The 86,946-nt window shown below is 30.0% G+C and carries 83 protein-coding genes (1 of these 83 running past the window's edge); 55 read left to right on the forward strand and 28 right to left on the reverse strand.

The window, feature by feature from the left end:
• Both RSC72_RS00550 and RSC72_RS00555 read right to left on the reverse strand, forming a co-directional pair.
• Positions 1 to 229, reverse strand: the beginning of a protein-coding gene (locus tag RSC72_RS00550; RefSeq protein ID WP_332543233.1) for a DUF4270 family protein. It extends 1,394 nt beyond the left edge of the window; the window shows 229 of its 1,623 coding nt (coding positions 1-229); the start codon lies at positions 227 to 229; its stop codon lies off the left edge, out of view.
• Between the two features lie 15 nt (positions 230 to 244).
• Positions 245 to 1,057, reverse strand: coding sequence for a glycogen/starch synthase (locus RSC72_RS00555; protein WP_332543235.1), 813 nt, complete (start codon positions 1,055 to 1,057; stop codon positions 245 to 247).
• A 119-nt stretch (positions 1,058 to 1,176) separates the two neighbouring features.
• On the opposite strand from RSC72_RS00555, the gene panC reads away from it, so the two are divergent.
• From panC to RSC72_RS00570, 3 genes are all read left to right on the forward strand, one after another.
• A complete protein-coding gene (gene panC, locus RSC72_RS00560; protein ID WP_332543237.1) occupies positions 1,177 to 2,019 on the forward strand; it encodes a pantoate--beta-alanine ligase in 843 nt (280 codons plus the stop codon).
• A gap of 88 nt (positions 2,020 to 2,107) precedes the next feature.
• Positions 2,108 to 2,455, forward strand: a complete 348-nt coding sequence (panD, locus tag RSC72_RS00565; protein WP_332543239.1) for an aspartate 1-decarboxylase — start codon at positions 2,108 to 2,110, stop codon at positions 2,453 to 2,455.
• 23 nt (positions 2,456 to 2,478) lie between these two features.
• Complete coding sequence (locus tag RSC72_RS00570) at positions 2,479 to 3,498, forward strand: lysylphosphatidylglycerol synthase transmembrane domain-containing protein (protein ID WP_332543240.1); 1,020 nt, start codon at positions 2,479 to 2,481, stop codon at positions 3,496 to 3,498.
• A gap of 156 nt (positions 3,499 to 3,654) precedes the next feature.
• On the opposite strand, the gene RSC72_RS00575 is transcribed toward RSC72_RS00570, so the two are convergent.
• Genes RSC72_RS00575 through RSC72_RS00590 form a run of 4 tightly spaced genes read right to left on the reverse strand, consistent with a single transcriptional unit; the run spans position 3,655 to position 6,795 of the window.
• On the reverse strand, positions 3,655 to 4,434 hold the full coding sequence (locus RSC72_RS00575; protein ID WP_332543242.1) for a hypothetical protein: 780 nt from the start codon (positions 4,432 to 4,434) through the stop codon (positions 3,655 to 3,657).
• On the reverse strand, positions 4,427 to 5,209 hold the full coding sequence (locus RSC72_RS00580) for a hypothetical protein (protein WP_332543244.1): 783 nt from the start codon (positions 5,207 to 5,209) through the stop codon (positions 4,427 to 4,429). Before RSC72_RS00580 ends, RSC72_RS00575 begins: the two co-directional genes overlap by 8 nt.
• Positions 5,202 to 5,993, reverse strand: coding sequence for a hypothetical protein (locus RSC72_RS00585; RefSeq protein ID WP_332543245.1), 792 nt, complete (start codon positions 5,991 to 5,993; stop codon positions 5,202 to 5,204). Before RSC72_RS00585 ends, RSC72_RS00580 begins: the two co-directional genes overlap by 8 nt.
• On the reverse strand, positions 5,986 to 6,795 hold the full coding sequence (locus RSC72_RS00590; RefSeq protein ID WP_332543247.1) for a hypothetical protein: 810 nt from the start codon (positions 6,793 to 6,795) through the stop codon (positions 5,986 to 5,988). The genes RSC72_RS00585 and RSC72_RS00590 overlap by 8 nt, the downstream gene beginning before the upstream one ends.
• Before the next feature lie 200 nt (positions 6,796 to 6,995).
• Here RSC72_RS00590 and radA point away from each other — a divergent pair, with 200 nt between their 5' ends.
• Positions 6,996 to 8,360: a DNA repair protein RadA gene (gene radA / locus RSC72_RS00595; RefSeq protein WP_332543248.1), complete on the forward strand. Its 1,365-nt coding sequence runs from the start codon at positions 6,996 to 6,998 to the stop codon at positions 8,358 to 8,360.
• 24 nt (positions 8,361 to 8,384) lie between these two features.
• On the opposite strand, the gene RSC72_RS00600 is transcribed toward radA, so the two are convergent.
• Positions 8,385 to 10,145, reverse strand: coding sequence for an Ig-like domain-containing protein (locus tag RSC72_RS00600; RefSeq protein ID WP_332543250.1), 1,761 nt, complete (start codon positions 10,143 to 10,145; stop codon positions 8,385 to 8,387).
• Positions 10,146 to 10,172: 27 nt separating this feature from the next.
• A complete protein-coding gene (locus RSC72_RS00605; protein ID WP_332543252.1) occupies positions 10,173 to 10,838 on the reverse strand; it encodes a ComF family protein in 666 nt (221 codons plus the stop codon).
• Between the two features lie 40 nt (positions 10,839 to 10,878).
• Here RSC72_RS00605 and queD point away from each other — a divergent pair, with 40 nt between their 5' ends.
• Together queD and RSC72_RS00615 are read left to right on the forward strand one after the other, a co-directional pair.
• A complete protein-coding gene (gene queD, locus RSC72_RS00610) occupies positions 10,879 to 11,325 on the forward strand; it encodes a 6-carboxytetrahydropterin synthase QueD (RefSeq protein WP_332543355.1) in 447 nt (148 codons plus the stop codon).
• Entirely contained in the window at positions 11,301 to 12,128 is an 828-nt protein-coding gene (locus tag RSC72_RS00615; RefSeq protein WP_332543253.1) for a UDP-2,3-diacylglucosamine diphosphatase, read from the forward strand. Before queD ends, RSC72_RS00615 begins: the two co-directional genes overlap by 25 nt.
• On the opposite strand, the gene RSC72_RS00620 is transcribed toward RSC72_RS00615, so the two are convergent.
• Entirely contained in the window at positions 12,063 to 13,007 is a 945-nt protein-coding gene (locus RSC72_RS00620; protein WP_332543255.1) for a DUF6427 family protein, read from the reverse strand. The two genes, RSC72_RS00615 and RSC72_RS00620, sit on opposite strands and share 66 nt — an antisense overlap.
• A gap of 39 nt (positions 13,008 to 13,046) precedes the next feature.
• Here RSC72_RS00620 and RSC72_RS00625 point away from each other — a divergent pair, with 39 nt between their 5' ends.
• The 10 genes from RSC72_RS00625 to RSC72_RS00670 all read left to right on the forward strand — a co-directional run bounded on the left by RSC72_RS00625 (position 13,047) and on the right by RSC72_RS00670 (position 24,370).
• Positions 13,047 to 13,235, forward strand: coding sequence for a hypothetical protein (locus RSC72_RS00625; protein WP_332543256.1), 189 nt, complete (start codon positions 13,047 to 13,049; stop codon positions 13,233 to 13,235).
• 182 nt (positions 13,236 to 13,417) lie between these two features.
• Positions 13,418 to 14,353, forward strand: coding sequence for a hypothetical protein (locus RSC72_RS00630; RefSeq protein ID WP_332543257.1), 936 nt, complete (start codon positions 13,418 to 13,420; stop codon positions 14,351 to 14,353).
• A 10-nt stretch (positions 14,354 to 14,363) separates the two neighbouring features.
• A complete protein-coding gene (locus RSC72_RS00635; RefSeq protein ID WP_332543258.1) occupies positions 14,364 to 15,605 on the forward strand; it encodes a lipopolysaccharide biosynthesis protein in 1,242 nt (413 codons plus the stop codon).
• Positions 15,602 to 16,849, forward strand: coding sequence for a hypothetical protein (locus RSC72_RS00640; RefSeq protein WP_332543259.1), 1,248 nt, complete (start codon positions 15,602 to 15,604; stop codon positions 16,847 to 16,849). The genes RSC72_RS00635 and RSC72_RS00640 overlap by 4 nt, the downstream gene beginning before the upstream one ends.
• Complete coding sequence (locus RSC72_RS00645; protein ID WP_332543261.1) at positions 16,837 to 18,009, forward strand: glycosyltransferase family 4 protein; 1,173 nt, start codon at positions 16,837 to 16,839, stop codon at positions 18,007 to 18,009. The genes RSC72_RS00640 and RSC72_RS00645 overlap by 13 nt, the downstream gene beginning before the upstream one ends.
• The gene (locus RSC72_RS00650; RefSeq protein ID WP_332543262.1) at positions 18,006 to 19,094 is read left to right on the forward strand and encodes a DUF1972 domain-containing protein; all 1,089 of its coding nucleotides are present in this window, start codon (positions 18,006 to 18,008) and stop codon (positions 19,092 to 19,094) included. Before RSC72_RS00645 ends, RSC72_RS00650 begins: the two co-directional genes overlap by 4 nt.
• A gap of 50 nt (positions 19,095 to 19,144) precedes the next feature.
• Positions 19,145 to 19,903: a hypothetical protein gene (locus RSC72_RS00655; protein ID WP_332543264.1), complete on the forward strand. Its 759-nt coding sequence runs from the start codon at positions 19,145 to 19,147 to the stop codon at positions 19,901 to 19,903.
• Positions 19,891 to 20,610, forward strand: a complete 720-nt coding sequence (locus RSC72_RS00660; protein ID WP_332543266.1) for a glycosyltransferase — start codon at positions 19,891 to 19,893, stop codon at positions 20,608 to 20,610. The genes RSC72_RS00655 and RSC72_RS00660 overlap by 13 nt, the downstream gene beginning before the upstream one ends.
• Positions 20,610 to 23,090, forward strand: coding sequence for a DUF6311 domain-containing protein (locus tag RSC72_RS00665; protein ID WP_332543268.1), 2,481 nt, complete (start codon positions 20,610 to 20,612; stop codon positions 23,088 to 23,090). Before RSC72_RS00660 ends, RSC72_RS00665 begins: the two co-directional genes overlap by 1 nt.
• A gap of 14 nt (positions 23,091 to 23,104) precedes the next feature.
• Entirely contained in the window at positions 23,105 to 24,370 is a 1,266-nt protein-coding gene (locus RSC72_RS00670) for an O-antigen ligase family protein (protein ID WP_332543270.1), read from the forward strand.
• Positions 24,371 to 24,388: 18 nt separating this feature from the next.
• On the opposite strand, the gene RSC72_RS00675 is transcribed toward RSC72_RS00670, so the two are convergent.
• A complete protein-coding gene (locus RSC72_RS00675) occupies positions 24,389 to 25,816 on the reverse strand; it encodes an exopolysaccharide biosynthesis polyprenyl glycosylphosphotransferase (RefSeq protein WP_332543272.1) in 1,428 nt (475 codons plus the stop codon).
• A gap of 32 nt (positions 25,817 to 25,848) precedes the next feature.
• A complete protein-coding gene (locus RSC72_RS00680; protein WP_332543274.1) occupies positions 25,849 to 26,412 on the reverse strand; it encodes a hypothetical protein in 564 nt (187 codons plus the stop codon).
• Between the two features lie 147 nt (positions 26,413 to 26,559).
• Between RSC72_RS00680 and RSC72_RS00685 the strand changes: the two genes are divergently transcribed.
• From RSC72_RS00685 to RSC72_RS00720, 8 genes are all read left to right on the forward strand, one after another.
• Positions 26,560 to 27,156, forward strand: a complete 597-nt coding sequence (locus RSC72_RS00685; protein WP_332543276.1) for a thymidine kinase — start codon at positions 26,560 to 26,562, stop codon at positions 27,154 to 27,156.
• The gene (locus RSC72_RS00690; RefSeq protein WP_332543277.1) at positions 27,143 to 29,608 is read left to right on the forward strand and encodes a bifunctional UDP-N-acetylmuramoyl-tripeptide:D-alanyl-D-alanine ligase/alanine racemase; all 2,466 of its coding nucleotides are present in this window, start codon (positions 27,143 to 27,145) and stop codon (positions 29,606 to 29,608) included. Before RSC72_RS00685 ends, RSC72_RS00690 begins: the two co-directional genes overlap by 14 nt.
• A 287-nt stretch (positions 29,609 to 29,895) precedes the next feature.
• Positions 29,896 to 32,103, forward strand: coding sequence for a patatin-like phospholipase family protein (locus tag RSC72_RS00695; RefSeq protein ID WP_332543278.1), 2,208 nt, complete (start codon positions 29,896 to 29,898; stop codon positions 32,101 to 32,103).
• A gap of 4 nt (positions 32,104 to 32,107) precedes the next feature.
• Positions 32,108 to 32,530, forward strand: coding sequence for an rRNA maturation RNase YbeY (gene ybeY / locus RSC72_RS00700; protein ID WP_332543280.1), 423 nt, complete (start codon positions 32,108 to 32,110; stop codon positions 32,528 to 32,530).
• Positions 32,531 to 32,582: 52 nt separating this feature from the next.
• Entirely contained in the window at positions 32,583 to 34,454 is a 1,872-nt protein-coding gene (gene mnmG, locus RSC72_RS00705; RefSeq protein WP_332543282.1) for a tRNA uridine-5-carboxymethylaminomethyl(34) synthesis enzyme MnmG, read from the forward strand.
• 1 nt (position 34,455) lies between these two features.
• A complete protein-coding gene (locus tag RSC72_RS00710) occupies positions 34,456 to 35,349 on the forward strand; it encodes a class I SAM-dependent methyltransferase (RefSeq protein WP_332543283.1) in 894 nt (297 codons plus the stop codon).
• Positions 35,350 to 35,479: 130 nt separating this feature from the next.
• Entirely contained in the window at positions 35,480 to 35,995 is a 516-nt protein-coding gene (locus RSC72_RS00715) for a hypothetical protein (RefSeq protein ID WP_332543284.1), read from the forward strand.
• 27 nt (positions 35,996 to 36,022) lie between these two features.
• Positions 36,023 to 36,721 (forward strand): OmpA family protein, encoded by a 699-nt coding sequence (locus RSC72_RS00720; protein WP_332543286.1) that lies wholly within the window; start codon positions 36,023 to 36,025, stop codon positions 36,719 to 36,721.
• 75 nt (positions 36,722 to 36,796) lie between these two features.
• Here the strand turns inward: RSC72_RS00720 and RSC72_RS00725 are convergent, their stop codons facing one another.
• From RSC72_RS00725 to RSC72_RS00745, 5 genes are all read right to left on the reverse strand, one after another.
• Positions 36,797 to 37,891, reverse strand: a complete 1,095-nt coding sequence (locus RSC72_RS00725; RefSeq protein ID WP_332543287.1) for a hypothetical protein — start codon at positions 37,889 to 37,891, stop codon at positions 36,797 to 36,799.
• 59 nt (positions 37,892 to 37,950) lie between these two features.
• Entirely contained in the window at positions 37,951 to 39,318 is a 1,368-nt protein-coding gene (locus RSC72_RS00730; RefSeq protein WP_332543289.1) for a chloride channel protein, read from the reverse strand.
• A gap of 24 nt (positions 39,319 to 39,342) precedes the next feature.
• The gene (locus RSC72_RS00735; RefSeq protein ID WP_332543291.1) at positions 39,343 to 40,056 is read right to left on the reverse strand and encodes a pirin family protein; all 714 of its coding nucleotides are present in this window, start codon (positions 40,054 to 40,056) and stop codon (positions 39,343 to 39,345) included.
• 327 nt (positions 40,057 to 40,383) lie between these two features.
• Positions 40,384 to 41,337, reverse strand: coding sequence for a 2-hydroxyacid dehydrogenase (locus RSC72_RS00740; RefSeq protein ID WP_332543293.1), 954 nt, complete (start codon positions 41,335 to 41,337; stop codon positions 40,384 to 40,386).
• A gap of 140 nt (positions 41,338 to 41,477) precedes the next feature.
• The gene (locus RSC72_RS00745; protein WP_332543294.1) at positions 41,478 to 42,350 is read right to left on the reverse strand and encodes a diacylglycerol/lipid kinase family protein; all 873 of its coding nucleotides are present in this window, start codon (positions 42,348 to 42,350) and stop codon (positions 41,478 to 41,480) included.
• A 110-nt stretch (positions 42,351 to 42,460) separates the two neighbouring features.
• Here RSC72_RS00745 and RSC72_RS00750 point away from each other — a divergent pair, with 110 nt between their 5' ends.
• The 4 genes from RSC72_RS00750 (at position 42,461) to RSC72_RS00765 (ending at position 46,335) form a co-directional block, all read left to right on the forward strand.
• Positions 42,461 to 42,889: a SufE family protein gene (locus tag RSC72_RS00750; protein WP_332543295.1), complete on the forward strand. Its 429-nt coding sequence runs from the start codon at positions 42,461 to 42,463 to the stop codon at positions 42,887 to 42,889.
• Positions 42,890 to 42,926: 37 nt separating this feature from the next.
• Positions 42,927 to 44,774: a monovalent cation:proton antiporter-2 (CPA2) family protein gene (locus RSC72_RS00755; RefSeq protein ID WP_332543296.1), complete on the forward strand. Its 1,848-nt coding sequence runs from the start codon at positions 42,927 to 42,929 to the stop codon at positions 44,772 to 44,774.
• The gene (locus RSC72_RS00760) at positions 44,758 to 45,756 is read left to right on the forward strand and encodes a glycosyltransferase family 9 protein (protein WP_332543297.1); all 999 of its coding nucleotides are present in this window, start codon (positions 44,758 to 44,760) and stop codon (positions 45,754 to 45,756) included. Before RSC72_RS00755 ends, RSC72_RS00760 begins: the two co-directional genes overlap by 17 nt.
• Positions 45,757 to 46,062: 306 nt before the next feature.
• Positions 46,063 to 46,335 carry a hypothetical protein gene (locus RSC72_RS00765; RefSeq protein ID WP_332543299.1) on the forward strand — a complete coding sequence of 91 codons (273 nt, stop codon included), beginning with the start codon at positions 46,063 to 46,065 and terminating at the stop codon, positions 46,333 to 46,335.
• A 186-nt stretch (positions 46,336 to 46,521) separates the two neighbouring features.
• Here RSC72_RS00765 and RSC72_RS00770 read toward each other — a convergent pair whose 3' ends face one another.
• The 4 genes from RSC72_RS00770 to rpiB all read right to left on the reverse strand — a co-directional run bounded on the left by RSC72_RS00770 (position 46,522) and on the right by rpiB (position 51,514).
• Entirely contained in the window at positions 46,522 to 47,205 is a 684-nt protein-coding gene (locus RSC72_RS00770; RefSeq protein ID WP_332543301.1) for a LysE family translocator, read from the reverse strand.
• A gap of 42 nt (positions 47,206 to 47,247) precedes the next feature.
• Positions 47,248 to 49,407 carry a ribonuclease R gene (gene rnr / locus RSC72_RS00775; RefSeq protein ID WP_332543302.1) on the reverse strand — a complete coding sequence of 720 codons (2,160 nt, stop codon included), beginning with the start codon at positions 49,405 to 49,407 and terminating at the stop codon, positions 47,248 to 47,250.
• 428 nt (positions 49,408 to 49,835) lie between these two features.
• On the reverse strand, positions 49,836 to 50,840 hold the full coding sequence (gene asnA, locus RSC72_RS00780) for an aspartate--ammonia ligase (RefSeq protein WP_332543303.1): 1,005 nt from the start codon (positions 50,838 to 50,840) through the stop codon (positions 49,836 to 49,838).
• Positions 50,841 to 51,073: 233 nt separating this feature from the next.
• The gene (gene rpiB, locus RSC72_RS00785) at positions 51,074 to 51,514 is read right to left on the reverse strand and encodes a ribose 5-phosphate isomerase B (RefSeq protein ID WP_332543304.1); all 441 of its coding nucleotides are present in this window, start codon (positions 51,512 to 51,514) and stop codon (positions 51,074 to 51,076) included.
• A 549-nt stretch (positions 51,515 to 52,063) separates the two neighbouring features.
• On the opposite strand from rpiB, the gene RSC72_RS00790 reads away from it, so the two are divergent.
• The 3 genes from RSC72_RS00790 (at position 52,064) to RSC72_RS00800 (ending at position 56,652) form a co-directional block, all read left to right on the forward strand.
• Positions 52,064 to 53,254, forward strand: a complete 1,191-nt coding sequence (locus tag RSC72_RS00790; protein WP_332543305.1) for a phosphoglycerate kinase — start codon at positions 52,064 to 52,066, stop codon at positions 53,252 to 53,254.
• Positions 53,255 to 53,736: 482 nt separating this feature from the next.
• Positions 53,737 to 54,888 carry an ABC transporter ATP-binding protein gene (locus tag RSC72_RS00795; RefSeq protein WP_332543307.1) on the forward strand — a complete coding sequence of 384 codons (1,152 nt, stop codon included), beginning with the start codon at positions 53,737 to 53,739 and terminating at the stop codon, positions 54,886 to 54,888.
• A gap of 12 nt (positions 54,889 to 54,900) precedes the next feature.
• Positions 54,901 to 56,652, forward strand: a complete 1,752-nt coding sequence (locus RSC72_RS00800; protein WP_332543309.1) for a hypothetical protein — start codon at positions 54,901 to 54,903, stop codon at positions 56,650 to 56,652.
• A gap of 211 nt (positions 56,653 to 56,863) precedes the next feature.
• Here RSC72_RS00800 and RSC72_RS00805 read toward each other — a convergent pair whose 3' ends face one another.
• Complete coding sequence (locus RSC72_RS00805) at positions 56,864 to 57,271, reverse strand: hypothetical protein (protein WP_332543311.1); 408 nt, start codon at positions 57,269 to 57,271, stop codon at positions 56,864 to 56,866.
• Positions 57,272 to 57,449: 178 nt separating this feature from the next.
• Positions 57,450 to 58,040 carry a hypothetical protein gene (locus tag RSC72_RS00810; protein WP_332543313.1) on the reverse strand — a complete coding sequence of 197 codons (591 nt, stop codon included), beginning with the start codon at positions 58,038 to 58,040 and terminating at the stop codon, positions 57,450 to 57,452.
• A gap of 241 nt (positions 58,041 to 58,281) precedes the next feature.
• On the opposite strand from RSC72_RS00810, the gene RSC72_RS00815 reads away from it, so the two are divergent.
• The 7 genes from RSC72_RS00815 to RSC72_RS00845 are packed head-to-tail and all read left to right on the forward strand — an operon-like array spanning position 58,282 to position 65,840.
• Positions 58,282 to 59,265 (forward strand): AAA family ATPase, encoded by a 984-nt coding sequence (locus tag RSC72_RS00815; RefSeq protein ID WP_332543315.1) that lies wholly within the window; start codon positions 58,282 to 58,284, stop codon positions 59,263 to 59,265.
• A gap of 25 nt (positions 59,266 to 59,290) precedes the next feature.
• Positions 59,291 to 60,163: a DUF58 domain-containing protein gene (locus RSC72_RS00820; RefSeq protein ID WP_332543317.1), complete on the forward strand. Its 873-nt coding sequence runs from the start codon at positions 59,291 to 59,293 to the stop codon at positions 60,161 to 60,163.
• Complete coding sequence (locus RSC72_RS00825; protein ID WP_332543318.1) at positions 60,163 to 61,128, forward strand: BatD family protein; 966 nt, start codon at positions 60,163 to 60,165, stop codon at positions 61,126 to 61,128. Before RSC72_RS00820 ends, RSC72_RS00825 begins: the two co-directional genes overlap by 1 nt.
• Before the next feature lie 2 nt (positions 61,129 to 61,130).
• On the forward strand, positions 61,131 to 62,147 hold the full coding sequence (locus RSC72_RS00830; protein ID WP_332543319.1) for a vWA domain-containing protein: 1,017 nt from the start codon (positions 61,131 to 61,133) through the stop codon (positions 62,145 to 62,147).
• A complete protein-coding gene (locus tag RSC72_RS00835; protein ID WP_332543321.1) occupies positions 62,147 to 63,157 on the forward strand; it encodes a vWA domain-containing protein in 1,011 nt (336 codons plus the stop codon). The genes RSC72_RS00830 and RSC72_RS00835 overlap by 1 nt, the downstream gene beginning before the upstream one ends.
• Positions 63,158 to 63,174: 17 nt before the next feature.
• Positions 63,175 to 64,029: a tetratricopeptide repeat protein gene (locus RSC72_RS00840; RefSeq protein ID WP_332543322.1), complete on the forward strand. Its 855-nt coding sequence runs from the start codon at positions 63,175 to 63,177 to the stop codon at positions 64,027 to 64,029.
• A complete protein-coding gene (locus tag RSC72_RS00845; RefSeq protein WP_332543323.1) occupies positions 64,029 to 65,840 on the forward strand; it encodes a BatD family protein in 1,812 nt (603 codons plus the stop codon). The genes RSC72_RS00840 and RSC72_RS00845 overlap by 1 nt, the downstream gene beginning before the upstream one ends.
• Positions 65,841 to 65,896: 56 nt before the next feature.
• On the opposite strand, the gene RSC72_RS00850 is transcribed toward RSC72_RS00845, so the two are convergent.
• Positions 65,897 to 66,433 (reverse strand): hypothetical protein, encoded by a 537-nt coding sequence (locus RSC72_RS00850; protein WP_332543325.1) that lies wholly within the window; start codon positions 66,431 to 66,433, stop codon positions 65,897 to 65,899.
• A gap of 149 nt (positions 66,434 to 66,582) precedes the next feature.
• Between RSC72_RS00850 and RSC72_RS00855 the strand changes: the two genes are divergently transcribed.
• The 5 genes from RSC72_RS00855 (at position 66,583) to RSC72_RS00875 (ending at position 70,501) form a co-directional block, all read left to right on the forward strand.
• The gene (locus tag RSC72_RS00855) at positions 66,583 to 67,206 is read left to right on the forward strand and encodes a hypothetical protein (RefSeq protein WP_332543326.1); all 624 of its coding nucleotides are present in this window, start codon (positions 66,583 to 66,585) and stop codon (positions 67,204 to 67,206) included.
• Positions 67,207 to 67,272: 66 nt separating this feature from the next.
• Entirely contained in the window at positions 67,273 to 68,793 is a 1,521-nt protein-coding gene (locus RSC72_RS00860) for a 2TM domain-containing protein (RefSeq protein ID WP_332543328.1), read from the forward strand.
• Positions 68,794 to 68,804: 11 nt separating this feature from the next.
• Positions 68,805 to 69,557, forward strand: coding sequence for a LytR/AlgR family response regulator transcription factor (locus RSC72_RS00865; RefSeq protein WP_332543330.1), 753 nt, complete (start codon positions 68,805 to 68,807; stop codon positions 69,555 to 69,557).
• A gap of 105 nt (positions 69,558 to 69,662) precedes the next feature.
• The gene (locus RSC72_RS00870; RefSeq protein ID WP_332543332.1) at positions 69,663 to 70,277 is read left to right on the forward strand and encodes a MarC family protein; all 615 of its coding nucleotides are present in this window, start codon (positions 69,663 to 69,665) and stop codon (positions 70,275 to 70,277) included.
• 14 nt (positions 70,278 to 70,291) lie between these two features.
• A complete protein-coding gene (locus tag RSC72_RS00875) occupies positions 70,292 to 70,501 on the forward strand; it encodes a hypothetical protein (RefSeq protein ID WP_332543334.1) in 210 nt (69 codons plus the stop codon).
• A gap of 45 nt (positions 70,502 to 70,546) precedes the next feature.
• Here RSC72_RS00875 and rnpA read toward each other — a convergent pair whose 3' ends face one another.
• Positions 70,547 to 70,927, reverse strand: a complete 381-nt coding sequence (gene rnpA, locus RSC72_RS00880) for a ribonuclease P protein component (protein ID WP_332543335.1) — start codon at positions 70,925 to 70,927, stop codon at positions 70,547 to 70,549.
• Positions 70,928 to 71,037: 110 nt separating this feature from the next.
• On the opposite strand from rnpA, the gene RSC72_RS00885 reads away from it, so the two are divergent.
• From RSC72_RS00885 to RSC72_RS00920, 8 genes are all read left to right on the forward strand, one after another.
• A complete protein-coding gene (locus RSC72_RS00885; protein ID WP_332543336.1) occupies positions 71,038 to 71,448 on the forward strand; it encodes a BrxA/BrxB family bacilliredoxin in 411 nt (136 codons plus the stop codon).
• Positions 71,449 to 71,596: 148 nt separating this feature from the next.
• Positions 71,597 to 72,568 carry a T9SS type A sorting domain-containing protein gene (locus RSC72_RS00890; protein WP_332543337.1) on the forward strand — a complete coding sequence of 324 codons (972 nt, stop codon included), beginning with the start codon at positions 71,597 to 71,599 and terminating at the stop codon, positions 72,566 to 72,568.
• Positions 72,569 to 72,839: 271 nt separating this feature from the next.
• A complete protein-coding gene (locus tag RSC72_RS00895) occupies positions 72,840 to 73,835 on the forward strand; it encodes an aspartate-semialdehyde dehydrogenase (RefSeq protein ID WP_332543339.1) in 996 nt (331 codons plus the stop codon).
• A 152-nt stretch (positions 73,836 to 73,987) separates the two neighbouring features.
• Complete coding sequence (locus RSC72_RS00900; RefSeq protein ID WP_332543340.1) at positions 73,988 to 74,530, forward strand: RNA polymerase sigma factor; 543 nt, start codon at positions 73,988 to 73,990, stop codon at positions 74,528 to 74,530.
• Entirely contained in the window at positions 74,527 to 75,519 is a 993-nt protein-coding gene (locus tag RSC72_RS00905) for a hypothetical protein (protein WP_332543341.1), read from the forward strand. Before RSC72_RS00900 ends, RSC72_RS00905 begins: the two co-directional genes overlap by 4 nt.
• 41 nt (positions 75,520 to 75,560) lie before the next feature.
• The gene (locus RSC72_RS00910) at positions 75,561 to 76,256 is read left to right on the forward strand and encodes a hypothetical protein (RefSeq protein ID WP_332543342.1); all 696 of its coding nucleotides are present in this window, start codon (positions 75,561 to 75,563) and stop codon (positions 76,254 to 76,256) included.
• A complete protein-coding gene (locus RSC72_RS00915; protein ID WP_332543343.1) occupies positions 76,226 to 77,158 on the forward strand; it encodes a S8 family peptidase in 933 nt (310 codons plus the stop codon). The genes RSC72_RS00910 and RSC72_RS00915 overlap by 31 nt, the downstream gene beginning before the upstream one ends.
• A gap of 39 nt (positions 77,159 to 77,197) precedes the next feature.
• Positions 77,198 to 77,332 (forward strand): hypothetical protein, encoded by a 135-nt coding sequence (locus RSC72_RS00920; protein ID WP_332543344.1) that lies wholly within the window; start codon positions 77,198 to 77,200, stop codon positions 77,330 to 77,332.
• Between the two features lie 48 nt (positions 77,333 to 77,380).
• Here the strand turns inward: RSC72_RS00920 and RSC72_RS00925 are convergent, their stop codons facing one another.
• Positions 77,381 to 78,304 carry a bifunctional riboflavin kinase/FAD synthetase gene (locus RSC72_RS00925; protein WP_332543345.1) on the reverse strand — a complete coding sequence of 308 codons (924 nt, stop codon included), beginning with the start codon at positions 78,302 to 78,304 and terminating at the stop codon, positions 77,381 to 77,383.
• A gap of 188 nt (positions 78,305 to 78,492) precedes the next feature.
• Here RSC72_RS00925 and atpD point away from each other — a divergent pair, with 188 nt between their 5' ends.
• The 4 genes from atpD to RSC72_RS00945 all read left to right on the forward strand — a co-directional run bounded on the left by atpD (position 78,493) and on the right by RSC72_RS00945 (position 83,159).
• Complete coding sequence (atpD, locus tag RSC72_RS00930) at positions 78,493 to 80,001, forward strand: F0F1 ATP synthase subunit beta (protein ID WP_332543346.1); 1,509 nt, start codon at positions 78,493 to 78,495, stop codon at positions 79,999 to 80,001.
• Between the two features lie 89 nt (positions 80,002 to 80,090).
• A complete protein-coding gene (locus RSC72_RS00935) occupies positions 80,091 to 80,384 on the forward strand; it encodes a FoF1 ATP synthase subunit delta/epsilon (protein ID WP_332543347.1) in 294 nt (97 codons plus the stop codon).
• Between the two features lie 451 nt (positions 80,385 to 80,835).
• Positions 80,836 to 82,122: an O-acetylhomoserine aminocarboxypropyltransferase/cysteine synthase family protein gene (locus RSC72_RS00940; RefSeq protein WP_332543348.1), complete on the forward strand. Its 1,287-nt coding sequence runs from the start codon at positions 80,836 to 80,838 to the stop codon at positions 82,120 to 82,122.
• Between the two features lie 29 nt (positions 82,123 to 82,151).
• Entirely contained in the window at positions 82,152 to 83,159 is a 1,008-nt protein-coding gene (locus RSC72_RS00945; protein ID WP_332543349.1) for a homoserine O-acetyltransferase family protein, read from the forward strand.
• Positions 83,160 to 83,196: 37 nt separating this feature from the next.
• Here RSC72_RS00945 and RSC72_RS00950 read toward each other — a convergent pair whose 3' ends face one another.
• From RSC72_RS00950 to RSC72_RS00960, 3 genes are read right to left on the reverse strand one after another with little or no spacing between them, the layout of a single operon-like run.
• Positions 83,197 to 83,724, reverse strand: a complete 528-nt coding sequence (locus RSC72_RS00950; RefSeq protein ID WP_332543350.1) for a hypothetical protein — start codon at positions 83,722 to 83,724, stop codon at positions 83,197 to 83,199.
• Positions 83,725 to 83,730: 6 nt separating this feature from the next.
• The gene (locus RSC72_RS00955) at positions 83,731 to 84,756 is read right to left on the reverse strand and encodes a hypothetical protein (RefSeq protein WP_332543351.1); all 1,026 of its coding nucleotides are present in this window, start codon (positions 84,754 to 84,756) and stop codon (positions 83,731 to 83,733) included.
• Positions 84,746 to 86,272, reverse strand: coding sequence for a hypothetical protein (locus RSC72_RS00960; RefSeq protein WP_332543353.1), 1,527 nt, complete (start codon positions 86,270 to 86,272; stop codon positions 84,746 to 84,748). Before RSC72_RS00960 ends, RSC72_RS00955 begins: the two co-directional genes overlap by 11 nt.
• Positions 86,273 to 86,946 lie beyond the last annotated feature (674 nt).

The raw sequence follows: 86,946 nt of genomic DNA on the forward strand, positions 1-86,946 counted from the left end.
CTTCTTTGTAAACACCAAATGTAGCATTTTGTAAAACAAATCGATCAGATCTAATTGTATCAACAGTGTCATTATAGGCAATTACATCTAATGATCTTACATTACCATCAGCTTCACCACCAATTACATTATTACCTAATCCTAAAGCTTCATCTTCACACGAAACAACTGCTCCCATTGCTATTACCATAGCAATAGATACAGATAGAACATTCAAAAAATTTTTCATTAATCTAAACAGATTTTAATTAGAGTTCATTACTTCCTCTAGATAAAAGTTATTGTAAACTTCTTTTGCTTCTTCTTTAGAGCAATAATCTAATAAAGGAATATTTTGTTGGTTGATATAGTTTTTAACATCTTCAGGAATAATATCTTCACCCTTTGCTACTGCATCAGCATATTGCAAAGAAGATTGTATCATACCTAAATGTGTTGGGTTTTCTAAAAATTGTTTTACATCAGCTTCTATGTTATCAAAAGCTAATTTATTTACTAATTCTGTATCTAATTCTCCTTCAAAAGCGTTGTCAAATAAAGAAACTACAACTTTTGCATCTTGAAAGAATGGATCGTCAGAATAATATTTCTTTAGATACAAAGGAACTAAACTAGACATCCAGCCCATAACGTGAACTACATCTGGTTTCCAATTTAATTTTTTAACTGTTTCTAAAACTCCTTTCGCAAAAAAGATTGAACGTTCGTCGTTATCCGAGAATTGTTGATTATCTTCTCCGTAAACTTCTTTACGTTTAAAATATTCGTCGTTATCAATAAAATACACTTGTAATCTTTCCCCTGGAACAGACGCCACTTTAATGATTAATGGCTGATCCAAATCATTAATTATCATGTTCATACCTGAAAGTCTTATTACTTCATGTAATTGGTGTCTTCTTTCGTTGATTGCTCCAAAACGTGGCATAAAGATGCGAACATCCGCACCATTGCTCTGCATAAGTTTAGGCAAATCTAATGCTTGAGAAGACATCGGATTTTCAGGAAAGTAAGGTACCATTTCTGTTGTTACATACAATATGCGCTTTCCTTCCATAATTTTATACTCTATTTTCCTAAATAATAATAAGGCACAAAATTACAAAAAAATGTTGATATATTATTTGCTTATAGTAGCTTTGCAACTATATTAGTTTTTTTTTAACAATCAGCGTTATGGTTATATTTAACGAAAAGGAAAAATTAACTCCCGCAATCGTCGAGTTAAAGAACCAAAACAAAACCATTGGCTTTATCCCTACAATGGGCGCTTTACACGAAGGACACATGTCTTTGGTTAAAGCTTCTAAAGCTCAAAATGACTACACAATTGTAAGCATTTTTGTCAATCCGACACAATTTAACAACCCAGAAGATTTAGAAAAATATCCTCGTACAGAAGAAAAAGATATCGAATTGTTAACAAAAAATGGTTGCGATTTTATCTATTTACCTACTGTAAACGATCTTTATGCAACAGGAGAAGTTGCAAAAAAGTATGATTTTGGCACAATAGACAAGGTTATGGAGGGAGCTTCTCGCCCAGGTCACTTTGACGGCGTAGCGACAATTGTTTCTAAGTTATTTAGAGCAGCCAAGCCAACACGTGCATATTTTGGAGAAAAGGATTTTCAGCAAGTTCGTATCATACAAGAAATGGTAAAACAAGAAGATCTAAATGTAGAAATTGTTCCGATGCCAATTTACAGAGCAGATACAGGATTAGCATTCAGCTCAAGAAACGCGCGTTTATCTGAGCAAGAAACTAATGATGCTCCACAAATTTATTCAATTTTATCAAAAGCTGTAGCGCTTAAAAATGATGGAAAAGATGTTACTGAAGTCATAAAATTTGTCAAAGATGAATTTACACAATCTCCATTCAAGTTAGAGTATTTCGAAATAACAAATGAAAATACCTTAGAGACTATTCAACATTTTTCTGAAGCTAAGAACATTAGAGGTTTTGTAGTGGCTTATGCAGGCGATGTTCGATTAATTGATAATATAAAATTTTAAACATAAAACTTAACAAAATCTTGGAATCAATTAAAAATAATTGGAACAAGTTTTGAAATTATTAAGTTCAGCGTAACTTTACAAAATTATGATGATAGAAGTATTTCACTCTAAAATACATAGAGTAAAAGTAACAGACGCAAAATTAAACTATATTGGTAGTATTACTATTGATGAAGATTTGATAGATGCGGCAAATATGGTTGTTGGTCAAAAAGTACAGATCGTAGTTCAAGAAAATGGAGAACGTTTTGAAACATACATCATTAAAGGAAAACGTGGAAGTGGTGAAATTTGTCTGAATGGGCCTGCAGCACGTAGAGTACAAGTTGGTGATACAGTAATTATTATCACGTATGCAATGATGGATTTTGAAGAGGCAAAAACATACGAACCAACAATTGTTTTCCCTAATGACAACAATCGTTTAGATTAGATAATTAATTTTATAAAAAATTTATGAAGAGTAAGATAAAACAATCTCTCTTCTTAATCATTGCTTCATTGTTAGCACTATTTTTTGTTGTGATAACAGTGAAGCAAATTGATTTTGAACGAGTAGCAAACGTATTAACAGAAACCAATTATTTTTGGATTTTTGCTTCTATGGCAATCAGTATTTTAACCTACTGGATTCGTGCTTCTCGTTGGAATCTCCTACTACATCCAATGGGTTATAATACCAAAACTTCATCTGGTTTTTGGGCAATTTGTTTCGCTTATTTTATGAATCTTACCATTCCTAGAAGCGGTGAAGTGGCACGTGCAACAAGTTTGTATAAAATGGAAAAAGTACCATTCGAAAAATCATTTGGAACAGTTGTTTTAGAACGTGTAATTGATCTTTTATTTTTAGGATTGAGCTTTACTTTGACACTTATTTTTAATTATGAAACCTTGATGAAGTTCATCGAGTTAGGAAATAAAGAAAAAGCACATCAATCCAGTTCAGAACCATCTTTTTTGAAATATTATATTGCATTAGGAATACTATTTTTAGGACTTTTATTGCTTATAATTTTCTGGAAAAAAATAAGTCAAACCAAATTTTTCGAGAAAATAAAAACCTTTCTTCTTGGTCTTTGGGAAGGAATAAAATCTATCTCAAAATTACAAAAGCGTGGTTTATTTATCTTCTATTCTTTTGCACTTTGGTTTTGCTATTTTCTAATGACATACTTGGTTTTCTTTGCATTTCCTGACACACAAAATTTTGGTGTTGCAGAAGGTTTATTCCTTTTAATTGCAGGTTCTTTGGGTATGATTTTACCTGTTTCTGGCGGTTTAGCTTATCCGTATGTTATGTCTATCGCTTTTTCGGCAGTATATTTAGCAAAAGGTGGAAATCAAGACGAAGGTAGAGCAATTGGCGATTATTTTGGGTTAATACTTTATATAGCTCAGGTTATTTCTATGATAACTTTTGGATTAATAGCTATTTACAAAATTGCTAGAATTAGACGAGATTCTACGAAATAAAAAGAAACTTTATATCCCGAATTTTCTATTCCAAAGTTTAATCATTTTGTTTATTTCCCACGGATTTATTTTGTAAATAACTTTCATTATTACAAAAAATAAGATGTTAATTGAAATTAAAACGGCTACTTCTATCATAATTTCTAAATTTTAGATTTAACTTTTCTTATTTATCATTTCGAGATATTTAGGTGCATTATCTTCAAATATTTGGGTAATTTTATCGTAATTATTTTCTTTTACCAATTTCTCTAATTCAAAATTTGCGTAACAATAGGTTACAAAATCGCTGACTTTATTCTCTGGAATATTTAAACTTTCGATAAAATAATTAGCTGTAAAATAATTTTCTACGTCCTTTATTTTATTCACTTTTTTGAAATATTGATCTATTTTTTTATCTTTTTTTCTTTGTCCAGTTAGCATTGAAATCCATAAAGCTGGATCTCGACTAAATCCATTGTGATAAATAGTAGAAGTTGCATTTGGATTCACTTTATGATATTGCATATTAGGATCTAAACCCAAACTGTTATACATTTTTGTTTGACTTGTTTCCTCTATTTTTATATTCTGTTTCCAATTTTTATCTAATGTCAGAATATTTGCTTCAGCCAACTCAATCGTTTCAATATTAAGATGAACCGTTAACATTCCTTTTGTCAAAATATCTGCTGTAATTTTGATTGTTCGCTCTTTGTAAAAATCGTGAGTGAAAATTAATTCATCGCCAACAGAAGCTTTTATAGAGAACATTCCATTATCATTTGTAAATATTTTTGCATTTGTCATTTGGTTTTGCACCAAAATATTATCTATCGCATCTTGTCCAAAAACACCATCATCAACCACCACTTTTCCCGTGATTAAAGCAGTTTGAGCAAAGACTACAAAACTTATACAACTAAGCAATAATGTTAATAAAAATTTATTCATTCTCTTTTAATTTTGACAAATAAATCGGCGCTTGTTCTTCTAAAATTTGTGTTATTTTATCGTAATTATTTTCTTTTATCAATTTATCTAATTCAAAATCTGAATAACAATAAGTCACAAATTCATTTACTTTATTCTCTGGAATTTTTAAACTTTCGACAAAATAGTTTTTGGTAAAATAATTTTCTAAATCTTTTATTTTATCTACTTTTTCAAAATAATCAAACTGTTTTTTCTCCCTCTTTCTCTGTCCTGAAATAACCGAAATCCACGCTGCGGGATTTAAAATTCCTACATTTCCGATACTTGACGATGCATTGGGATTAATTTTCCTGAAACGTAAATTTGGATCAATTCCTAAATTCAAGTTTTTATAAAGCTCATCAATTTTATCATATTTGAACTTAATATTATTCTTCAAATTTTTATCTAACGTAATAATATTTGCCTCAGCCAACTCAATCGTTTCAATATTAAGATGAACCGTCAACATTCCTTTTGTCAAAATGTCTTGTATAATTCTAATAGAGCGTTCTTTGTAAAAATCATGTGTAAAAATTAATTCATCGCCAACAGAAACTTTTATAGAAAAAATTCCTTTTGGGCTCGTCAACGTTTCTGCATTTGTAGTTTGGTTTTGCACCAAAATATTATTTATCGCATCTTGTCCCGCAATACCGTCATCAACCACCACTTTTCCTGTGATTAAAACGTTTTGAGCAAAGACTACAAAACTTACACAACTAAGTAATAATGTTAATAAAAACTTATTCATTCTCTTTTATTTTTGACAAATAAATTGGTGCTTGTTCTTCAATTATAAATAGAATTTCGTCGTAATTATTCGCTTCTAACAATTGATAGAAATTAAAATTTGAATAACAATAATCCAAAAAATCAATGATTTTTCCTTGTGGAATTTTCAAGTCATTTACAAAGTAATTCACTGTATAAAATTTTTGTAAATCAAGCAAAACATCATGTTTGTTCTTTTCAATTTTATCTACTTTTTTTAATCTTTTTACTGGATTTTTGAAAATATTAAATAATCCCATCAAATTAACTCCACCAACTTGACTTATTGTTCTACGCACTTTTGCATCTTCATGATTAAGATTTAGCGAAGCTTTAAAATCAATTGAAGAAATATCCATTTTGTCATTTAACTTTTCTTGAAGCGATTTTTCTTTTCCAAGATTATTCAACATGTCTTTATTCAAATTAGCGATATTAGTTTCTGCTAATTCTATCACTTCAATATTTACATGAACTTCAATAAAACTTCTATTAATCATATTTTTAGAGATTTTTAACTGACGTTCTATAATTCCGATTTGTTTAAAAATTAATTCATCGCCTTCATTCACTTTTATAGAAAACAAACCATTTTCGTCGGCTTTTGTACGAGCATTTGTTGTGCTATTTTCAATCACAAAACCATTAAGATTGATGACTTCATCAGCATCGTCCACAATAATTTTTCCCGAAATTAAAGTTGATTGAGCGTGTATTGTTAGACTAAAAAGAAAAAATAAGCTAAAAAATAAAGGTTTAATCATTTAGTAAAGGTTTTAAGTTCATTTTGTTCAAATATATTGGCGCCTGCTCTTCTAAGATTAATGAAATCTGGTTAAATTGATTATTTTTCAATAAACTTCCAATTTTAAAATCTGTATAACAATAATCAAGAAATTGGAGAATATTTCCTTTCGGTATTTTTAAATCATTTGTAAAATAATAGTCTGTGAAATAATTATTTAATAATGAAATCTGATTGTATTTGTCTTTTTTAGTTGTTTTTAAAAAGTATTTATATCTTTGAATTTCTTTATCAGAAATCTGATCTAATAAAGCTATAACGTTTTCATAACGAACTGTCACGCCCAAACTCCGAAGATAGCCTGCTACAAAATATCCTTTTACCAAATCATTTTTAAACTCTTCATTAATTCCCAAACTTCTATTTATTTTTTGTGATTGAGTTTCTTCTTTACTTACGTTATCTTTCCAATATTTTTTGAGTGGTTTTATATTTGTTTCCGCCAATTCTATCACTTCAATATTTACATGAACATCAATAAAACCTTTGTTAATCATATTTTTAGTGATTTTTATTTGACGTTCTATAATTCCGATTTGTTTAAAAATTAATTCATCACCTTCGTTCACTTTTATAGAAAACAAACCATTTTCGTCGGCTTTTGTACGAGCATTTGTTGTCGTATTTTCAATCAAAAAGCCATCGAGATTGATAATTTCATCAGCATCATCCACAATAATTTTTCCCGAAATTAAAGTTGATTGAGCGTGTATTGTTATGCTAAAAAGAAAAAATAAATTGTAAAGTAAAGTTCTATTCATTTAGGTTAAATTATTTCATTAAAAATAATCGAGAAAACAATTGAAATTCAATATTTAACTCAACTTTATCTAAAGTTCAAAAAGTGTTAAAAAAGCGATTTATTGTTAACTATTTTTGATTGTTGTATTAAAATTTTTCACAAATTAAACACCATATCTTGTCGCTATAAAAGCTTATTTTTGTTAGATAATTTTAAACTATGGCTAAAACAAAAACTACTTTTTTCTGTCAAAACTGCGGTACACAGACCTCTCAATGGATGGGACAATGCAAAAGTTGTGGAGAATGGAACACCATTGTAGAAGAAATTGTAGACAAAGGCGAAGACAAAAAGACGTGGAAAGATAAATCGGAGAAAAAAGAGAAAACTTTTGCATTAAACATTAGGGAAATAAATCCGTTAGGTGAAATTCGTATTTCGACTAAAAACCAAGAATTAGACAGAGTTTTAGGTGGAGGAATTGTTCCTGGATCGGTAATTTTAGTTGGTGGAGAACCTGGTGTTGGTAAATCGACACTGATGTTACAAGTTGCCCTAAAATTAGATACGATTAAAATTTTGTATGTTTCTGGAGAAGAATCTGTTTCGCAAGTAAAACTTCGTGCAGAACGCATCGGAATTGAATCTGATCAATGTTTTATTTTACCTGAAACAAATACTCAAAAAATATTTACGCACGCAAAAGAAATTCATCCTCAACTGATTGTTGTAGATTCTGTGCAAACTTTACAGACGTCTTATGTAGAATCTTCTCCTGGAAGTATTTCGCAAATTAGAGAAACTACTTTTGAGCTAATTCAATATGCAAAAGAAACCAATACACCCATTATTTTAATTGGTCATATTACCAAAGAAGGTGTAATTGCTGGACCAAAAATTTTGGAACACATGGTAGATGTCGTACTACAATTTGAGGGCGATCGTAATCATATTTATCGAATTTTACGTGCCAATAAAAACCGTTTTGGTTCGACTGCCGAAATCGGAATTTATGAAATGCAAGGTGCGGGTTTACGAGAAGTTACGAATCCGTCCGAAGTCTTAATCACAAAGAAAGATGAATTACTAAGTGGAAATGCAATTGCAGCGACTTTAGAAGGTGTTCGTCCGATGTTAATTGAAATTCAGGCCTTAGTTTCAACTGCTGTTTATGGTACGCCACAACGTACTGCAACTGGTTTTGATGCAAAAAGATTAAACATGTTATTGGCTGTTTTAGAAAAACGTGCTGGTTTCCGATTGAATATGAAAGATGTTTTCCTTAACATAACAGGTGGTATTCGTGTTGATGATCCTGCAATAGATTTGGCTGTTATTGCTGCAATTTTATCGTCGAGTGAGGATTCTGCGGTTCCAGATAATTGTTGTTTTGCTGGCGAAGTTGGTTTGAGTGGAGAAATACGTGCTGTAAACCGTGTTGAACAACGAATTACCGAAGCCGAAAAATTAGGTTTTGATGCTATTTTTGTTTCAAAATATAACAAAATTAAAGACACCGATTTTGGAATTAAAATTGTTAGAATCTCTAAAGTTGAAGATATTTATCGCATGTTGTTTCAATAGATTAAACGTAAAAAAAGTAGAAGATTATTCTCCTACTTTTTTATTATTTCCTTTTCCAGAAGTCGTTCGCTCCTCGCCTTCTTTCAATTGTCCTTTTCGTATTCTATTTTTATCCGAATCTGGATTATCACTAGGTAAAGCAACAGGTTGATTGGCTTCTCCTAAAACCCATGTTTCGGCAGCATCCCACATTGCGCGTACTTTTATTGGCTCTGGATATAGATAAATTGGCTCTGGTTGCAGTCCCGTCAAGAAATCGCCCGTATCCCATTTTCCATTTGCATTTTCATCAACCAATAATCTAAAAAGATATTCACCTGGTTCAATAAAATTAAATTCAAAATAATTTTTCCCTGCTGGATTATAAATTTCATCAAGAATCGTAAAATCTTTATCTGCTTTCAAAAATTGTAAAATAAATGGTTTTGTCGGAGCATTCTGAACCGTTAATTTTAAATGTCCAAAATCACCTCGCGTTCCCGTTTTTATTGGATAAGCCAATGTATCATTTTTTTCACCTAAGACATCAGTCAAAGCTTTTGGATAGATATTCACTTCAAAATTTTGATCCAACGCTTTTTCAAAACTAAACAAGACATTTTGACGATTAATCGTATCAATAGATACTTTGAATGGAATGGCTATCGAATCTTTGAAAACATGAATTTTTGTATGATCTATGGCAACAATTGGTGCTGTTCCTTGTATTTTGAACGCTTTATTTGGTGCTAATTTTTTATCATTAAGAGGTTTAAATTCTAACTTATATTCCTCAGCCGACTTTGTATACAAGGCAGTTATTGTATCTTTTTTATCTTTATGTTGAACAAGAAAATTAAAACGTCCCGATTTTCCTACAATGGTATCAACCTTTGGATTAAACCAAAAATTAATAGAATCTTTCTTCGGAAATTTTTCAATAGTTGCTGTTTTAAATTCTTTAGAAAGAGATGTAATTGTTACATCATCTGTTGCACCAGTTGTTTTGAAAACAATCAATCCATTTCTTTTAAAACTTGCTTCGGGCTTGCGATATGCAGGTTTTTGATTAAATAGATTTAAGTTTTCTTGTTGATTTTCTTTTAACTCGATTGGATCATTTTTAAACGCAAAACGTTCTTTTCCAAAATCAAATTGTACATTTTCAACCTTATCCTCAAAGGCAATCAATTTGTATTTACCAGCTGCCAAATAATTTAATTGATATTCACCTTTTTCATTAACACGCGCAATGTAATAAGGTTTTTTTTGTAAAACGATACTGTCCTTATACTCCTCATTTACTTTATACAAACCAACTAAAACCTTTTCTGGTAGTTTAAAATCATAAGAAGAATTTACTCGTCCAGCTATTTTTAATGAATCAATAAAATCTCCTGTCGAAAAAACATACTGAAAGTTTGATAATTTATTATTTTCATTAAAATCCTGAACCGCATCACCAAAATTGAAACTATATGTTGTATTTGGTAATAATTCTTCTTGAAATTTTATCGAAATAAATTTCTTTGCCATAGCCTGAGGCGTTACAATTGGCGGTATTTGAAACGATGGCGATACAACAACATTTTTGCTATATTCTTTCAGTACCACATACTCATCAAAATTGATAATCGCTTCTTTTATATTAACATCAACATTGGTTGCCAATGTATCTGGATCTGCATTTATAAAAACCGGAGGCGTTTCATCTTTTGGTCCACCAGTTGGAGAACCTTGTCTAGCACAAGATAAAACCGTAATTAAGGTTATCATTAAAAGCGAAAAACGTGTCGTCTTATTCATGTGTGCAAGTTAATAAAAAGCTTGTTATTAAGCACAAGCAATGGTGATTACACTTATCTTAAAATTTGAATTTTTATTGAATAGATGAACAGCTGAAGCAATTGTAGCACCAGTTGTTACAACATCATCAATCAAAATATAGTGTCCTGCTTTGAGATTTGAATTGATTTCAAAAGTATCTTTTAAATTTTCTAATCGATGTGCTTTATCCTCATTAACTTGAGAAAAATGATATTTTACTCGAGTTAAACCATCTCCAAAATAATTAATTTGATTGATTTCTGCTAATCTACGTGCAAAATCTTCTACCTGATTATAACCTCTCTTTTTTAATCGTTTTGGATGAAGAGGAATAGGAATTATTCCGTCATATTTGCTCAAATCAAACTTTATTAATTGAGCTAAATCTAGACCAATTTCTGGACGATTTTTATATTTCATTTCATGTAAAACAGTTTGCGTAACATTATGATGTTTAAAATGTAATAATGAAAATGCTTTTTCTATCTCACATAAATTTCTTAATCGAGAGAAAGCAATATTGTTTTGATTAAATTCCCAATGTGTTAAAGGTAGCTGAGTAGAACATAAAACACAAAGATTTTGCGAAGGCTGTATAACCTCTTGACAGCCTATACAACGCATCGGGAAAAATAAATCAACCAAAGAATTTACGATTGTTTTGATTTCCATTACCTTTGCAAATTAAAGTTTATTTATAAATTTAATGAAAATCATACGACTTACAAAAGCTTTCACGTTCGAAACTGCACACGCATTGCATGGTTACGACGGAAAATGTAAAAATATACACGGACACTCTTACAAATTGTTTGTAACAGTAAAAGGAAAACCATCTGAAGATTTAGATGATGTAAAATTAGGAATGGTAATGGATTTTGGAGATTTAAAGAAAATCGTGAACAAAGAGGTTGTTAATCTTTTTGATCATGCTATTTTATTGAATCAAAATTCACCACATAAAAGTTTAGGCGAAAAATTATTAGCAGAAGGACACATGGTTGTTTTTACAGATTATCAGCCATCTGCAGAAAACATGATTTTGTGGATTGTTGATAAATTGAAGCCATTATTACCTGAAAACATTGATTTGGTAGCTCTAAAATTACACGAAACTGAAAATTCGTATGCAGAATGGTTAGCGGAGGACAACCAATAAAAATTCAGTTAGCTGAAGGAAAAAAAGCTTATTTTTCGTCGGATCATCATTTTGGTGCTCCGAACGAAAAAGATAGTCTTGTTCGCGAAAAATTATTTGTAAAATGGTTGGACGAAGTAAAAGAAGATTGTGGTGTTTTATTTCTAATTGGCGATTTATTTGATTTTTGGTTTGAATATAAACACGTTGTTCCCAAAGGTTTTGTACGTGTTTTAGGCAAATTAGCAGAAATTGCTGATCGTGGAATTCCTATTTATTTTTTTGTAGGTAATCATGATTTATGGATGAAAGATTATTTGGAAGAACAAATAAATGCAATTGTTTTTCGAGATAAGCAAGATTTTATCATCAATGGAAAAGAGTTTTTCATTGTTCACGGCGATGGAAAAGGACCTGGAGATAATGGCTATAAACGCATGAAAAAGGTATTTACAAACAAGTTTTGTCAATTCTTATTTTATATTCTTCATCCAGATTTTGCAATGTGGCTTGGAATTACAGCTTCTCGCAAAAATAAAATGATTTCTGGCGATGAAGACGTTCATTTTCTTGGTATAGAAAACGAATGGCTAATTGCATATAGTAAAAAACAATTGGTTCGTAAACAGTACGATTATTTGGTTTACGGACATCGTCATTTACCTATGGAAATTTCTATAGATAAGGCTCGCCATATTAATTTAGGTGATTGGATTAACTATTTTACCTATGGTATTTTTGATGGCGAAAATTTCGAATTAAAAACTTACCTCCGTAATCAAGGAGAAGAATCGAGGGATTCTATCATAAAAATTATAAAATAGTAAGCAAATCAAAAATATCCAAAGAATGGCTTCTTTTACCCATTCTATTTTTGGTTTGCTTTCGCTAATATATCTTGATAACATAATCATAATCGAAAAGCCTAAAAAGGCAAGATAAGTGTCGTTATTACCTCCAAACAAGATATACGTTACCACGATTGCATAAAACATGAAGTGCACCAAAAGAAATACTCTCTTTTTTTGCGCTGTAAGTTTATTTACATTTTTGACATGACTAATAATCGATAAGATCAAAATAACAATGATTGGAATTAAAAACAGTTGTTTTAACTCAAAATGTATCATTGTTAACATTAATTGTTCACGATAAAAATCTAAAAGAAAATGATAATCTAACAAGAAACTAATCTGAGCAACGATTAATATTGGTACTAAAAATCCTAAAAATCCTAAAATTGGAATTTTTGGCTCTACAGATCGTAATGTTAGAAAATAAAAAAATACAACTCCTGCCAAAATAATTAATGGAGGGCTTAATAATACAGCGAAACTTAAGAAAAGTCCTATGTCAAAAGCATTGTAAACATCGTTTTTCTCGGATTCGAAATACAAAAGTTGTGCTGTTATATAGGTAATTAGCAACAAACTTCCGGCAATACGATAATCTGATAGCCCCGCAACAAAAGGCATTATCCATAAAATATAGAAAAACGTTGGATACGACGTTGTACTTATCAAATCGTTTGTACGGTCGATATAGCCTACAAAACCTATTGTAAGCAGAATAAGAAATACGCCAATTTTTTCTAAATCGCTCAGATTTATACTATTAAAATTTGTAGCTCCAAGCACAAAAAATAGTACAATGATAAAAATCTGTATAAAAAAATTTCGTTTGTCAAGTAGATTAACCAACATTTTATTAACTTTGATGCAAATTAAGCAATAAAGTAGGATATGGGAATTATAACTGATTTATTTTTTGCAATTGGTGATATTTGTAAATGGACTTTTGAGCATTTATTATCTCCAGTTGGTGTTATCTTTGGATGGTTATTTACATTCATCGGATGCGCATTATTGGGATGGTGGTTAATGAAAATCGCTAGCTTTGGAACCGAAAATGAAAAGAAATACGAAAGATAATTTATCTTTATTTGTATAAATAATATATTTTCGAATTATTTTTCGAAAACCCTAAGCTAAATTGTTTGGGGTTTTTTTTTGTAATTCAATGATAGAATAAAATTAAAAAAATTACGTTAATTATCAAGATTCACTTTGTAGTAAACATATTATATTAGGATTCTGAACTAAACACTTAAAAAATGGATAATAACTCTACTCATTCAACGAGTAACAATGAAATTGATTTATTAAAAGTCTCAAATTCTTTAAAAAATGGTTTAATAAAATCATTAAGAATAATTCCTTTAACAATTGACTTTATAAAGAAGAATATTTTTATTATTGTAGGATTGTTAATTATTGGAGTTGTTGCTGGGTTTTATTATAACAAGAAAGAAAAGGCATATAATAGCAACATAATTGTTACGCCAAATTTTGAAACTGTTGATTATCTATATGAAAAAGTTGCGCTATTAAACTCTCATATTCAGCAGAATGATCAAGAATTTTTACAAGAGAATAAGATTGATCCATCTTATAAAATCTATAAAGTAGAGGTAAAACCTATATCTGATTTGTATAGATTTTTAAATCAAGGTGATAAATATTTTGAGATTTTTAATACTTTATCTGAGAATAATGATGCAAAAAAAGTTGCAGAAGATTTTTCAACAAGTAAAAACTTTCCAAAACACTTAATAACTGTTAGTGCTAAAGGTAAAATTGATCAAAAAGTATTAGATGCTATTATAAAATATATAAATACAAGTGATTATTATCAACCTGTTAGAGCTCAAGTTTTAGAAAACACAAAAGCTAAGGTTATTATTAACGACTCTATTATCAAACAAATTGATGGTATTTTAAACAATGCTGGTTCGGCAAAAAATAATACATCTGTCTACATTAACGAGCAATCACAATTAAATGATTTGATCAATCAAAAGAATAGACTTGTTGAGGATAATCATTATTTTAAAATAAGTATACCTAATCTAAAATACATTATTGCGCCATTAGATTTTTCAAAAAATATAGAAGATTATTCAGGATTTAAAGGCAAATATCATTTAATTTTTCCATTAATACTTATTGGTTTATTTATTGTAATTAGTTTGATAAGAAAGATTAAGTAATTTTTGGATCATGAGGATCTCTCCCAAAATAACCAATTTTTTTATATATGGTTTAGGACAATCAATCAATTTATTGAGTCCCTTAATTGTTATGCCTTTTTTGATTAGAGTTTGTAAGGAAGATGGTTTAGGAAAAATAGGAATTTCCTTCTCTATATGTCTTATTTTAAGTGGAATAATTGATTACAGTTCGTATTTAAATGGAACAAAGGATATTGTTATAAATAAAAAAGATGATTCTTTTTTGAGTAATAAAATAACGGATATTTATACATATAAATTTATAATATTTGTTATTTTAACTGTTTTATTTACACTAATTGTTTTATCAATACCAAGTGTACAAGAAAAAAAATTATTACTTCTAAGCTTGCCTATACTTTTATCACAATTATTAAATCCTAATTGGTTATTACAAGGTTTAGAGAATTTTAAGCTAATTGCTATTCTTAATATTCTTTCGAAAGCGATATATATTGCGATGATTTTTTTATTTATAAAAAATAGAGAAGATTATATTTGGGCAAATTTCTATTTAGGTTTTAGTGGTGTTTTAGTTTATTTCACTTCATTTCTTTATTTTATAAAAAAATACAAGCTAAGATGTACTAAACAAAATATAAAAAACGGGCTACATATTATGAAAACAGATTTTAATATATGTATTTCAGAATTTTGTTTATCTATCTACCAATATTTTCCAATCTTAATTATAGGTTATTTTGCTGGTAATGGAGCGGCAGGAATTTACCGTGTTATCGAACAAATTTTTAGTATTTTCAGGACATTTATATTTATGTTTTTTAATTTTAGTTATCCTACGGTATGCTTTGAGGTAGAAAAGAATCTAAAAAAGGGAATTAAAGTTTGGAAGTTATATCATTTGACAAATCTTGCAATTATCATTTCATTATGCATTTTTGTTTACATTTTCAGCGACTATATTTTATCCTATTTTCATGTTGCTACAAAAGATAAACAATCATTAATTGTATTACTTAGATTAGCCATTTTAGTTCCAATATTATTAGTTATTTCACAAGCACTAAGACAGCTAATGTTTGCACTTAACCTATCTTCTGTTTATACGAGAATAATTTATTTTTCTTGTATATTATCCATTGTACTTCTGAGTACATTCGTATATTTATTTGGATTAAAAGGATCTTTTATGGCAATGATTTTAGTAGAATTGATTGTAATTAGTTTATATAGTTTTGTTTTATCTAAAAAAAGACACTTGCCTACATGAAAATAAAATTATCTAACGAATGGCCTTATCAACTATTATTTTTAATAGCAGTTATCTTCTCGTATGTTAATTTTTACGAACTAAGTTTAGCTGTTTGGTTAATCATTTTATTTATTACAGTAAAAAGATATTATTCTAAAACAATCATTATTTTATGTGCATTTTATTTTGCACTTGTTGTATTTGGTATAACCAGAGCATTCTTTTATCAACACAATTTATATGATATAATACGCGATATTTCGTACTTTATAAAACCTATTGTCGGATTACTCATTGGTTATCAATGTTTCAGATCAAAAGACAATAATTTTTTCTTAACAACTATCTATGTAGCATTAGTCATATCAATTATTCATTTTGCTTTATTAGCAAATGCTTTTATGACATACAATATCAATTATGTACATCAAATAAGATATTACGGAGGATATTTTTCTGATTTCGAAACATATGCTGTTATCATATTAATATTTCATAAAAAATTTCAATTAAACCTTAGTACTCGAGAAAGAATCACTTTACTAACTATAATAGGAGTTTCATTGTGTTTATATTTAGCTAGAACAAACATGATTCAGTTTATCATTATATCATGTGGATTATTTGGTTTGTATCAACTTTCTAAGAAGAAAATTATTATTATCTCCGCTCTAATCCTATGCGGAATTTTCTCCTACAAAATAATTTACGATATGAATCCTTCGCGTACAGCAACAGGATTTGAGAACTTTTTATTTAAAATTAAAAATGCTCCTAAGGAAATTTATGATCCATATGTCGTTAACGACGATTCTCCTCGTTTCCATGATAATTTCCGCTCTTATGAAACAAAAATTACTATTCTACAAATTTTAAATAAAGAAGATGGTGGACTATGGTTTGGAAATGGTTTTGGAGCAATCGTAAATTATGGAACAACAATACATACAAACGATGCTACCCAAGTAAAATACTCACCTATTTTACATAATGGATATACAACTGTCTTTTTAAAAACAGGAATAATAGGTCTAATTATTTATCTTGCAAGTATGTTTTATCTCTCTTTTTTAGGTGAAAAAACAGATGATAAATATCTAAATAATGTAAAATTATTAATCAATAGTACAGGTATATTTTTATTTATCTCTACACTGATTTTTCTTGGATTTTATCTAAAATTAGACAATAAATCATTATTTGTTGGTGGATTACTAGCTTATTATGAAATTTTAAATAAAGAAAAAAAATGCATAAAATAATATTTATCAATCAATCCTCAGAGCTTTATGGTTCAGATAAAACACTATTGGATTTGGTTGTAGGTCTTAAAAATAATTATAACATAGAGCCTATTGTTATTGTACAAGAACGCGGTTTACTTACAGAGGAATTTGATAAAAATAATATTACCTATCACTTTTTACCTGTACTTAAATTACATAAAAAAATGTTCTCTTTTAACTACTTATTTCAATTAACTAAAGATTCATTTACAAGTGTTCGTCAATTAAGAAAAATAGCAAAAAAGGAAAATGTTCAAGTCATATATTCCAATACATTTACTGTAATGTTAGGTATTTTATATGCTTTATTTTACAAAACAAACCACATTTGGCACTGTCATGAGATTATGACTTCGCCTAAATTATTTGTAAAAATCTATCGTTTTTTATTAAACACTCCTTTAGTTGATAAAGTAATCTATAACTCTAAAACAACAATGGATGGTTGGGTTGATGGTTCTACAGCTATTCAAAAAAAATCAGAATTAGTTTACAACGGAATCGATTTAGATATTCTACCAACTTCTACAGAAGAAATTATAAAACTAAGAACGACTCTATTTCCTATGGTTGATAATGAAACCGTTATTTATGGAAACATTGGTCGTATTAGTGATCGTAAAGGAATAGAAATTTTGATAGATGCCTTTTATCAAGTACAACAAAACAATCCAAACTCAAGATTATTATTCGTTGGCTCTCCTACTCCTGGAAAAGAAGATTTTCTAGAAGAAATGGAAAATAAAATAACCAAATACAAAATAGAGGAAAAAGTAAAATTTGTCTCATTTGTAAAAAATGTATTTCCATACTGGGAAGCAATGGATATTGCTGTAATTCCATCAAAAGAACCAGAACCTTTTGGTTTAGTTGCAATAGAAGCTATGTTAGTTAAAAAGCCTGTAATTGCTGCCGATCATGGTGGTTTATCTGAAATTGTGATTGATCATGAAACAGGAATTAAATTTGAGCCTAATAATCTTGATAAATTAGCGGAAGCAATGACGTATTTAGGAAAAGATAAAATGCTTGTAAAAGAATACGGAAACAATGGAAACAAAAGAGTAAAAGATACTTTTAATGTAAAATGGTATGTAGAAAATATCGCTAAAATTTGTCAAAATTATCTAAAATGAGAATTGCAATATTAGGTACAAGAGGTATCCCAAATTACCATGGTGGATTTGAACAATTTGCAGAATTTTTCGCTGTATATCTAGCAGAAAAAGGAGAAGATGTATTTGTTTACAACTCTTCATTACATCCTTATCAGGAAAAAACATTTCAAGGTGTTAATATTATTTCTTGTAAAGATCCTGAAGATAAATTGGGAACGCCAGGACAATTTTTATACGATTTGAATTGTATTTTAGATGCTCGAAAAAGAAATTTTGATGTCATTCTACAACTAGGTTATACAAGTAGTACAATTTGGTGGTGGTTGATGCCTAAAAAAGCTAAGATTATAACCAATATGGATGGACTGGAATGGAAACGTTCTAAGTATTCTAAAAAGGTTCAGAATTTTCTTAAATATGCCGAAAAATTAGGTGCTGTACATTCAGATCACTTAATTGCAGATTCATTAGGAATTAAAACTTATCTGAGAGAAAAATACAATAAAGACGCAACTTACATCGCGTATGGTGCAAATGTTTTTGATAATCCTGATGATCGTATTTTAAAAAAATATCAGATCGAAAAAGAAAACTATTCGCTCTTGATTGCTCGTTTTGAACCAGAAAATAATCTGGAAATGATTTTAGATGGTGTTGTAAAATCAAATCGAAGCGAACCTTTTTTAGTCATAGGAAAACATGATACGGTTTATGGAGATTTTTTAAAAAATAAATACAAAGCTTATCCAAACATCAAATTTATAGGTGGTATTTATAATCTCGAAGAATTAAACAATATTCGTTATTATTCACGTTTATATTTTCACGGACATTCTGTTGGCGGTACAAATCCATCTTTATTAGAAGCGATGGCCTCTAACACGCTTATTTGTGCCAATAACAACGAGTTTAACAAAGGAGTTTTAAAAGAAAATGCGTTTTATTTTAAAAATGCAAAAGAAGTGGCAGAATTGTACACCGAGAAAGAAAAAAATAAACATCCAGATTTTATAAATAATAATATCATGGCTATTAAAAATGAATTTAGCTGGGAAATTATTAATCAAAAATATTATGAGTTACTCAAAGCATTCAAAATTTAAATTATTTTAGTAATCTTTTTTACTATTTTTAAAATTAACACACAAATAAAATGGACATATCAGAATTTAATCGGTTATCAGATCAAAAGAATTATCAAAGACATCCATGGGAAACGTCAAGAAAAAATGTCTTAAAATATTTCTTAAATCAAACAAATATTAAATTTCCTATAGATCGTATTGTAGATATAGGAAGTGGCGATGCATTTGTAATACATTCTTTATTAGAGAATAATTTTGCGACAGAATATTTTGCTATTGATACCGCTTATAATGAAGAAATCATTAATCAATTAAAAGCAAATAATAAAAATAGTCAAGTTCAATATCTTTCTAATTTAGGCGAATATTACGCAAATCATGATACCCAAAAAAATACATTATTTTTGTGTATGGATGTTTTGGAACATACTGAAGACGAAAAAATTATTTTAGATTTTCTTCAAAATGAAACGGGTAATTATTTCTTTTTTGCTGTTCCTGCTTTTCAAAAATTATTTTCAAATCATGACATTTTATTAGGACATTATCGCCGTTATTCTCTATCAGAGCTAGAAAATTTATTGAACAAGAATAACTTTAAAATATTAGATAAAGGGTATTATTTTTTCACATTATTGGCATTACGATGGTTAGAAAAATCTCGTAAAAAAGATCAAAAAGAGTCTATAGACAATTGGGAAGGTGGAAAATTTAAAACAGATTTAATCAATTTTGTTTTAAAAACAGATTTCAAAATCATTATGCTTCTCAAAAAGCTGAATATTCGAATTAATGGACTTTCTTGCTACTGCTTATGTACAAAATAGGTGTTATAATTCCATGTTATAACGAAGCGAAAAGACTCGATTTTTCGGAAGTTGAAAAGCTAATAATGTTACCAAATATCAAAATTTTTTTTGCGAATGATGGTAGCACAGATAATACATCAGAAATAATTAACCAATTTATAGTACAACATAATAAGGATAACCTTACAATGTTTGATTATAAAGAAAATACAGGAAAAGCAAACACCATTTACACAACTGTAAATATGCTTTTACAAGATGACTCTTTAGACTATATTGCTTATTTAGATGCTGATTTTGCTACAAATGCAGAGGAATTTATTCGGATGTTAACAGTTTTAAAAGCACAACCATTAGATTTTGTTATCGCTTCGCGAGTAAATCTTTTAAATTCTAATATTAAGCGAAAATATTATCGACATTTAATTGGACGAATAATCGTTACAATTATTAATTTTAAATACCATTTGGGTATTTATGATACGCAATGTGGTGCTAAAATATTTTCTAAAGAAATTTTAAAAACAGGATTCTCTAAGCCATTTAAAACATCTTGGCTCTTTGATATTGAATTGTTTATTCGACTAAAATCAAATAAATTTTTAATTTATGGAACCGAATTTCCTATAAAAAATTGGAGAGACGTTGAAGGTTCTAAATTAAAACCAAATCACGCAATCATAATTTTAAAAGAATTATTAAACCTTTATAGAACATATAAATAATGCTTACCAAATTAAAAAATAATATTGATATATTCTTATCCACAATATTTGCTATTTTACTTTACCATTTACATTATGGCATTGGAACAGCAATATTTACCAATATAAATTGGTTATTAAAAGCACGACACGATTGGGGTGCTCATTACTTAGGTTTTTCTTTTTATAGAATAAGCGACTGGAGTTTTCCTCTTGGAAATATCAACAAATGGTATTATCCTATCGGGACAAATGTTGGTCTTACGGATTCTATTCCTTTGTTCGCAATTCCTTTTAAGGTTTTATCTCCTATACTTCCTCAAGATTTCCAATATATTGGTTTATTTATTTTAGTAAGTTATATTCTAAATGGCTATTTTACAGTAAAATTTGCTCGTTTATTTACAACCAATAAACTATTAATACTATTTGCTACTTTATTTGTTTTAATTTCTCCTATCGTAATTTATAGAGCAATACACCCTTCATTGTGCGCTCATTGGTTAATCATCGGATCAATGTATCTTTATTTTAAACCTGTAAACAATGAAAAAGTAGCCTATAATACCTTAAAAAAACAACTTGTTTTATTATTATTGAGTGGATTAATTCATCCTTATATTACATTCATGATAATTGGTTTTACAGCTATTACTCCATTAAAATTATATTTATATGATAAACTAATAAGTATCAAAAAATCGATTATTTATATCATAATTAGCATGATTAGTTTGATTCTTATTTGGGCAATTATTGGTGTTATTTTTAATTCGACTATGAGTGTAAATACTGGATATGGATTATATAGTTGGAACTTTAATTCTTTTATTAATCCTGACGGTTTCTCTGCTTTTCTACCACAATTAGACAAATATTCTGATAGACAGTATGAAGGTTATTCATATTTAGGAGTTGGGATGATGAGCTTAATCTTAATTTCGACAATTATATTATTTACTAACTATAAATGGATTAAGAAATATAAAACCTTAATTCTCATTTTTTCAGTTTGGCTTATTCCTCTTACTTTATTCGGAATTACAAACGTAATAACATACAATAACAAACTTTTATACACAATTCCAATTCCAAAAATTATTGAAGAATTTGGTGGTATTTTCAGAGCTTCTTCACGATTTATCTGGTTATTGTACTATACTATTTTCTTGGGTGCACTATTTATTTTTATAAAAGCAAAAATAAATTCAACCATAAAAATTATTGTTTTGGGCTTAATTTTTAGCCTACAATTTTACGATATCAAATTTTTACAAACATACCGAAAACTAGAACTAGGTAAATATGACAACCCATTAAATGAAAAAACATGGAATTCTATTTTCTCTCAGTTTGATCATGTTTCATTCTACCCGCTATATACTTGGGATTTGGTTAATCATTATGACTATCAAGATTTTGGATATATTGCATATCAAAACAATACAACGTTCACAAGTGCATATGCTGCAAGAACTAATTTTGAAAAAGAGCAAGATGCTACAAAAAATCTACTCGCTAAAATAAATAATGATGAAATTGATGAAAATACTGTTTACATTACAAATAAAGAAAATCTATCTGCATTTTCTATTGTAATTCTTACAGGAAAAGCTAAAGCTTTGTATATCGATAAATACTACGTTGTCTATTCGTCTAAAAAGAATTTTCCTGTTGAATTGTCTACAGAAAATAAAGCAATGACTAATTTGATAACAACAACTTTAATCAAACCAAATACTTTTAAAAAGAGAAATATTTCATCCGTTAATACAAATCCTGATGCGATTAAATATAATATAGAGTTTTCTTTGGTTAATGATAAATACGCAATGTTTAAAGGATGGGCAAGTACAACAAATACGAATACAAATAAACAAGATTCTATTTTTATTGCCTACAACGATAATGGACAATATCATTTTGCTTCTACAGAAAAAATAGTAAGAGATGATATTGGTAATGTATTTAAAAATAAAGCTAAATCGTACGCAGGATTTACAACAACAATTATTGCCAACGAAAATATTTTTAAAGATTATCCTGTCGGAATTCTAATAAAAGATGAAAATTCTAATTATTACTTTCAAACAATTGATAAATCTATATTTAATTTAAATTATTCTAAAGTTAAAAAAATACAACTTCCTACAATTACAAATGAAGTATATGATTTAAATCTAGAAAAGATTAATAAACTTGAAGAAATTGTTGAGTTTTTTGGCTGGATCGGTTCAAGTAAAATTGATAATCAGAAAATAGAAAAATCAATAATCATTAGTAACAAAAAAGATAATTTTCTTGTTTATACAGAACAGGTTGAAAGACCTGATGTACAGAGTGCATATAAAAATTTCAAAAATGGAAAAAATACAGGTTTCATCGGAAAAGTTAATTTTAATGAAATTCCTAAAGGAGATTTTAAAATCTATATTCAATTGAAAAATTTAGACACAAAACAAGTATCATACATCGATACAGGAAAAACTTTTGCTAATTAGGAATAAGAATTAAGATGATCTCAACTTTTAAAAATATAACCTTTTCATACAATGATGAATCAAAAACTGATTTCTCATTAGCTTTATTATTAGCATCACTTCCGCTACCTTTTGCATTTATCAATATAACTTTTGGGCTTTTTGTTTTAAGTGTTATTCTTGATTATAAGAGATTAAAATTTCAATTTAATTCTAGTCTAATTTTACCCATATTATTTTATTTACTTTGTGCATTATCATTGTTATGGAGTATAAATCCACATGATACAAGTAAATATTTATCTAAAGGATTATTTTTTATAGCTCTTCCATTATTGTTCTTATTTATTCCTAAAATCACAAAAGAAAGAAGGACTAAAATATTTAATAATTATAGCTATTTAATGGTTATCGCAACTATTTTCTATCTATTTAGAGCTTTTTTTAGATATTTAAAAACAGGTGATACAGATTATTTTTTTTATCATTCTTTGGTAACTTTAGATGTAAATGCTATTTATGTTTCGCTATTTATAGCCTTTGCTTTTATTAATTTATTTGTCAAGAAAAGTAAAAATTGGATCGATTTTATATGTATTCCCTTGTTGTTTGGCTTTTTAGTTTTATTATCATCTAAAAACGTCATTATCATAACACTGTTAGGTGTTTTTATTAGCTTTATTTTTCAACGTGGACTATTTACGAAAAGAAATACTGTGATCGTATTAATTGGTTTTGGCTTGTTATTAATCCCTTTAAGTTCTAAAATAAAAGAACGTTTTGATCTCGAATTTCAAAATACAACCGAGAATGTTAAATTAGAAAATAATATCATCAATGTTTCTTTAAAAAACGCATGGGAACAAAAATCCTTTGGACATGAATATTATTTTAACGGAACAGCCTTTAGATTGTATCAAATACGCATTTTCAAAGAGTTTTTAGAAGAGGATCATATCTTTTTTACAGGATATGGAGCAAGTGCTGAACAGTCTAAAATAAAGGCAAAACAATTGCATTATGAGTTGTATGATTATTATGGAGACTTAAACTTCCACAATCAATATATTCAATCCTTTTCAGGTGTAGGAATATTTGGCTTTTTATTGACTGTTGCAATGGTTATCACTAATTGGATAAAAAGTATCAAAACTAAAGACTTTATTTTCTTTTTTTATACCCTTTTAACAACCTCAATTATGTTTACGGAATCTTTATTTCAACGACAAAGAGGAATTGTATTTTTTATTCTTTTGTACTGTATTTTTCATCATACATATACTAAAAAAGTCACTCCATAAAGAGTGACTTTTTCTATTTTATATTGCATTATCATCGCCCTTTAAGACTAACATTACAGTGAGATAAACAATTTGAATATCTAATAAATAGGACCAATTCCTAACATAATATACATCTGTTCGAATTCTTTTTTCCATATCTTCATCCGAATCAATAGCTCCTCTATATCCTTTTACTTGTGAAAGTCCTGTAATACCTGGTTTTACGTAATGCCTTAAATTATATCGATTAATTATATCTCTATAATGTTGATCCTGAGAAATCATATGCGGACGTGGTCCTACAATAGACATTTCTCCTTTTAAGACGTTTATAAATTGTGGTAGCTCATCAAAACTTGTTTTTCGTAAAAACTTACCAATTTTTGTTACCCGAGGATCATTACGCTCTGTTGCTTTGATAGAATTATATTTAGACTCCACCATTGTTCTAAACTTATAACAATCAAACTCTTCCCCATTCAATCCATTCCTTTTTTGAATAAATAAAATAGGTCCTTTTGAGTCTAAATAAATTAATAAAGCGATAATTGGGTAAAGCCAACTCAATAAAAATACACAAACCAAAGAAGAGAAAACTATATCAAATATATTTTTAATTAATTGATTAAATTTTAAATCTAATGGAAATCTTTTTACCTCAAGAATAGGTAATGTATCAATATAAACAACTTTTAGCTCTGTAATACCATTATAAATTGAATCTGGTATATAAGAAATGGTAATCATGTTAATCTCACATAAACTTTCTATTTTATTAATTAACATCTTATTCATTTCTCCTTTCTGAGAGATAAATACTTTTTTTATCTTATTATTCTGTATAAAATCTCTAAAATCAATACCATTAATTAATAAAATAGTGTCCGAAAAATGAATATTTTCATTTTCTATTTTCTCAAAAAAATTTATTCCTAAATCTCTTCTTTCTTTTAAAATATTAATAAATCTATTTGTATTATCATTTTTATCTACAACTAAAACATTTGATAGATTATAACCTTTCAGGTGCTGCTTTCTGTAATAAATAAAAATTAGTAGACGAGAAATTATCCCTATAACAAAAAGACTAAAAATATATGCAATTCCTAATTTTGGAGAAAATAAATCTGATGTTTTTAAACCTGAAATTGCAAAAACAATAATTGAAAAATATAAAATTTGATAAATCAATTTTTTCAAAATATCTACAAATTTTATTCGTCTTTGAACAACATATAAAGACACATTTTTTGCTATCAAAAACCAAATAATTAAAAACAACAAAAGTGCCTTATAATGTGATTTGAAAAGCTCAAAATAAGTCGGTATTCTTTCTAAAGGATAATCTTCTGTCCAAAAGTATTGGTATTGTAATTTTAAATAAATTAAAAATAATATAATCAAAAACAGTATGTCAATAAACTCTTGTAGGAAGTATAATTTTATCGGTTTTTTTTGTTGCATTTCATCAATTAAAAAAAAGAAAAAAAATGTAATTATTTTTCCTTCGTTTCACTATAAATTTTATTCAAACCTTTCTTTAATTCTGCTGTACTAATTGCAAAAGGATCATAAACACCATCTGAATTAATATTAAAATCAATTGTTAATTTAGTAACATTATATGTTGTCCCTTGCCCATTAACAAAAAATTTACCATAAAAATCTGTATTACTAGCAACTAACTTATTTTCTTTATATAAAAATTCAACATTTTTAATAGATATAAATTTCTGATCTGCATTTACTCCATAATCAAGTCTCAAATTTTGTGGTTTACTATCAGCAGGTAATTCAAAAACTACTTTCTGAATCACAGATTGTCCAAATACTGGAATTTTAATAGATTTTTCCTCTGCAAATTTATCATCATTACTATAAAAAAGTTGATATGTATCATTTGTAGGAAAAACTCCTTCTAAAGTTACAACCAATCCTTTTGAAATTGAATCCTCACTTGTAGAATTTTCTGTTTCACTACCTCTACCTTTTTTAGTGTTGCAAGAACCAATCATTGTAATTGTTCCCAATAAAAATGCTCCTAATAATAAATTTTTCATAATAAGCCTTAAAATTAATATCTTTAATCTCAATACAACGCTTTTTTTACAATTTTCTTATAAAAACTTCTTATAATATTTTTTACTTTTCTCAACTAATTTATTCCGTAAATTTGTTCACACATATTAAACTAAATTATTTGAATTATGTTCCTCGAAAATACCTTTAACTATCATCATAAAAGTGGATGGATCGAAGTCATCTGTGGCTCAATGTTTTCTGGTAAAACTGAAGAACTTATACGCCGCCTAAAACGTGCCGAATTTGCAAAGCAACGTGTAGAAATTTTCAAACCAACAGTAGACACACGTTATGCCGATCGTGAAGTCGTTTCGCACAACCAAAATTCTATCAACTCCACTCCAGTAGAGTATTCTTCTGCTATTTTATTATTGGCAGATGATTGCGATGTTGTCGGAATTGATGAAGCACAATTTTTTGACGAAGGAATTGTAGATGTTGTCAACGAATTAGCCAATCAAGGGAAACGAGTAATTGTTGCGGGCTTAGATATGGATTTTAAAGGTCGACCATTCGGACCAATGCCCAATCTTTTAGCAACCGCAGAATACATCACAAAAGTGCATGCAATTTGCGTGCGTACAGGAAATTTGGCAAACTATTCGCACAGAAAAATTGCCAGCGAACGCCTTGTAGAACTTGGTGAAGTTTTAGAATACGAACCATTAAGTCGTGCAGTATTCTGGGAAGAATTAAACAAACAAAAAGTTGAAAAGCTATAATCTTAATCAAATATCAAGTATCATTAATGGTACTTTGATAGGAAATAATCATGAAATTGTGAATCAAATTTTCTTTGATTCTCGAATGATTATTAATCCTATTCACGGAATTTTCTTTGCTTTTCATGGCAATCAAAAAGACGGGCATCTATATTTACAAGATGCTTATCAAAAAGGAATCAGGAATTTTGTTGTAGAAAAAAAAGTAGAAAATTTACCCGATGCCAATTTTATTGAAGTTCAAAATCCGTTGAATGCTTTACAAGTTTGGGCAAAATATCACCGCAAACAATTCTCTTTTCCCGTTATTGGAATTACAGGTTCTAACGGAAAAACAATTGTGAAAGAATGGTTGAACCAATTGTTATGGAAAAAATTTTCCATCGTTCGTAGTCCAAAAAGTTACAATTCGCAATTTGGTGCTGCTCTTTCGGTTTTGCAAATGGAGGAAAAAAATAATTTGGGAATTTTTGAAGCTGGAATTTCTATGCCAAAAGAAATGCAAAATCTCGAAAAAATTATTCAGCCAACAATTGGTGTGTTGACAAAAATTGGAGATGCGCATTTAGAAAATTTCGAAAATCAAGAAGAATTAATTTTAGAAAAATTGAAATTATTTTCTCATGTAGATAAATTAGTTTTCAATATCGAAAATGAAAAAGTTCTTCAAGCTATTCTTGAAAATGAACATTTGGCAAAAATTGATAAATATACTTATGGTTATTCTGATTTTGCAACTGTACAAATCAAGCAAATTCTAAGTAATCAGAACAATACACAAATTTCTATTTTACATAATCAAGAAGAATTCACTTATTCGATTCCTTTTATTGATGATGCTTCGATCAAAAATAGTTTAATTTGTTTAACAACTTTAATTAGTTTAAATATTGATTATAAGAAACTTAAAAATGAATTTAGCCAGCTTTTACCAATCGAAATGCGTTTGGAAATAAAAGAAGCTATTAACAATTCTATTTTAATTAATGATACCTTCAATTCTGACCTAAATTCCTTAAAAATTGGTCTTAATGTACTCAATCAACAACCACGCGATAAAAAATCGTTGGTTTTGACAGATATTTTACAAAGTAATCTTACAGATGAAGAATTGTATCAACAAACTTCGGATTTGGTAAATTCTTATCATTTTAATGAAATCGTTTTGATTGGAGAAAAAATTTCTCAGTTCAAACATCTTTTTCAATCGTATGTTCGTTCGTTCAATTCTACCGAAGAATTTTTACAACAGTTCAAACATCAAAATGTCGACCACGAAGCTATTTTATTAAAAGGTTCGCGTCCATTCAAATTAGAAAAAATCTCGAATGAATTAGAAACGCGTTCTAACGATTCTGTTCTCGAAATTAATTTGCAACATCTCATCGAAAATATAAATGTCTATCGTTCTTTGCTAAAACCTACCACAAAATTGATGTGTATGGTAAAGGCAAATAGCTATGGTACGGGAAGTGTGGAAGTGGCAAATACGTTGCAAAATAACGGTGTTGATTTTCTTGGTGTTGCTATTGCAGATGAAGGAAAAGAGTTGCGAGAAGCCGGAATTACAGTTCCTATTATTGTGATGAATCCGGAACAAAGTAGTTATTCTACTGTGATTGATTATCAATTAGATCCTGAGATTTATAGTTTGCGTGTCTTGAAACTATTTATTCAGAAATTACAAGAAAAGCAAATTTCTTCGCCTTATCCAATTCACCTAAAAATGGAATCGGGTATGAATCGTCTTGGTTTTCATGAAGATGATTTTGAAGAATTAATTTCTATTCTCAAAAATAATTCGCAAGTCTATGTTTGTTCTATTTTCACGCATTTGGCAACAGCAGATATGCCAGAAGAATTGGATTATGTCAATTATCAATTAAATCGTTTTGATAATAGTTATGATACAATTACAAAAGCATTAGATATAAAGCCTATAAAACATGCGTTAAATTCTCCTGGAATAGAAGCTTATGGCGAGCATCAGTATGACATGGTTCGGTTAGGGATTGGTATGTATGGCTATTCTGAACATACAGATTTTATGCAAAAATATTTGAAACCTGTTGTTCGATTCAAAACTGTAATTTCTCAAATTTCTGAATTAAAAAAAGGAGAAACTGTAAGTTATGGTCGTCGATTTACTGCCGAGCGTACAACAAAAATAGCGACTTTACCAGTGGGTTACGCAGACGGTATTCGCCGAACATTGGGCTACGGAAAAGGAAAAGTTGGTATCAACGGAAAATTAGCAACCATAACTGGAACTATTTGCATGGATATGATGATGGTAGATGTTACTGATATTTCGTGTAAAGAAGGCGATGAAGTAACAATTTTTGGTAATTCGCCAACATTGGTAGATGTTACCAAATGGTTAGAAACTATTCCTTATGAAGTGTTGACTTCCGTTTCGCAACGAATAAAACGTGTTTATTACAAAGAATAATATATGGAAAGAGTTACTGAAAAGTAGCTCTTTTTTTGTACCTTAATCTGATGAAATTTTTATTGTATTTGTTTCTAATCATCTCATTAGTTCCTGTTATATTTTTAGGAATCATTTATGCCTCTACATTTATTTCATCAATATTTGGAACAGAGCCTTTGGGAAGTTTTATTATTTTAATTTTAATAATTGTTCTTTTAGTACTTAATTATTCCATCAAAATTCAAAAATTTAAAAAAAACTAAGCCCTAAAATCTTTATCTTTATTCCACAATATAAACCTATTTATGCGCAGTCTTTTTGCTTTTATCGTTTTACTTTCAGCATTTTCATTTGCTCAACAAACCAAAAATGATTCTACACGTCTCAAAGTTGGTGTTGTTTTGAGTGGTGGTGGCGCAAAAGGCTATGCACATGTTGGTGCTTTGAAGAAGATTGAAGAAGCAGGAATCAAGATTGATTACATTGGCGGAACAAGTATGGGCGCTATAATTGGTGGTTTATATGCGGCTGGTTATACACCAGATGAGTTAGAGAAAATTATGCATCAATTGGATATTTCTTCTCTTATAACTCAGAATAAAGATCGTGCAGAAATTCCTTTTTTTGATAAATCGTACAAAGAAAAATACATCTTAGAATTGCCTTTTGATAACTTCAAATTAACCATTCCGAATGCAATTTCCAAAGGACAAGGACCATTAGATTTATTGACTTATTTATTTCGTCCGGTACATGATATTGATGATTTCAACAAACTTCCTACGCCTTTTGTTTGTATCGGAACGAATATTGAAACTGGAGAAGAAAAAGTTTTCCGATCAGGATTTTTACCTCGAGTTGTTTTGGCTTCGGGTGCTTATCCTACGATGTTAGATCCTGTAGAAATTGATGGAAAGTTATATGTAGATGGCGGTGTTGTAAATAATTTTCCCGTAAAAGAAGTCAAAGAAATGGGCGCTGATATTATAATTGGAGTCGAGTTGGGAGATGGTTTACAAAATAGAGATGAATTAAATTCTGCCATTGATATTCTAAGTCAAATTATGACAATGAGTATCGTGAAGAAGACGAATGAGCAGAAAAAAATGGTCGATTTGATGATTAAACCATCTCTAAAAGATTATTCTGTTACAAGTTTTGATGATGTAGATTCTATTTACCAAAAAGGTGTAGTTGCTGCAGATAAAGTTTTCGATCAATTAAAAGAAATTGCTAAAAAACAAAACGCCTTCAATAAATCACGAAACGAAATAAAATTAGATGACTATGTTTTGGTAAAAGATATAAAAGTGGAAGGATTAAAAAGTTTTAATGATAATTATATCGAAGGAAAATTAGGAATTAGAACGCCCGAATTGATAAAATACGATGATTTAAAAACAGGAATTAGTCGACTTTATGCTTCTGGAAACTTCAATAATATTACCTATAAAATTTCAGAATTAGACGAAAATGAAAACCTTTTGACCTTAAATGTAGAAGAAAATAAAACCAAACAATCCATTCGTTTTGGCTTGCATTATGATGATTTATTCAAAACAGGATTACTTTTGAACTTTACTTCAAAAAACTTATTTCTTAAAAACTCTATTCTTTCTGCCGATGTTGTCGTAGGAGATTATGCGCGATATAATGTCAATTTTTTCATCGATAACGGATATTTCCCAAGCATAGGTTTCAATTCATTTTCTCATTATTTTGACAAAGAAATCGATCTTCGAAATATCTATAATGAAGACATGATTTACAAAAAAGTGAACTTTAATTTTCGAGAATATATTAATCAAATCTATATACAATCTACGCTAAAAGAAAAATATGCAATTGGTATAGGTTTAGAACATCAATACATTAAAATATTTACAAATAATTTTATTGAAGACAATAACACAGGTTTCCCTTCTAAAACCGAAGGTTTTTATTGGAAAGGTTATGGATATATAAAAGCCGATAATCGTAACAATGCGAACTATGCGAGAAGTGGTTTAAAATTTGATGCTAGTTTTAAGTATCTTTTTGATTCAAATGTAGATGGATTTGAAAACAACTACTTATTAGAAGGAAGTTTAGAAGCAAATTTTCCGTTAAATAATTTCCTAAGTTACAGATTTACTGCTAACTTTGGAACCTTTTTTAACGATAACGTAACAATGCCTCAAAAGTTTTTCTTAGGAGGATATGTTGAACAAGATTTTCTCAATAATACAAAGTTCTATGGCTTGCCATTTGGTACAGCAATTGGCAATAATCAGTTGATTTTTGGGTCGTATTTACAAGCCAAAATACTGAAAAACCACTATGCAAGTTTATTTATGAATATTGCTAATTTAGAAAACAGATTTGAACAATTGAGTTTAACAGATTACAAATATCTCGGATATGGTATGACATACGGATATGATAGTCCCTTGGGACCAATAAATTTTATCTGGAGTTATTCACCTTACACAAAAAAAGGATTATTTAATTTAAGTTTAGGTTACTGGTTTTAGAACAATGATAGAATTATTTTACGAAACAGAATTTGAGATAAAAGATGCTCAAATTTGGATAGATTGGATCGTAGAAAGTATGAAGAATGAAGGAAAAACGATAGAAGAATTAAACTATATTTTCTGTGATGATGAATACTTACTTCAAATTAATCGTCAATATTTAGATCACGATTATTATACAGATGTTATCGGTTTTGATAATTCTGAAGACGATCAATTAATGGGCGATATTTTTATTAGTATCGAAAGAATTAAAGACAATTCAACTCAAAATAATGTTTCTTTTGAAAATGAATTAGCGCGTGTTATTATTCATGGAACATTACATTTCGCTGGTTATTTAGACAAAGAACCTGAAGAGAAAGAATTAATGACTTCGAAAGAAGATTACTATTTAGGAACATTTAGTTTACTAAATTCATAATGTTCCACGTGGAACATTTATTATTTTAAATCAAAAATAAGTTTAAAATCAAATGATATTTCAATCAGAATATGATGTAATTGTAGTTGGTGGTGGACACGCTGGCGCAGAAGCAACAGCCGCAGCAGCCAATTTAGGAGCAAAAACGCTTCTTGTTACGATGAACTTACAAATGATCGGACAAATGTCTTGTAATCCTGCTATGGGAGGAATTGCAAAAGGACAAATTGTTCGAGAAATTGATGCATTAGGTGGATACTCAGGTATCATCACAGATAAAACAATGATTCAATTCAAGATGTTGAATCAATCAAAAGGTCCTGCAATGTGGTCGCCTCGCGCACAATCAGACCGAATGCGTTTTGCAGAAGAATGGCGTTTATCGTTAGAAAGAACAGAAAATGTTGACTTCTTTCAAGACATGGTAAAAAGCTTAATCATCGAAAATGGAAAAGTTTGTGGAGTTGTTACAGCAATGGGAATGAGAATTCGTTCTAAATCTGTCGTGCTTACAAATGGTACTTTTCTAAATGGTTTAATCCACATCGGAGAAAAACAATTTGGTGGTGGACGTATGGGCGAATCTGCTGCTTACGGAATAACAGAACAGTTAGTAGAATTAGGTTTTGAAGCTGGACGAATGAAAACAGGAACTCCTCCACGTGTAGATGGTCGCTCTATTGATTATTCTAAAATGGTCGAACAACCAGGAGATGAAAATCCGTCAAAATTCTCTTATACAAATACACCAAAATTAACAAAACAACGCTCTTGTTGGATTACATATACCAACCAAGAAGTACACGATTTGTTACGAGAAGGTTTCGATCGTTCGCCAATGTTTAATGGAACAATTCAATCTACAGGACCAAGATATTGTCCTTCTATTGAAGATAAAATTAATCGTTTTGCAGACAAAGATCGTCATCAAATTTTTGCAGAACCAGAAGGTTGGAATACGATGGAATTCTATATTAATGGATTTTCAACATCATTACCAGACGATATTCAAGCAAGAGCTTTACGTACAGTTCCTGGTTTTGAACATGCAAAAATCTTACGTCCTGGTTATGCAATCGAATATGATTTCTTTCCGCCAACACAATTAAAACACACATTAGAAACCAAAATAATTGACAATTTATATTGCGCTGGACAAATTAACGGAACAACAGGATATGAAGAAGCGGCTTCTCAAGGATTAATGGCTGGTATTAATGCAGCATTAAAAATTCAAGAAAAAGAACCTTTAATCCTAAATCGTAACGAAGCATATATTGGTGTTTTGATAGATGATTTAATCACAAAAGGAACAGAAGAACCTTATCGTATGTTTACTTCTCGTGCAGAATATCGTATTCTATTAAGACAAGATAATGCTGACGAACGATTAACAAGAAAAGCTTTTGATATTGGTTTAGCATCGGAAGATCGTTTGAGAAGAATGGAAGAAAAATTTGACAAAGCAGAAAAATTAATCAACTATTTCGAAGAAAACTCTGTTCAACCAAAAGAGATAAATGAAGTTATTGAAGAGCGAGAAGGAACACCATTAAAACAACCAAATAAAATGATTGCGGTTATTTCTCGTCCTGAATTAAAATTAGCTGATTTCACAAAATTACCTCGTGTAAAAGAATTTGTTGAAGAAAATAAATATGATGTTGAAGAATTGGAACAAACCGAAATTCAAATCAAATACAAAGGCTACATCAAGAAAGAACAACAAAACGCAGATAAACTTCATCGATTAGAAAATTTAAAAATACCAACAAATATTGATTATAATTTGTTAGTTTCGATGTCGATAGAAGCGCGTCAAAAAATGACAAAATTACGACCTGCAACTGTAGCGCAAGCATCAAGAATAAGTGGTGTTTCGCCAGCAGATATTAGTGTATTATTAATTTACATGGGTAGATAAAATGGAAAATGTTCCACGTGAAACATATCAAGAAAATCCTTCAAAAGAAGGATTTTTTGGTAAGAAGAAATTAGATTTAAAAGATTATTTTTTGACAGGAGAAAACTTCGAATTATACGAAGATTCTAAAACGGGAGTTTTGTATACTCTCCCCCAGCCTATCGAAAATTTAGAAAAGTATTACGAAAGCGAAAATTATATTTCGCACACAGATGGTAAAAAATCTGTTTTCGAAAGATTTTATCAAATTGCAAAATCAATTAATCTAAATAATAAATTAGAGTTGATTAATAAAATAGCAAATGGTAAAAAGATTTTGGATTATGGTTGTGGCGTTGGCGACTACTTAGAATTTATGCAAAAAAATGGTTATGATGTTTTGGGAATGGAACCAAATGATTCTGCCAGAAAAATTGCTCAATCAAAAATAGGAAAAGACAAAGTTGTTTCTACAGAACTAGAACAGATAAATGAAAAATTTGATGTCATTACACTTTGGCATGTTTTAGAACATATTCCGAATCTGAATGAAATAATAGAACAGTTAAAAAATCATTTGACAGAAAATGGAACTTTAATAATTGCTGTTCCAAATCATCAGTCGTATGATGCAAAATATTATGGTGAAAAATGGGCGGCTTACGATGTTCCTCGTCATCTTTGGCATTTTACAGAAGATAGTATGCGCAGACTTTTTAACAACTTTGGTATGAAAATTGAATCTGTACATCCGATGAAATTAGATGCATTTTATGTGAGTCTACTTTCAGAAAAATACAAGGGTAATAAATTAGGTTTTTTAAATGCAATTCGAGTTGGAATACAATCTAACATGAAAGCAAAGAAAACAGGAGAATATTCTTCATTAATTTATACAATTAAGATTCAAAATTAATATAAAGCTATTTAAGCATAGATTTAGACTTAAAATAAGCTGTACTATTGTTTTTTTGAAATTATTGCTTAAAATTAATTTATGAAGCCCGATTTTTAAACTAAAAATGTAATAAATAAGATAGAAAGCTATGAAAAAAAGTATTTTATTATTTGGTATTTGCGCAACTGCTTTATTAAGTTCTTGTGCATCGACAACAGTTGCAAAACAAGAAATTAATACAGGAAAAGAAGTTCGTGGTGCATGGACTTTAACAAATGTAGATTATCAAGGTTTAGCAAATAATCAAGTTGAAGGAAATGTACGTGTAAACGAAAAAGTAGCACGTGTATTTGATATGGCTTCTCCGGAATGTTATGAAGGTTCTACATGGAATTTAGTTCAAAATAATAAAAAAGGAACTTATACTTTTAACAGTGCTGGAGCAGATTGTCCACAAGGAACTGCAAATATTATCTGGAACTTAACACAAGATGGTTCGGAAACATATTTTACATTTAAAGATGTTACAGGTATCAAAGCAAAACAAAATACAGCTGGATATAAGTTGAGAGTAGATCAAGTTGATACAAACTCTATGCGTTTAGTACAAGATGTAAATGCAAATGGTAAAATAGTACAAATTGTTTATTCTTTTCAACGTTAATCAAATCAAACTATAAACTCAGAAATTATGAAAAAAATAAATACTAAAGTTGCAGCGATTATCTTAGGAGGTTCATTTATTATGTCTTCTTGTACTGCAGTTCAAAACGCAAATAACACACAGAAAGGTGCTGGTATTGGTGCGGTTGCTGGTGGTGTTATTGGAGGTATCTTAGGTAACAATATCGGAAAAGGTGGTAATACTGCTTTAGGAGCTGTTATTGGTGCTGCTGTTGGTGGTGCTGCTGGTGGTGTTATTGGAAACAAAATGGATAAACAAGCGCAAAAAATTGAGCAAGTTTTACCAGGTGCAGAAGTTGTTCGTACAGAAGAAGGTATTAACTTAATTTTAGACGAAAACTCTCGCGTAACTTTCGAATACAACAAAGATGGTTTAACACCTACTGCAAAAGCTAATCTAGATAAATTGGTAGAAGTTTTTAAAGAATATCCAGATACTAATTTATTAATTGTTGGACACACAGACAACAAAGGATCACAGGCATACAACTTACCATTATCTCAAAAACGTGCATTATCTGTAAAAAACTATTTAGTTTCTAAAGGTATTTCTGCATCTCGTTTAACATCACAAGGTAAAGGTTTGGAAGAACCAATTGCTGACAATTCAACTGAAGCAGGACGCGCTCAAAACCGTCGTGTAGAAATTGCAATTACTGCAAACGAAAAAATGAAAGCAGACGCTGCTAAAGAAGCTGGTCAATAATCATTTTTTACTCGATAAATACTAAAAAAGCGTTCAGAATCTGAACGCTTTTTTTATGAAAACTAGTTTATGAAATTATTTAAAATTAACGACAAACCATTTATTATTAATCTTCTCTAAAGTTACTTGATAGGTTTTAGATGATTGATCTTTCAAGTTTACATTTACTTCAACTAAAGCAACTTTTTCATCTGCATCCAAAACTTTAGAATCTTTAATAGACGACTGCTCTAGAACTTTGATTGCATCATCTCCAGAAAATTTTTGATAGGTTGACCATTCTCCACTACGTGTTAAAGCAAAAGCACCCGAATAATTCTTCTTGGAAATATTTGTCATAAATCGATTCGACAAAGACTTTACCATTCCAGCTTCTTTACTTACAATAGCAGGCGAAGAAACAGTTGTAGAATCTGAAACTTCAGAAGCTCCACCAATCAATTCAACAGGAACTTTTATCGCTTTTCTATTAGTTAAATAACGTTCAGAATTAGGAATTCTAATCAAAACATCTAACCGATCATTCTTAATTTTAGATGCGTCTAAAGAAGAATATTTAAAACTGATTGCATTCTTACGATACAAGTCATCCATAGAATTAGGATCAATTGTAGATCGAAAACTATGTACAATATTACCCGAATTAAAAACTTCTATAGTTGCTGTAACTGGCTGTTCTAACTGAATTTCTTGACCTTCTGAATTATAAAAAAATGGAGAAATAGATACTCCCGTTTCGTCTTGTTTTATACTAAAATCAAATCGCTGTACATTAGTTGTTGGCTCTGATGGCGTTTCTTCAATCGGTGTAATAGATCCTGCTTTTGGAATTCCATTGGCTAAAGGAACTTGATTTCTGTTCCAAGTAAACTTATTTTCTAGTGCAACTTTTTCAGCTAAATCAAATATTTCTCCAACGTTTTTACCATCTAACATTGTACGAACAGCAGCCCAACGCGAATCATTATCGCTTGTTTGACTTGTTTTGTATTCGTAAATTATTTGCAATGCTTCTTTAAATTTATCTTGTTGCAAAACAGGTAACGCTTTCGAAATCTGATCTACAGTTTCGCTAAATGTTTGTGCAGAACTAGAATCTATTTCGATGTTATCATTTTTACAACTAAAAATCATAAAAGCTATTGAAGCAATGATTAATAAACGTTTCATATTCTTTTGATTAAGCAGTTTATGTTTGTGATTTTACAAGGAGTAAATATACTAAATACTTATATTGAATTGGAATTATTTTGAGGATTATTTGGATTTAATTCTTTGACAATCACTTCTGAAGTTTTCTCATAAAATGATTTTGAATCAATTAATGTCGCAATCAAATTAGAACCCCAAGCAGCAACTAATAAATAAAAAATAACAGAATGGCGATCTGTCATTTCTAAAACTAAAATAGCGCAGGTAAATGGTGATCGCGTAAAAGCTGTTAAAAAAGCAACCATACCAATCATTACCAACATATTGGTTTGTTTGGGCTGTAAGGTGAAAAATTCACCAAATAATGCCCCAATAGAACCTCCAAAACTTAGAGCTGGAGCAAAAATTCCACCTGCACCTCCGTTTGTAAATGAAATAATTCCGTTAAATAATCGTGCTGGAACGGTATACCATTCTACTGTTTTATCAGACTCAAATAATAATCTATCCAATAATAAATTACCTGCTCCTACACTATCTTTATTGGTATAAAAAACAATTGTTGCAAATAACATGACCAAAACAAAACCTAATGCAAATTGTTGCTTTGGTTTTAATTTCTTTTTAAAACGATTAACAGCAAAAGCAATTTTACCGAAATAAGCACCAAATATTCCACACAAAAATGTAACCAATAACAAAATCATAAAGAAATGAAAACCATCCGAATCTACTTGTGGAAAACCAAAAACCAAATAAGGTCCTAACAAAGATTGAGCAGTAAAACCAGCAATAATTACAGATGAAAAAACAGTTGTTCGAAGATATTTTAAATGATTTTTGGTTAATTCTTCTATTGCAAAAACAATTCCTCCAAGTGGTGTATTAAAAGCCGCTGCAAGACCTGCAGCTCCACCAGTAATTATCATTAATTTATCTGAAATTTTTGGCCAAGATTTTGGAAGAATCCGGTTCGTTACATGTAAAATAGATGCCGCAATTTGTATTGTTGGTCCTTCTCTACCAACAACTCCGCCTCCAAGCGACATAAAAAAACTACTAATAATTTTTACGATAATAATACGAATACTCAGTAACTCGTTTATAATTTTAGATTTCTTTTTTGGTAAAACCAGAGCTGCCATAACTTGCGGAATTCCACTTGCGTTAGAATATTTTGCAAAATAACGAACAGATATAAATGATAAAAAGAAAAAAACAGGTGCAAGAATAAAAACCCATGCCCTGTTATTTTTATAAAACAATAAAAAAACTTCTTCTCCAAAATGTAGAATCTGAGCATATAAAACTGCTATACATCCTACAATACAAGATGCAATCCACAGAGGAATGCTTTGTAGTAAAAATTTGCTTGCCTTAGGATTCCTTAAAAATTCTAAGCGAGAAAATAATAATTGTAAAAAGCTTTGTCCGAACTTTTTCATATTTAGGTTGATTGTTTCCCAAATTTAGAAATTCATTGGGACTTCAATCAACATTAAACGTGAATTTTTAGAAACTTTAAAAGAAAACTCATTTGCATTTGTAATTTCAATCACATCGCGACGATCTAATTTATTTCCTTCAAACTCAACTTCTCCTTCTACAACCATAAAGAAAACACCATTTCCTTCTTTTTGTACTTTATATGTTTCTAGTTTATCTTCTGAATAATTTCCTAAGAAAATCCAAGCATCTTGATAAACCCATACACCTTGATCATCAGGATTTGGCGAAAGAACTTGATACAATTCATTTTCTTTAGCTACTTCACGAACAGAAATTTGTTGATAACGAGGTTCTACATTTTGTTTATTTGGAATAATCCAAATCTGAAAAAAATGTCCTTCTTGATTTTCATAAGCATTCATCTCGCTATGAAAAACTCCCGTACCAGCACTCATCATTTGTACATCTCCAGACTCTATAATAGATCCGTTTCCCATAGAATCTTCATGAGAAATTCCTCCTTTTGTAGGAATTGTAATAATTTCCATATTATCGTGTGGATGTTTTCCAAAACCTACTCCTCCTGTAATAATATCATCATTAACAACACGTAAAGCTCCAAAATGAATACGATTTGCATCATAATAATTTGAAAAACTATATGAATGGCGTGTATTTAACCAACCATGATTAGCTCCACCTCTTGTATCTGATTTAAATATTTGATAATCCATTGTTTAATATTTTATTCAAAGATACTAAACACAATAAAAATTTCTATTGATTTGTGTTAAGTAATCACATTTGAAAAAACAATCAAAAAAAATATTAGCTTTATTAACGAAATGTTAAATTTATTTAATAATTTAGCATTACATTAACACATGAGTATATTATGCTATCAAATTCGGACGGTTCTACATCTAATTTAATTTTATGGATTATAGTTCAAATCGTATTGGTAACTATGATAGCAGTTATTTTGTATAAACTCTACAAAAAACTTACAAAATAAAAAAGGTTCCAATTTTATATTGGAACCTTTTACTTTTAGTCTATTTTTAATTTGCTTTTGACCAAGCAATTATTTTATCTCGGATAAATTCTGCAAGTTTTATTTTACTTTGATGTGTCCAACCTGCAATATGAGGCGCTAAAACAACATTTTCTGCTTGAATCAAATACTGAAATTCTTCTGGTAAATCTGATACAATTAATTTCTCAAAACTAGATTTTTCAAATTCTAAAACATCTAAAGCAGCTCCTAAAACTTTACCCGTTTTCATCGCATTTACCAAATCCTTTGTTACAACTGATTTTCCTCGAGCCGTATTTACAAAATAAAAAGAATGTTGAAAATTATGTATAAACTGAGCGTTTATCATTTTCGAAGTTTCTGGTGTTTGTGGCGTATGCAAACTTACAATTTCGGCACGCTGAAAAAACTCTTCTAACGAAACTTGCGTCGCATATTGGTTGCCTTTATTTGGTAAAATATCATAATAAATCACATCAACATCAAAACCTTGTAAGCGTTTTGCAAAAGCATTTCCCATATTTCCGTAACCTATAATCCCGACTGTTTTACCTTTTAATTCATCGCCACGATTTTCTTCGCGTTTCCAAATTCCATTACGAACTTCGTTGTCTGCTCTACGTAAATGATGCATCAACATCAACAACATTCCTATTGCGTGTTCACCAACAGAATCGCGATTACCTTCGGGAGAATTAAACAACGTAATATTTTGTTGCGCGGCAAAATCTTCGTCAATATTTTCTAAGCCCGCTCCTACTCTACCAATAAATTTCAGATTATTTGCCTTTGTTAAAAAAGCTTTATCAATCGGAAAACGACTTCTAACAATCATGCCATCATATTCTGCTATTTTTTCTTCGATGATTTCTTTTGACGAAGTATAATCCTCATCAACAATAAAACCAGCATCACGTAAACCTGTATTTAGACATTCGTGATTAGAATCTATTGCTAAGATTTTATAAGGCGTATTCATTGTTCTAAAATTTTAATCAAAGTTACAACGAAACACAAGTATATTATAGTAAAAACGAATAAAATAGCTAATTAACAAATAGTTTATAACATGGTTAATAACTACATAATTAATTGATATAAAGAAAAATATAGTGTTAATTAATAGATGATTTTTAATGCATTTGGAACAACTTCAACTTTTACTTTAAGTAAATTTGTCGTCTGAAATTCACCATCAAGTTGATACGATATTGGCTCGTTATCTAAACTTTCAATCGAAAATTTCTTAATTTTTCTATATCTCGCCTTTTCCATTATATCAATCTTTTTGGCTAAAACAAGTACAGAAAAATAAAACTGTTCAAAAACATCAAGATCTTCTATCATCAACAAATCCAATTCTCCATCAGCCAAATCAGCATTTGGCGTAAAAGAAATACCATAACCGGCTATATTGGAATTTGAACAAAATAAATAATAAAAATTTTTCTCGATTATAGCACCATCTATATAAAGTCGAAATAATTTTGATTTATAATTTAACAACGTTTTTACAGATGCATCCATGTAGCCCGTAAATGTACGTTTTTGCTTTTCCTCATAAGCTTGTATAACCGAAGCATCAATTCCAAAACCAAGATTGCTAAAAAAATAGTTTTCCTCTACTCTACCAGCGTCTATTGTTTGTATTTCTTTTGTTTGAATAATTTCTATTGCTTTGTTTATATCTTTTGGAATAGCAAGATTCGTCGCTAAACCATTTCCAGATCCAGCAGGAATAATACCTAATGGAATTTTGGTATTTACTAAAGCACTCGCAACTTCGTTTATTGTACCATCTCCACCACAAGCCACAACAACATCTGCATGTTCTAAAATCGCTTCTCTCACCAATTCTTTTGCATGAAATTGATACTTTGTTTCTTTCAAAACAATTTTATCTGTTGGTTGAAACTTCGATTGTAAAAAATCTAACGTAATCTCGTGTTTTGCGTTTCCAGAATTAGGATTAACAATGAAAATATATTTCATTTTAGTTGAATTGATTTTATGAATGAACAAAAATAAGAAATCTAAAAGTATTGAGCAGTTTAACGACTATTTTTAAGGTTTAACTTTCAAAATCTTTCTAACTTTGCTACATGACAATTAAAGAAATTCAAAACGAAATAGTAGACGAATTCTCATTTTTTGATGATTGGGAACAACGTTACGAATATTTAATAGAATTAGGTAAAAGTTTGGATAGTTTACCAGAAGAAGAAAAAACAGACGACAAAATTATAAAAGGTTGTCAATCTTCGGTTTGGTTAGATGCTGAATTAAATGATGGAGTAATAGAATTTAAAGCTGATTCTAACGCTATTTTACCTAAAGGTATTGCCGCATTATTGGTAAGAATGTATAATCATCAAACACCAAAAGATATTTTAGAGTCGGATACAAATTTTATCAACGAAATTGGTTTATCTGAATTTTTATCACCAACTCGTGCAAATGGATTATTAGCAATGGTAAAACAATTTAAATTTTATGCGATCGCTTTTCAATCAAAACAAAACAATTCATAAAGTGTTTAATTAACTTTATCAATCAACCTAAAACAAAATGAACGACTTTTTAGGACAAGCCTTTATCTTTTTATTTTCTGCCGTAATCTGCGTACCTATTTCTAAAAAATTAGGAATGGGTTCCGTCTTAGGTTACCTTATTGCTGGTGTTTTAATTGGTCCTTATGTACTAAAATTTGTAGGTAATGATGGAACAGATATTATGCACGCCACCGAATTTGGTGTTGTTATGATGCTTTTTCTAGTTGGTTTAGAGCTAGATCCGAAGGAATTCTGGAAGATGAAAAGTAAAATCATCAACCTTGGTGGAATGCAAGTTCTTGGGACAATTCTCATCGCAACTCTAATCGGCGTATTTGCTTTAGAAATGAATTTTCCTCGTGCTCTTTCTATTGCTTTTGCAATTACAATGTCTTCTACCGCAATTATTATGCAAACGTTAAACGAAAAAGGATTAACCAAAACTGGTATCGGAAAATCTACTTTCTCCGTTTTGCTTTTTCAAGACATAATGGTTATTCCAATTTTAGCAATTATTCCGTTATTGGTTGGAGATTCTTTAATTCAATCCATTGGCGATGACTCCAAAAGTCTTTTAGTTGGTGGACCTGCATTCATGAAAACCTTGGTAATTGTTGGAGCTATTACACTTATTTATTTTATAGCCCGATATATTATTACACCTTATTTTAAATACGTTGGACAATTACAAGTTCGAGAAATATTTACAGCATCTGCGCTACTTTTGGTAATTGGAGTTTCTATTTTAATGCAAAAAGTAGGAATATCGCCCGCTTTGGGAGCTTTTATCGCAGGAGTTGTCTTGGCAAATAACGAATATAAACATCAATTAGAAAGTGATATAGAGCCTTTTAAATCACTTTTATTAGGTATATTTTTTATTGCGGTAGGCTCTACCATTAATTTCAAATTAATTGGTGAAAAACCATTGATGATTCTTGGATTAACATTCGGAATCATGTTAATAAAATCATTGGTTTTATTATTAATCGGAATCAAACATAAATTCAATTTCGACCAAAAAATGCTCTTTATTCTCTTGTTATCGCAAGTTGGAGAGTTTGCATTTGTGATTCTATCTTTAACTAAAAATTTAGATATTTTAAATAAAGAATGGTATGATTTGATGCTGGCTACAACAGCAATTACAATGGTTATTACTCCTTTACTTTTGGTATTGAATGAGAAATTAATTTTAAAACATTTTGGTGTAAAAAGAAAGGTAGAACAGATTGTCGAAAATGATAAAATCAATCCAAATTCTGCTGATGGACAAATAATAATTGCAGGTTTTGGAGATTTTGGAAACACAATAAGCCGTGTTCTGAAAAGTTCTGGAATCAAGTCAATTGTTTTAGATAATGATAGCGAACGCGTAGAAAAAATGCGTAAACAAGGTTTTAATGTTTTTTATGGTGATGCGACCAATATAAACTTACTAAAATCGGCTGGTGTAGAGAATGCAAAATATTTTGTTGCAGCTTTAGATCCACCCGAAATTAACCAAAAATTGGTTACTATTCTTCGTAAAAACTTTCCTCATTTAGAAATATTTGTACGAGCAAAAAATAGAAGTTATGCTTATAATTATTTAAAAGATGGTTTGAATGAAGTTTACCGCGAAAACTTCTTCTCGTCTGTTTATGTTGGACGTCAAATTTTACTGAAATATGGATTTTCCTATGAAGATGCATCAAAAATAGGTGAAATTTTTATCAAAAGTGATCGAAAATCATTGCGAAAAATTGCTAAACTCGCCGAAAATTCTGATCAATATTTTGAAGCTTCAAAACAAGAGTTTGAGAAACAAATGAAAATGGTTGCAAAAGAAATAAATAATCAACACAATGCCGACACCGAATAAAAAAAGACTTTTAATTTTACGTTTCTCAGCATTGGGTGATGTTACAATGATAGCTCCTGTTTTACAAGAATTTATCGAACAAAATCCTGATGTGGATGTATATGTTGCTTCGCGTCCATTTATGGAAACTATTTTTCGCCAATTTCCACAAATTAACTTTATTCCGATTGATTTAAACAATAATTATAAAGGCATTTTTGGGCTATATCATCTCTACAAAACTTTAAAAAAGTATAATTTTGACTATGTTGCAGATTTACATAACGTCATTAGAACAAAAGTTGTAACTGCTTTGTTTAAATTAGACGGAACTAAAACTGCAACTTTAGACAAAGGTCGTGCGGAGAAAAAAGCGTTGGTTAAACAACAAAATAGAGTGTTTAAGCAATTAAAATTAACAACCGAGCGCTATGCAGATGTCTTACGCAAATTAGGTTTAAAAGCAAGCTTATCACACAAAATACAAGCAAAATCAGAAAAAGAAAAAAATACAATTGGAATAGCTCCTTTTGCAGCATTTACAAGTAAAATGTATCCGTTGGAGAAAATGAAAATTGTAGCAACTAAATTAGCAAAAGATGGTTACAAAGTTTACTTATTTGGTGGAGGAAAAGCTGAGATAGAGGAATTAAAAAGCTGGGAAAAGTTGGATTCTAATATAAAATCATTGGCTGGAACAATGAAATTCGAAGAAGAATTAGAAGCTATTTCTAAACTTCAAATTATGATTTCTATGGACAGTGCCAATATGCATTTAGCCTCGTTAATGGGAACAAGAACCATTTCTATTTGGGGCGGAACTCATCCATTTGCTGGTTTTTTAGGTTATGGACAATCTATGAATGATGTGATTCAGGATGAAGAAATGAAATGCCGACCAACTTCTATCTTCGGAAAAGATCCGAAAGAGTTTGAAAATTACGATTATTTTCAAAATTTGAGCGCAGAAGATGTTTATCAACAAATTGTAAATCGGTTATAAAATACTGCTTAAATTTTGTCTGATTTGAATATCCTCATTCAACGGTAAAATACACTTTTCAGAGTATTTTTAAAGATAAAAAACATCATCGTAGACTAAATTAAATCATTTACAGAACAAAATTATCATTTACCAGATTTACCTTCTACAAAAGAAATTAAGCAAATAGGTTTATAGTTAGATGAAATAAATAATCTTCTACTTCAAAAGGTTGAAGAGTTAACTCTTCATTTAATTGAGCAAAATGAAAAAAGCGAAACTCTTGAAAATATAAAATAATATGAAGAAAATAAGTAAGTAATAACTATGATAATTATTAACGAATTTTTAGAACAAGGCTTAATAGGTCTTCTAATGGGGAGTTCTATATTATTAATTTCATTTCTTTTTTATTATCCTTATTATAAAAAACGAAAATCTAAACCTAAATATTTAGTTGAAAGAGACAATAAACTAGATTATTTAAAAGATGGTTTTAATTTATTAAGTTATAATAGAATAATAGGAGGCTTTATTATTGGTGGAGTTCTCATTATTATCTCTATTTATTATTTATTTATAGAGTTACAAAAAAATTAATTAACTATTAAATAATCAACCCAATAGTTAACAATCTCTATAAACTACACCCAAAATTTTAGACGTTTTATGGGTTTATTATTGAGTATTTTTTACCCTTAAAATATCTATAACACATTTCATGTAAAATAGACAATATTATAAATCACAAAAAAAGCTCATCCAATAGATGAGCTTTTATATTTTCTAATTTGTTTGTTCTTGATTAATAAGTTGATTTTCTATTTTTTTGTCTATTTCCTTAAAAAATCCGAAACCTTTTAAGATAATAATCAATCCAAAAATCAATAGACAGATTCCAACTCCTTTTCGTACTAAAAATACTTTTTGATCTGTAAATCTTTTCTGAAGTTTACCTGCTAAAAAGATTTTAATTAAATCTATTCCAAAATAAGTTCCTAATACAACGCCCATATACAATAAGAAATCGCTTGGTTTTGGATATTGAATCATAACTGAAGATACAATTACAAACCAAAAAACAATGACTCCAATATTCAATAAATTCATAATAAATCCATTGACAAATGTTCGGAGATAATTATTGCTTACAAAACCTGCTTCGCTCTCTATATGTAGCTTTGGTTTAGAGAAATACATAAAAATTCCATAAATCAAAACAAAGAAACCACCTATAATATAGATGCGATAAAATTTGGGATGATTGGTCACATAATCTGTGAAATCTTTACTTCCAAAATATGCCGCAGCTATACATAAAATATCTGCTGCAATAACACCTAAATCTAGCACTACAGCGGTTTTCCAACTTCTGCGTAAACTGGTTTCTATCAACAAAAAAAATACAGGTCCAATTAGTATTGTACTTAATAAGAAACCTATTAGTATGGCCGAAAAAATTATATCCATAACTTAAATAAGGTCTGCAAGATAAGTCTAAATTATGAAAAATTAGGCATCAACTAATTCAAAATCTAATTGCTTCTTAATCAAATCTGCATTTAAAACTTTGATTTTAACTGGGCTACCCAATTGGTACTTAATTCCAGTTCTTTTTCCTACTAATGCATGATTTTTATCGTCAAAGTAGTAATGATCACCCGTCATTGCGCGTGAACGTATTAATCCTTCGCAACGAGTTTCTGGAATTTCCACGAAAATACCATAGTCTTGTACACCTGTAATAAATGCATCAAACGTCTGTCCAACAAACTGTTCCATATATTTTACTTGCATGTATTTTATTGATTCACGCTCTGCTTCTGCTGCAATTTTTTCGCGAGAAGATGCATGTTTTGCTTTGTCTTCGTAAATAGATGAATCTGGCGATTTTTTACCATCTAAATAATCTTGTAGCAAACGATGTGCAATTATATCTGGATAACGACGAATTGGCGATGTAAAATGCGTATAATAATCAAATGCTAAGCCATAATGTCCAATATTATCGGTTGTATACTTAGCTTTTGCCATTGTGCGCATAGATAAAGTTTCTACCATATTTTCTTCTGGTTTTCCTTTTACATCTGCCAACAATTTATTCATCGATTGAATAGTTGTTTTTCTATCACCTACTTGTAATTCGTACCCAAATTGACGAATAAAGTTTTTAAGATCAATTAATTTATCTGGATTTGGATCATCGTGAACACGGTAAATGTAAGTGTTGTCATTGTCTTTTCCGTGTTTATCTAAACTAATAAATTCTGAAACTTTTTTGTTACAAAGCAACATAAACTCTTCAATCAATTTATTAGAATCTTTTCCTATTTTGAAATAAATTCCAGTTGGATTGTGTTCTTCATCTAAATTGAATTTTACTTCTACTTTATCAAAATTAACTGCACCAACATTCATACGCTCTGCGCGCATCAATTTTGCTAAACGATCTAATGTTAAGATTTCTTCTTTAAAATCTCCATCTTCTCCTTCGATAATAGCCTGTGCTTCTTCGTATGTAAAACGTCTATCAGAATGTATTGCTGTTCTACCAAACCACGTATTTACAATTTTTGCATTATTATCTAATTCAAAAACACCAGAAAATGTGTATTTGTCTTCATTTGGACGTAAAGAACATGCTACATTAGATAAAATTTCGGGTAGCATTGGTACTACTCTATCCACTAAATAAACAGAAGTTGCGCGTTTGTAAGCTTCTTGTTCTATCAAAGTTCCTGGTCTTACGTAATGTGATACATCTGCAATGTGAACCCCAATTTCCCAATTTCCGTTTTCTAATTTCTGAATAGATAATGCATCATCAAAGTCTTTAGCATCTTTCGGATCTATTGTAAAAGTGGTTATATTTCGCATATCACGGCGTTTTGCAACTTCTTTTTCATCAATAGATGTGTCTAAGTTATTTGCCTCTTCTTCTACTTCTTCCGGAAATTTTTCTGGTAAACCATATTCTAATAAAATTGAATTGATTTCTACACTTGTATCTTCAGGATTTCCTAAAACTTTGGTAATTTCTCCGAATGGTGAATTAGAACCTTCTGGCCAATTTGTTAAACGAACAACAACTTTTTCTCCTGGTTTTGCATCATTAAATTTTTCTTTTGGAACAAAGAAATCATGGTTACCATTTTGCATTGTTACAAAACCGAAATTTCCATTCTTTCCTAATTCGAAAATACCTGTAAACTCTGTTTTGTTACGTTCTAATATTTCAACAATTTCACCTTCTGTTTTTGTTGAATTTTTACTCTTTTTTGGATAAACATACACACGAACAGTATCGCCCATCAGTGTATTTTTAGTTTTTCCTTTTTGTACAAAAACATCTTGTTCTAAACCATCAATCATAACATAAGCGTTACCAGAAGCTGTCAAATCTGCTTTCCCAATCATATAATCATTGGTTGCATTTATTTTATATTTTCCACGCTCTACTTCGGTAATCTTTTTGTCTACTAATAAGACATTTAGATTTTTTATCAATAATTCAACATCAATACGATTGGTTAAATTAAGTGCTGATGCGATTTGTTTATAGTTTAAAGGTTTATTTGGATTTTGAAATAAAACTTCGATGATAGACTTCGTAAACTTTGTTATGTTTTTGTCTTTTTTCGCCTTTGTATTTTTAAAATTTTGTCTTGGCATAATTTGAATTGTATCAAAATCTCCATTAATATAAGGAGATTGATTTATAAATAGTTAATAATTATACATCTTAATTAATTGATAATCAAATTATTTTTGAAAACTCTTGATAAGATGTTAATAAACTAACATAACCGTTGCAAAGATAATGTATCCTTACTCTAAAATAACAATTTATAGGTAATTCTATGTTATTTAAAGGATAAGATTATATTTTCAATGTTTTGATCTATTGCGAAAATTAAGCCAAAATTAAAAAAGTAGAATATTTTAGAAGTATGTTAAACCTTTCTTCGTTACAAACAATTCAAAAACATTGTAAATATCTGAATTAAAATAAATTAACAGCCTTTATCAACAGTTATAAACAATGTTAATTTCAATATAAAATACAAAAAAAGCTGTTTCTCAGGAAACAGCTTTTGCTTTTATAATAATTCTATACTTTCTAATTTTAATTGATCTTTTATTTCTTTGTCCCAAATACTTGGTTGTACTTGTCCAATATGTTTCAATTTCAACATAAACATTGTCATTCGAGATTGTCCAATTCCACCACCGATAGATTCTGTTAACTGATCTTCTAATAACATGGTATGAAATAATAAGTTTTTACGGTCTGATAAACTTCTGATTTCTAATTGTCTTAGTAAAGCCGTTTTATCTACACGAATTCCCATTGATGATAATTCAAAAGCTGATTCTAAGACTGGATTCCAAACCAAAATATCTCCGTTAAGACCTTTAAAACCATCACTATTCTCTGTGCTCCAATCATCATAATCCGCCGCACGAGCATCATGAAATTCTCCGTTTGTTAATTCTCCTCCAATTCCATAAATAAAAACCGCTCCAAATTCTTTACAAATTGCGTTTTCTCTTTCTTTTGGAGAATATGTTGGGTATTTTTGTAATAAATCTTCTGATGAAATAAATGTAATTTCTTCTGGTAAAACCGCCTTTATTTCAGGATATTTTTCTTCAACTTTTTGTTCAGTTTCTTGGATAACTTTATAAATAGATTTTACAGTTTCTTGCAGATAATCTAATTTTCTATCTTCCGTCGCAATTACTTTTTCCCAATCCCATTGATCCACATAAATAGAATGTATTGGCGAATAATCCTCGTCTGGTCGCAAAGCACGCATATCGGTAATAATTCCTTCTCCACGCTCTATCTCCAATTCTTTCAGCCTAATACGTTTCCATTTTGCCAAAGAATGTACAACAACCGCATTTTTATCATTCAAAGATTTTATCGGAAATTTTACAGGTCTTTCTATACTATTCAAATCATCATTAATTCCTGTTCCGTCTAATACAACTAATGGTCCTGAAACTGGAATAATGTTTAACTCTTTTTGTAATGATTTAGTAAACTCTTCTTTTACAAAAGAAATTGCTTGTTCTCTAAGTAGTAATGCTCTGCTCATCTTAAATATCTTTAAATAATTTGTTTGATTAAATTCTGAGTGTAAAATTATATCAAGTCAAAATAAAAAAACATATTATAAATTAAAATGGTTTATAAATAATTAATTTTAAATCATAATAATACTTTTTAATTAAATATTTAAACTAAAATTATCAATATTATTTAAAATTTAAAATAAAAAAAAGTCAATTCTTATCGAATTGACTTTTCTATCTATAATGTATTTAAGATTTATCCATTATATGCACACGCAATTTTATCAACGCGAGTTTGGTGACGACCACCTTCAAAATCTGTAGACAAAAATGTAGTAACAATTTCTTCTGCATACTCATACGCTATAAATCGCGCAGGCAAAGTCAATACATTTGCATTATTGTGTTGACGAGATAACTTGGCAATATCCGTCATCCAGCACAATGCAGCACGAATTCCTTGGTGTTTATTTGCAGTCATTGTAACGCCTTGCGCACTACCACAAACCAAAATTCCGAAATCTGCTTTTCCATCTTCCACAGCTTTTGCCGTTGGGTGTGCAAAATCAGGGTAATCAACACTTGCTGTTGAGAACGTTCCAAAATCCTCAACCTCAAATCCTTGACTTGTTAAAAAGGGTACTAATTTCTCCTTATAATCGAACCCAGCATGGTCCGCTCCGATTGCAATTTTCATTTAATTAACAGGTGTTTTTGTTGTTTTTGTTTAAATAATTGTAAATCAAATGTTAAGTAAGATTAACAATTTGTTAAAAGATGACTGAATAATTCTAATAAGTTTTCGATAGAAAAATTTGGAATTCTGATCTCAAAATGCAATTAGAAAAATATCAATACAAGTCAAGTAAAACTTTTCATTTTGGCACGAAAGATTTACACATCGTTATGAATAGTTTTAACAAAACTTCTTTTTAACAAAAGCTGTTTATTAACTAAAATCACAAATTGTTAATAGCATATCTAACTCTTTCATTACAAAACAAAATTACAAATAATAGCTTGTTAATTGGTACTAAATAAAATTTATCTCACTTTAGTTATACACATATTAACAGTGCTAATAGTAATAACATATTTTTCTTTTTTTTAATTTTAAAAAATTATTAATCTATTATAATATTTATGAATTGTTAATAGTTGAAAATTGAAAATTGAATGGAATGATTTTGATCTCGAAAATGAAAGTTTCATTACTTTTGTGTAATTCAAAAAATCAAAATAAACGATGAAAACAATTAACGACTTCAATTTCGAAAATAAAAAAGCATTGATCCGTGTAGATTTCAATGTCCCACAAGACGAAAACTTAAATGTTACCGATGATACACGTATAAGAGCTGCTAAACCAACGATAGACAAAATATTGAAAGATGGTGGCGCTGTAATCTTAATGAGTCATCTGGGACGCCCAAAAGGCGAATTCAACGATAAATATTCATTAAAACATATTGCTTCTAAAATTTCTGAAATTCTTGGCGTTGATGTTATCGTTGCGAATGATGTAATTGGCGATGATGCAAAACAAAAAGTGAATAATCTAAAACCAGGCCAAATTTTATTGTTAGAAAACGTACGTTTTCACAACGAAGAAGAAAATGGTGATTCAGATTTTGCGAAACAATTGGCTGCATTTGGAGATATTTATGTGAATGACGCTTTCGGAACTGCACATCGTGCACATGCTTCGACTGCAATTATCGCAGAATTTTTCCCAGAAAATAAAGTTTTTGGTTTGTTAATGGAACAAGAATTAACAGCTATCAACAAAGTGTTAACTGATGGAGAAAAACCTGTAACAGCAGTACTTGGAGGTGCTAAAGTATCATCTAAAATTACGATTATCAACAATATTTTACCAGTTATTGATAACTTGATTATTGGTGGTGGAATGACTTACACTTTTGTAAAAGCAAAAGGCGGGAAAATAGGAAATTCATTAGTAGAAAATGATAAATTAGATTTAGCATTAGAGATTTTAGAAGAATGTAAAAAACACAATGTAAATGTGTATTTGCCAGTAGATAATGTAATTGCAGATAATTTTAGCAACGATGCTAATGTGCAAACTGTTCCTTCGGACGAAATTCCAGACGGTTGGATGGGAATGGATGTTGGTGTAGAATCTTCTAAAGTTTTTGCAGAAGTGATCAATAATTCTAAAACTATTTTGTGGAATGGTCCATTAGGTGTTTTCGAAATGTCAAATTTTGCAAAAGGAACAATCGCTTTAGGTGATGCAATTGCAGAATCGACTAAAAACGGTGCATTTTCATTAGTTGGTGGTGGAGATTCTGTTGCATTTGTAAAACAATTTGGTTACGACGACAAAGTAAGCTACGTTTCTACCGGTGGTGGAGCAATGTTAGAATCTTTGGAAGGAAGAGAATTACCAGGAGTTGCGGCAATTCTAAAATAAAGAAAATCAAAATTTCAAGATAATTCTAAGTCGGGCATTTGCTCGACTTTTTTTATGCCTTATTGTTAAATCATTATGAACTTGTTTCAGAATCAAATTAAATGAGAAACTGAGTTTATTTCAGTTTCATAATTGTTAATAGTATTTTATTGATATTAAGTGAATTAACTACTTTTTAACTGAGTTATAAAAAGAATGTTTATAGCTTGATTAATTACTCAAATTGTTAATAGTAAATAATTCAATATAAATAAATTAAAAAGTTATAAATAGACTTTATCAAAAGTTGTGAATAAAGGTTTTATTTCAAATTTATTTACTTTAATAGATTAAAATTGTTAATAATAAATAATTGATTAACAATAAATTAAAAAGTAATTAAGATAGTTTATGAAGAATTGTTAAGATTAAAATTTAACTATAAATAGCTATTTTATTTCAATAAAGGTTTGTTATATTCGTAAAGATTTAAGAATCAACCTATGAATGAATTTGAACAACGACTTAACGAAGTTGAAAACCATTTACTACACAATGATCTCGATTTGGGGTATCGACGCCTAATTGATTGCGTGTTAGATTTGGGTGAAAAATCGTTTTATCAAGAAATAATTAATTATTCTGACCAATATTATTCCATCAATTCTACGGATGAAAACAAGAAAAATTTGGCTTTACAATTGGTCGAAAAATTAAAACTTGCTTCTCCTCCTACTTTCCACGAATCAGAAATTTTGATTTCGACCAAACAAGTTGAAAAAGCTTATCATCGTAGAAATTTTAAACTTCATCCTATTACATTCAATTTGCAATCGCGTGAAGTTGTAGGTTTGGTTGGTGAAAATGGAAATGGAAAAACAACTTTACTCCGTTTGATTTGTGGTGAATTAAAACCAACTGCTGGCGAAATAAATTATCATTTTTCTGATTCAAAACCATTTAGTTATGAGTTGAAAACAAAATTGGTTTATGTGCCGCAGCGAATAGAGGTTTTGTACGGATCGTTGATGCAGAATTTGCAATTTACATTGGCATGTTATGATACAAATCCTAATGAAAACTGGTTGTTGGCAAATGTAATGTTGGCGCGTTTGGGACTTTGGCCGTACAAGGATTTGCAATGGCGACAATTGTCTTCGGGTTATAAAATGCGATTCGAATTGGCACGAACTTTACTTCGTCGTCCAAAAGTATTGTTGTTAGACGAACCTTTGGCGAATTTGGATATTTTGGCACAACAAATTATTCTGGAAGATTTGAAATTTTTATCACAATCTATCCGAAATCCATTTGGCGTTATTTTGAGTTCTCAACAATTGTATGAAGTAGAAAAAGTATCAACAGAAGTTTTGTTTTTAGAACAAGGAAAGCTTAAAATACAAGGAGATAAAGATGATTTGGAAGGAGATTTTACAATCATTGAAATTGATGTGAATAACAGTAAAGATGAGTTATTAACAGCTTTGTCAAAGTTAGAAATTAAACAAATCAAGTTTAACGGAGGTTCGTATATCGCTTATTTTGATACAGAAATTTCGATGAATAATGTTTTTGCAGAAATCGGAAAATCTGATTTACAGGTAAAATATATTCGTGATATTTCGAAATCAAGTCGTCGCTTTTTTGTCAATTAAAACCAACTTACTATGTTCAAAAAATTAAATCAAACTTTAATAACAAAGTATCCGCTGATTTGGAATCTGAAATTTATTTGGATTTTGTTGACAGTTTTAGTTTTCAACTTGATTGCGCTTATCAACGGTTTTTTATTTTTCAATAAAAAATCTCAACTGCAAGAAAGTGCACTTTATGAAGTTTTTTACAACTCAGGAATTGCAGTTTTTTATGTGCTAATTGGTGTAATTATTACTGTGATTTGGCTCTATTTTTACATTAAAAATAATCGTTTTAAATCAAATTTTCCAACTTCGAGAAATTATTTGTTCAAAGAATTTTTAGCTGTTTTCTTCATATTCTTTTTGATGTTTTATGTGCCAAATTCGTTCAAAACTGGTTTGAAATTGCGTGTTTCAAATTATTTGAGCGAAGAACAATATTTGAAAGATATTGATGTGATAAATCGTACGCAAGGTTTTACACTTCAATCAGATTTAGGATACAATAGTTATTCGAGAAATTTAGCTGTTCCAGCTTTTGATTCGTTGGTTTCGGAAAAAGAGACAAAAGAATTGTATGACCTTAATAGTAGATTAATTAAAGAAAAAGATTCTACACGTTACATTGCTCCTTTTTTAGAGCCATATTTCCGAAATTCGGAATTTAGAATATTATTAGCAAATCATTTTCCAGATAGAAAAAGTTATACTAATATTGATTTTGTAAATTCTTATTCACCGTTAAAAAAATCATCTAAAGATCAAAGTTATCCAATAGATAATACGATTTATGAAACAGCAAGATCACCAGAAGAAGCTGCTCGTGAAGCATCTTATGCTGTAGATTCAGCTGCTGTACAAGCAACAACAGATCAACCAGAAACTTATTACAACTTAGCGAGTTTGTATAATTATAGTTTTTTGGCTTTTCAAAATCCGAAAAATTCTACTTTAAATCATCAATTTTATGATGAACAATGGATTGCTTTGCTGCAAAAAAATGATCGAAAAGAAATTGAAAATTTATTGAATAATTATACTGATTTACTGAAAAAACAAGAAATTGGTTATCAATTCGAACACAAGAAATGGATAGATTATCTTCCTCAATATCCTTATTATTTTATTGATAATAAACTTCAAGAAGAGCATAAAGATGTAATTGATAAAAAAAATAAAAAAGATTATATCAACCAAGATAGTTTAAACCAAATTTACACGAACATAGAGTTTGCAAAATACAATTCTACTTGGTTAGAACATATAGAATACTATTTATTAATCGCTTTAATACTTACAGTTCTTATTATAACATTCAGATTTAGCACATTCAAAGTGTGGTTAATTTCATTAATTGGTGCAGGAATTTTGGCAATCTTAGGAAGCGTTTTCGGAATTTCTATAGATGCAAGTATCGGTTATACACAATTTACGCCTTACATTATTGTGTTTATTTTTTACATTGCATTTATAACTATTACAATTTTTGGTTTGCGTAACAAAAAATACAAAGTATTAACAGGTATTAATCTTAATTGGTTTGTTGCAACTAATATTTTTATTGGAATTATGATGCTAAGTTTTTATACAGATATTCGCAATGAGATGTTGTATGATGGCGTAGATGGAAGTTTATACGATTTTAAAGCAACAAATCCAGAGATGATAATGTTAAATAAAATTGCAGAAATTTTCTTGTTTATCAATCCGATATTATTTATCATAAGTTTTTATTTTATTATTAATCTTTACAAAAAATGGCAAGCAATGCCAGAAGAATAAAAAATGGAAAAGCGAGCTAAATGGCTCGCTTTTCACTTGATAATTGAATGAAAATGAATTTTAAAAACTACTTTAAAAAACTTACTTATGAATATTGTAACTCGCGCTACAATTAATAACTTTAAAATTCGAAGTAAAACTCTCTATAAAATTTTACTTATTCAATAAATAGAGGTTAACCGTTAAATTTTGTCGGTAAACATATTTTATTTTAAGCTTTCGTGCTTTTTGTACGCTTATTGTCGTTAGAAAATTTTCCGTTTTTCGAATCATTTTTCTTAGATTTCATACGTTCTTCACGATCTTGTTTGTACTGAGCATATTGTTTTTTATCTAAAATTTGCTCTAATTTAGCATCAAAATCTGCTTTATTACCTTTTGATTTTTCACCTTTATCAAGAGAATTTTTCTTTTCAGAATTTCTACTTTCAAGCAACGATTTTACTTTTTCCTTTTGAGATGAAGATAAATTGTATTGATCAAATTTTTTCAATTGTTCATCTGTAGAAGGACGTTGTCTTTGTTCCTTTTTTTCTCCAGATTTTTGACCTTGAGGCTTTTCTTGTGCAGATAATGATAATACCATCATCATACTTGCTAAAACTAATATTTTTTTCATTTTGTTTAAATTTAATTCTTGTTTTTAATTTGTAATTCAAATGTCCAAAACAAAAAAATCTTACAAAAAATATTGAGGTTAATAATCCTTAATTGTCGGTGAAACAAGAAGTTTCTTAATATAATTAACAAAAAATCCACTCAGTATAGAGTGGATTATAAATTGTATTTAGTATAATTTATTTTAATTCTTTTCCTAATAATTTACCTGTAGATTCGTATGCAGAAGCAATTCTACCATACTCCATCACAAAATCATTTTTACCAGAAAGTCCTTTTACTTTATCTGTTTTTATAGTTAGTAAAACATTAGATGGATTTGCAGTTTCCACAAAAGTCAAAATTGTACTAAGTTTTGCTGGTTCTATTCCAATTCCTGCATGATAACCAGGATAAATCCAAGTCGTATTAATTATCAATGTATATTTTGCAGAAGTGTTTTTTGCAAATTTTATTTTTTTAGATTTTGTAGTTCCTTTGATAAATTTATCCAGATAAGTCACATTTTTATTCTCATTCCAAGCTGCAATCCAAGTTTTCCAATATTCTGCACCTCTTTTTGGATTATCTAATACCTCTTTTTCACGTTTTTTAAGATATTCTGATTCAGAATTATTTTCATTAAAAAACTTTACATCATCAAATTTTAATTCAACATTTACTTCTTTTTGATCTTTTAAAAAATCTGTATTACCAGATTCTATTTGTAATTTTTGACCAAAAGATAAAAATCCAATCATCATAAAAATAGTCAACAAATAATTTTTCATAATTTATAATTTTGTTTAAAAATAACGATATTCCTTAATAGAAAGTATTTTTGATTTGAGAATTGTTTTTAATACAAATTTTATTTTTTCTAAATAATTAATTCAAAACGTTTCCTAGACTACATTTGTCTTAACAAAGTTTAACAATATTGTAGGAAAGTTTTACACTCTAATTTAATTGAAATTATTAATTTTAGAGGAAATTTGAATAAAATCTATAAACACTAATTTCAACGAAATTTTGGATATACAACTTTTAAACCAACAGATTGAAGCGAAAAGCGAAAGCATCGCACGCTTAACTTCAGAAATTAATAAAACCATTATTGGACAAGAAAAAATGGTCGAAAGTCTTTTGATCGGCTTGTTAGGAAACGGACACGTTTTATTGGAAGGTGTTCCTGGATTAGCAAAAACTTTAGCCATCAAAACTTTGTCTGATGCTGTTGACGGATCTTTTTCTCGTATTCAGTTTACACCCGATTTGTTGCCTGCCGATGTGGTTGGTACATTGATTTATAATGTAAAAGAAAACGATTTCCGTATCAAAAAAGGACCAATTTTCGCCAATTTTGTGTTAGCAGATGAGATTAACCGTTCGCCTGCAAAAGTGCAATCTGCTTTGTTAGAGGCAATGCAAGAGCGCCAAGTAACAATTGGAGACGAAACATATCCGCTACAAAAACCTTTCTTGGTTTTGGCAACTCAAAATCCTGTGGAACAAGAAGGAACTTATCCTTTACCAGAAGCACAAGTTGACCGTTTTATGTTAAAAACTGTGATTACTTATCCAGAATTTGAGGCAGAGCGTTTGATTTTGAGAAACTCTATTAATCAAACTTTTCCGAAGATTGAAAAAGTAATTACGATTCAAGAATTGTTGGATGCTCGCGAAACAGTGAAACAAGTTTACATGGACGAAAAAATAGAAAAATATATTTTGGATATTATTTTCGCTACTCGTTTTCCAGAAAAAGTTGGATTAGAAAAATTAGTACCAATGATTTCCTTTGGTTCTTCGCCTCGTGGATCTATCAATTTGGCTCAAGCGGCTAAGGTTTATGCCTTTTTACGCAAGCGTGCTTATGTTATTCCAGACGATGTACGTGCAATGGCAAAAGATGTTTTGCGCCACCGTATCGGAATTAGTTACGAAGCAGAAGCGGAAAATGTAACACCAGAAGAAATTATTGATAATATTCTTAACGTTGTTCCAGTTCCTTAGGTCAATCTCAAAAATCAATTAAACTTTGGATGCAAAAGAAATCATCAAACGTGTAAAACGTATTGAACTAAAAAGCAAGCGCAAAGCGAGCAATCTTTTTATGGGTGAATATCACAGTTCATTCAAAGGAAGAGGAATGATTTTTAGTGAAATTCGTCCTTATCAATATGGTGATGACGTTCGTAATATTGATTGGAATAAAACAGCACGATACAGCGAACCTTATGTCAAAGTTTTTGAAGAAGAACGAGAATTAACAATGTATTTGTTGGTTGATGTTTCCAATTCAGAAAATTTTGGAACACGTAAGCAAATAAAAATGGAAACAATTGCCGAATTGAGTGCGACTTTAGCATTTTCGGCAACAACATATAATGATAAAGTCGGATTGATTTTATATTCGGATCAAATAGAGAAATTTATTCCACCCAAAAAAGGAAAACAACACGTTTTGCGAATGGTAAGAGAAATTGTTTCCTACGAACCGAAAAGTAAAAAAACAGATTTGGCCTCGACCTTAGAAACTTTTATGAATTTGGCTCGTCGTAAATCAAATGTTTTTATTTTGTCAGATTTTATTGATTCTTCAGATTACGAGAAAGCGTTGCGAATTGTTGCAAAAAAACATGATGTAACAGCGATTAGAGTGTATGACGAGAAAGAGCAATCTTTCCCAGATATTGGTTTGGTTCATGTGCAAGATAATGAGTCAGGAGAAATCCGTTTGATTGATACTTCTTCCAAAAAATTGCGTCAACAATATGCACAATATTATCGCGATTTGGATCAACGTTATCAATCCATATTCAAAAAAAATAATTCAGGCGCATTAAGTATTCGCACCGACGAAGATTATATTCGCCCATTGTTAAATTACTTTAAAAGTCATAAAGCCTAATGAAGAATTTATTGCTTTTAGTAAGTTTTTTCATCTTTCAATTTTCTTTTGGACAAACATTAACTCCAAAAGTAGATCGTACGTCAATCAAAATTGGCGAACCGATCAAATACGAAGTAAAAGTTGAGTACAAAGAAGGAGATAAAATCATTTTTCCATCAATTACAGATTCGTTAAGTCATCACATAGAAGTTTTAGTAAATAAAATTGATACAGTAAAAACCGATGGTAAATCAGAAATTGTTCAACATTTAGATTTAACAGGTTACGATGCTGGGAAGTTTAATATTCCATCGATTTCTATTCAGAAAAATAATCAAATTCTAAAGACGAAAGAAATTGAAATTGATATTCAAGATATAGCAGTTGATACAACGAAAAATGCAATTTTTCCGATAAAACCTGTCATGGAAGAAGAATATTCTATGCGTGATTATTGGAATAAATATTGGATTTACGGAATTGTAGCATTGGTACTTTTTATAATAGCAATAGTTTTGATTGTTTTATATGTTCGTTCAAAATCTAAAATATTAGGAGAAAAAGGTTATAAAACACCGTACGATGAAGCGAAAGCAAGTCTGAAAGCTTTAGATGCTAAAAAGTATTTGAAACGTGGTGAACAAAAAGAATATTACACGCAATTATCATTTATTGTAAGACGATATTTGGGTAGAATTTATCAGTTTTCAGCATTAGAAATATTATCAGATGATTTGGTGAAATATGTTGCACAAAAACCAGATGTTTTACCTGAAGATGTACAGAAATTTAAACAATTTTTGTTTGATGCAGATTTAGTGAAATTTGCGAAACAAGAATTTGACGATTCGACAAATGAAACACACAGAAAATGGATGGAAGAATTTGTAGATCGTGTAAAACCATTGGATATTCCAGAAAATGAAGATCTGAAAAAAGATGTCGTGACAGGAGAAAAATATAAACAGTTTAATAACAATTAGGAATGCTAAACTTTGAGTTTCAAAATCCTTGGATCTTACTCTTATTGCTTGCTTTACCATTTTTCATTTTCAGAGAAATTCGTAAAACAAGCCAGAAAAAAGCATCCTTAAAATTACCTTCGCTCAAAGCATTTGGTGGCGCTAAAAGTTCGTTAGCATCTTACAAACCTTTGTTATTTTTGATGCGAATAATCGCAATATCTCTTTGTATTATTGCATTAGCAAGACCACGATATGTAGATGTTACAACAAAAATAAAATCGGACGAAGGTGTTGATATTTTATTAACTGTAGATACGTCGCTGAGTATGTTAGCACGCGATTTGAAACCAGATCGTTTAACGGCGCTGAAAGATGTTGCAAAAGATTTTGCAGTTGGTCGTAAAACCGATAGAGTTGGTTTGGTAGAATATTCTGGAGAAGCTTTAACAAGAGTTCCATTAACAACAGATCGTGATGTTTTGACACAAGAAATTGAGTTGTTACATTCGGGTAGTTTAGAAGACGGAACAGCAATTGGAGTTGGATTGGCAACAGCAGTTAATCATCTTAAAGATAGTAAAGCAAAATCTAAAGTAGTTATTTTAATTACCGATGGTGTAGAAAGTATTAATCCGTCAGGAGATTTGATGTATGTTTCGCCACGACAAGCAGCTGAAATTGCTGAACAAAAAGGAATTAAAGTGTACACAATTGGTATCGGAACCAACGGAATGGCACCAATGCCAGTAGGATACGATATGTTGGGTGATTATATGTTTGAAATGCATCCAGTAGAAATTGATGAAAAATTATTAACAGAAATTGCTGATAAAACGGGTGGTTTATATTTCCGTGCAACAAATAATAAAAGTTTGAAAGATATTTATCAAGAAATTGATAAGTTAGAAAAATCAGAAATTAACGAAGTCAAATATTATAATTATACCGAATTGTTTGCCCGTTTTTTATTACCAGCATTTATATTATTGGTGTTAGAATCTATTTTACGTCGAACAGTTTTTAAAGAATTAATCTAATGCAGTGGGGAGAATTAAATAATATTTGGTTAATGATTTTGCTGGTTGTCGTTATTTATTTGTCGATAACAGTTTATCAATGGCGAGAAAGAGTTAAGAAAACCTTTGCAGACAAAGAACTGTTTCCTTTTGTATTTCCCATTACATCATCCAAACGATACGGTTTCAAAATCGTTGCATTTTGTGTTGCCTTATTTTTTATGGTAATTGCATTGATGGATCCTTTGTACGGAAATCGCGATATACAAGTGAAACGAGAAGGAATTGATATGGTTTTTTTATTAGACCTTTCAAGCTCTATGAATACACAAGATGTAGCACCTTCACGATTAGAAAAATCAACAAAATTAATATCAGAAACCTTAAATCAATTAGGTGGAGATCGTGCATCTTTGGTTGCTTTTGCAGCAAATGCTTACACAATTTCTCCATTAACTAATGATTATGCAGCGATAGAAAGTTATTTGCAAAATGTTAATACTGAGTTAATTTCAAGTCAAGGAACAAATTACTTAAATGCAATTCAAGAAGCATCAAAAACTTTCAAAGGTTCTGCAAATACGAGTAAATTAATTGTTTTAATTTCTGATGGAGAAGATAATGAAGATACTGTAAATCAAGCATCAAAAATTGCAAAAGATAACGGAATTCATATTATAACAATTGGTGTAGGAACAGAAAAAGGTGGTCCAATTCCTGTTTATTACAACGGTTATGCAGAAGATTATAAGAAAGATGAGGCAGGAAATACTGTAATTTCTAAACTTCAAGATAAAAATCTGCGCGAATTAGCAAAAGATACAGACGGCACTTATATCCATTTGGATAATACGCAAGATGCTTTATCCGCAATATCTATGTACAAAGCAAAATTAGATAAAAATGAAATTGCAAATTCTACAACTCGTGATATGAACCATATTTATCAATGGTTTTTGGCAGTTGCAGTTTTGTTACTTTTTGTGGAATTATTAACATCTGAATATAAGATTTTTAACAAAAAGAAATAGTAAGTTTGTATGGTAAAATGATGTACTTTTTAAAACAAATAGGATTTTTAGGAATAATGCTTTTATCTGTTTTTGGTTTTAGTCAATCAAAAGCAAAAAGCTACATTATCGAAGGTAATGAGTATTATCAAAAAGGAAAATTTGATAATGCTGAATTTGCCTACAAAAAAGCTGCTTTAGAAGATCCTACTTCTATCAAGGCAAACTACAATTTGGGTAATGCGTTATTTCAACAAAAACGCTACAAAGAAAGTATTACACATTACAAACGTTCTGCAGAAATTTCGCAAACTAATAATGATAAACATTTGGCTTATCATAATTTGGGAAATGCGTTTATGCAAGAAAAGGATTATCAGAACGCAGTTGATAATTACAAATTAGCGTTGAAAAATGATCCAAAAGATGATGCAACTCGTTACAACTATGCTTTAGCAAAAAAAATGTTAGAGAAAGAACAAGAGAAGCAAAAAGATACTAAGAACAAGGACAATAAGCAAGATCAAAATCAGCAGAATAAGAACGATCAAAAAAATCAACAACAAAATAAACAGAATCAACAAAACCAAAATAACCAACAGCAGAAGCAAAATCAGTCTCAAAATCAACAATCTGATCAGCAAAAACAGCAAAATAAAGGAGGAAATCCGAAAGCTGGAGGTGAAAATGGTGATAATAAAGGACAAGGAAACAATCAATCTCCCGAAATAAAACAAGGAAATAAAGGAGACAATGATAATAAAAATAAAGCGCAGAATAGTACAAGTGATGGTTTATTGAAAGCTTTACACAATCAGGAAGCTAAAACACAACGAAAAATTATTCAGCAAAAAGCAGAAAAACAAAGAACAACAACATCTAAGGATTGGTAATGACAACAGCAAGAGTTTATCATAGCTTTTTATTGTTAGCCTTAACGTCGATAGCAGCGTTGGCACAACAAATATCTTTTAAATCTGAATGCGAAAAAAAGCAAGTCAGTTTAGGAGAAGCATTTACTGTTGGGTTTTTTATAGAATCTAATACGGATAGCTATTCTATTGATAAACCAATGAAATATCCAAGTCATAGCGGTTTACAGATTGTAGGAGAGCAACGTTCTCAAAATGTGTCGTATGTTAACGGAAAAGGCGTTATAGAAGATGGAATTGTCTTAGCTTTTGTTGCAGAAAAAGAAGGAAAATACCGAATTGGTGCTGCAAAAATTGTGGTTAATGGTAAAACATATACTTCTAAGCCAGTAGAAGTTTTGGTAAAAGGAACAGGATTGTCGCATTCTAATTTTAAGAATAACTCTACTCAACCAGTTTTTTTACAAAGTAATGTGTCAAAATCAGATCCTTATGTTAACGAGCAAGTTAGCTTATCTGTAAAACTTTATGTAAAAGATTTGTCTTATCTTAATCGTAGAACTAATTTTCGTCAAGGAAAATTAGACGGTTTAAGCCCTAAAATTGTTAAAAGTTCTCCTGAAAATATTAAACAAGAATTAGTCGGAGGAAAACAATATTTTTCTGAAGAAGTTGCACGCTATTATGTTTTTCCACAGAAACCAGGACGTATAGAAATAGACCCTTTTTCTGTAGATGTCATGATGCCAACTACATTTGGTGTAGAACCTGTAGAAGTTCGTAGTAATGCGGTTGTAATTAATGCAAAAGCTTTACCAGAAGAAGGTCGTCCTGCTAATTTTAGTGGAGCTGTAGGACAATTTAAAATGAATACTTCTGTTGATAAAAAAGAAATAAATACAGGAGAAAGTGTTAATTATGATGTAGAAATTGTTGGTTCAGGAAATTTTAATATAATTAATCTTCCTCAAATAAAAACGCCAAAAAATTTAGAAAAATTTGCGCCTAAAAAGCGAGATGCTTTTAAAACGTATGATTCTGGAATGAAAGGTAAAATTGCAGAACAAACAGTTCTTGTACCTAATTTAGGAGGAGAATACACCATTTCTCCAGTCGAGTTTTCTTATTTTGATCCAATAAAAGAAAAGTATATTACCCTAAAATCAGATTCTATAAATATTGCTGTTTCTGGTTCTAAATCATCAAATAAAGATGTAGAATTGGCTTCGGATAATTCAGAAAAATCATCAGATTCTATTATTACAGACAAAATAGAAGAAATTACGAATGATGTAAAAGAAGGTAAAAGTGCTTGGCTTTGGGTAACAGGAAGTGTAATTGCAATGAGCGCTGCAGGATTATTTTTTATAAAAAAGAAGAATAATTCATCTGATAAAAATGAAGATAGTTTGCCAAAAATAAAACCAATTAACGAGCAAAATAATTTAGAAAATTATCAACCGAAAACAGAAACACATAAGTTTACTTTGGTTGAGAAATCTGTTATAAATTCCAGTTCAATAAATTCTGAATTAGTAGAATTAAAACAAAAGATAAGCGCAACAGATCAGAAAGAGTTTTATCAATTACAAGAAACAATTTTGTGTAATGTTGCGATGAGTAAAACTGGAACAGATTTGGCAAATTTTTCGGATCAACGTATTATAGAAACTATGTTGAATAAAGGAACTCAGTCTGCAGTTGTAGAGCAATGGGAACTTTTACTGAATAATGCTCGCCAAGCAAAATATGCTTTTGGAGGTCTGAATCAGAACTTAGAAGAAGTTTACGAAGCAACAGTTAATGTTGCAGAAGAATTAATGAGAAAATAAATTACTATTTATATTAAAAACAAAGGCTAATCGAGAAAGATTAGCCTTTGCTTATTTTAAGATTTTCGTCCCACATATTGTATACCAGAAAGGATTTTCTTTGTATCAACTTTTATATCACTTCTATTGATTTTTACTCCGTTTGTAGAGATTTTTCCATTCGATCCTACTTTCGTTTTTCCAACCGAAACACCATCTTTACCTACTGAAAGATTTTCGTAATCTTTTTGACTAATTCCGATGCAATCTACCGGATTATTCGCTGAAATTGTCAATTCATTTTCGTCATTATCATACACCACACAACCCGTATTGATTTGGTAATTTCCGACTAATTGTTTTGGGATTGTATAGATTACTTTTTCGTCACTTGCTAAATAAGAAATTGCATAAATACGCTTATTTGGAATCAAATGATCAATCCAAATTTTCTTAGAAGACTGCTTGTCTTTCGTTATTTGCACATCATTTTCACTGTCACGATATTCGTCTGGCGCAGTCAACGCAACTTGGCTGTAACGCCCTGTAACTTGCGCATTCGTATTACTTGAAAAAGCTGTTACAAGTAAGGTAGCTAAAAAGAGTTTTTTCATATTTAATTGATTTAGTTTATTTTAATAGTTTATTCAAAAATAACTCCAGACTACAGTTCGTCCTCAAAATTTGACAATTCGGTAATATAAAATTCTTTTCTATTTGTGATTGATAGAACTTTGTTTCAACAAATTAAAACAACACAATTATGAAAACATTCTTAATAACAATTGCAACCTTAATTTCAGTTTCTACATTCGCACAAAAAAACTTTGAAGCTGAAATGTCAAAATCATTAATAGAATGGAAACAAAATAGTTCTTCAACGGCTAATTTTGAGCAATTATCAAAAGATTTTCCGAAAGAATGGTTACCAAAATATTATTTAGCTTTTTCGGAAGTTTTATCAACTTTTGAGAATAAAAATATCGAAGAAAATTATAAAAAACTAGATAAAGCAAAAGCTATTATTGATGAGTTACAAGCCGAAAATTTAATGAATCCAGAAATTTTAAATTTAAAAGCGTTGTATTTAACAGCAGAAATTGTACAAAATCCAATGCAAAAAGGCGCAGAAAACACACCAATTATTCAGCAACTTTATACAAAATCGTTGGTGTTAAATCCTTCAAATCCACGTTCGGTTTTAGGTTCAGCAGAGTTCAATATTAATTTAGCAAACTATTCTGGAGCTAATATTACACAAGATTGCGAGAATGTAAAAAAAGCTTTAGTTTTATTTGACACAGATCAACCAAAGAAAAACGAACCAAAATGGGGAAAAGATCGTGCAGAAAATTTATTGAATAATCAGTGTAAATCGATCTTATAATGATTGCTTTTGTATTGATTCTCGTAAATAATCTTATTTGTTGGTTGATTAATTTAATTGCTTGATATGAAGAGTCCATATAAAATACTAAATATTACTTTTTCAACGATTTTTACAGTTGGGGTTTTGTTGCTTGTATTTAATCAAAGTAATGTAACATTTATAGTAAATTCTTCCTCCGAATTGGGTAGAATTACTGGTTATTTGATTCGATTTGTAATTCTCGGATTTATAATTTATCAATTTATAAAAGGATTGATTTTATCAGATGAAAAAACCATTCTACGAAATATTGTTGTTCTTTTATTAATGAATTTTATTCTCTATTGTATTTTATTTTTTACATCAGAAAATGTATCAATAATTGATTTTTTCAAGTCAGATGCAATAATTTATTTCATAGGATATTCTATATTTAGTTTTTGCGCAGGCTTTATTAATACAGGTATTTTCAATCAATATAAGAAAGAATTTAAAATAGATGAAAAGCCAAAATATGAAATTTGGAAATACTTTGTTCAAGCAATTATCTATACGCAGTTACTGTATTTTGTTTTTGTAAAATTTGTCAATTCACTTTTCTTTAAACCTATTTTTTACGACAATTACATCAATTATATATTGGTTGGCGTTATCACAATTATTTTATTATTTTTCTTTTATTTTATTGAAAAAAGACGCTACAGATTAGAGAAAAAAATTATTATAGAATCGACAAAAGCAGAAACGGCTACAGCAAAATTTGAATCGTTAAAAAATCAATTAGATCCACATTTTTTGTTTAATAGTCTGAATGTTTTAACTGGTTTGATAGAAGAAAATCCCGATAATGCGATAGATTTTACAACCTCACTTTCTAAGATTTATCGTTATGTTTTAGAGCAAAAAGACAAAGAAGTTGTGCCAATACAAGAAGAAATAAATTTTGCCAAAACGTATATTAATTTGCTAAAACTTCGTTTCGAAAATAGTATTGATTTTGAGACTGAACAAACCAATTTTTCTGAAACTGAATTCATTGTTCCGCTTTCGCTTCAAATTTTGTTAGAAAATACCATCAAACATAATATTGTTTCGGAACAAAAACCGCTGAAAATTAAGATGTATAAACAAGATAATAATTTGATTGTCGAAAATACTTTACAACCAAAAGATTCGATAAAAGATTCGACAGGAGTCGGTTTAAACAATATTATTAATCGTTATCAACTTATCTCAAATAGAAAGGTTGAAATAGAAAAAGACCAACTTTTTCGAGTTCAACTTCCAATCTTAACACAAAAAACAACAACTATGAAAATAGAAAATAATATCGATGAACAACAAACTTATCAACGTGCAATAGAACGCGCAAAAGAGTTGAAAAAGTTTTATTCACACCTCGGAACTTACATTGTAATGAATATATTTTTCGTAGTACTTAACTATTTTACAAGCTACGGACATTGGTGGTTTTATTGGCCAATGTTAGGTTGGGGATTAGCAATTGCAATGAAAGCGATGAAAGTTTACGGATTTGGATCGGATTGGGAAGAGCGTAAAGCAAAAGAAATTTACGAAAAAGAGCAAAATAAGAAATGGCAATAAATTTTTAGACCATGAAAATTATAATTATTGAAGACGAAAAACCAGCCGCACGCTTGTTAAAGCGTCGTGTAGAGAAATTGGATTATCAGATTTCGGAAATGTTACACACCATAGAAGAAAGTGTAAATTACTTGAAAACGAATCCTAATCCTGATTTAATTTTTTTGGATATTCAATTATCAGATGGTTTATCGTTTGAGATTTTTAATCAAGTTGATGTTTCGTCCGCTATTATTTTTACAACGGCTTATGACGAATATGTCTTGAAAGCTTTCAAATTAAATTCAGTAGATTATTTGTTGAAACCTGTTGATGAAGAAGAATTGAAGTTTGCTTTGGAGAAATTTGAGAAACAACATCAAACCAAATCAAATTTTGATTTGTCCGAAATAAAGAAATTATTTTCGAGCAATCAACAAGAAAAATTTAAAGAACGTTTTTCGGTTAAAATCGGAACGTCAATCAAAATTATTGAAACCGAGAATATCGAATGTTTTTTTAGCGAAAACAAAGCATCTTACATTCACACAAAAGAAAATAGAAATTATTTGATCGATTTTTCATTAGATAAAATAGAAGAACAAATGGATCCGAATAAATTTTTCCGAATAAATAGAAGTCAAATTATTCAGTTAGATTCTATCAAAGAAATTACAATATATTCTAATTCAAGATTAAAAATAATTTTAAATACTTACAAAGACATAGATATGATTGTAAGTCGAGAAAAAGTTTCTGATTTCAAGAATTGGCTAGAACAATAGATTATAAATTAATTGATTATTAAACGTTTTGTGAAAAAGATTTGATTAGTTACAACAAAAACAATTAATTTTGCATCAACCAATTAATTATCACTAAAAAACGACATGAATAGTATTACTACTTTTTTCGAAAAGTTCTCTATCAACCAAATCGGAACAACGTTCGCTGTTCTTTTTGCCGTAATCGACATTTTAGGCAGTATTCCTATAATAGTAGGAATACGAAGTAAAGTAGGACATATACAATCCGAAAAAGCATCAATTGCCGCAGGTATTTTAATGATTTCTTTTCTATTTTTCGGAACAAAAATCTTGAAACTTGTAGGTGTCGATGTCCAATCATTTGCCGTAGCTGGTGCATTTGTGATTTTTGTCATCGCTTTGGAAATGATTTTAGGAATTGAAATTCAAAAAGGAGTCGAGTCAAACTCTGCATCCATTGTTCCCATTGCGTTTCCGCTAGTTGCAGGAGCAGGATCATTGACAACTGTACTTTCTTTACGATCGCAGTTTGCAGATATTAACATTGTGATTGCGATTATATTAAATATGTTAATCGTATATTTGGTGCTGAAATTTGCAGGCAAACTAGAAAAATGGTTAGGACCAGCAGTTTTATCAGTACTGAAAAAAGTATTTGGTGTAGTTTTATTGTCAATTGCAATCAAATTATTTACATCAAATATTGGTGCATTGTTTATGAGTGAGATTAAAATTTAAAAATTCATTATCAAATGAAAACATATATTTATATCGCGACAATCGTTTTGTTGGTAGGATTAGGTTACAACCTATATGAGATGGATTATAAAGCTGGTTTTTTAGCTGAAAACAACTTTCGTAGCGTTTTAGGAATCGGAGCTTCTATTTGCGGATTAATTTTAGTATCCGTTTATTTTAGTTTTTTCCGTTTACAAGCAAACTTAAAGAAACAAACTGCTTAATATAAGTAAGTAGTAAATAAATTAAAAAAGATTAACCTTTGTAGGTTAATCTTTTTTTGTTTGTATCGCTTCGTTCAATTTCGGAAGTAAAATTTTTATTGCCTCTTCTATCTTTTCAAATGGTTGATGTTTAGATGATGTATAAATCATGACCAAATCAACAGAATAGTTTGGCGACGGTTCTACGATTAATTTATTTAATCGATAAGCCTCTTTACATCGGCGTTTCAATAAATTTCGATCAACGGCGTGTTTAAATTTTTTCTTTCCAACACTCACTCCTACTCGAATATCATAATCCTCTTTTGGCTTAATTCTATAAACGAATCTGACTGGATGAGAAACAAATGTTTTTCCGCCAGAAAACAATTCATCGAATGCTTTTCTGCTTTTAAGTTTCTCATTCTTACCAAAAGTCAATTTCATATTGCTAAATTCTAACTAAATTTGTAACTACAAAAGTAAGTATTCTAAAAGTTTTAGATTATACGTAACTTTGAAAATAATTTAATTTTTAAAACAAAAAAAAGAACAATATGTATCCAGCAGAAATAGTAATGCCAATGAAGGCACAGTTAACTTCTAATGGTTTTGAAGATTTAACTACTCCAGAACAAGTAGAAAATGCAATAAAACAAGATGGTGTAACATTGGTAATGGTAAATAGTGTTTGTGGTTGTGCTGCAGGTGCTGCAAGACCAGGTGTTGTAATGTCTTTGGACAATGATAAAGTACCAGCACATCTTACAACTGTATTTGCAGGATTTGACAAAGATGCAGTAGACAAAGCACGCGAATTCTTTGCTCCATTTCCTCCAAGTTCTCCAGCAGTAGCAATTTTTAAAGATGGTGAATTAGTACATATGTTAGAGCGTCACCACATCGAAGGTCACTCAGCACAAGCTATCGCAGAAAATTTGAAAGCAGCTTATAACGAGCTAGTTTAGAAAATAATTTTATATTTATAATTTATTTAACCCATAATAATTGCTATTATGGGTTTTTTATTTTTTTTGCGTTTAAAGTATTGTTATTTATAAAAAAAATAGTATATTTATTGAAATAACATTAAATAATTAACACAAAAATTAAATTATGAAGAAAATTTTTACACTTTTAACAGTTGCGGCTCTTTCTACATCAGGATTTGCTCAGAATATGCAAGCAAAACTTGATAGTAATCTACATGAACCGTTAACTTCAGTACAAGAACAGCATAATAAAGCTGATAAAACATTTTCGCAATTATCAACTCAAACTATTACAGCAGCTTCAGCTTCAGTATCTTGTGAAAACATTCAAGCTACAGTTACTCTAACAAGGTTTTATGATTTAAAAAATGATTATGGAATTACAGGTGAGTTTACACCTGTTTCTGTAGGAATTTATGGAAATGCATATGATAATACAGTTATTGAAACAACAATTGTTAATTATAACGGTACGACATATGGAAGTACAATTCCATATACTTCAGTTACAGAAACTGATAATTATGGAAGTATTACTTTAGCTAAAGATACAAAAGGATGGGTAAATGTTGAATTTTCTGATGCTTTTCCAGTTCCAGAAGGACAAAAAATAGGAATATCTTCTACATTTGTAATGTCAGGGCAACCAAATGCTTGGAAAGAATCTTTTTTACCTTGGTTAACAAATCAAGCTGGTTTAACAGAAACTAGACCAACTTATTTTGGAAATCCTTCAGGAGGATGTTATGTTAAAGAAGATGCTTATGCTGATATTAGAACTAATGTAAGTGGTGGAGCTGCTTATATTTATGTCGTTAATAATTTAACAGGAACTTCAGAAACTATGGGAACTGTAGAATTAGGATCATCTAAATTAGCTGTATACCCTAACCCTGCAACAACAGAAGTTAATGTACAATTAAAAGATGCTAAAGTTACTAATGTAGAAGTAGCAGATGTTACAGGAAAAGTTATTCCAGTAAAATTCTCTAAAGAAGGTAAAGTTGATACATCAAGATTATCAGCTGGTGTTTATTTCTTAAGAGTTAAAGATGATAAAGGAGTTACACGTATCCAAAAATTCATCAAAAAATAATTTTCGAAAAATATTTTTATACAATTATAGAAAAGTGGAACAATTTGTTCCACTTTTTTTATTTCTAAAATTTAAATTAAATAACAACTTTATTCTTCAAAACATTTGTTTTAGAAACTATAATTCGATAGATATATTATTTAGCCGAATTAATATCATAACATTATAAAAATCATATCTCTAAAACATTTAAACGGGTGAATGAAGGAAAAATGTATTGAATAATTAACTAAATTAGCAGTTCAAATTTTAAACAATATTTTTTAATCAAATGAGAATAGCAGTCGTAGGCGCTACCGGAATGGTCGGCAGAGTTATACTCCAAATTTTGGAAGAGAGAAACTTTCCAATCACTGAAATTATACCAGTAGCATCAGAAAGATCAATAGGTAAAACTATTGAATATAAAGGAGAAAAGTATACAATCGTATCAATGCAAGATGCAATAGAAAAGCGACCAGATATCGCTTTGTTTTCAGCAGGTGGAGAAACTTCCAAACAGTGGGCGCCAAAGTTTTCGGAAGTAGGAACAACTGTTATCGATAACTCATCTGCTTGGAGAATGGATGCAGATCGTCCATTAATTGTTCCAGAAATTAATGCAGACATCTTAACAACAGAAGACAAAATTATTGCAAATCCAAATTGTTCTACAATTCAATTGGTAATGGTTTTAAATCCGTTGCACAAAAAATATGGAATAAAACGTGTGGTAGTTTCAACATATCAATCGGTTACAGGAACTGGTAAAGATGCTGTAGAACAACTAAACGGAGAGATAGAAGGCAGAGATGTTGCAAAAGTTTATCCATATCAAATCTTCAAAAATGCAATTCCACATTGTGATGTTTTTGACGAAGAAACAGGTTATACAAAAGAAGAATTAAAGTTAACACGCGAACCAAAGAAAATTATGCGTGTTGATGAGATGAATATTACAGCAACAGCAGTCCGTGTTCCTGTACAAGGAGGACATTCGGAATCTGTGAATATCGAATTCGAAAATGATTTTGATTTAACAGAAATTCGTCAACTTTTGGCAAAACAAGACGGTGTTACTTTACAAGATAATCCAGATACAAACACATATCCAATGGCTTTTTATTCAGAAGGAAAAGATGATGTTTTTGTAGGGCGTATTCGCCGCGATATGTCTCAACCAAATACACTAAATTGTTGGATTGTTGCAGATAACTTACGCAAAGGTGCAGCAACTAATGCAATTCAAATTGCAGAATATTTAGTTAAAAATAAATTAGTAGGATAATATTTTTCAATATAATAATTCAAAAAAGTCGCTTTAATAGCGGCTTTTTTTATATTTAATGAATACATATTTAGAAATTTAACAAAAATTTTAGGCAAACAAAGCAACCATAAGCGTAATTTTCGCATCTAAAGTATAAGAAAGAAAAGTAATTGGACGAAAAAGAACTGATAAAAGCTTGTATCAAAAATGATTCGAAAGCACAACGATTGCTTTACGAAAAATATGATGCGCGTTTTTTTGCGGTTTGTAAACGATATTTTACAGATGTACAACAAGCTGAAGATGCATTGGTTAAAGGGTTTTTGAAGATTTTTCAGAATTTAATTAATTATTCGTTCGAAGGAAGTTTTGAAGGTTGGATGCGAAGGATTATGATTAATGAATGTTTGATGGAATTGAGAAAAAATAAAATTTTTCACCTTAATGTAGATGATTATTCTACGACAATTTCATCTAATCAAGAAGCTTCACAGCAAATTGAAGAAGATGATGTGATGAAACTTCTTAATTATTTGCCTGATGGTTGCCGATTAGTATTTACACTTTTTGTCATTGAAGGGTATAAACATAAAGAAATTGCCGAAAATTTAGGCATAACAGAAGGTACATCTAAATCGCAATTAAATTTAGCGAAGACGAAATTGAAAGAAATGTTGAGTAAAAATGATAATCTAAAATCAAATTTATCGTGAATATAAATGATCCAATAGAAGATTTATTTCGTGAAAGAAGTAACGAAACTGTAGGTGAAAAACCGAGAGATTTGGTTTGGAAACGTATAGAAACTGGTCTAAAAGACGATAAGAAAAAGCAAAAGCCAATACGAGAATTTGTTACGAGTGTTTGGTTTTCGGCTGCTGTTTTTGCGTTGATTGCTATTCCATATTTTGTTCTTTTTATAGAAAACTTGAATACTGTTAATAATAAAGAAAGCGCTGTAGAGCTTGTAAAAACAAATGCAATAAAAATTGATAAAGCTATTCAACTTGATTCTATTCAAGCAGATTTACCAAAAATAGAAGAAATAGAACAAGCACCACAAGTGGCTAGTAATAATGTAATTGTTAAAACGAAATCAGCTGAAAACCTTTCTAGACAACCAGAAAATGAAATAAACAATATGAGCTCATCTGAAGGGTTGTCAGTAACAGCATCAGGAATTATGAATCGTTCAAAAATATTAGATTCTATTGTAGAGCAGGATCAATATGTTGTTTTAGACAAAGCAAATATTGGTAAAACGGATTCAATTTCTACAAAATTAAAAAATTCTGCTTTAGGAGTTAAAATAGAAAAAGATAATAATGATACTTCAAATAACATGAAAATGGCTGTTGTAGCATCTAATAGATCTTTGCCATCAACTTCGCATGCGCCTATGGCTGCATCTGCTCCGGTTTTTGAAGTCGAAGCAAAAAAGTCGGATATAAAAGAAGCAACAATTAATTATAAACCATTAAAATTCACGATAAAAACAGATATTTTACGCACAAATTTTAAGTTGTTAAAAAAGACGACAAGTAAAATTTCTTTTCAAAATAATTCGATTATTATCAATTTTGAAAAAGTGAATGGAAATATTTTCTTAACGACGAATGAACCTAAAATGGATGCAACACTTTTGGGATTATTAGAAAAAAATAAGAAAGAAATTTTTAGCTATTATCAAAATAGTAAATAAAAAAAGTGTTAAATTCATCATTTAAAATGAATTAACACAATATGAAAAAAATATTTACTTTTTATATCTTATTTTTTGGTGTCCTTTTTTCTTATGCACAAGATCTGTATTTAGTTAAACTGAAACCTAAAGAAAATACGGCAAATTATTTTGCGAATCCTTTACAAATGCTTTCTCAAAGAGCATTAGATAGACGTACAAAATATAACATTCAGTTAGACGAAAAAGATATTCCTATATCAACTACTCGTATACAAGAAATTAAAAAACTTAATTTAGTTTATGTTGGTCAAACAAAATGGTTAAATACAATAATGGTTGAAATTACAAATCCATCAATCGTAACAACTTTAACCAATTTATCTTTTGTCGAATCAGTTAAAACAATGGTGAGAAATTCTTCAGGAGCTACTTTTCAGAAAAAAGAACCAAAATGGACTGATTTAAACTTTAAAAAAGCAGATTATAATTACGGTTATGCAGAAGAGTTTATTAATCAAATCAATTTAAAAGCACTACATCAAGCAGGTTTTATAGGAAAAGGTGTTTTTGTAGGTGTTATAGATGCGGGTTTTCCGGGTGTAAATACAATCTCAGCATTTGCAAAACTTCGATCAGAAAATAGAATTTTTGATACGTATGATTTTGTAGAAAAAAAGCAAAACGTTGACGGAGCAGATAGTCATGGTCAATGGTGTTGTCTACAATGGCTGCCGAAGTTGATGATAATTATGTAGGAAGTGCGCCAAAAGCGACGTATTCCCTTTATAGATCGGAAGACAATAATTCGGAAACGCCTAAAGAATTAATTTATTGGATACAAGCCGCAGAGCGAGCAGATAGTGTTGGTGTAGATATTATCAATACATCGTTGGGGTATACAGAATTTGATGATCCGAGATACGATTACAAGTATGCAGACATGGATGGAAAAACGACTTTGATTTCGCAAGGAGCTGAAGTTGGTGCTTCACGTGGAATTTTATTGGTTAATGCAGCAGGAAATGAAGGAAATGATCCTTGGAAAATGATTTCTGCCCCTGCAGATGCAAAAAATGTTTTTACAATTGGAGCAAATGATTCTTCTAGAAATCCAGCAGATTTTACATCTTTTGGACCAAATGCAGCAGGAGTTTTAAAACCAAATGTTTCGGCATTGGGACAAAATATTGTGGTGTATTTACCATCTGGTAGTTTAACATATTCTAACGGTACTTCGTTTGCATCACCAGTTACAGCAGGTGCAATGGCTGTTATGCTTCAAAAATTTCCGAAAGTTTCTTTAGAAAATTTGAAAGATAATGTGCAAAAGTCAGCGCATTTATTTGGGAATCCTACTTATCAATTGGGATATGGAATTCCGAATTATGAAAAGGCTAATCAAGAATTATTGGCTGTAAGCGAAGTTTCTACTTCAAATCAGTTAAAAATTTATCCAAATCCATTTAAAGATGAATTGCATATTCAGTCTAATAATGAAATAAAAATGATAGAGATTTATAATTTGGTTGGACAGAAATTAATACGTTCTATAAATCAAAAATCAATTTCTACAACGCAATTAAAATCGGGTATTTATCTGATAAAAGTAACCGACAATAAAGGAATTACTTTTACTGAAAAAGTGATAAAAAAGTAAGAAATATTAAATTAACCACAACACTAAATAGTACTATCTATGATGAAAAAAATTAATTTAGAATTAAGTAGTCTAAAACCAGAAGAAGTTATATTAAGTATTTGTCTAATAATTTTACTTATTTACGAAGTTGGCTATTTATTAGGTAAAGCATTTTATTATTTTACACATTAATAATTAAATAAATAAAGGTTCGCATTGCGAACCTTTATTTATTTAATTTTATCCAAAACGAGTAATGGCATTTTCTTTATCATTGTTCATTGCCGAAATTAATTCGTCTAAAGAATTAAACTTTTTTTCGTCGCGCAATCTTCCTAAAAACTCTAATTTTATTGTTTCTCCATAAATATCTTGGTTGAAATTCAAAATATTAACTTCTACTCTATGTTCGCGTGAATTGGTTACAGTTTCTCGAAATCCGATACTCAACAATCCTAAATATTTTTTATCATCTACAAAGACATTCACCGCATAAACACCATCTTTTGGAATTAATTTATTTGGATCAACTTCTAAATTAGCAGTCGGAAAACCTAATGTACGTCCAATTTTATCGCCATGTACAACTTTGCCCGACAGCGGATAATTATAGTTTAGCGCCTTATTTGCATATTCTATATTACCTTCATTTAGTGCATTTCGTATTTTGGTAGAACTTACAGCAACATCATTTTTTTCTATCGCTTCTAGTTGAATTAGATTAAAACCATATTCTTTTGATAAAATTTGTAATTGCTCAAAATTACCTTCCCTATTTTTACCAAAATGATGATCATAACCTATAACTAGTGTGTTAATTTTGATTTTATCAATCAATAAATTTTTCACAAACTCGACAGAAGTTACCTGAGAAAAATCTAATGTAAATTCTTGAATGATCAAATGTTCTAAATCAAATCGACGAAGAATTTCTTCTTTTTCTTGTAAAGTAGTCAAGAATTTTAAATCACAATTTGATTGTAAAACCATACGAGGATGAGGGTTGAAGGTAATTAAAACACTTTCTCCATCAATATTTTGTGCAATTGTATTAAGTTGTTCTAAGATGCTTTGATGTCCGATATGCGCACCGTCAAACATACCCAAAGTTACAACAGGGCATTTGATTGGTTTGATATCTTGGATGGATTGATAGACTTTCACTAAATATGAATTTGTACAAATTTAAGCCTTTCAAATAGAACTACAATTTTCTTTTTTTGAATGATTCTTACTGAAATTCTGATTATTAATCAAAATATTATGATAAAAATCTTGAAAACTATATTAATAATACAATCATTTTAACTTACCTTTGCACCCAAATAAAATAAACTAAATCATTTCATATAATGGCAAATCAAAAGAAAGGTAAAATTGCACAGGTTATTGGACCTGTAATTGATGTTATTTTTGATAACGCAAATGGCCTTCCAAATATTTATGATGCATTAGAAGTTCCTCGTCCTGGAAAAGAAACATTAATTCTTGAAGTTGAGCAACATATCGGTGAAGATACTGTACGTTGTATCGCAATGGATAGTTCTGATGGTCTACAAAGAGGACAAGAAGTTTTCGCAGGATCAGGACCAATTATGGTTCCAATCGGTGAAGCTATCAAAGGACGTGTATTCAATGTAATTGGTGATGCTATTGATGGTTTAGAAAATTTAGACAAACAAAACGGTTTACCTATTCACCGTCCAGCACCAAAATTTGAGGACTTATCTACTGCATCTGAAATATTATTTACAGGGATTAAAGTAATCGACTTAATTGCACCTTACGCAAAAGGAGGTAAAATTGGTTTATTTGGTGGTGCCGGAGTTGGTAAAACAGTATTGATCCAAGAGTTAATGAACAACATCGCAAAAGGACACGGAGGTTTATCTGTATTCGCAGGTGTTGGAGAACGTACTCGTGAAGGTAACGATTTAATGCGTGAGATGATCGAGGCGGGATTAATTCAATATGGTCCAGAATTCGTACATTCTATGGAAGAAGGTGGATGGGATTTATCTAAAATTGACAAACAATTGATGTTAGATTCTAAAGCTACTTTTGTTTTTGGACAAATGAACGAACCTCCTGGAGCACGTGCTCGTGTTGCCTTAACAGGTCTTACATTAGCAGAATATTTCCGTGATGGTGATGGACAAGGACAAGGAAAAGATGTATTATTTTTCGTAGATAATATCTTCCGTTTTACACAAGCAGGTTCTGAGGTTTCTGCCTTATTAGGACGTATGCCTTCTGCCGTAGGTTATCAACCAACATTAGCAACAGAAATGGGTGCTATGCAAGAGCGTATTACATCTACTAAAAACGGATCTATTACATCTGTACAAGCAGTATATGTACCAGCCGATGATTTAACTGACCCTGCGCCAGCTACAACATTTGCTCACTTAGATGCAACTACAGTATTAGATCGTAAAATTGCTTCGTTAGGTATTTATCCAGCGGTAGATCCATTAAACTCTACTTCTCGTATCTTAACACCATCAATTATTGGTAAAGAACATTACGAAACAGCACAACGCGTAAAAGAAATTTTGCAACGTTACAATGCTTTACAAGATATTATTGCAATTTTAGGTATGGAAGAGTTATCTGAAGAAGATAAATTAGTTGTACACCGCGCACGTCGTATCCAACGTTTCTTATCTCAACCATTCCACGTTGCAGAACAATTTACAGGAATTGTAGGAGTATTAGTTGATATCAAAGACACAATCAAAGGATTTAACATGATCTTAGATGGTGAAGTTGATCAATATCCAGAAGCAGCATTCAATTTACGTGGTACAATCGAAGAAGCGATTGAAGCAGGTGAAAAAATGTTAGCAGAAGTAAAATAATATTTTTATATAAAATAATATGAAAGAGTGCTTACGTTTCTTTTACTCTAAAAGTTACTAAGTACTCTTTTTTTTAAAACAATAGGATTATGCATTTACAAATTATTACTCCAGAGCACGTCGTTTTAGATTGCGAAGCTGATGCAGTTACATTACCTGGAAAAGATGGAGAATTTCAATTGTTAAATAACCACGCACCTATCGTTGCAACTTTAGGAGAAGGAACAATTAAAATAAAAGTTCACACAAAAACTTTCGAAGATTTTGATAATCTATCAGGTAAAGTTTATCAATCTCCATCTAACGAATCTACATTTTTGTTAGACATAAAAGGTGGAACAATCGAAATGAACAATAATAAAGTAATCGTTTTAGCAAACTAATTACTTTTTTCATAAAATAGACAAAAGGAGATCAATTTGATCTCCTTTTTTTATTCCCTCTACTCTATTTCATCAAATTTACTTCAAATAATATTCTAAAAATTAATATTTAATAGATTATTAAATATTAATAATTAATAAAATAGTAATTTTATTCTATATAAACAATATAAATAGATTTATTTTCTAATAATAGCTTGTAAGTTTTATTATTTAGAAAAATATTCTAATTTTAATCTATCTAATAAAGCTACAAAGCGTAGCTGGAAATGATTCAAATTTTTCAGATGAAATACAATTCAAAAAAACATTCTTTTGGACACGGCGTCCTGCTGCAAAGCATCTCTAATTGTATCAATAGTAAAATCCGAATGTGTTGTTGCTAAAAATATCAAATAAATTAACCCAACCAACCTTTTTACAATTTTAGCAATAATCAAACAATTTTATTATGTCAACAGAAAAACAATTACATTTCGATACATTACAAGTACACGCAGGTCAGGTAGTAGATCCAACAACAGGTTCTCGCGCTGTGCCAATTTACCAAACATCTTCTTATGTTTTCAATGATGCAGAACATGGTGCAAATTTATTTGCTTTAAAAGAATTTGGAAATATTTATACCAGAATTCAAAATCCAACAACAGATGTTTTCGAGAAAAGAATTGCTGCTTTGGCAGTTTCATCTGGGCAAGCTGCACAATTTATAGCATTAAATAATATTTTAGAATCTGGAGATAATTTTGTTTCTGCTTCTAACCTATATGGCGGAACATATAATCAGTTCAAAGTCGGTTTTAAACGTTTAGGAGTTGAAGTTCGTTTTGCAGAAAATGCAGAACCAAACAAAATAGAAGCTTTAATTGATGATAATACAAAAGCAGTTTATGCAGAAACAATCGGAAATCCGAGTTTTAATGTTCCAGATTTTGAAGCAATTGCCGCAATTGCACAAAAATATAATCTTCCATTCATTGTAGACAATACATTTGGTGCGGGTGGATATATTTTTAAACCTTTAGAACATGGTGCAAATGTCGTGGTAGAATCTGCTACAAAATGGATCGGCGGGCACGGAACATCAATTGGTGGAGTTATCGTAGATGGCGGAAATTATGATTGGTGCAACGGAAAGTTTCCTCAATTTTCGGAGCCATCAGAAGGTTATCATGGTTTAGTTTTCTCTAAAGTTTTTGGCGTTGGCGGACCTTTTGGTAATATTCAGTTTATTATTCGTGCACGAGTTGAAGGTTTACGTGATTTTGGACCTGCAATTTCACCGTTCAATTCTTTTCTTTTATTACAAGGTTTAGAAACGTTATCATTACGAGTTCAGAAACATTTAGATAATACGTTAGAAATTGCACGTTGGTTAGAACTTCATCCACAAGTAGAAAAAGTGAATTATCCTGGATTAATTACTTCTTCAAGTCATCATTTAGCAAAAAAATATTTGAAAAATGGTTTCGGAGCCGTTTTATCTTTTCAAATAAAAGGCGATGCTGATATAGCAAATCAATTTATTGATAGTTTAGAATTAATTAGTCATTTGGCAAATGTTGGCGATGCAAAATCTTTAATTATTCATCCTGCAGCTACAACGCATCAACAATTGAGCGATGAAGAACAAAAATCTGCTGGAGTTTTTCCTGGAGTTTTGCGTCTTTCTGTGGGAATTGAATATATTGATGATATTAAAAATGATCTTCAACAAGCTTTTGATAAAATCAAATAAACAAAGTATTTTAGCTTCAAAATAATTCAGTGAATTTTCATCAATACAACTATACAGAGCCTTTTCAATTAGAAAATGGTCAACAACTCGAAAATTTAACCATTGCTTATCATACTGCGGGAACATTAAATCCCGAAAAAAATAATGTCATCTGGGTTTGCCATGCTCTCACGGCAAACTCAGATGTTTTTGATTGGTGGGCTGGACTTTTTGGTGAAAATGATTTATTCAATCCAAAAGATCATTTTATAATTTGTGCAAATGTGATTGGTTCAAATTATGGTTCTACAAATCCATTGTCAATTAATCCAATTACAAATCAACCTTATTATAATGATTTTCCTGTTGTGACAATCAAAGATTATGCGAATGCACATCAACTTTTGGCAGATCATTTAGGAATTGAATCGATTCATCTTCTTATCGGAGGTTCGCTTGGCGGACAACAAGCATTAGAGTTTACGCTTTTGAATAAAATAAAAGTTGATAATTTAGCTCTTTTAGCTACAAATGCCGTGCATTCTCCGTGGGGAATTGCTTTTAATGAATCGCAACGTTTGGCGATTGAAGCTGATGCTACATTTTATGAAAATAAGCCTGATGGCGGAACAAATGGATTGATTGCTGCACGTACCATTGCGATGCTTTCCTATCGTACGTACGAGATTTATGAGGAATCGCAGAAAGATGATAATCAAGTTTACGATTATTTTAAGGCGTCATCGTATCAAAAATACCAAGGCCAGAAATTAGCCAATCGTTTCAATGCCTATTCATATTGGATACTTTCCAAAGCGATGGATTCTCAAAATATCGCTCGAAGCAGAAAATCTTTAGTAGATTCTTTAAGCCAAATCAAATCGAACACAATTGTAATTGGCGTTTCTTCGGATATTTTATTTCCAACAACGGAACAAAAGTTTATTGCCGCTCATATTCCAAATGCAAAATACGTCGAAATTGATTCTATTTTTGGACACGATGGCTTTCTTGTCGAACTCGAAGAATTAAATAGAGTTCTAAAACCATTCGTTTAATAATAAAAAATGGTCGAGATTTTTCTCGACCATTTTTTTATTTCCAATAATTCCAGTTTTCGCCATCAAAAACAGCTAATGTGTTACTTACAGTATCAAAACACATCATTCCTGGGTAAGGACTTTTTACATTAAGATGAGGATTAGCAATTTGTGGTAATCTCATCGCTTTATTTAACGATTCTAAAGCTAAAATAGCATTAGCTTTTGTTGAAGTATCTCCAATAATGATTCCTTCTCCTACTTCGGGAGATGTATTTTTAACTCGATCTGTTGTATATAAGTTTTTACTACTTCCTTTGTCTGACAAATTTTTCCAGATTCCGTTTTCTAAAACTTTTACAATCTGCTCCGTTTCATCAAAAAGAAACATTCCATTATTTTCAATGTTTGTAGAAGAAGGAAGGTTATCCACAGAAGGAAGAATAATTCCTTTTATATTATCAGCAGTGTCTTCAAAATCAAAAATTATGCTTTCCGATGTGATTGATGCTTTACCTAAAGTAAGTTGTCCAAATAATATTGTTGAGAATAAACCAACAACAATTGTGCATATATTTTTCATAATTTATTAATTGTTACATGTTCTTGTAATACAATTCCATGTGTTGTTTCTGTATAATTTTATACACTTATCAGTAGTGTCGTAAATAATCATTCCTGTTAAAGGGGCTACAATAGCTGACGTATTCGGAACTCTTGTTATCGAAAATCCTTTATTTGTAGTTTCCATTGTTATAAATCCATTCGGAATATGTTCTGGCCAACCATTTATCTTAGAAGATTGTGTATTTATACCAACAATTGTAGGTACTCCATTTTCTGTGAAAGTTCCTGATTGAGTACATACATTATTTAATACGTCTGTATTCATTACTTTAATATTATTGGTATAATTAGGGCTTGTAGTAGGTAGTTTTGTATCTATTAGATAGGAAAAATGTGTGTTTGTTGTAAAATCGTTGTTCAGATTTAAGCTAGCAATATTTTTGAATAATCCATTAGCTTCTAAAAATGGATCCGCTGGGATGATAGATAAATCCGGATTTGTTGCATTCGGATCGCGAGTGTCTTTGGCTCTCAAAATTGTAGCCCAAGCATTGATTCTATTGTTGGTATAATTTTGTCCTATTTTAATTGGTATTACAAATTTTCCATCGCCGTTAATAGGCATATTTATTTTGACTTTATATGCGGTAACGCCTTTATCAGAATCTGGTATATTTTTTATGATTTCTGCAGAGTTTTGCACTAATGTAGATCCGTTAGTAGAAGTAAACTTTATATCATTCAGTTTAATTTCTGTTCCCGTTGGTAGAAATAACATAAACGTAGCTGCAAAGTCATTTTGATTTTCTAAGTTTCCGGAGTTTATTATGTCAATTGTATATTCTGACAATGCACCCGAATATAATTTAGTGGGACCTTTTGTTTTGTTTATTGAAGTAACTTGTAAGTCTGATGATCTATAAATAATTAGTGGTCCATTTTGAATTATATGACTGTCTTGTACGTTAGCCCAAATATTAATAGCCTTGTCATTTCCGAATCCAGTAGAACTTGAAGTGCCGTCTTGCCAATATAATCTATTGGCCATAGCTGAACTTGTACTGTTTAGTCCAGTTAAATTTTTTTTGGGTAACATTATTAGGTTTTGTTGCTAGATTCCAATATGTTATGTCTCTGGTGGGAGAGTATAGTTTCATATTTTCATCCAATAACTCTATGTATAAACCATTGTAATTACTTTCAACATCTAAGAAAGGAAAATGTACTTCTGCACCAGAAATGCTTATATTAACACCAGTTAATGAAACACCATTTTCTAAGATATAATTGCCATTCGCATCTTTTCCGTCCCATAAGACTTTATTTTCGCCTAATTCTAATTGACCTTTAAGTGTAATTGTAGAACTTGCAATAGGAATTGTGATGGTGTATTCTCCAATAACATGAGAATTGAATACAAAATATCCTCCTTTTAATCCAGCTGTATTTAATGAACCTTCAGCTCCTTTAAAGTGTATAGATTTTAAATCTGGTGCTCTTCGGATTGGTTTTAGCCAAGCTTCAATGCTACTACCAGTTGTCGACCATGTTGTAAGATCAGCTGTCGACCAAAATATATTTGCTCTTTCTGGGAGTTCTGTTGAAGGGGTTTGATAAAACATTTTATGAGTAATATTTAAGATATTATCTCCATTATTATTGGTGTTATTTGTTTTATCATATCCATCTAATTTTCTTGGATCCCATAAAGATGTCGAATAATTATTTCCAGTACTTAATCCTTTGTTATCCTTTTTATCTTTTTCATTTTGGATATAAGTTGTTCCTTTGTTGTTGACAAAATTATTGAAAGAGTACCCATTTTGTCCGTTATTATCAATCTTGTATACAAAACCATCTTTAGTCAAAGCATAGAATTTACCAAAAAATCCATTCGTTGCATTATTATTAGGAGAAGTGTTAATAGAAGCATTAAAAACATTCATATATACACGTCCATTTTTAACAGTTGTGCCATTTGCAACTGTTACATCCCATGCAGCAATAAATGCAGAAGCAGCTGGTAAATTATTATTTTGAACGGTTTTCCATTCAGCTGTTGCTGATATAGACATCTCAGAAGGCTGGGCACTAGATGTTCCTTTAGAATAAAATTCAACAACCCATATACCTGTTTCTCCTGTAGAAACTAGAATAGAGAAAGGAGTGTAACCATTAGTTGTTAATCCTGTTATATTAGGTCCAGCTAGTTCTTTTGCTCTGTCATCAATAAGTCCTGTTGTAGAAGTTGATGAATATAATTTTCCGCTAGGCGAATATATCTTAATTCTGTTAGCTGTATTTGCAACACTTGAGCCTGTATATATAGTTTCTCCTTCTTTTGCATATACATACTGTCTACCAATAGTAGGAAAGGGGTTGTATGCACAGCTAGAACATACCATACTCATTAGAAAAGCTCTATTTCCTATGGCATTTGCTGGATATAAATCTCTAGAACCTTCTGCTTTAACAATTGTTGAATTTAATATAACTAATATTAAACTAGTTAATAAAACTTTACAAAGCTTTATAGCTTTTTTAGTAACTTTTTTTCTCTTCATTTTTATATTGAATATCGTAGTGGCTTCAATAAGTTTGATTGTTGGCAGTAGGTATTAAACTAATACTTTAAGAATATTAGGTTGTAAGAAGATGATTAAATAATGAAATTATTAATTTTTAAAAAAGAACGCTAATTTAATAAAATTATATAATCAAAAAAAAATATCTCTATTTATCTATATTCTTTTTAATCATTAAATATAAAGTACCCGCTTCTGCTTTATTTTAAACCGCAAATCATCCCTGCCTAAACATTACTTGCGGTAAAACCAATATCCTTTTTGTCATTCTGAGCTCGTCGAAGAATCTTTTGTTTTCTTATTACATACAAATATTATGTCCTGCTGAACTTGTTTCAGCATCACATCACGAATTGTCCCCTTGAGGTGATTGTAGGGGTGTTTTCTTTTCGTGTTTTATATTATTATATAAAGAACAACATCCTTTCTGTCATTCAGAGCCCGTCGAAGAATATTTATTGTCTATTATAATATATAAAACACATCCTGCTGAATTCATTTCATCATCACATTACATGAGGGGATCATAGGGGGTGTATTCTTTTTAGTATTTCAATTAATATAAAGAAGAATTTTCTTTTCTGTCATTCTGAGCCTGTCGAAGAATCTTATTCATCTCTCCCTTGAAAACATTATAGACATGTTTTCTTTTT

The sequence above is a fragment of the Algoriella sp. genome (assembly GCF_036647415.1).
Taxonomy (GTDB): Bacteria; Bacteroidota; Bacteroidia; order Flavobacteriales; family Weeksellaceae; genus Empedobacter.

Coding starts and splice junctions, on each gene's coding strand:
- RSC72_RS00740 (WP_332543293.1), bottom strand. CDS start 41,337: ATGAATACGCCTTATAAAATCTTAGCAATAGATTCTAATCACGAATGT.
- RSC72_RS00800 (WP_332543309.1), top strand. CDS start 54,901: ATGTTCAAAAAATTAAATCAAACTTTAATAACAAAGTATCCGCTGATT.
- RSC72_RS00645 (WP_332543261.1), top strand. CDS start 16,837: ATGCATAAAATAATATTTATCAATCAATCCTCAGAGCTTTATGGTTCA.
- RSC72_RS00735 (WP_332543291.1), bottom strand. CDS start 40,056: ATGGATTATCAAATATTTAAATCAGATACAAGAGGTGGAGCTAATCAT.
- RSC72_RS00830 (WP_332543319.1), top strand. CDS start 61,131: ATGCTAAACTTTGAGTTTCAAAATCCTTGGATCTTACTCTTATTGCTT.
- panD (WP_332543239.1), top strand. CDS start 2,108: ATGATGATAGAAGTATTTCACTCTAAAATACATAGAGTAAAAGTAACA.
- RSC72_RS00960 (WP_332543353.1), bottom strand. CDS start 86,272: ATGAAGAGAAAAAAAGTTACTAAAAAAGCTATAAAGCTTTGTAAAGTT.
- RSC72_RS00660 (WP_332543266.1), top strand. CDS start 19,891: ATGTACAAAATAGGTGTTATAATTCCATGTTATAACGAAGCGAAAAGA.
- RSC72_RS00835 (WP_332543321.1), top strand. CDS start 62,147: ATGCAGTGGGGAGAATTAAATAATATTTGGTTAATGATTTTGCTGGTT.
- rnpA (WP_332543335.1), bottom strand. CDS start 70,927: ATGAAATTGACTTTTGGTAAGAATGAGAAACTTAAAAGCAGAAAAGCA.
- RSC72_RS00715 (WP_332543284.1), top strand. CDS start 35,480: ATGAAAAAAAGTATTTTATTATTTGGTATTTGCGCAACTGCTTTATTA.
- RSC72_RS00750 (WP_332543295.1), top strand. CDS start 42,461: ATGACAATTAAAGAAATTCAAAACGAAATAGTAGACGAATTCTCATTT.
- RSC72_RS00745 (WP_332543294.1), bottom strand. CDS start 42,350: ATGAAATATATTTTCATTGTTAATCCTAATTCTGGAAACGCAAAACAC.
- RSC72_RS00725 (WP_332543287.1), bottom strand. CDS start 37,891: ATGAAACGTTTATTAATCATTGCTTCAATAGCTTTTATGATTTTTAGT.
- RSC72_RS00630 (WP_332543257.1), top strand. CDS start 13,418: ATGGATAATAACTCTACTCATTCAACGAGTAACAATGAAATTGATTTA.
- RSC72_RS00665 (WP_332543268.1), top strand. CDS start 20,610: ATGCTTACCAAATTAAAAAATAATATTGATATATTCTTATCCACAATA.
- RSC72_RS00940 (WP_332543348.1), top strand. CDS start 80,836: ATGTCAACAGAAAAACAATTACATTTCGATACATTACAAGTACACGCA.
- RSC72_RS00695 (WP_332543278.1), top strand. CDS start 29,896: ATGCGCAGTCTTTTTGCTTTTATCGTTTTACTTTCAGCATTTTCATTT.
- RSC72_RS00790 (WP_332543305.1), top strand. CDS start 52,064: ATGAAAACAATTAACGACTTCAATTTCGAAAATAAAAAAGCATTGATC.
- RSC72_RS00765 (WP_332543299.1), top strand. CDS start 46,063: ATGATAATTATTAACGAATTTTTAGAACAAGGCTTAATAGGTCTTCTA.
- RSC72_RS00850 (WP_332543325.1), bottom strand. CDS start 66,433: ATGAAAAAACTCTTTTTAGCTACCTTACTTGTAACAGCTTTTTCAAGT.
- RSC72_RS00795 (WP_332543307.1), top strand. CDS start 53,737: ATGAATGAATTTGAACAACGACTTAACGAAGTTGAAAACCATTTACTA.
- RSC72_RS00760 (WP_332543297.1), top strand. CDS start 44,758: ATGCCGACACCGAATAAAAAAAGACTTTTAATTTTACGTTTCTCAGCA.
- RSC72_RS00600 (WP_332543250.1), bottom strand. CDS start 10,145: ATGAATAAGACGACACGTTTTTCGCTTTTAATGATAACCTTAATTACG.
- RSC72_RS00720 (WP_332543286.1), top strand. CDS start 36,023: ATGAAAAAAATAAATACTAAAGTTGCAGCGATTATCTTAGGAGGTTCA.
- RSC72_RS00555 (WP_332543235.1), bottom strand. CDS start 1,057: ATGGAAGGAAAGCGCATATTGTATGTAACAACAGAAATGGTACCTTAC.
- RSC72_RS00585 (WP_332543245.1), bottom strand. CDS start 5,993: ATGATTAAACCTTTATTTTTTAGCTTATTTTTTCTTTTTAGTCTAACA.
- RSC72_RS00870 (WP_332543332.1), top strand. CDS start 69,663: ATGAATAGTATTACTACTTTTTTCGAAAAGTTCTCTATCAACCAAATC.
- RSC72_RS00865 (WP_332543330.1), top strand. CDS start 68,805: ATGAAAATTATAATTATTGAAGACGAAAAACCAGCCGCACGCTTGTTA.
- mnmG (WP_332543282.1), top strand. CDS start 32,583: ATGATATTTCAATCAGAATATGATGTAATTGTAGTTGGTGGTGGACAC.
- RSC72_RS00840 (WP_332543322.1), top strand. CDS start 63,175: ATGATGTACTTTTTAAAACAAATAGGATTTTTAGGAATAATGCTTTTA.
- atpD (WP_332543346.1), top strand. CDS start 78,493: ATGGCAAATCAAAAGAAAGGTAAAATTGCACAGGTTATTGGACCTGTA.
- RSC72_RS00890 (WP_332543337.1), top strand. CDS start 71,597: ATGAAGAAAATTTTTACACTTTTAACAGTTGCGGCTCTTTCTACATCA.
- RSC72_RS00615 (WP_332543253.1), top strand. CDS start 11,301: ATGGTTAGCGGAGGACAACCAATAAAAATTCAGTTAGCTGAAGGAAAA.
- RSC72_RS00710 (WP_332543283.1), top strand. CDS start 34,456: ATGGAAAATGTTCCACGTGAAACATATCAAGAAAATCCTTCAAAAGAA.
- RSC72_RS00885 (WP_332543336.1), top strand. CDS start 71,038: ATGTATCCAGCAGAAATAGTAATGCCAATGAAGGCACAGTTAACTTCT.
- RSC72_RS00605 (WP_332543252.1), bottom strand. CDS start 10,838: ATGGAAATCAAAACAATCGTAAATTCTTTGGTTGATTTATTTTTCCCG.
- RSC72_RS00635 (WP_332543258.1), top strand. CDS start 14,364: ATGAGGATCTCTCCCAAAATAACCAATTTTTTTATATATGGTTTAGGA.
- RSC72_RS00755 (WP_332543296.1), top strand. CDS start 42,927: ATGAACGACTTTTTAGGACAAGCCTTTATCTTTTTATTTTCTGCCGTA.
- RSC72_RS00895 (WP_332543339.1), top strand. CDS start 72,840: ATGAGAATAGCAGTCGTAGGCGCTACCGGAATGGTCGGCAGAGTTATA.
- RSC72_RS00730 (WP_332543289.1), bottom strand. CDS start 39,318: ATGAAAAAGTTCGGACAAAGCTTTTTACAATTATTATTTTCTCGCTTA.
- RSC72_RS00825 (WP_332543318.1), top strand. CDS start 60,163: ATGAAGAATTTATTGCTTTTAGTAAGTTTTTTCATCTTTCAATTTTCT.
- rnr (WP_332543302.1), bottom strand. CDS start 49,407: ATGCCAAGACAAAATTTTAAAAATACAAAGGCGAAAAAAGACAAAAAC.
- RSC72_RS00915 (WP_332543343.1), top strand. CDS start 76,226: ATGGCTGCCGAAGTTGATGATAATTATGTAGGAAGTGCGCCAAAAGCG.
- RSC72_RS00935 (WP_332543347.1), top strand. CDS start 80,091: ATGCATTTACAAATTATTACTCCAGAGCACGTCGTTTTAGATTGCGAA.
- RSC72_RS00920 (WP_332543344.1), top strand. CDS start 77,198: ATGATGAAAAAAATTAATTTAGAATTAAGTAGTCTAAAACCAGAAGAA.
- ybeY (WP_332543280.1), top strand. CDS start 32,108: ATGATAGAATTATTTTACGAAACAGAATTTGAGATAAAAGATGCTCAA.
- RSC72_RS00810 (WP_332543313.1), bottom strand. CDS start 58,040: ATGAAAAATTATTTGTTGACTATTTTTATGATGATTGGATTTTTATCT.
- RSC72_RS00570 (WP_332543240.1), top strand. CDS start 2,479: ATGAAGAGTAAGATAAAACAATCTCTCTTCTTAATCATTGCTTCATTG.
- RSC72_RS00770 (WP_332543301.1), bottom strand. CDS start 47,205: ATGGATATAATTTTTTCGGCCATACTAATAGGTTTCTTATTAAGTACA.
- radA (WP_332543248.1), top strand. CDS start 6,996: ATGGCTAAAACAAAAACTACTTTTTTCTGTCAAAACTGCGGTACACAG.
- RSC72_RS00950 (WP_332543350.1), bottom strand. CDS start 83,724: ATGAAAAATATATGCACAATTGTTGTTGGTTTATTCTCAACAATATTA.
- RSC72_RS00680 (WP_332543274.1), bottom strand. CDS start 26,412: ATGAAAAATTTATTATTAGGAGCATTTTTATTGGGAACAATTACAATG.
- RSC72_RS00875 (WP_332543334.1), top strand. CDS start 70,292: ATGAAAACATATATTTATATCGCGACAATCGTTTTGTTGGTAGGATTA.
- RSC72_RS00855 (WP_332543326.1), top strand. CDS start 66,583: ATGAAAACATTCTTAATAACAATTGCAACCTTAATTTCAGTTTCTACA.
- RSC72_RS00650 (WP_332543262.1), top strand. CDS start 18,006: ATGAGAATTGCAATATTAGGTACAAGAGGTATCCCAAATTACCATGGT.
- RSC72_RS00575 (WP_332543242.1), bottom strand. CDS start 4,434: ATGAATAAATTTTTATTAACATTATTGCTTAGTTGTATAAGTTTTGTA.
- RSC72_RS00910 (WP_332543342.1), top strand. CDS start 75,561: ATGAAAAAAATATTTACTTTTTATATCTTATTTTTTGGTGTCCTTTTT.
- asnA (WP_332543303.1), bottom strand. CDS start 50,840: ATGAGCAGAGCATTACTACTTAGAGAACAAGCAATTTCTTTTGTAAAA.
- RSC72_RS00860 (WP_332543328.1), top strand. CDS start 67,273: ATGAAGAGTCCATATAAAATACTAAATATTACTTTTTCAACGATTTTT.
- RSC72_RS00620 (WP_332543255.1), bottom strand. CDS start 13,007: ATGTTGGTTAATCTACTTGACAAACGAAATTTTTTTATACAGATTTTT.
- RSC72_RS00640 (WP_332543259.1), top strand. CDS start 15,602: ATGAAAATAAAATTATCTAACGAATGGCCTTATCAACTATTATTTTTA.
- rpiB (WP_332543304.1), bottom strand. CDS start 51,514: ATGAAAATTGCAATCGGAGCGGACCATGCTGGGTTCGATTATAAGGAG.
- RSC72_RS00805 (WP_332543311.1), bottom strand. CDS start 57,271: ATGAAAAAAATATTAGTTTTAGCAAGTATGATGATGGTATTATCATTA.
- RSC72_RS00845 (WP_332543323.1), top strand. CDS start 64,029: ATGACAACAGCAAGAGTTTATCATAGCTTTTTATTGTTAGCCTTAACG.
- RSC72_RS00670 (WP_332543270.1), top strand. CDS start 23,105: ATGATCTCAACTTTTAAAAATATAACCTTTTCATACAATGATGAATCA.
- RSC72_RS00655 (WP_332543264.1), top strand. CDS start 19,145: ATGGACATATCAGAATTTAATCGGTTATCAGATCAAAAGAATTATCAA.
- RSC72_RS00675 (WP_332543272.1), bottom strand. CDS start 25,816: ATGCAACAAAAAAAACCGATAAAATTATACTTCCTACAAGAGTTTATT.
- RSC72_RS00580 (WP_332543244.1), bottom strand. CDS start 5,209: ATGAATAAGTTTTTATTAACATTATTACTTAGTTGTGTAAGTTTTGTA.
- RSC72_RS00955 (WP_332543351.1), bottom strand. CDS start 84,756: ATGGCCAATAGATTATATTGGCAAGACGGCACTTCAAGTTCTACTGGA.
- RSC72_RS00685 (WP_332543276.1), top strand. CDS start 26,560: ATGTTCCTCGAAAATACCTTTAACTATCATCATAAAAGTGGATGGATC.
- panC (WP_332543237.1), top strand. CDS start 1,177: ATGGTTATATTTAACGAAAAGGAAAAATTAACTCCCGCAATCGTCGAG.
- RSC72_RS00590 (WP_332543247.1), bottom strand. CDS start 6,795: ATGAATAGAACTTTACTTTACAATTTATTTTTTCTTTTTAGCATAACA.
- RSC72_RS00625 (WP_332543256.1), top strand. CDS start 13,047: ATGGGAATTATAACTGATTTATTTTTTGCAATTGGTGATATTTGTAAA.